101 protein-coding genes, 2 tRNA genes, 1 other RNA gene and 2 pseudogenes (2 of these 106 running past the window's edge) are annotated in these 115,343 nt (G+C 37.8%); 57 read left to right on the top strand and 49 right to left on the bottom strand.

What is annotated here, in order from left to right:
• From ureC to AW165_RS07890, 5 genes are all read left to right on the top strand, one after another.
• Window positions 1–734: the 3' portion of an urease subunit alpha gene (ureC, locus tag AW165_RS07870; protein ID WP_060465427.1), read on the top strand. Its footprint begins 967 nt before the window's first position; 734 of the gene's 1,701 nt are visible here — the last part of the coding sequence; its start codon lies off the left edge, out of view; its stop codon occupies window positions 732–734.
• Between the two features lie 70 nt (window positions 735–804).
• Window positions 805–1,287, top strand: coding sequence for an urease accessory protein UreE (gene ureE / locus AW165_RS07875; RefSeq protein WP_060465428.1), 483 nt, complete (start codon window positions 805–807; stop codon window positions 1,285–1,287).
• A complete protein-coding gene (locus AW165_RS07880) occupies window positions 1,274–1,948 on the top strand; it encodes an urease accessory protein UreF (RefSeq protein ID WP_060465429.1) in 675 nt (224 codons plus the stop codon). The genes ureE and AW165_RS07880 overlap by 14 nt, the downstream gene beginning before the upstream one ends.
• Window positions 1,949–1,972: 24 nt before the next feature.
• A complete protein-coding gene (ureG, locus tag AW165_RS07885) occupies window positions 1,973–2,587 on the top strand; it encodes an urease accessory protein UreG (RefSeq protein WP_032037243.1) in 615 nt (204 codons plus the stop codon).
• A 9-nt stretch (window positions 2,588–2,596) separates the two neighbouring features.
• Entirely contained in the window at window positions 2,597–3,166 is a 570-nt protein-coding gene (locus AW165_RS07890) for a HupE/UreJ family protein (protein WP_060465430.1), read from the top strand.
• A 42-nt stretch (window positions 3,167–3,208) separates the two neighbouring features.
• Here the strand turns inward: AW165_RS07890 and rsmD are convergent, their stop codons facing one another.
• Both rsmD and mrdA read right to left on the bottom strand, forming a co-directional pair.
• Window positions 3,209–3,760, bottom strand: coding sequence for a 16S rRNA (guanine(966)-N(2))-methyltransferase RsmD (gene rsmD / locus AW165_RS07895; RefSeq protein ID WP_060465431.1), 552 nt, complete (start codon window positions 3,758–3,760; stop codon window positions 3,209–3,211).
• Window positions 3,760–5,778, bottom strand: coding sequence for a penicillin-binding protein 2 (gene mrdA / locus AW165_RS07900; RefSeq protein ID WP_002117576.1), 2,019 nt, complete (start codon window positions 5,776–5,778; stop codon window positions 3,760–3,762). The genes rsmD and mrdA overlap by 1 nt, the downstream gene beginning before the upstream one ends.
• Window positions 5,779–6,013: 235 nt before the next feature.
• Between mrdA and AW165_RS07905 the strand changes: the two genes are divergently transcribed.
• From AW165_RS07905 to AW165_RS07945, 9 genes are all read left to right on the top strand, one after another.
• Complete coding sequence (locus tag AW165_RS07905; protein ID WP_032054884.1) at window positions 6,014–6,532, top strand: hypothetical protein; 519 nt, start codon at window positions 6,014–6,016, stop codon at window positions 6,530–6,532.
• A 61-nt stretch (window positions 6,533–6,593) separates the two neighbouring features.
• Window positions 6,594–7,907 carry a membrane protein gene (locus AW165_RS07910; protein ID WP_005070566.1) on the top strand — a complete coding sequence of 438 codons (1,314 nt, stop codon included), beginning with the start codon at window positions 6,594–6,596 and terminating at the stop codon, window positions 7,905–7,907.
• Between the two features lie 86 nt (window positions 7,908–7,993).
• Window positions 7,994–8,647 (top strand): adenylate kinase, encoded by a 654-nt coding sequence (gene adk, locus AW165_RS07915; RefSeq protein ID WP_002117671.1) that lies wholly within the window; start codon window positions 7,994–7,996, stop codon window positions 8,645–8,647.
• A gap of 188 nt (window positions 8,648–8,835) precedes the next feature.
• Window positions 8,836–10,167 carry an SWIM zinc finger family protein gene (locus AW165_RS07920; RefSeq protein ID WP_060465432.1) on the top strand — a complete coding sequence of 444 codons (1,332 nt, stop codon included), beginning with the start codon at window positions 8,836–8,838 and terminating at the stop codon, window positions 10,165–10,167.
• Window positions 10,158–11,795, top strand: coding sequence for a hypothetical protein (locus AW165_RS07925; RefSeq protein ID WP_060465433.1), 1,638 nt, complete (start codon window positions 10,158–10,160; stop codon window positions 11,793–11,795). The genes AW165_RS07920 and AW165_RS07925 overlap by 10 nt, the downstream gene beginning before the upstream one ends.
• Window positions 11,796–11,827: 32 nt before the next feature.
• Window positions 11,828–12,910 (top strand): ATP-binding protein, encoded by a 1,083-nt coding sequence (locus tag AW165_RS07930; protein WP_060465434.1) that lies wholly within the window; start codon window positions 11,828–11,830, stop codon window positions 12,908–12,910.
• A gap of 76 nt (window positions 12,911–12,986) precedes the next feature.
• Complete coding sequence (locus tag AW165_RS07935) at window positions 12,987–15,344, top strand: DUF5682 family protein (RefSeq protein ID WP_060465435.1); 2,358 nt, start codon at window positions 12,987–12,989, stop codon at window positions 15,342–15,344.
• Window positions 15,345–15,347: 3 nt separating this feature from the next.
• The gene (locus AW165_RS07940) at window positions 15,348–16,532 is read left to right on the top strand and encodes a VWA domain-containing protein (RefSeq protein ID WP_060465436.1); all 1,185 of its coding nucleotides are present in this window, start codon (window positions 15,348–15,350) and stop codon (window positions 16,530–16,532) included.
• A 64-nt stretch (window positions 16,533–16,596) separates the two neighbouring features.
• On the top strand, window positions 16,597–16,779 hold the full coding sequence (locus AW165_RS07945; protein WP_019456871.1) for a hypothetical protein: 183 nt from the start codon (window positions 16,597–16,599) through the stop codon (window positions 16,777–16,779).
• Here the strand turns inward: AW165_RS07945 and nth are convergent.
• Together nth and AW165_RS07955 are read right to left on the bottom strand one after the other, a co-directional pair.
• Window positions 16,776–17,462 carry an endonuclease III gene (gene nth / locus AW165_RS07950; protein ID WP_060465437.1) on the bottom strand — a complete coding sequence of 229 codons (687 nt, stop codon included), beginning with the start codon at window positions 17,460–17,462 and terminating at the stop codon, window positions 16,776–16,778. The two genes, AW165_RS07945 and nth, sit on opposite strands and share 4 nt — an antisense overlap.
• On the bottom strand, window positions 17,463–18,254 hold the full coding sequence (locus AW165_RS07955) for an RnfABCDGE type electron transport complex subunit B (protein WP_060465438.1): 792 nt from the start codon (window positions 18,252–18,254) through the stop codon (window positions 17,463–17,465).
• A 272-nt stretch (window positions 18,255–18,526) separates the two neighbouring features.
• On the opposite strand from AW165_RS07955, the gene gdhA reads away from it, so the two are divergent.
• On the top strand, window positions 18,527–19,930 hold the full coding sequence (gene gdhA, locus AW165_RS07960; protein ID WP_081410574.1) for an NADP-specific glutamate dehydrogenase: 1,404 nt from the start codon (window positions 18,527–18,529) through the stop codon (window positions 19,928–19,930).
• Window positions 19,931–19,984: 54 nt separating this feature from the next.
• Here the strand turns inward: gdhA and AW165_RS07965 are convergent, their stop codons facing one another.
• The 5 genes from AW165_RS07965 to AW165_RS07985 all read right to left on the bottom strand — a co-directional run bounded on the left by AW165_RS07965 (window position 19,985) and on the right by AW165_RS07985 (window position 26,418).
• A complete protein-coding gene (locus AW165_RS07965; RefSeq protein WP_004793936.1) occupies window positions 19,985–21,094 on the bottom strand; it encodes an META and DUF4377 domain-containing protein in 1,110 nt (369 codons plus the stop codon).
• Window positions 21,095–21,265: 171 nt separating this feature from the next.
• Window positions 21,266–22,042: a DODA-type extradiol aromatic ring-opening family dioxygenase gene (locus AW165_RS07970; RefSeq protein WP_056478551.1), complete on the bottom strand. Its 777-nt coding sequence runs from the start codon at window positions 22,040–22,042 to the stop codon at window positions 21,266–21,268.
• A 116-nt stretch (window positions 22,043–22,158) separates the two neighbouring features.
• Complete coding sequence (gene rlmH, locus AW165_RS07975; protein ID WP_003652981.1) at window positions 22,159–22,638, bottom strand: 23S rRNA (pseudouridine(1915)-N(3))-methyltransferase RlmH; 480 nt, start codon at window positions 22,636–22,638, stop codon at window positions 22,159–22,161.
• A gap of 304 nt (window positions 22,639–22,942) precedes the next feature.
• Entirely contained in the window at window positions 22,943–25,372 is a 2,430-nt protein-coding gene (lon, locus tag AW165_RS07980) for an endopeptidase La (RefSeq protein ID WP_002117591.1), read from the bottom strand.
• A gap of 461 nt (window positions 25,373–25,833) precedes the next feature.
• A complete protein-coding gene (locus AW165_RS07985; protein WP_017398661.1) occupies window positions 25,834–26,418 on the bottom strand; it encodes a 5-formyltetrahydrofolate cyclo-ligase in 585 nt (194 codons plus the stop codon).
• Between the two features lie 240 nt (window positions 26,419–26,658).
• On the opposite strand from AW165_RS07985, the gene AW165_RS07990 reads away from it, so the two are divergent.
• The 3 genes from AW165_RS07990 (at window position 26,659) to AW165_RS07995 (ending at window position 27,646) form a co-directional block, all read left to right on the top strand.
• Entirely contained in the window at window positions 26,659–27,000 is a 342-nt protein-coding gene (locus AW165_RS07990) for a hypothetical protein (RefSeq protein ID WP_060465440.1), read from the top strand.
• A 118-nt stretch (window positions 27,001–27,118) separates the two neighbouring features.
• The gene (locus AW165_RS19140; RefSeq protein WP_002117788.1) at window positions 27,119–27,232 is read left to right on the top strand and encodes a hypothetical protein; all 114 of its coding nucleotides are present in this window, start codon (window positions 27,119–27,121) and stop codon (window positions 27,230–27,232) included.
• Between the two features lie 93 nt (window positions 27,233–27,325).
• A complete protein-coding gene (locus AW165_RS07995; RefSeq protein ID WP_060465441.1) occupies window positions 27,326–27,646 on the top strand; it encodes a hypothetical protein in 321 nt (106 codons plus the stop codon).
• Between the two features lie 140 nt (window positions 27,647–27,786).
• Here AW165_RS07995 and ssrS read toward each other — a convergent pair.
• From ssrS to AW165_RS08010, 3 genes are all read right to left on the bottom strand, one after another.
• Window positions 27,787–27,971, bottom strand: a non-coding RNA gene (gene ssrS / locus AW165_RS08000) — 6S RNA.
• A gap of 193 nt (window positions 27,972–28,164) precedes the next feature.
• On the bottom strand, window positions 28,165–28,449 hold the full coding sequence (locus tag AW165_RS08005) for a cell division protein ZapA (RefSeq protein ID WP_060465442.1): 285 nt from the start codon (window positions 28,447–28,449) through the stop codon (window positions 28,165–28,167).
• Entirely contained in the window at window positions 28,446–29,006 is a 561-nt protein-coding gene (locus AW165_RS08010; RefSeq protein ID WP_002117619.1) for a hypothetical protein, read from the bottom strand. The genes AW165_RS08005 and AW165_RS08010 overlap by 4 nt, the downstream gene beginning before the upstream one ends.
• 64 nt (window positions 29,007–29,070) lie before the next feature.
• Here AW165_RS08010 and AW165_RS08015 point away from each other — a divergent pair, with 64 nt between their 5' ends.
• The 5 genes from AW165_RS08015 (at window position 29,071) to AW165_RS08035 (ending at window position 34,018) form a co-directional block, all read left to right on the top strand.
• Entirely contained in the window at window positions 29,071–29,700 is a 630-nt protein-coding gene (locus tag AW165_RS08015) for a UPF0149 family protein (RefSeq protein ID WP_002117501.1), read from the top strand.
• 67 nt (window positions 29,701–29,767) lie between these two features.
• Entirely contained in the window at window positions 29,768–31,090 is a 1,323-nt protein-coding gene (gene pepP / locus AW165_RS08020) for a Xaa-Pro aminopeptidase (protein WP_060465443.1), read from the top strand.
• 31 nt (window positions 31,091–31,121) lie between these two features.
• Window positions 31,122–32,330, top strand: coding sequence for a 2-octaprenyl-6-methoxyphenyl hydroxylase (ubiH, locus tag AW165_RS08025; RefSeq protein ID WP_057074139.1), 1,209 nt, complete (start codon window positions 31,122–31,124; stop codon window positions 32,328–32,330).
• A complete protein-coding gene (locus AW165_RS08030) occupies window positions 32,327–33,559 on the top strand; it encodes an FAD-dependent monooxygenase (protein WP_060465444.1) in 1,233 nt (410 codons plus the stop codon). The genes ubiH and AW165_RS08030 overlap by 4 nt, the downstream gene beginning before the upstream one ends.
• Window positions 33,560–33,766: 207 nt before the next feature.
• Window positions 33,767–34,018: a hypothetical protein gene (locus AW165_RS08035; RefSeq protein ID WP_002117665.1), complete on the top strand. Its 252-nt coding sequence runs from the start codon at window positions 33,767–33,769 to the stop codon at window positions 34,016–34,018.
• Between the two features lie 39 nt (window positions 34,019–34,057).
• Here the strand turns inward: AW165_RS08035 and AW165_RS08040 are convergent, their stop codons facing one another.
• Window positions 34,058–34,459: a MerR family transcriptional regulator gene (locus AW165_RS08040; protein WP_060465445.1), complete on the bottom strand. Its 402-nt coding sequence runs from the start codon at window positions 34,457–34,459 to the stop codon at window positions 34,058–34,060.
• A 65-nt stretch (window positions 34,460–34,524) separates the two neighbouring features.
• Between AW165_RS08040 and AW165_RS08045 the strand changes: the two genes are divergently transcribed.
• Complete coding sequence (locus AW165_RS08045; RefSeq protein WP_060465446.1) at window positions 34,525–35,166, top strand: cation transporter; 642 nt, start codon at window positions 34,525–34,527, stop codon at window positions 35,164–35,166.
• 56 nt (window positions 35,167–35,222) lie between these two features.
• Here the strand turns inward: AW165_RS08045 and AW165_RS08050 are convergent, their stop codons facing one another.
• Window positions 35,223–35,825: a LysE/ArgO family amino acid transporter gene (locus AW165_RS08050; RefSeq protein ID WP_002117603.1), complete on the bottom strand. Its 603-nt coding sequence runs from the start codon at window positions 35,823–35,825 to the stop codon at window positions 35,223–35,225.
• Between the two features lie 105 nt (window positions 35,826–35,930).
• On the opposite strand from AW165_RS08050, the gene AW165_RS08055 reads away from it, so the two are divergent.
• The gene (locus AW165_RS08055) at window positions 35,931–36,821 is read left to right on the top strand and encodes a LysR family transcriptional regulator ArgP (protein WP_033848664.1); all 891 of its coding nucleotides are present in this window, start codon (window positions 35,931–35,933) and stop codon (window positions 36,819–36,821) included.
• 17 nt (window positions 36,822–36,838) lie between these two features.
• Here AW165_RS08055 and AW165_RS08060 read toward each other — a convergent pair whose 3' ends face one another.
• Complete coding sequence (locus AW165_RS08060) at window positions 36,839–37,210, bottom strand: hypothetical protein (RefSeq protein ID WP_033848665.1); 372 nt, start codon at window positions 37,208–37,210, stop codon at window positions 36,839–36,841.
• A 90-nt stretch (window positions 37,211–37,300) separates the two neighbouring features.
• Window positions 37,301–38,137 carry a 16S rRNA (cytidine(1402)-2'-O)-methyltransferase gene (rsmI, locus tag AW165_RS08065; RefSeq protein ID WP_060465447.1) on the bottom strand — a complete coding sequence of 279 codons (837 nt, stop codon included), beginning with the start codon at window positions 38,135–38,137 and terminating at the stop codon, window positions 37,301–37,303.
• Window positions 38,138–38,346: 209 nt separating this feature from the next.
• Between rsmI and AW165_RS08070 the strand changes: the two genes are divergently transcribed.
• From AW165_RS08070 to AW165_RS08080, 3 genes are all read left to right on the top strand, one after another.
• On the top strand, window positions 38,347–38,748 hold the full coding sequence (locus tag AW165_RS08070; RefSeq protein WP_005070523.1) for a YraN family protein: 402 nt from the start codon (window positions 38,347–38,349) through the stop codon (window positions 38,746–38,748).
• Window positions 38,749–38,827: 79 nt separating this feature from the next.
• Window positions 38,828–39,535 (top strand): BON domain-containing protein, encoded by a 708-nt coding sequence (locus AW165_RS08075; RefSeq protein WP_033848669.1) that lies wholly within the window; start codon window positions 38,828–38,830, stop codon window positions 39,533–39,535.
• 3 nt (window positions 39,536–39,538) lie between these two features.
• On the top strand, window positions 39,539–40,402 hold the full coding sequence (locus AW165_RS08080) for an alpha/beta hydrolase (RefSeq protein ID WP_014206106.1): 864 nt from the start codon (window positions 39,539–39,541) through the stop codon (window positions 40,400–40,402).
• Between the two features lie 28 nt (window positions 40,403–40,430).
• On the opposite strand, the gene nudC is transcribed toward AW165_RS08080, so the two are convergent.
• From nudC to dnaQ, 3 genes are all read right to left on the bottom strand, one after another.
• Window positions 40,431–41,174 carry an NAD(+) diphosphatase gene (gene nudC, locus AW165_RS08085; protein WP_005070517.1) on the bottom strand — a complete coding sequence of 248 codons (744 nt, stop codon included), beginning with the start codon at window positions 41,172–41,174 and terminating at the stop codon, window positions 40,431–40,433.
• Window positions 41,174–42,817 carry a hypothetical protein gene (locus AW165_RS08090; protein WP_060465448.1) on the bottom strand — a complete coding sequence of 548 codons (1,644 nt, stop codon included), beginning with the start codon at window positions 42,815–42,817 and terminating at the stop codon, window positions 41,174–41,176. Before AW165_RS08090 ends, nudC begins: the two co-directional genes overlap by 1 nt.
• 130 nt (window positions 42,818–42,947) lie before the next feature.
• Window positions 42,948–44,327, bottom strand: a complete 1,380-nt coding sequence (gene dnaQ, locus AW165_RS08095) for a DNA polymerase III subunit epsilon (protein ID WP_060465449.1) — start codon at window positions 44,325–44,327, stop codon at window positions 42,948–42,950.
• A 233-nt stretch (window positions 44,328–44,560) separates the two neighbouring features.
• Between dnaQ and AW165_RS08100 the strand changes: the two genes are divergently transcribed.
• From AW165_RS08100 to AW165_RS08125, 6 genes are all read left to right on the top strand, one after another.
• Window positions 44,561–47,776: a lytic transglycosylase gene (locus tag AW165_RS08100; protein WP_060465450.1), complete on the top strand. Its 3,216-nt coding sequence runs from the start codon at window positions 44,561–44,563 to the stop codon at window positions 47,774–47,776.
• Window positions 47,777–47,791: 15 nt separating this feature from the next.
• A complete protein-coding gene (locus AW165_RS08105) occupies window positions 47,792–49,627 on the top strand; it encodes an extracellular solute-binding protein (protein ID WP_060465451.1) in 1,836 nt (611 codons plus the stop codon).
• Between the two features lie 31 nt (window positions 49,628–49,658).
• Window positions 49,659–50,711, top strand: a complete 1,053-nt coding sequence (locus AW165_RS08110; RefSeq protein WP_060465452.1) for a microcin C ABC transporter permease YejB — start codon at window positions 49,659–49,661, stop codon at window positions 50,709–50,711.
• Window positions 50,711–51,721, top strand: coding sequence for an ABC transporter permease (locus tag AW165_RS08115; protein WP_060465453.1), 1,011 nt, complete (start codon window positions 50,711–50,713; stop codon window positions 51,719–51,721). Before AW165_RS08110 ends, AW165_RS08115 begins: the two co-directional genes overlap by 1 nt.
• Window positions 51,696–53,291 carry an ABC transporter ATP-binding protein gene (locus AW165_RS08120; protein ID WP_060465454.1) on the top strand — a complete coding sequence of 532 codons (1,596 nt, stop codon included), beginning with the start codon at window positions 51,696–51,698 and terminating at the stop codon, window positions 53,289–53,291. The genes AW165_RS08115 and AW165_RS08120 overlap by 26 nt, the downstream gene beginning before the upstream one ends.
• 188 nt (window positions 53,292–53,479) lie before the next feature.
• On the top strand, window positions 53,480–54,724 hold the full coding sequence (locus tag AW165_RS08125) for an NADH:flavin oxidoreductase/NADH oxidase family protein (RefSeq protein ID WP_060465455.1): 1,245 nt from the start codon (window positions 53,480–53,482) through the stop codon (window positions 54,722–54,724).
• Between the two features lie 41 nt (window positions 54,725–54,765).
• Here the strand turns inward: AW165_RS08125 and AW165_RS08130 are convergent, their stop codons facing one another.
• The 4 genes from AW165_RS08130 to pyrC form a co-directional block, all read right to left on the bottom strand.
• Window positions 54,766–56,880 (bottom strand): TonB-dependent siderophore receptor, encoded by a 2,115-nt coding sequence (locus AW165_RS08130; RefSeq protein ID WP_060465456.1) that lies wholly within the window; start codon window positions 56,878–56,880, stop codon window positions 54,766–54,768.
• Between the two features lie 139 nt (window positions 56,881–57,019).
• A tRNA-Glu gene (locus AW165_RS08135) sits at window positions 57,020–57,095 on the bottom strand.
• A gap of 18 nt (window positions 57,096–57,113) precedes the next feature.
• Entirely contained in the window at window positions 57,114–57,776 is a 663-nt protein-coding gene (gene rnt / locus AW165_RS08140) for a ribonuclease T (RefSeq protein WP_002117536.1), read from the bottom strand.
• Window positions 57,761–58,795 carry a dihydroorotase gene (gene pyrC / locus AW165_RS08145; protein WP_057062171.1) on the bottom strand — a complete coding sequence of 345 codons (1,035 nt, stop codon included), beginning with the start codon at window positions 58,793–58,795 and terminating at the stop codon, window positions 57,761–57,763. The genes rnt and pyrC overlap by 16 nt, the downstream gene beginning before the upstream one ends.
• 149 nt (window positions 58,796–58,944) lie before the next feature.
• Between pyrC and AW165_RS08150 the strand changes: the two genes are divergently transcribed.
• Window positions 58,945–60,207: a GGDEF domain-containing protein gene (locus tag AW165_RS08150; protein WP_060465457.1), complete on the top strand. Its 1,263-nt coding sequence runs from the start codon at window positions 58,945–58,947 to the stop codon at window positions 60,205–60,207.
• Between the two features lie 61 nt (window positions 60,208–60,268).
• Here the strand turns inward: AW165_RS08150 and argG are convergent, their stop codons facing one another.
• Window positions 60,269–61,627: an argininosuccinate synthase gene (gene argG / locus AW165_RS08155; RefSeq protein ID WP_014206117.1), complete on the bottom strand. Its 1,359-nt coding sequence runs from the start codon at window positions 61,625–61,627 to the stop codon at window positions 60,269–60,271.
• 297 nt (window positions 61,628–61,924) lie between these two features.
• Here argG and AW165_RS08160 point away from each other — a divergent pair, with 297 nt between their 5' ends.
• Together AW165_RS08160 and AW165_RS08165 are read left to right on the top strand one after the other, a co-directional pair.
• Window positions 61,925–63,955 (top strand): NADPH-dependent 2,4-dienoyl-CoA reductase, encoded by a 2,031-nt coding sequence (locus AW165_RS08160; protein WP_060465458.1) that lies wholly within the window; start codon window positions 61,925–61,927, stop codon window positions 63,953–63,955.
• 85 nt (window positions 63,956–64,040) lie between these two features.
• Window positions 64,041–64,130: transfer RNA gene (locus tag AW165_RS08165), tRNA-Ser, on the top strand.
• Window positions 64,131–64,464: 334 nt separating this feature from the next.
• On the opposite strand, the gene AW165_RS08170 is transcribed toward AW165_RS08165, so the two are convergent.
• From AW165_RS08170 to AW165_RS08190, 5 genes are all read right to left on the bottom strand, one after another.
• On the bottom strand, window positions 64,465–65,064 hold the full coding sequence (locus tag AW165_RS08170) for a TetR/AcrR family transcriptional regulator (protein WP_060465459.1): 600 nt from the start codon (window positions 65,062–65,064) through the stop codon (window positions 64,465–64,467).
• A 4-nt stretch (window positions 65,065–65,068) separates the two neighbouring features.
• A complete protein-coding gene (locus AW165_RS08175) occupies window positions 65,069–65,386 on the bottom strand; it encodes a cupin domain-containing protein (protein ID WP_060465460.1) in 318 nt (105 codons plus the stop codon).
• An 806-nt stretch (window positions 65,387–66,192) separates the two neighbouring features.
• The gene (locus tag AW165_RS08180) at window positions 66,193–66,552 is read right to left on the bottom strand and encodes a RidA family protein (RefSeq protein WP_060465461.1); all 360 of its coding nucleotides are present in this window, start codon (window positions 66,550–66,552) and stop codon (window positions 66,193–66,195) included.
• A 1-nt stretch (window position 66,553) separates the two neighbouring features.
• Window positions 66,554–67,795: a D-amino acid dehydrogenase gene (locus tag AW165_RS08185; RefSeq protein ID WP_060465462.1), complete on the bottom strand. Its 1,242-nt coding sequence runs from the start codon at window positions 67,793–67,795 to the stop codon at window positions 66,554–66,556.
• An 80-nt stretch (window positions 67,796–67,875) separates the two neighbouring features.
• Complete coding sequence (locus AW165_RS08190; RefSeq protein ID WP_005111727.1) at window positions 67,876–68,754, bottom strand: LysR family transcriptional regulator; 879 nt, start codon at window positions 68,752–68,754, stop codon at window positions 67,876–67,878.
• 115 nt (window positions 68,755–68,869) lie between these two features.
• On the opposite strand from AW165_RS08190, the gene AW165_RS08195 reads away from it, so the two are divergent.
• Entirely contained in the window at window positions 68,870–70,297 is a 1,428-nt protein-coding gene (locus AW165_RS08195) for a Na+/H+ antiporter NhaC family protein (protein WP_060465463.1), read from the top strand.
• Window positions 70,298–70,477: 180 nt separating this feature from the next.
• Here the strand turns inward: AW165_RS08195 and AW165_RS08200 are convergent, their stop codons facing one another.
• On the bottom strand, window positions 70,478–71,296 hold the full coding sequence (locus tag AW165_RS08200) for an alpha/beta fold hydrolase (RefSeq protein WP_060465464.1): 819 nt from the start codon (window positions 71,294–71,296) through the stop codon (window positions 70,478–70,480).
• Between the two features lie 479 nt (window positions 71,297–71,775).
• On the opposite strand from AW165_RS08200, the gene AW165_RS08205 reads away from it, so the two are divergent.
• Both AW165_RS08205 and AW165_RS08210 read left to right on the top strand, forming a co-directional pair.
• Window positions 71,776–73,524, top strand: coding sequence for an FAD-dependent oxidoreductase (locus AW165_RS08205; RefSeq protein ID WP_060465465.1), 1,749 nt, complete (start codon window positions 71,776–71,778; stop codon window positions 73,522–73,524).
• Window positions 73,525–73,910: 386 nt separating this feature from the next.
• Window positions 73,911–74,234 (top strand): hypothetical protein, encoded by a 324-nt coding sequence (locus tag AW165_RS08210; protein WP_081410586.1) that lies wholly within the window; start codon window positions 73,911–73,913, stop codon window positions 74,232–74,234.
• Window positions 74,235–74,245: 11 nt separating this feature from the next.
• Here AW165_RS08210 and AW165_RS08215 read toward each other — a convergent pair whose 3' ends face one another.
• Both AW165_RS08215 and AW165_RS08220 read right to left on the bottom strand, forming a co-directional pair.
• Window positions 74,246–75,346 carry a M48 family metallopeptidase gene (locus AW165_RS08215; protein WP_060465467.1) on the bottom strand — a complete coding sequence of 367 codons (1,101 nt, stop codon included), beginning with the start codon at window positions 75,344–75,346 and terminating at the stop codon, window positions 74,246–74,248.
• Window positions 75,347–75,366: 20 nt separating this feature from the next.
• Entirely contained in the window at window positions 75,367–76,455 is a 1,089-nt protein-coding gene (locus AW165_RS08220; protein WP_060465468.1) for a YjgN family protein, read from the bottom strand.
• 919 nt (window positions 76,456–77,374) lie between these two features.
• Here AW165_RS08220 and AW165_RS08225 point away from each other — a divergent pair.
• The 4 genes from AW165_RS08225 (at window position 77,375) to AW165_RS08240 (ending at window position 86,941) form a co-directional block, all read left to right on the top strand.
• On the top strand, window positions 77,375–77,947 hold the full coding sequence (locus AW165_RS08225; RefSeq protein ID WP_060465469.1) for a TetR/AcrR family transcriptional regulator: 573 nt from the start codon (window positions 77,375–77,377) through the stop codon (window positions 77,945–77,947).
• A 275-nt stretch (window positions 77,948–78,222) separates the two neighbouring features.
• A complete protein-coding gene (locus AW165_RS08230) occupies window positions 78,223–81,429 on the top strand; it encodes a type VI secretion system Vgr family protein (RefSeq protein ID WP_060465470.1) in 3,207 nt (1,068 codons plus the stop codon).
• A 70-nt stretch (window positions 81,430–81,499) separates the two neighbouring features.
• On the top strand, window positions 81,500–86,203 hold the full coding sequence (locus tag AW165_RS08235) for an RHS repeat-associated core domain-containing protein (RefSeq protein ID WP_060465471.1): 4,704 nt from the start codon (window positions 81,500–81,502) through the stop codon (window positions 86,201–86,203).
• Window positions 86,204–86,215: 12 nt separating this feature from the next.
• Complete coding sequence (locus tag AW165_RS08240) at window positions 86,216–86,941, top strand: tetratricopeptide repeat protein (protein ID WP_060465563.1); 726 nt, start codon at window positions 86,216–86,218, stop codon at window positions 86,939–86,941.
• A 155-nt stretch (window positions 86,942–87,096) separates the two neighbouring features.
• Here the strand turns inward: AW165_RS08240 and AW165_RS08245 are convergent, their stop codons facing one another.
• Window positions 87,097–87,954 (bottom strand): tetratricopeptide repeat protein, encoded by an 858-nt coding sequence (locus AW165_RS08245; protein ID WP_060465472.1) that lies wholly within the window; start codon window positions 87,952–87,954, stop codon window positions 87,097–87,099.
• A gap of 366 nt (window positions 87,955–88,320) precedes the next feature.
• On the opposite strand from AW165_RS08245, the pseudogene AW165_RS08250 reads away from it, so the two are divergent.
• The 5 genes and pseudogenes from AW165_RS08250 (at window position 88,321) to AW165_RS08270 (ending at window position 90,922) form a co-directional block, all read left to right on the top strand.
• Window positions 88,321–89,057 (top strand): annotated as a pseudogene (locus AW165_RS08250) (tetratricopeptide repeat protein).
• Window positions 89,058–89,198: 141 nt separating this feature from the next.
• Window positions 89,199–89,546 carry a hypothetical protein gene (locus AW165_RS08255; RefSeq protein WP_060465473.1) on the top strand — a complete coding sequence of 116 codons (348 nt, stop codon included), beginning with the start codon at window positions 89,199–89,201 and terminating at the stop codon, window positions 89,544–89,546.
• Between the two features lie 67 nt (window positions 89,547–89,613).
• Window positions 89,614–89,985 (top strand): hypothetical protein, encoded by a 372-nt coding sequence (locus AW165_RS08260; RefSeq protein WP_228138738.1) that lies wholly within the window; start codon window positions 89,614–89,616, stop codon window positions 89,983–89,985.
• A gap of 149 nt (window positions 89,986–90,134) precedes the next feature.
• Window positions 90,135–90,488, top strand: coding sequence for a hypothetical protein (locus tag AW165_RS08265; RefSeq protein WP_060465475.1), 354 nt, complete (start codon window positions 90,135–90,137; stop codon window positions 90,486–90,488).
• A gap of 65 nt (window positions 90,489–90,553) precedes the next feature.
• A complete protein-coding gene (locus AW165_RS08270; protein WP_228138739.1) occupies window positions 90,554–90,922 on the top strand; it encodes a hypothetical protein in 369 nt (122 codons plus the stop codon).
• 240 nt (window positions 90,923–91,162) lie between these two features.
• Here the strand turns inward: AW165_RS08270 and AW165_RS08275 are convergent, their stop codons facing one another.
• The 9 genes from AW165_RS08275 to AW165_RS08315 form a co-directional block, all read right to left on the bottom strand.
• Entirely contained in the window at window positions 91,163–91,633 is a 471-nt protein-coding gene (locus AW165_RS08275) for a hypothetical protein (protein WP_060465476.1), read from the bottom strand.
• A gap of 230 nt (window positions 91,634–91,863) precedes the next feature.
• A complete protein-coding gene (locus AW165_RS08280; RefSeq protein ID WP_002120526.1) occupies window positions 91,864–92,223 on the bottom strand; it encodes a hypothetical protein in 360 nt (119 codons plus the stop codon).
• Between the two features lie 365 nt (window positions 92,224–92,588).
• The gene (locus AW165_RS08285) at window positions 92,589–93,947 is read right to left on the bottom strand and encodes an amino acid permease (RefSeq protein ID WP_081312787.1); all 1,359 of its coding nucleotides are present in this window, start codon (window positions 93,945–93,947) and stop codon (window positions 92,589–92,591) included.
• Between the two features lie 146 nt (window positions 93,948–94,093).
• The gene (locus AW165_RS08290; RefSeq protein WP_060465478.1) at window positions 94,094–95,539 is read right to left on the bottom strand and encodes an NAD(P)/FAD-dependent oxidoreductase; all 1,446 of its coding nucleotides are present in this window, start codon (window positions 95,537–95,539) and stop codon (window positions 94,094–94,096) included.
• Between the two features lie 18 nt (window positions 95,540–95,557).
• Window positions 95,558–96,889 (bottom strand): APC family permease, encoded by a 1,332-nt coding sequence (locus tag AW165_RS08295; RefSeq protein WP_032004091.1) that lies wholly within the window; start codon window positions 96,887–96,889, stop codon window positions 95,558–95,560.
• A 186-nt stretch (window positions 96,890–97,075) separates the two neighbouring features.
• Entirely contained in the window at window positions 97,076–97,783 is a 708-nt protein-coding gene (locus tag AW165_RS08300) for a cache domain-containing protein (RefSeq protein WP_032004089.1), read from the bottom strand.
• Between the two features lie 65 nt (window positions 97,784–97,848).
• Window positions 97,849–98,568, bottom strand: coding sequence for a FadR/GntR family transcriptional regulator (locus AW165_RS08305; protein WP_032004087.1), 720 nt, complete (start codon window positions 98,566–98,568; stop codon window positions 97,849–97,851).
• A gap of 55 nt (window positions 98,569–98,623) precedes the next feature.
• Window positions 98,624–99,394 carry a nuclear transport factor 2 family protein gene (locus AW165_RS08310; RefSeq protein WP_060465479.1) on the bottom strand — a complete coding sequence of 257 codons (771 nt, stop codon included), beginning with the start codon at window positions 99,392–99,394 and terminating at the stop codon, window positions 98,624–98,626.
• Window positions 99,395–99,422: 28 nt separating this feature from the next.
• Window positions 99,423–100,853, bottom strand: coding sequence for a gamma-aminobutyraldehyde dehydrogenase (locus tag AW165_RS08315; protein ID WP_060465480.1), 1,431 nt, complete (start codon window positions 100,851–100,853; stop codon window positions 99,423–99,425).
• 467 nt (window positions 100,854–101,320) lie between these two features.
• Here AW165_RS08315 and AW165_RS08320 point away from each other — a divergent pair, with 467 nt between their 5' ends.
• Complete coding sequence (locus tag AW165_RS08320) at window positions 101,321–101,770, top strand: hypothetical protein (RefSeq protein ID WP_060465481.1); 450 nt, start codon at window positions 101,321–101,323, stop codon at window positions 101,768–101,770.
• A gap of 112 nt (window positions 101,771–101,882) precedes the next feature.
• Here AW165_RS08320 and AW165_RS08325 read toward each other — a convergent pair whose 3' ends face one another.
• Window positions 101,883–102,305 (bottom strand): Lrp/AsnC family transcriptional regulator, encoded by a 423-nt coding sequence (locus AW165_RS08325; protein ID WP_002120489.1) that lies wholly within the window; start codon window positions 102,303–102,305, stop codon window positions 101,883–101,885.
• Between the two features lie 135 nt (window positions 102,306–102,440).
• Between AW165_RS08325 and AW165_RS08330 the strand changes: the two genes are divergently transcribed.
• The 4 genes from AW165_RS08330 (at window position 102,441) to AW165_RS08345 (ending at window position 107,233) form a co-directional block, all read left to right on the top strand.
• Window positions 102,441–103,676, top strand: coding sequence for an aspartate aminotransferase family protein (locus tag AW165_RS08330; RefSeq protein WP_060465482.1), 1,236 nt, complete (start codon window positions 102,441–102,443; stop codon window positions 103,674–103,676).
• A complete protein-coding gene (gene astA / locus AW165_RS08335) occupies window positions 103,673–104,767 on the top strand; it encodes an arginine N-succinyltransferase (protein ID WP_060465483.1) in 1,095 nt (364 codons plus the stop codon). Before AW165_RS08330 ends, astA begins: the two co-directional genes overlap by 4 nt.
• A 398-nt stretch (window positions 104,768–105,165) precedes the next feature.
• Window positions 105,166–106,629, top strand: a complete 1,464-nt coding sequence (locus AW165_RS08340) for an amino acid permease (RefSeq protein ID WP_060465484.1) — start codon at window positions 105,166–105,168, stop codon at window positions 106,627–106,629.
• Window positions 106,630–106,867: 238 nt separating this feature from the next.
• A complete protein-coding gene (locus AW165_RS08345; protein ID WP_060465485.1) occupies window positions 106,868–107,233 on the top strand; it encodes a hypothetical protein in 366 nt (121 codons plus the stop codon).
• Between the two features lie 51 nt (window positions 107,234–107,284).
• Here the strand turns inward: AW165_RS08345 and AW165_RS08350 are convergent, their stop codons facing one another.
• Window positions 107,285–108,745: a coniferyl aldehyde dehydrogenase gene (locus tag AW165_RS08350; protein ID WP_060465486.1), complete on the bottom strand. Its 1,461-nt coding sequence runs from the start codon at window positions 108,743–108,745 to the stop codon at window positions 107,285–107,287.
• 129 nt (window positions 108,746–108,874) lie between these two features.
• On the opposite strand from AW165_RS08350, the pseudogene AW165_RS08355 reads away from it, so the two are divergent.
• The 3 genes and pseudogenes from AW165_RS08355 to AW165_RS08365 form a co-directional block, all read left to right on the top strand.
• A pseudogene (locus tag AW165_RS08355) lies at window positions 108,875–109,274 on the top strand (AraC family transcriptional regulator ligand-binding domain-containing protein); the annotation flags it as partial.
• Window positions 109,275–109,373: 99 nt separating this feature from the next.
• On the top strand, window positions 109,374–109,643 hold the full coding sequence (locus tag AW165_RS08360; RefSeq protein ID WP_060465487.1) for a hypothetical protein: 270 nt from the start codon (window positions 109,374–109,376) through the stop codon (window positions 109,641–109,643).
• A gap of 258 nt (window positions 109,644–109,901) precedes the next feature.
• On the top strand, window positions 109,902–110,246 hold the full coding sequence (locus AW165_RS08365) for a hypothetical protein (protein WP_060465488.1): 345 nt from the start codon (window positions 109,902–109,904) through the stop codon (window positions 110,244–110,246).
• 295 nt (window positions 110,247–110,541) lie between these two features.
• On the opposite strand, the gene AW165_RS08370 is transcribed toward AW165_RS08365, so the two are convergent.
• From AW165_RS08370 to AW165_RS08390, 5 genes are all read right to left on the bottom strand, one after another.
• Window positions 110,542–111,438 (bottom strand): DMT family transporter, encoded by an 897-nt coding sequence (locus tag AW165_RS08370; protein ID WP_060465489.1) that lies wholly within the window; start codon window positions 111,436–111,438, stop codon window positions 110,542–110,544.
• 145 nt (window positions 111,439–111,583) lie between these two features.
• The gene (locus AW165_RS08375) at window positions 111,584–113,335 is read right to left on the bottom strand and encodes a tannase/feruloyl esterase family alpha/beta hydrolase (protein ID WP_060465490.1); all 1,752 of its coding nucleotides are present in this window, start codon (window positions 113,333–113,335) and stop codon (window positions 111,584–111,586) included.
• A 33-nt stretch (window positions 113,336–113,368) separates the two neighbouring features.
• The gene (locus AW165_RS08380; protein ID WP_060465491.1) at window positions 113,369–113,758 is read right to left on the bottom strand and encodes a PaaI family thioesterase; all 390 of its coding nucleotides are present in this window, start codon (window positions 113,756–113,758) and stop codon (window positions 113,369–113,371) included.
• A gap of 39 nt (window positions 113,759–113,797) precedes the next feature.
• A complete protein-coding gene (locus AW165_RS08385; RefSeq protein WP_060465492.1) occupies window positions 113,798–114,334 on the bottom strand; it encodes a DUF3237 domain-containing protein in 537 nt (178 codons plus the stop codon).
• Between the two features lie 57 nt (window positions 114,335–114,391).
• A protein-coding gene (locus tag AW165_RS08390; RefSeq protein ID WP_060465493.1) for an OprD family porin crosses the window boundary here: on the bottom strand, window positions 114,392–115,343 show its 3' portion. 299 nt of this gene lie beyond the right edge of the window; the window shows 952 of its 1,251 coding nt (coding positions 300–1,251); its start codon lies off the right edge, out of view; it ends in the stop codon at window positions 114,392–114,394.

Consider the following 115,343-nt stretch of genomic DNA (forward strand, 5'->3'; position numbering starts at 1 on the left):
CGGCAATTGCTGAAGATATCGCTTTTGCTGAAAGTCGTATTCGCCGTGAAACCATCGCTGCTGAAGATATTCTGCAAGATTTAGGCGCCATTGCCATGATGTCCTCTGACTCTCAGGCGATGGGTCGTGTGGGTGAAGTAATTATACGTACTTGGCAAACTGCTCATAAAATGAAAATTCAACGTGGTCCTTTAGAGGGTGATAATGATTTTCATGATAACAATCGCGTTAAACGCTACATTGCCAAATATACAATTAACCCAGCCATTACCCATGGTTTAAGTCATGAAATCGGTTCGGTTGAAGTTGGAAAACTTGCTGATTTAGTGTTATGGAAGCCTGCATTTTTTGGTGTGAAACCTTCCATGATTATTAAAGGTGGCATGATTGCAGCGGCACCGATGGGTGACATTAATGCTTCAATTCCGACACCTCAACCCGTGCATTATCGCCCAATGTTTGGGGCTTATCCGCGTGGTGTACATAACACCTGTATTACCTTTTTATCTCAAGCAGCAATCGATGAAAAAGTTGCTGAGAAGCTAAATCTTAAAAAGTTAATTAGTCCATGTAAAAACACTCGTTCAATTACCAAAGCCGATATGAAGCACAACACATATTGTCCAGTCATGCATGTTCATCCTGAAACTTATGAGGTGCGGGCTGATGGTGAATTATTAACGTGTGAACCTGCAGACGTATTACCCATGGCACAGCGTTATTTCTTATTTTGATGAATTTTATAGAGATGATATGTCTTATTACTCTAGATATGAAAGAAATAAATAAGGAGAGAAAAGCTAAATGAAAATCTATACCCAACGACTTGAAGATATTTCTCCTGATCAGGCATTTGAAACGGTTGAACTGACTTTTGATACCCGCCAAAAATCCCGCTTTCGAGCGGCTTTAGCTAGTGGCATCGATATTGGTGCGGATTTACCGCGTACTGGCATTTTGCGTAGTGGCTCATATATTGCAACGCAAGAGGGTGATGTATTACGTGTCGATGCCAAGCCTGAGCGATTAATGCAAGTCACTGCTCAAACCGATTTTGATTTGCTTAAAGCTGCCTATCACTTAGGTAATAGACATGTACCATTAATGTTGACCTCTACAGCTTTGTATTTTGAGCCTGATCATGTGCTTGCAGAAATGGTAGAAGGTTTAGGACTTACGGTGACTGAAACCGATCATCCGTTTGAACCTGAAAGCGGTGCCTATGCACAGCATAGCCATGACCATCGTTTAAGCCCAATCAAAGCTTTACATCATGTCCATTCATAGTGCCGCGCAATTACTGCAATTACTGCAATTACTGACACTGTCTTCTACGGCATTGCCAGTTGGGGCGTATTGTTATTCGCAAGGTGTGGAAACGGCAATTGATATTGGCCTAATACATGACGAAACCTCGGCAATTGCTTATTTTGAAGAAGTGCTTGAGATGTTGTTGGTGAGGTTTGAGTTACCCGTATTAAAGCGTCTCATGCAATATCATGATGACTCAGAACAGTTTCTGGTATGGGCAAATTTGTATAAGGCAAGCCGAGAAAGTAAAGAGCTACTTGCTGAATCTCAACAACTCGCATTTTCTTTAAATGCATGGATTAAAGATGTTTTAAAAAAAACGGTTGAGGTTAAAAAGCAGTTTGGTTTTGTGCCTGTCTATGCGCAGCTCTGTGGTCGTTTAGAACTTAAAGAAGAGGATGTGCTTACGGCATATACCTTTACCGTTTTGGAAAATCAGGTTTTAGCAGCCGTAAAAACCGTTCCATTGGGCCAAATGGCAGGACAAAGAATTTTGTGGCATTTGCATGGGCTAGTACCACATGCTGTAGAGAAGGCTTTAAAACTTAAAGATGAGCAATTGAGTAGTGCTTTACCCCGCTATGCCATGCTGAGCATGAAACACGAAACTCAATATTCACGTTTATTCAGATCTTAAAATTAGGAAAAAGGGATAAAAATCATGACAGAACGTAGTCCATTACGAGTCGGAATTGGCGGGCCAGTGGGTTCAGGTAAAACAGCACTTACGCTTAACTTATGCCGTGCCTTGCGTAATAAATACAATATGGCTGTGGTGACAAATGATATTTACACCAAAGAAGATTCAAACTTTTTAACCCGTAATGAAGCGATGTCGCCAGATCGTATTGTGGGTGTTGAAACAGGTGGTTGTCCGCATACGGCAATTCGTGAAGATGCTTCAATTAACTTGGCTGCAATTGATGATTTGTGTGAAAAATTCGAAGGCTTAGAACTTATTATCATTGAAAGTGGTGGTGATAATTTGGCAGCGACATTTAGCCCTGAACTTTCTGATCTAACTTTATATGTGATCGATGTGGCTGGTGGTGAAAAAATTCCTCGTAAAGGTGGCCCGGGTATTACCAAGTCAGATTTACTCATTATTAATAAAACTGACCTTGCGCCAATGGTAGGTGCAAACCTTGATGTCATGGACCAAGATGCGAAACGCATGCGCGGAGAAAAACCCTTCTTATTTTCAAACATGAAAACACAAGATGGGCTTGAAGAAATTATTCAGTTTATTGAGAAACAAGGGCTATTTAAAGCTTAAGGAGAGATTATGGACTTCATGAAAAAATGGAGTGTGGCACTCCTTTCATTTTTGCCAGCTCTTGCAATGGCCCATCCGGGACATGACCATGCACATTCTGGTTTTATGGCAGGCTTTATTCATCCGTTTACCGGTCTAGATCATTTAGTCATGGCTTTAGGTTTTGGTGTTTTGTTGTGGTCAGCGGCTAAACAGTGGAAGATTGCTGGAGTCATTGCCTTAAGTATTACCTTAATTGTAGGGTTCTTAGTAGGTGCTCAAGGTTTGGTACCAGTTAATATAGCTGAATACGGCATTGTTGCTTCTTTAGTTATTACAGCAATTGCCCTATGGACAAAATCCAATAAAGTTTTACCAATTGCCGCGGCATTACTTGCAAGCTTCCATGGCATGGCTCATGGTGTTGAGTTAGCACATGCGGGGCATATTGTTGCATTAGTAACAGGTATGGTTGCTGGTATGGCGCTCATCTATTCGGGTGGATTGGTGTTGGGTGTTGTGCTTACCCGATATGTGCCATATGGCAAAAAAATTGTTGGCGCCTGTGCAGCAGTTGTTGCAGTGATTGGCTTAAGCTAACTAAAGTTTTGCAAAGAAAAAGGTAGCTTTAAGCTACCTTTTTTATTCGTTTACTTTCTGGTAAAGCCCCGCGTGAACTGTACCCGCTTTAGTGGTTTTAATTTGTTGCCATGTTGCTTGAAGATGAAGCTGAGATAAATCTCGGTCAGCTTCAACATAAATATATCCATTTTTTTTAATATGAGGCTCGGCCAAGTTCGAGAGTTCTTGCCATAAATCAAGACTATAAGGTGGATCTAAAAAAACCACATCGAACTGTTCTTTTAAGCGGGGTAGAGCTTGTTGAGCCGTTGCATTAATTAGATGACAGTTTTGGGCTTTTAATAGTTCAATATTATCTTTTAAAAATCGTGCCTGAGTTTTGTCGGGTTCAATCATATAAACTGATGCAGCACCACGTGACAGAGCTTCAAAACCTAATGCACCAGAGCCTGTACAGATGTCGAGAACTTGAGCGTTTTGAATATCCCACATGAGCCAGTTAAATAGAGTTTCGCGTACTCTATCTGGGGTTGGACGTAAGCCATCAATGCTAGCGAAAGGAAGTACTCGTCTTTTCCATTCGCCGCCAATTATACGTAATTGATTTTTCATTATTCATCGGCCTCATTGGTAGCAGGACGAGCAGGAGCAGCTTGCGGTGTTGATGCTGCTGGTTTGTTAGTGGTAGCTGTAGCCGATGCTGGACCAGAACTTTCACCGCCGCTTGGAAGTTCACCTGGTTTAATTCCTGCTGTCATTAGCCCGCCATTGACTTGGTGATTTGCTGGACGAATCGGGTTTTTCTTACGAGTTAATAGCCAGTAATCAAAGACAGGTCTTGCAAGTTGAGCAGCTGAACCACCATGACGACCATTTTCCCAAATGACTGCAATCGCAATTTCAGGTTTTTCGGCAGGGGCAAATCCAACGAATAAACCATGGTCAAGTTGACGTTCACTCAAAGCTGCTTCGTTATAGCGTTTACCCTGTGCAATACTCTTAACCTGTGCTGTACCTGTTTTCCCTGCAATTTGGTAGAGGGGAGTACGAATACCGCGGCCAGTACCTGACTGAATTACATCAATCATGGCATCACGCATTTGAATCCAGTCTTCATCCGTGCCGTTGAATTTGATTTTGCCATCAGGCGCATTACGTACTGTAAATGGTTTTGCACCATGCGTTGCGCGTAAAACATGAGGCGTTACATGAGAACCATGATTTGCCGTAATTGCTGTTGCCATCGCAAGCTGTAATGGAGTGGCTGTAAACGCGCCTTGACCAATACTGACAGAAATAGTTTCGCCCTTCATCCATTTCGCTTTACGCGTACGCATTTTCCATTCAGGACTTGGATAAAGGCCTTCACTTTCACTTGGTAAATCGACACCTGTTTTTTGACCAAATCCAAATTGGCGCATCCATTGGTTCATTTGATCAATACCCATTTGATGGGCAAGAATATAAAAATAGGTATCACAGGATTGCACAATCGCTTTATGCATATTCACGATGCCATGACCAGATTTCTTCCAGTCACGGAACTTATGTGAATCACCAGGTAGATGGAAATAACCAGGATCAGAAATTGCTGTTGACCAGTCTACAATACTGTAGTGTAGGCCACCCATTGCTTCCATTGGTTTAATGGTAGAACCAGGGGGATATACACCCTGCACAGCACGGTTATAAAGAGGTTGGTCTAAATTATCGCGTAGTGAACTGTAGTCAGTATGACTAATTCCGGTTACAAACAAATTAGGGTTAAAACTTGGACTAGACACTAAAGCTAGAATTTCACCTGTACGAGGATCAATAGCGACAATAGCTCCACGACGACCTGCGAGCTGCTGAGAAGCGACAACTTGTAAACCGTAATCTAAAGATAAATAGAGGTCGTTACCGCGAGTAGGGTCTTTACGACCTAAATGACGTAATACATTGCTATGTGCATCTGCTTCAACAGATTCATAACCCGGTGTTCCATGCAGTAGGTCTTCATAGCTTTTCTCAACACCAATTTTTCCAATTAGGTTGGTCCCAGCATATAAGTCTTTATCAATACTTTTTAATTCTTTATCGTTGATACGCCCGACATAGCCAATTACATGAGCAAATAACTCACCGTGTGGATAATAGCGAGTCATTTGTGTCTCGATTCTAACACCCGGAAACTTATATTTGGCTTCACTAAATTTAGCAATATTGGCTTCAGTTAGATTAAGTTTAATCGCGACGCGTTCAGTTTTACGGGCAGTTTTTATACGGCTTTTAAAACGGTCAATATCTTCTTGCGTTAAATCTAAAATAGGCTGTAATTGCTCGATGACACTATCAACATCTTCTACATCTGTTTTACTTAAAGTTGCTGTAAAAACAGGATAGTTATCTGCTAGTAATACACCGTTTCTGTCATAGATATAACCACGAGCAGGTGGAAGTGGTTGCAAGCGAATTCGGTTTTTGTCAGATGCAGTCGAGAATTCGTCGTAGTGAAAAATTTGTAGATAAGCGTATCGGCTAATTAAAACTAATAAACAGATGGTCACGATCCCTACGGCAAAAAAGATACGACCTCGATAAATGCGCTTTTCTTGCTGGATATCTTTTAAAGGAAAGTGCTGTTTCATAAGGATCGACTTAATGACATAGGGTAGAAAAATAGCTGCTTATTCTAACGCAAGAGCACTTAAAATATTGCATAATTTTCAAAGTTTCATTGCATTTTAATAAGATACTTTTTGACTTTGCAGACAACAAAATTGTAGATACTTGTATATAAGAAGCAAAATAATTCTGTTAAAGTCTCTCATTCAATAGAATAGGGTTGTTCTCACCATACGATTAGGGAAAATGGAGAAAATAATGAGAAAAATTTATCCCTTACTTGCAGTTTTGACGGTAAGTAATTGGGCCCATGCTCAAGACTACTCGTTTCTTCCAGAAGCAAAATTAGCAGATCATAAAGCATCTACTTGGAATGTGGGCGCCGGAGTTACTCAAAAATTATTACATCTTAACGGTGAATGGGTAAACCCGTATGGGATTGCTTATGCGAAAGCCGGCGCATTTTTGAATGGTGACAAAACCGCTGGTGGTCAAGTTGGTTTTAGATATCCTTATTATCTTACTGGCACAGACAAAAATGGTTACTATATCGGTTTCTATGCTGGTCATCTTGATAGTAAAGAGGTTGATGGTGATTTTAAATCCCGTTTAGGTGCGGGTGTTGATTTGGCCTATGTGTGGTTAAATTCAGAAAGAATTAGCACTTTTAGTGTGGGTATCGGTGCGGCTGAAAAATTAACCGACCAGAACGGAAATGTTGCTGCAGATACGAAACCACAAATTCAATTTTCTTATTCTCTAAGTTTTGGTTTATAAAACAAAGCAGTTTATCGTTAACTCGCCATAAGCAGAGCACAAATAAATACGAGAGTCTTACATGTTAGAGTACGTCAGTGGATTGTGGCAGACCTTTTTACACAGACCTGATTTTTGGGCCGTTTTGAGTATTATTCCCGTAACGGCTTTTGTCACATGGGCACATGTGTGGATGGCTTTAAAAATGGTATTTTACCCAATTAAATTTTGGGGATTCCATTTAGGACCCTTGCCAGTAGGTTGGCAAGGTATTGTGCCACGTAAAGCAGGACGTATCTCTGGGATTATTACCGATAACACTTTATCTAAATTGGGTTCATTGCGTGAATTTTTAGAAGCAATGGATCCTGAAGATATGGCGCGTATTATTGGTGAACAAGTCGGTTTTGAACTTGAACATCTTATTGATGAAGTCATGATCGATCGTAATGCTGTGCTTTGGGAAAATCTACCTTATTCAATTAAACGCCGTATTTATGCTCAAGCACATAAGCAATTGCCGGGTGTGTTAAAAGAATTAGTGACTGAGCTGACCATGAATGTAGAGTCACTGGTTAACATGCGTGAAATGGTCGTGAGCCAGATGGAAGGTGATCGCCGTTTAATGGTACGTATGTTCTTAAAGGTTGGTCAAAAAGAAATTAACTTTATTTGGCATATTAGTGCACTGATTGGCATGTTCTTTGGTATTTTCCAAATGGTGGTTTGGTTTGTAGTACCATGGCACTGGACAGTACCATTTTGGGCTGCAATTTGGGGCTTTTTAACTAACTGGATCGCAATCTGGATGGTGTTTAACCCAATTGAGCCACATTATATTCGTTATCCACAGATTTTTAGATTAACAAAAGATCGTAAGTTCCCATGGATTGTACCAGTTCTTCGAATTGGGACTTATAATGTCCAAGGCGCTTTTATGAAGCGTCAAGAGGAAGTCTCTGATGTGTTTTCGAGCGTAGTCACAGAAGATTTAATTACGTTAAAATCGATTATGACCGAAATGATGTACGGACCGCGTAAAGATAAAACGCGCCGCATTGTTAAGCGTCATATTAACGAAATCATGGAAACCCCGTTAGTTCGCACTTCTTTACAGCTTTCTTTAGGGCCAAGAGAGTACGCAAGATTAAAGACGGACTTGATTGATCGTTCAATTGAAATTACGATGGGACCCGTATGTGACCCAGCACTGAACGCAAGCCGGGCACAGAAGATTTTTCAAATGTTTAAAGAGCGTATTCGTGAACTAACACCAAAAGAATTTCAGAATTTATTACGTCCTGCATTTCAGGAGGATGAGTGGATTCTTATTGTACTAGGTGGGGTAACCGGATTTATTGCTGGTACAATACATTTGTTTGTGGCTTTCTTATAATTCGATGTCAGGCAGGATCTATTGAAGATTAACGAGACTTTTTCTGCCGGACTTCATATTCATTGTTTTAAATGAGGATGTTTTTTATGCGCATTATTTTACTCGGACCACCTGGAGCAGGCAAAGGGACTCAGGCTCAGTTGATCTGTAAGCGCTACAATGTCCCACAAATTTCAACCGGTGATATGCTCCGTGCTGCGATTCGTGAAGGTACTGAATTAGGTCTAAAAGCTAAAAGTGTAATGGAATCTGGTGGTTTGGTTTCAGATGAACTTATTATCGGTTTAGTAAAAGAACGTATTGCTCAACCTGACTGTGCAAATGGCTGCATTTTCGATGGTTTCCCACGTACTATTCCACAAGCTGAAGCTTTGGAAAAAGAAGGGATTAGCATCGATCACGTGATTGAAATTGATGTTCCTGATGAAGAAATCGTAAAACGTCTTTCTGGTCGTCGTCAGCATCCAGCTTCTGGCCGTGTTTATCATACTGTATACAATCCACCTAAAGTGGAAGGTAAAGATGATGAAACTGGTGAAGATCTTGTTCAACGTCCAGATGACCAAGAAGAAACAATCCGTAAGCGTTTAGCGTCTTATCACACTGAAACAGAGCAATTGGTTGGTTTCTACCAAGGCCGTGCTGCTTCTGGTGAAAATGCTCCAACTTATGACAAGCTTGATGGCTTGCGTACAATTGAAGATGTACAAAAAGATTTGTTCAACATCTTAGACAAATAATTTTTTTCTATAAAAAAAACTGCCCAGTGGTTCCACTGGGCAGTTTTTTTTATATTAATAATAATTGACGACATAATGTGTCGCACTATGTAATAATAGTATGTTAAATTAAATTTAAAACATTTATAGTGTGTTTGATTGTATAAACCAAGACATTGAAATTAAAAAATTATTTTAAAGGGTTAATTATGTTGCTGATGATTCAATCTGATCAGGTGGAACAGATTATTCCAGATGCAAGTTCAGCGAAATCAGCTAAAAAACTAGCGAAATTTGAAGCGTGGAATAATATCTCAGGTTCAGTTGATCAATGGATTTGGGGGGAAATTCAAGGTAGCTCAATTTATCAAAGTGCAATTTTTTTACCCGAACTAAAGTGTGAATGTAGTTGCCCGAGTTTTAAGCGGCCTTGTAAACATGCTTTGGCATTATTATTTGTCTATACCGAGTATAAAGATAAATTTATTGTGCAAACGGATGAACAAAATATACCTGAGCGAGTACAGAAATGGCGTGATAAAAAAAACAAATCACTTGAAAAGAAAGAAAATAAAGTCAATAAGCCTATTGATGAAGAAGCTCGACTCAAACGCCAATTAGCGCGTGAGAAAAAAATGGATGCCGGGATTGATGCATTGCAAACATGGCTAAATGATGTTGTAAATCTAGGACTAGGACGATTACGCCAACAACAACACGATAAATTCAGGGATATTCAAAGCCGTTTAGTAGATGCTCAAGTTGCAGGTTTGGTGAGTTATTTAGATGAATTTTCTAGTGCTTTGTATCAAGCCAACTGGCAAATAGAAAGTTCATTCTGGTTGGCTAAATTACAAACAGCTGTTCATTTATGGCAGAATCGTCATTGCCTTAAACCTGAGCTTTATGAAGAGGTAAAACAGTTATTTGGTATTAATTTGCCAGCTGATATATGGGATAACATACCAGTTCATAAATTTGATCTGTACGCTTTAGGACAAGTAACACAGGAGTTGGTGAATACTCGTGGACGTTATCGTCGTCAATGGTTATGGGATAGTCAGAACCTACGTGATTATTTGATACTGGATTTTGAAATACCTCCTCATTCAAGTTTTGGAGTGACCTTACCTTATCAAAAACAATTGGCTTTAAATGCCAAGCTTTATCCAGTGATAAGCCAACAACGTCTTCGTTTAGAAGATAATTTAATGTCGTTCAATAATTTGAGCCTAACGCTGGTTGCGCCAAAAGGCTTTAAAAATTTTGATCAAGCATTTACTCAATATGCGAATGGCTTAAAACAATATCCTTTGCAGTTAGTACGCTTTTTTTGGCTAGAGCAATTGCACTTAGTCAAACATGACAAAGTAATTTATTTGGTCGATCAGGATCAAAAGATGTGTGAAATTGAGATTAAACAATTTGTTGAGTTGTGGTTTTTAGTGGGGGCAGAGCCATTCAGCGCTGGTGTAGAGTGGGATGGATTACAACTAAAACTCGTTAGTATTTGGCAAGGAGGGCAATTTGAATGTCTTTAACTCCATCATACAGTGAGTTTAACCAGCAATTACTGCTCAAATTGACGCTAGGACAGCAATTTAAACAGACTGTAAAAGTTCCTAATGAATTGCAAGCTTATGTGTCTCAGCAAATTGATTCAGTCCAAGACTTATTAGTTTTGAATCAATATTGGGTGCTCATGCAACAAGCCGGTTATCAAGCGCAAGGTGTACCTGAAACATTACAAAAAAATATTACTGAGATTGATCGGATAGAACATGAAAAGCCATTGGATTATGAGCTTGTTCAAATTTTGAAATGGGTTGTTGCACAAGAGTCGCCATTTTTATATCAGGATTGGGTTAATCAAATTTTAAAACTTGCTCAACAACAGCAGCAAGTGATTCCACGTTATTTGGTGTTGAAAGTTTTACCACTGTGTCGGAACCCAGTGTTATTGGCCACTATTCTACCTGAGTTCGCATTTCAAGGTGATGTTACAACACGTGTGGATGATGCGAAAAGGGTATGGAAATATTTGAAACAACAAGATTCATCGTCATTAATCCGTCAATTGTTGAAATCAAAAAATAGTGATTGGTCCTTACTGATGAGCCAATTGTGCAGTCAATTACCAGACTTTATTAACCAGCATATTGCGGAATTCTGGTCACAATCTATTCAGAAAAATCATTTGCAAAGTCATGCTGAAAGTCTAGTGACATATAACATGCCAGTAACCCAATTTGAAGCTTTATACCAGCATGTGAAAACACTAGAACCCCAGAATGCAGCGACAGTACGCAATAATGCAGCATTAAGCTTTTATTTATATTATCAAGATAATACCCTCTATAACGAGGTTATGGCGCTACTGCGTGCATGTTTGAGCTACGATGTTCAAGCCAGAAAAGTTAAATTCAACATTAACTTAGATCAAGATGATGCATTGAATGATTATGGTTTCTTTGATCGAGAAGCAAATTTGGTTGAAAGCCGTAAAAGTTTAAAAACGGCTTACCAAAGTTCTCAAGTCGAACAGGCTTATCAGGAGTTTTGTGAAAGTTCAAAGGGCGTACTTTATCTCAAAAGAATTTTAATCCAATTACCATTTGCCTATTGGTTAGAATTATTTGGTACTTTGGATCATTTATTTTCATTACATTCGCGACAAAAAGATTCACTGTGGAGCGCATTTATTTTGTGCTGTTACCGAGAGCAGCGCCGTGATCTAGCTTTATGGTTTTATCAACATCAGACCAAATGGTGTGAAGCTGTGACAATATCAACTGGAAGCAGGATCGAGCGTGAGACAATCTTTGGTTTGCTAGATCAGGAGCCAGCAAGCAAATTATTATTAGAACAACTTGAGTCCTATTATCGAAATCAAGATTTAGAACATTTTTGGTATGTATTTCAAAGAGCAAAAGTTTTACATCAAGATCAGAAAATTTCAGAAATGGCAGCTGTGTTAATACAACACGCATATGAGACTTTGGACTTGCAGCAGGATCAAAATAAATTTGCATTATTAAAAGAGCATGCACAATGGCTGATTTTGGAAGCTTATCCAATAGACTCCAGTTGTCTACAACCTCTTTTTCCTATTTCTGAATGGAAACAACTTATTCAGTTTATTCAGTATAAACAAAAACTTATTGCTTAATGATCAATGAATCATAAATTAGGATAATCAACATGTCTCAACAAGTTTTACGTGCACGTGCAGAACAACAGTTTTCTCATGAATTAGATGCATTAAAGGCACATGACCATTTAGCAAAACCACCACAATGGCAACTTTCACCGAAAGCTGTTGTAGATTATTTATTGGGGACCACTTTAGCTGATGGGACTGTGATTTCACCTAAATATATTGGTAATCGCCGTTTAATGGAAATTGCAGTGGCAACTTTGGCAACTGACCGAGCATTGTTATTATTAGGGGTGCCGGGTACGGCAAAATCATGGGTATCTGAGCATTTAGCAGCTGCTATTTCTGGAAATAGTGCATTACTGATTCAAGGTACGGCTGGCACTAGTGAAGATACTTTACGTTATAGCTGGAACTATGCACAACTTTTATCTAAAGGTCCTAGTGAAGATGCATTAGTCAAAAGCCCGATGTTGCGCGCGATGCAAGAAGGTAAGATCGCTCGTGTAGAAGAATTAACCCGTATTCCTGCAGATGTTCAAGATACTTTAATCACGTTGCTTTCTGAAAAAAATCTGCCTGTGCCTGAGCTCGGTATTGAGTATCAAGCGATACAAGGTTTTAGTGTGATTGCAACAGCCAATAACCGTGATAAAGGGGTGAATGAACTCTCCTCTGCATTAAAGCGTCGTTTTAATACGGTAATTTTACCGCCGCCTGCCACAATCTCAGAAGAAGTCGAGATCGTACAAAAGCGTGTTCAGTCATTAGGTAAAAGCTTGCAACTTCCTGAGATTCAGCCTTTGGATGCTCAAATTCAAAAACTGGTGACGATTTTTAGAGAGTTGCGTCATGGACAAACTTTAGATGGTAAGCAAAAGCTAAAAACCACTACGGGTACCTTATCAACAGCTGAAGCTATTTCTGTGATGAGTCATGGTTGGGTAATGGCTGGGCATTTTGGTTCAGGTAATTTAACTGACCATGAATTAGCAGCAGGTTTACAGGGTGCTGTATTAAAAGATCCTGTTCAAGATCTTGTGCCTTGGAAAGAATATGTTGAAACTGTGATTAAACAACGCGAGGGTTGGCAAGACCTGTATCGTGCTTGTCGTGACTTAGAATAAAACTCAATAATAAATGACCTCATCCCAATCTTCTCCTTGCAAAGGAGAAGATGTGATCGGAATAAAGGATAGAAAAATGCTGCATATTCTCGGTATTCGTCATCATGGGCCTGGTTCGGCACGTAGTGTATGTAATGCTTTGGCTTCGATTCAACCCGATTGTATTTTGATTGAAGGGCCACCGGATGCCAATCCAATTATTGCCCAATTACAACATGCCGATTTTAAGCCGCCTGTAGCATTGTTGTTGAATACTCCTGTACAAAAAGAAGTACGATCCCAGGCGGTCTTCTATCCTTTTGCTGAGTTTTCACCTGAGTGGCAAGCTTTACAATATGCGTTGCGTCAGCAAGTTGCAGTAGAGTTTATGGATCTACCTTTGCAACATCGTTTTGCATTAGAAAAACAATGGGCAGAACAACGTCTACAGAAAGCTTCGGTGGATGAACAGGTATTAACAGATGAGCAAGAGGTTGAGCTAAATCAGCAAGATGATATTGAGTCAGAATACAATCTGGAACAACATTATCTTTCGATTCGTCGAGATCCAATTCAATTATTGGCTGAACAGTCTGGCTATCAAGATAGTGAACGGTTTTGGGAACATCTAGTCGAACAGCAACCACATGCTGGACAAATGTTTACTGCTATTAGCGATGCGATGGCAGCTTTACGTGATCATTTGCTAAGCCAGCAACCTGAAAATTACAGTAGCGAAGATCAATTGCTGGAGCAGTATCGTGAAGCCTATATGCGCAAAGTGATTAAGCAGGCAGAAAAGCAAGGCTATCAAAATATTGTGGTGATTTGTGGTGCATGGCATGCACCTGTGTTGGCAGATTTAAACGCTCAAATTAAAGCGGATACTGCTTTACTGAAAGGTTTGCCTAAAATCAAAGTTGATGCTGCATGGATTGCATGGACACATGGACGATTGAGTCGAGATAATGGTTATGGCGCAGGTGTACAAGCGGTTGGGTGGTATACCCATCTTTGGAAGCATTACCAACAAGCTTTAGACGGAAATGTTGATGGCGAAAAAATTACCATTGATTGGTTAAGTCAATTTGCCCAAGCCTTACGCCAAGCAGGTCATGACGCCTCTAGTGCCCAAATTATTGATGCGGTACACCTGATCCAATCTTTATTGCAATTACGTGGACGCCGTATCCCTGATTTGGAAGATTTGTTTGAGGTAATTCGCTCGGTCTTGAATCATGGTTTGGATATTCCACAACCGATTTTAGCTAAATTGCTTGAAGATGAGCAATTGGGACAAGTACCTGCTGAATTGATTGAGTTGCCAATTCAAAAAGACTTTTTACAGCAAGTGAAGCATTTTCGCTTAAAACTCGAAGCACCACATCGTGATATTACGCTAGATTTACGTGAAGCATTCGACTTGGCAAAAAGTCAATTTCTACATTGTATTAAATTACTTGGCCTTGCTTGGGCAGAGTTAGCAGGTACAGGTGCGAAGCAAGGGAATTTTAAAGAAATTTGGCAGTTGTCTTGGCAGCCTGAAAGTAGTTTATATCTGAATGAAATGTCATTGTGGGGCAATAGCGTGCAACTTGCTACGCAAAGTTATGTAGAACATCAGATCAAACAATGTGAAGATGTGGGACAAATTGCTCAACTGATTGAAAGCATTTTATTGTCTGGTTTGGACCAAAGCTTAAATTTTGCGTTGGATAAACTGAATGAACTTACCACCAAGCATCAAGACCCAAGTATTATTTTGGCAACTTTAAAGCCATTAATTACCGCAATTCGTTATGGCAGCGTACGTCAGTTTTCGATGCAACATTTGCATCAACTGGTAGAACATTTAGCGATTCGTTTGATGTTGAGTTTGCCAAATTATTGCGTACAACTAAATGCTGAAATGGCCCAGCAGTTTGCTCAACAACTACAAGCCTTATATGAACTTTTAGAACAATTACAACAAGATGAATTATTACAGCTTTGGCAGGAGACCTTGCAACAGTTATTGCAGTTGGAACATATGCAAGGTTATTTGCATGGCTGTTGTGTACGTTTAGCACGAGAACAGCAGTTGATTGATGTGAAACAGACACAGGGATTTCTCTCACGAGCTTTATCGATTGGGCAGACGGCAGACTACAGTGCCGCTTGGTTTGAAGGTTTTCTCACTCATCAAGCTTTGTTATTGATTCATGAGCAAAGCCTTTGGGAAACCGTGAGCCAATGGGTCAATCAATTACAAGAGCAGCAATTTATTGAGTTATTGCCAATTCTGGCGAGAACAGCCTCCAGTTTTAGTCCTGCTGAAGCACAGCAATTAATTCAGAAAGTGACACAAAAAACGACCAAAATCAAACAAGAGGTTGGTGTTTTAGACATCGAACGTGCTCAAACGGTATTAGATGAAATATACACATATTTACAGCCTGTTTCTGTCGAGGTTTAAGTGATGAACATGAATGAAGAACTGATCACTTTAGAACAATCAGATCTTGCGGAACAAGAACGACGTTGGCGTTTGATTTTAGGACAAGTCCCAAATTCGACTTCGCATTTACCGAATTGGTCGATGCAAGATAGTAAGATGCAAGAGTGTTTGAATGAACTTTATCAGACGCAGCAGCCTAATCGTCGAGGTGGTCTTGGGCATTCGAGTCCTCGAGTTGCGCAATGGTTAGGTGATATTCGTCAGTATTTTCCATCCTCGGTAGTGAAAGTCATCCAAAAAGATGCTTTAGAGCGTTTGAATTTACAGCAAATGTTGTTAGAGCCTGAATTGTTGGCGAGTGTTGAGGTTGATATTCATTTGGTTTCAACTTTGATTTCACTCAATCATTTAATGCCTGAAAAAACCAAAGAAACTGCGCGTATCGTGGTACGTCAGTTAGTAGAGCAGCTTGAAAACCGTCTAAAGCAGCCCTTGCAGCAAGCGATTAGAGGGAGTATGAACCGTTCAGCTCATACACGACGTCCTAAACGCATGCAAGATATTAATTGGAAACGCACCATCCAAGCTAATTTAAAGCATTGGCAAGAAGACTTTAAAACGATTATTCCGCATGAATTACATGGGCATCCACGCCAACAAACGGCCTTAAAAGATATTGTACTCTGTGTCGATCAAAGTGGCTCTATGGCTCCCTCAGTGATTTATTCCAGTGTTTTTGCGGCGGTGATGGCAAGTATTCGTGCAGTCAGTACGCAAATGATTGTGTTTGATACCGAGTTAGCTGATTTAACACCTTTACTAGAAGACCCAGTGGATGTGTTATTTGGTACACAGTTGGGTGGGGGAACCGATATTGCTAAAGCGATAAAATACTGCCGTAGTAAAATCACTCGACCAGAAGATACTATTTTTATCCTGATTAGCGATTTGTGTGAAGGTGGTGATGCTAAGCAAATGCTCAAGCAGGTGGCTGAAATGCTAGATAGTGGGGTGCAAGTCATTACGCTACTGGCATTGTCTGATGATGGTGCACCTTGGTACGACACTCAACATGCACAGATCTTTGCTGATATGGGGATTCCAACGTTTGCTTGTACACCTGATCAATTTCCCGAACTAATGGCAACTGCAATTGAAAAACAGGATATTCATGCATGGTATGCAAGCCAACAAAATCTGACATAATAGTAGTTAAAGATTATGTTATGGCATATAACAATCAAAGTTTGAGTGGATTGAGGATACTTCTTTGCTGAAAATTATTTTGATTGTAGTGGTAATTTTAAGTTTAGCTCTACTGTTATTTTTATTGTATCAAAGTCAAAAAATGCTGCGTCATGTGCAGAAACAACAGGCTTTGGAAAATAAAAAGAATGGACGAGAACGTCAACTACATCCGAAATTACAGCAGATTAAGAAACCTCAGGATTAACTGAGGTTTTTTGTTGGAATCGTTTTTATTGCGCCAAATTCAAAGCGATCAGGCCAGTTACAGACATCTGCAACAACACATTCTGCACATTTAGGTTTACGGGCGATACAACAATAACGACCGTGTAATATGAGCCAGTGATGTGAATCTAAAATAAATTCTTTAGGAATGACCTTAATTAAGCGGTGCTCAACCTCAAGAACATTTTTACCTACTGCTAAACCAGTTCGATTTCCTACACGGAAAATATGAGTATCGACAGCCATGGTGGGTTGTCCGAAAGCCGTATTTAAAACTACGTTAGCTGTTTTACGCCCGACACCCGGTAAAGCTTCTAAATCTTTTCTGTTGCTTGGAACTTCGCCGTTAAATTGTTCCATTAAAATCTTACAGGTTTTGATGACATTTTCGGCTTTTGCGTTATAGAGACCAATTGTCTTGATATATTCCTTTAACCCATCTACGCCCAAGTTATAGATTTTCTCGGCTGTATTCGCCACAGGGTAGAGTTTATCCGTTGCTTTATTAACACTTACGTCGGTCGCTTGAGCTGACAACATAACTGCAATAAGTAGCTCAAATGGAGAGGAATATTTTAACTCGGTTTGAGGTGAAGGTCGTTGTTCGCGAAGGCGTTCAAAGAAAATTTGAATCTGCTTTTTCGTCATATTCTTGACGGCCATTCAGACCTCCTGTAATTGCATGAGTTGCTGTTGAAGTTCTTCAAGTTGAAGACGTTTTTTAGCATCTTCACGTACACTGAGTTGTTTTTCCAGTTTCTTAATTTGCGTACGAATTTTCGCTAACTCAATTGTAGTTTTTGCATCAGTTGGCACAGTCTCTTTAGGTTTCTCAATGATTTCAATTGAAGGTAATTCATCAAGTGCCTGAGAAAACTGCGCAAACAGTTGAGTATCTATTTCAGCACGTACCACAGGCCCTTTACGGTGACTACGACGCTTTTCTTCACGCTGAATATGAGCGTAATAGCGTTGTCTTAAATCATTTTGTTCTGCGGTACGCTGTTGTTCATTTGGTAAGGCTTGAGTGTCTTCGACCAAATCAATGCAATCTACGGGACATGGTGGAATACATAACTCACAACCTGTACATAAGTCCGTCAAGATAGTGTGCATGAGCTTACCACTGCCAATAATAGCATCTACAGGACAAGCACTAATACATTTGGTGCAGCCAATGCATTCATCTTCACGAATAATTGCTTTCATGCGCTGCGGTCGGCCATCTGTTTGTATAGGCCATACGCTACTTTCTGCAGTTAATGGAGAGCGATTTAATAGGTTTGCGAGTGCATCAGCAACAGGTTGTCCACCTGGAACACATTTATTTGCTTCTTCACCTTCAGCAATCGACTTTGCGTAGGGTAGACATCCATCACGATGTCCACATAGACCACATTGTGTTTGTGGTAATAACGCATCAATCTCGCGTATGAGAGAAATAGATGAATTCATAGTGGGCAAATAGCTTGGTTAAAACGATGCGATAATGAAGAAAAACCTAAGTAAGGTCAATGGATTTTAACGAATTTATCGGGTTTTTAATTGACCTAAAATGTCGCTAATTCTGCACAATAATAGATCAATAAAAGTGAAAAGTTAAATGACTATTTCTTATCTTTAAGTAGTTTTTCTAAAAATAAGTTTTTGATAATTAAGGGTAATAAAATAATTTAAAATAACTATTGTTAAAATTGATGGAAAGGGATTTAATATTTTGCTGCTAAATGATGCATTTAATAATGTATTGCACCAATTTAATTCATTACTATGCTGAGGACCGTGCATTGAAATATAACAACCTGAATGAATTCCTGAATTACGTGCAAGCGCGTGATCCGCATCAACCTGAGTTCTTACAAGCTGTCGAAGAAGTAATGACGAGTTTGTGGCCATTTATTGAAAAAAATCCGGAATATGCAGAGCAGGGTTTGTTAGAACGCTTAGTTGAACCTGAGCGTGTGATTCAATTTCGTGTTTCATGGATGGATGATCAAGGTCAGACTCAAGTTAACCGAGCTTTCCGTGTTCAATACAATTCAGCAATTGGTCCATTCAAAGGGGGAATGCGTTTCCACCCATCGGTCAATCTATCAATTTTAAAATTTTTAGGTTTTGAGCAGACTTTTAAAAACTCCCTTACAACCTTACCAATGGGTGGGGGAAAAGGTGGTTCAGATTTCGATCCTAAAGGTAAATCTGATGCTGAAATTATGCGATTCTGTCAGGCATTAATCATTGAGCTTTATCGCCATTTAGGACCAAATACTGATATTCCTGCGGGAGATATTGGTGTGGGTGCACGTGAAGTCGGTTATATGGCAGGCATGATGAAAAAGCTGAGTAATGACACCGCTTGTGTCTTTACCGGTAAGGGAATTTCATTTGGTGGTAGCTTAATGCGCCCTGAAGCAACTGGCTATGGTACGGTTTATTTTGCAGAGGAAATGCTCAAAGCACGTGGACAATCTTTTGCTGGTAAAATTGTTTCAGTATCTGGCTCTGGTAACGTTGCACAATATGCAGCAGAGAAGGCCATGTTCTTAGGGGCAAAAGTTGTTACTTTATCTGACTCTAACGGCACAGTTTATGTAAAAAACGGTTTTACAGATGAGTTGCTTGTTGAAGTCATGGAGCTGAAAAACGTTAAACGTGGTCGTATTTCCGAGTTTGCTTCTAAACATGGTTTTGAATATTTTGAAGGAAAAACACCTTGGCATATTCCTGTCGATATTGCTTTACCATGTGCTACGCAAAATGAATTAACAGGTGAAGATGCTAAAAAGCTTATTGCAAATGGCGTAATTTGTGTGGCTGAAGGCGCTAATATGCCATCTACACTTGAAGCAGTTGAACACTTCATCGAAGCTAAAATTTTGTATGCGCCAGGAAAAGCATCTAATGCGGGTGGGGTAGCAACATCTGGTTTAGAAATGTCTCAAAATGCAATTCGTTTAAGCTGGACACATGCTGAGGTCGATGAACGTTTACATGCAATTATGAAAGACATTCATGCCAATTGTGTAAGATATGGTACTAAAGAAGATGGTACTGTTAACTATGTTGATGGTGCCAATATTGCAGGTTTTGTAAAAGTAGCTGATGCAATGCTTGCTCAAGGTATTTTCTAAAAATAGAAATAAAAAATCCGATGCAAAAGCATCGGATTTTTTTAGTCTAAAAACTTATTTTTTAGGTTTTTTAACTAATTCTTGCTCAACAACCATATCTAATACATCAGCTTGACTAGATTGGTCTGCTGCTGGGTTTTTCACTTCAAAACGTTTTACACGTAAAATTACGCGTTGATCTGGATTGTGTTCAAAACCTTCAATTTGGCCATAATATAATGACCAGTTTTTGTCAGCGTAAGTTTTAACGCCTTTGTCATCATATTTAATTTCACGAACTTGCATACAAGTTTGTGGTGCAACACCAGTACATGATTTAGTTTGTGGAGCAACTTCTAGGAAAACAGTTTTTCCTTCAGATTGATATTTTGCTTCAGGTGTCATTTTACCAGTAAAGGTATATTTTTGACCTTGAGCATCAGATACCGTTAGTGTTGGTTGGTCAACGTTTGTGGTGTTGAGTTCAAATGGAATCGCACGTTTTTGGAAAAGGCTGCTAGAAAATTGTTCCTGTTTCATTAAAGCAGGTTCACACGCCATCATTGTTGACATTACATCAGCAGTGACGATGGTATTGTTTTCAACTTTCCAAGTTGTTCCTTGGCGGTTACAGCCCGTTGCGATTGATAAACGGTCGTTAGTAAAGTTAAGAACGATAGGTTTTTTTGTATTTTCAGGCTGATAAGACCAAGAGTAGTCTGTTAAAGCTTGAGTATTCACTGCTTTTTGACCTTGGAAAATATGCTTTTGACCAGTTTTGTCTGTCACGCTTAAAATCACCTGACCATTATTGTTGCTAATTTCGATTGGTAATTTTGCGTCACTAAAGATGCTATTAGAAAGTTGTTCTTGTTTCATTAAATCATCTTGGCAAGCCATCATTGTTGAAACAAGGTTAGATGTAACAAGTTGGTTACCTTCAACTTTCCAAGTACCGCCTTGGCCATTACAACCTGTATTGATTGCTAATTTGCCATCTGCATTAAAGTTAAGGATAAGTGGTTTAGAAGCTTTTACATTTTGATAAGTCCAAGCATATTCACCTAAAGTGGCTGCAAGGTTTTGTTGTTGCTCAGATACAATTGGAGCAGGAGTGTTGGTAACTGTTTGACACGCCATCAAAGAAAAAGGTAATAACGCAAGAATTAAATATTTAATTTTCATTTAAAAAAACTTCAAGTAAAAAAACAACAGCAATAAGCTTAAAACATTCTTAAAAAAAGAAAATGTAAACATTTGATTGTTTCGGTTTTTAAAATGTATAAGTTTGTAAGTTATTCTAATTTTCAACAAAAATAATGGTATACCCCGAAAAAACGGGGTATTTGCTAATAATTAATCAAAACGATAGATATCCATGCCTAGTGAGCCCATTGTGAAGCTGCTGTGAACAATCGTAAAGCGATTGCCTGAACCCATAGCAAAAAACAAAGGCGCAAAATGTTCAAGGGTAGGATGATTACGTTTTACATAAGGCAATGACTGCCATTCCAGTACACCATCATAATCTTGATGGGTAAGTTTATTAACAACAGCATTTCTAAAAGTTGAAGCCCATTCAGGAACTTTAGAGTTGTCTCCTTGCCAAGATAACTCTGCAAGATTATGGGTAATGCTACCTGAACCAATGAGTAGAACTTGTTTGTCACGTAAAGGTGCGAGAGTTTGCCCTATACGATAAATTTCTTGTGCGCTTAAATTGGTTGGCAACGAAATTTCGACTACAGGAATATCAGCGTCAGGGTACATATGCAATAGAGGCATCCATACACCATGGTCACGAGGACGGGTGCTATTGGCATGCGCAACAAAATGAGCATCTGCCAGTAGTTTTAAAATTTCTTCGGCGAGCTCTGGCTGCCCAGGTGCGCTGTAGCGAATTTCATATAGCTCTTTAGGAAAGCCGCGGAAGTCATGCCATGTTTCGGGACGAGTCGAAATACACACTTCAAGTGCTTTACTCTCCCAATGCGCAGACATCACAATGATTGCCTTTGGTGTAGGAAGATTTGCACCTAAACGATGTAAAGCAGGTCCTACTTGTTCCGGGTCAAGTGCAAGCATGGGTGAACCATGTGAAATAAACAGTCCAGGAAGGGTTTGTAGTTCCATTGCATTACACCTGAGTTGAAAAACAGAATAATAGATAGTCATTATGCCAAAATCAGGACATGTTAAAAGTATCCTGATTTCAACGGATTGTTCCTAAAATGAAACGGTTGTTGTTTTTATGCACGGTGATAGGGATGATTATGATTAATAGTCATCGCTCGATATAGTTGCTCAATTAATAAAACCCGTACCAAAGGATGTGGCATTGTTAGTTTTGAAAGTGACCAATGCCATGCAGCAGCTTTACGTACCTGATCCGATAAACCATCTGGGCCACCAATCGCGAGTACTACATCATTACCCTCAAGCATCCATTGTTTCATTGTGTCAGCTAATTTCTCTGTACTCAGTTCCCGGCCACCAACTTCTAGAGCAATTAAGGTTTCATTCGGTTTTAAAGCATTTAAAATGCTTTCGCCTTCAATTTGGCAATATTTTAAAATATCTGCTTCTGAATCATTCTTACCACGTTTGGCCATAGGTAGTTCAATAACTTGGGTTTGAACAAAAGGTTGGATGCGTTTGAAATAATCTTCAAAACCAGTAAGAACCCAAGCAGGCATTTTTTGACCAATCGTCAGAATACGAATTTTCATGTTATCTATTCATTCAAAAACAGCTGGCGCATTATACCTGAGGAATGAAAGCATCTGACGATCTAAAAGACAGGCATAAAAAACGCAGTCCAAAAAACGGTGTTGGACTGCGATCAAATGATCATCTGTCTGGAGTTCAGATGATCATAGAGAATATAAACAAGGCTATCTAAGAATTAGACAGTTAAGAGTACTCATTTATTTAAATACTCTTATTACCTATTATGAGGATGGTTGGATATTTTTCAATCAAATTATGTAACAAAAAAAAGAGAGCCGAAGCTCTCTTTTTCCATATTTTTAATTAGTGACGTGCTGCTTTTGAGCCTTCCACCGGTTTTACAATCGGTGTTTTAGGTAAAGGTTTTGGCATCGAAACTAATGCTAAAGGCAAGATGTCATCAATACTTTTCACAGCTTTGATTTCCAAACCTTCTTTAACATTCGCAGGAATTTCTGCTAAGTCTCGAACGTTGTCTTGAGGAATAAAGACAAGCTTGATTCCACCACGGTGTGCTGCAAGAAGTTTTTCTTTTAAGCCACCAATACGCATTGCACGACCACCTAAGCTTGTTTCACCAGTCATTGCAATATCAGGTCGAATTGCAATACCTGTAAATGCTGATACAAGCGCAGTTGTTAATGCTAAACCAGCAGATGGACCATCTTTTGGTGTTGCACCTTCAGGTAAGTGAACGTGTACATCAGTTTCTTCAAAACGAGAAGCTTCAATACCTAACTCATCGGCACGTGTACGCACTAAAGTCATTGCTGTAGTAATAGATTCTTTCATTACGTCACCGAGTGAACCAGTCGTAATGAATTTACCTTTACCTTTGACAGCTGCAACTTCAATTGTAAGTAATTCACCACCTACAGATGTCCAAGCTAGACCATTTACGCGTCCTACTTGTGCTTCATCTTCTGCGATACCGAAGTCAAACTTGTGTGGACCTAAGTATTCTGGAAGATTGGCAGAAGTCACATCAAGTTGTAAGTTTTTAGACTTTTTACTTACTGCTTCTTTTACCACTTTACGTGCAATTTTAGACACTTCACGTTCTAAACTACGTACACCAGCTTCACGTGTATAACGTTGAACAATGTCACGGATCGCTTCTTCATGAATTGTTAACTCTTTTGGACGTAGACCATTGTTCTTAATTGCTTTTGGAACAAGGTAACGTTCAGCAATGTTAACTTTCTCATCTTCGGTATAACCCGGTAGACGAATAACTTCCATACGGTCAAGCAAGGCTTCTGGAATATTCATACTGTTTGCAGTACAGATGAACATCACTTCAGATAGGTCAAGATCAAGATCTAAATAGTGATCGTTGAACTTGCTATTTTGTGATGGATCTAATACTTCAAGCAATGCAGAAGCAGGATCGCCACGGTAGTCTTGCGCCATCTTGTCAATTTCGTCGAGTAAGAACAATGGGTTCTTCACGCCAACTTTTGTTAAAGATTGCACAATTTTACCTGGCATCGCACCAATATAAGTACGACGGTGACCACGAATTTCAGCTTCGTCACGTACACCACCAAGTGCCATACGAACAAATTCACGACCTGTTGCTTTCGCGACAGACTCACCAAGTGAAGTTTTACCTACACCAGGAGGGCCTACTAAACATAGAATCGGACCTTTGAGCTTTTTAACACGCGACTGAACAGCTAAGTATTCAACAATACGGTCTTTTACATCATCTAAACCGTAGTGATCTGTATCGAGAATTTCCTGTGCTTTCGCAAGGTTAATACTCACTTTGCTCGCTTTATTCCACGGCGTATCTAAAATTACTTCTAGATAGTTACGTACAACAGCTGCTTCACTAGACGCTGGTTGCATTGCTTTAAGCTTACGGAACTCAGCTTCAGCTTTTTTACGTACGTGTTCAGGTAAATCAGCTTCAGCAAGACGTTTCTCTATCTCAGCAACGTCATCTTCAGCACCGCCATTCATATCAGAAAGTTCACGTTGAATGACTTTCATTTTTTCATTTAGAAAGTATTCACGTTGGTTTTTTTCCATTTGACGTTTTACGCTGTCATGCAAAGTTTGTTCAATTTGCTGTTCAGCAGATTGATTTACCAAGTAGCTCATAAGCTCTTGCAAATGTGCTTCAAACTCATCGTGCTCTAAAAACTTCTGTTTAATTTCAATATTTAGAGGCACACGTGTTGCTACGAAGAACATGAGTTGTAGCAAGTCTTCAATTTTATTAGCCGCAGCAACGAGTTCGCGTGCATTACGTAATTTTGCTTCAGCATATTGAGCAAATAAAGTACGTAACTCTTGCAAACGAGTTTCTTGAGTAGCTTTATCTACGTTAATTGTCATTGGACTTAAGCTGTGTTCAGCAGTCAAATGGCTATCTTCATCGATAATCTTTTCAAGTTTAGAGCGATGTAAACCTTCAATAAGTACTTTAATGCAGTTTTCATCATTCTCATGATTTACGACTTGAACAATCTTAGCGACAGTTCCGTACTGATAAAGGTTATCGTGATCAATTTCTTCTGTAAGCGAATCTTTTTGCGCAACTACAAATACTAAATTGTCACTGTTACGAGCCACATCAACTGCATTGATCGATTTTTCACGACCCACGAATAACGCAATTTGCATGTGTGGGTAAACCACAACATCACGCAACGCTAAAAGTGGTAATACACTTGGAACCTGAGGCTCTAAGTCAGTTTTTTCATTCATAATAAGTTCAGACATGGGCACTCCTAATGAGTGACAACGAGGTTGCCATGTTTTTTATAGTGATGTGTATTTTAAAAATTACAAGGGCCTCACTAGAGAAAATGTGGAAAAAAGAACTAATTTAGTCAACTTTTTTTTAAAAATGTTATGAATCAAGAGATTAATTCTTAAGAAGAATAAAATTTTGTATTAATGCTAAGTAATTTAGCTTAATAATTATAAATATCCATATCACAAAAAATGTTTATGAATAGAAAATAATCATTTTGCGGGCGATTTATAGACATTATATGGTTAACAATAATTCACAACTTATTCAATGTTTGGTGCCTAATAGAGGTGCTAATATAAATTGGTGAAACGGTCTGTCACGTAAAAGTAACCATCCTTAGGGTGGTTACTTTTATGATTTTGAAAGACATAAAAGTAAAAAACTGGTTTTATATGACTAAATTTTATTAGTTTTTATATAAATATTATCTTTTAAAATAATAAACACGTTGAGGTGTGAGTAAAGCATCTAATGGCTGATCCCAACTCTGACGTTTTAAAGTATGTTCGATAAATTGAAATTGATGAGCTAACCCTAAACGATAAGGTTTGTGTTTTGCACTTGCCAAGGTACGATCATAATAACCACCTCCCATGCCAATACGCGTACCATATCGATCACATGCCAGAAGTGGCATGATCAATAAATCAAGTGATGAAACATGTTTTGCTCTAGTTGCCATCGGTTCTTTCATTCCCAATGGGTGATGTGAAAAACGTCGGTTTATATATTGGTTTTTAGATATTTTTACCCAGACTAAACGCTGGTTCATTGAACAAATCATCGGTAAATAAACTTGCTTATTCTTTTTAAAACATAATTCTATGAGAAGCTCTGTGTGAACTTCTCCAAAGGCATGCAAATATAAACCAATTTTTTTGGAAGAATGAAAAATAGGCAGGGTATTTAAATGATGAAGAACATTAAGCTGAGCTTGTTTTTGCTCAAATGAACTTAAAGAACGTCTTTTAGATCTTAAATTTTTTCTAATAAAGCTGAGTTCATTCATGTATAAATCTAACTAAGATTAAAGATCAGTCGTGCAAAATTATACCTATTTTTCGACAGCTTTATGGAAATAGAAGGGTAATTCGAAAATAACTTAAATTCGTTAGACCAAAAGTCATAAATTGATCTGATCTATTGTGTTTAACTATTAAAAATTCTATTTCTTTACGTATTGTCAGTATTTCTTTACATTTAATAAGGTTAAGTATATTTAAAAGATTAATGCAGAATTGTTAAGCGTATGAAGTTGAAAATTTTAACCATTACAGTAAGTGCTGGTCTGCTACTTGGTGGATGTACGAAACAAGCCGAACCTGAAGCGGCGGAAGTTGATTATAAAGCTCAATTTGAAGAATCAGATCGTAAAATAGGAGAGTTTTTAGATCAACTAGATAACCCGAATACACCGCAAGAAGTTAAAGTCAAAATCTTATGTCATGACTATCCAGAAGTTTATAAAACCCAATATATGCCTGCCTTAATAAAAATTTCGCCTAAACCTTATACCGAAGAGAAATTATTATCGGATTTGAAAAGTGCGACTGATTACTACAAAGATGCCTTTGCTATTAGGTGTAATTAATAAATTCATTGATGTTTTAATTCTCAAAAAATGCAACAAATGTGAATTGTTTGGCGATATTGAGTTGTGGTAAGTTTAATTTTGTTTTGTTTATAACTGCTAATTGGGGGTTCTCGATATGGAAATCTTGAAATTCTTACAGAGTTTTAATACGGTCGGTACATATTTAACGATCGCTTCAACCGTTTTAGTAGGTCTAATTATTTATTTTTATGTGATTAATCCAGCATAAAAACCTTTAAAAGAAATAGGGATCAATTTCCTATTTCTTTATTAATAATAAAATTCTTTAATTAATTCAAAGCTATAAAAATAAGGTAGGTATATGAAATTTAAATTATTTTTTCTTGGTTTTTTAGCTTTTGGCTGTTATGCCGATGAAAGTGTAAATGACCCCGAAATTTGTAATGTGGTAAAGAAAGTTTCTTATACTGTCATGGAAGCGCGTCAACAAAAAGCCCCATCTGAAGACTTGCAGCATATAGCGAATAGTCTTGAAGATCCAAAGGCAAAAAAACTTTATCAAGATTTAATTACTTCTGCTTACTCAACCAAAGTATTCAAGACCAGCTTCTTTAAAAGAAAAGCGATAGAAGATTTTCAAACAGCTTGGTATCAAGAATGCCTGAGTAGAAAAGAAAAGTAATTTTGAATGCAAAGACTTATTCATCTCTAAAATAATAATGTCATGCTTATTGAATGCTTGAGAAAAAGATCGTACCGACAGGTCTGTATTGAAAGGCAAATTAAAATAAATATTTGAAATTTTATTATTTAATTAAAAATAAATGCTCCGAAGATGCCGCTGCATGTGTCGTTACCCTGAACCCGATGAGTTCAAGGTGGACGCGACGTATACTTGCTGGGTTTCCTACTCGAAGGTAGGCATACACTCTAAATATACAGAACGCAATCCATAAGTTTAAGTATCGGCAGGGGAATAGACCCGCTGGCGAACATCCCAGAGATAGCTTAAGTATAACCGATCTGACTATGTTGGCAATCACTTGAGCCTAGGGAACTGTAAACTTAGTTTGCGTTTGATGAAGCTTTGTACATTGAAAGTAGATAAAACGATATTCAACTGTAGTTGATAGTCAAAAATAAAAAAGCCTTGCATCTATGATTTATAGAGCAAGGCATTTTGTCGTAATCAAAGCTTATTTAAATAACTTGTTCCACATCTTCTAAAATCGCTTGCAGTAGGCGTTCACAGTGAGTGTATTCCTGCAAAGATTTATTAAGGCTTAGCACTTCTTGAGTTAACTGTAGAGCGACCATAATGACTAGTTTGTTGTGCTCAACACGTGGGGCACTACGGCGCATGTCATCAAATTTCTCATTGAGAAGTTGTGCAGCGCGTTCAAGTTCATCTTTTTTATCTGAGGTAGTCGCGAGTCTAAAAGTCTGCTCAATCAGCCTAAGCTCTACCATGACTTGTTCACTCATGATTGGATCTCCTCACCAGTTTCAGCATTAGGATGGGCAAGTTGCTGGATTTCTTGAGCGTGTTGATCTTGAGCAGTGCCTAAAATTCCTAAACGCTGAATAATGGCTTCAACTTTTGATTTGGCAAGCTCATTTTTTTGTAACAAACGGTCACGGTCTTGTTGTAAATCATGCAGCTCTTGTTGGGTTTGACGCTGGTGGGCTTGTAACTTCTCTTTTGCAACACGTAATTCATTTCGTTCGGCAAGAATTTCTTGAAAACGATTTTTTAAATCAGTCGTACTTTTTTCTAATCGGCTATAACGTTCGGCAAGTGTGTTAGCATCTTGATTCAATTGTTGAAATTGACCTTTTAACTGAGAAAGTTGCTCAGTTACCGACTCAATTTCCTCTTGTTTTTTAGTGATAATACTATTTTTTTGCACAACTTGTGCGTGATGCTCTGTTTCAGCCAGTTCTTTAGCTTCTGAGAGTGCCGCATGTTCACTCTCTAAATGATGTAAGCGTGTTTTTAAAACGCTAATATGCGCTTGTAGCCGCTGTAATTGTTCTAACATAACGAGGTCGCACAGAATTGCAATCAAAGGTAATATATACAAAGTATAGAGATTGGATAAACGAATGCAAGACGATATTTCAGGCTGGACAGATTGGAACGCTCATTTTGAAGGAATTGAAGAAATTTCAAGCCCTAGTGAGTTACATGGTCTGTTAACAGGTATTGTTTGTGTGACAGAAGCGCCTACGCGTGAAGAATGGTCACAAATTTTAACAACCCTTAATGTGCCAGAGTTAAGTGAAGATGCTTTAGCGCTTTTGACTGACGAAGCAGAAGATGTGGTTCATGCTTTATCTGAAGATGAATTAGATTATCTACCAATGCTTCCAGATGATGAACATCTACTTCAAGAGCGTGTGCAAGCATTATCTGATTGGTGTGCGGGTGTTGTGTTAGGTTTTGGTTTGGCATCGGGTCATGTTCGTAGTGATGAGCGTGAATTGATTGAACACCTTCAAGATGTTGCAGCAGTTGAATTTGAAGATTCTGACAATGATGAGGAAGGTGAAAGCAGTTACGAAGAATTGTATGAATTTGTACGCTTAATCCCTGTGAGCTTGTCTATTGGCAGAAAAAAAATCACTGTAGCTGAAAGTTCATTATTGAAAAACTTTCATGCAAAAAGTAAAACTGCGGCTCTAGGTACAGATCAGAATATTGTAGAAATGTTCACACCACATCGTCCAAGCTAATTGAGGCGAGGTGTTATTGGTTGTATTTTATTTTTTGACTTTAAAATTCTAAATCAAGTAGATCATTATGAAATTGCCTCAAGTTGATTTTCAACATCGTAGAGACCGTTTAGCAGAAAAAATGGGTCCTAACAGTATTGCAATTATTGCAACGCGTGAGGAGATGTACCGTAATCGTGATGCGGATTATAAATTCCGTGCCGATAGTAGTTTTTTCTATTTGACGGGCTTTGCTGAGCCTGAAGCAGTTGCAGTTATTGAAACTTTTGAGGATGTAACTGACTATAGCTATAGTCTTTTTTGCCGTGAACGTAACCGCGAGATGGAAATCTGGAATGGTTACCGTGCCGGAATTGACGGTGCAATCGAAGACTATGATGCAGATGAAGCCTATGCAATTGATCTGCTTGATGAAGAAATTATTGAAAAGTTATTAAATAAAGAACGTCTTTATTATCGGATTGGGCAAAATGCTGCGTTTGATGCACGAGTGAGCCAGTGGATTAAAAAAGCAGATGCTGAGCATCGACATCAAGGTGCTCCAGCTCAACTGGTACAGCTCGACCGTATTGTTGATGAAATGCGTTTAATCAAGTCACCACAAGAACTTGAGCTGATGCAAACTGCTTCAAAAATTAGTGCTCAGGCACATACTCGTGCGATGCAGATGGTACGGCCAGGTATGATGGAATATGCGCTTGAAGCCGAGCTCAATTATATATTTGGGCAAAACGGCTGTGTCCCATCTTATAACAGTATTGTTGGTGGTGGGGCTAATGCCTGTATTTTGCACTATGTTGAAAATAACCAACCTCTTAAAGACGGTGATTTAGTCTTAATTGACGCTGCATGTGAATATGAGTTCTATGCGTCAGATATTACCCGTACTTTTCCAGTAAATGGTAAGTTTAGTGCTGAACAAAAAGCATTATATGAAGTTGTATTGGCTTCTCAATATGCGGCGATTGATGCAGTACGCATTGGTAATTCATACCGTGAGCCTCATGAAGTAGCCGTTAAAATTTTAACCGAAGGCTTAGTGGATTTAGGTTTGCTCAAAGGTGATGTTAACGAACTTATTGAAACCGAAGCATACCGTCAATTTTATATGCATGGTACAGGTCATTGGTTAGGAATGGATGTACATGATGTTGGGTCTTACAAAAAAGGTGAAGACTGGCGTCAATATGAAGAAGGTATGGTCGTTACCGTTGAACCCGGCCTCTACATTGCACCAGACGATGAAACTGTAGATAAAAAATGGCGTGGTATTGGTATTCGTATTGAAGATGATGTGGTCGCAACCTCGAAAGGACCACGAGTTTTAACTGCTGATGTAGTTAAAAATATTGCAGATATTGAACATTTAATGGCGCAAGCTAAATCATAATTAAACGTATTCGCCAAAGGAGCACAACTCGATGCAACAACAAGTGATTATTGTAGGTGGGGGAATGGTTGGACTTAGCCTTTCACTCATGCTGGCGAAGGCTAATATTGCAGTAAAGCTGTTAGAAGCTGTGAAATACCCAAACTATGATGATCAAAATGTTGCCCCTTATCATTCCAGTTTCGATGCGCGTAATACGGCTTTATCGCGTCGTAGCGTCCAGATTTATCAGAAGCTGGGGTTATGGGATGCATTACAGCAGCACGCGACTCCAATTCTACAAGTTCACATTACTGAACAAGGCAGTTTTGGTAAGGCACGATTAATTGCAGAACAAGAAAAAGTCGAAAGCTTTGGGCAGGTGATTGAAAATGCTTGGTTGGGTCGTGTTTTATTGACTCAAGTACGTCAGCAGCCTTTGATTGAGCTGATTGATGGCGTTCAAGTGACTGCTTTAACTCAAGATGCTGAGCAAGTACATATTGAGGCCAAGCGTGGTGATGAAGTTTTAAAACTTGAGTCAAAGCTATTAATTGCCGCAGATGGACGTGACTCTTTCTGTCGTCAGGCAATCGGCGTTGGTGTAGATGTTCATGATTATGATCAGGTTGCAATTGTCACTACCGTTCAGACTTCAAAACCACATGATCAAGTAGGTTTTGAGCGTTTTAGTGCATTAGGCCCTTTAGCTTTATTGCCTTTACCGGGCGAATATCGCCGTTCGGTTGTATGGCCTGTTAAAAAAGGCACTGAAGGTGAGTGGTTAGGTGAAGAAAACGACCAACACTTTTTAGATGCTTTGCAAAAAACTTATGGTGACAGAGCGGGTAAATTTGAAAAGACGGGTAAACGCTTTAGTTATCCGCTTTCACAAGTGCTTGCACATAAACAAGCAGTCGGACGCGTTATTTTAATGGGGAATGCGGCGCATACAATCCATCCTGTTGCAGGACAGGGCTTTAACCTATGTCTACGTGATGCGGATGTTTTAGTGCGTTATTTAGTGAACCAGCTAACTACTTCTGATGATATTGGTAACCCAGATAATTTACTGGCTTATGAACAAGCCCGTTTGTCAGATCAACAGCGAGTGATTAAGTTCTGTGACACCGTGGTTCGTGGTTTCAGTAATCAAAATCCATTATTAAAATTAATTCGTAATACGGGATTAATTGCATTCGATGTCATTCCAGGTGTTAAACCACTGGTAGCGAACTATGCAATGGGGTTAAAAGCATGAGTGAAGTACTAGATGTTGTCATTGTTGGTGGTGGACTGGTTGGTGGTTTAACAGCTTTATTACTTGCACAAGGTGGTGTACAGCCTACTGTGCTTGATGCTGCTCCTGTACTGGATGTTGAAAAAACACTAAGTGTGATGAACCCACGTGTTTTAGCACTGAGCCAAGCGACCATTCATTTACTTAAAACTGTTAATGTTTGGGATGATTTGGCACGTCAAATGCCATATACAGGCATGCAGGTGTGGAATCTGAATGGCTATGGTGAAATTAATTTTGGCCATGAGTCCGTACAAAGACCAATGCCAGAACAGTCCTTGGGTTCTATGGTTGAGCCAAGTGTATTGAATGTTGTCATTCAACAAAAAATGCTTGAGCAACTAAAAGATTATCGTACTCAGGTTCGTGTGACTCGCATTGAGCAGGGTGTTGGTTGTTGGCATATTCAATTGGCAGATGGTACGACACTTAAAACAAAACTGCTGATTGGGGCAGATGGTGCCAATTCATTTGTACGAGAACAGGCCTTTATTGACCTAGATGTCTTAGATTATAAGCAAGCAGCGATTAGTTGTGCCATTAAAACATCTAAACCCCACAATCATGTTGCTCGTCAAATTTTCTTACCTACAGGGCCTTTAGCTTATTTGCCGATGGCTAGTCTTGAAGAAAGTGAAAATGGCTACTGGCAGTCAATTGTCTGGACACTACCTGATGATTATGCCGATGAATATTCTGCTTTAACCGATCATGAGTTTATGCAGCTTTTAACTCGAGAAAGCCAACATATGTTGGGTGAAGTGTTAGATGTACGTTCAAGAGCCCAATTCCCGCTCAAAGCGCGCGCTGCAAAACAGTATGTGAAAGCTGGTTTAGCTTTAATAGGAGATGCAGCACATGTTATCCATCCACTTGCTGGACAAGGCGTAAATATTGGTTGTTTAGATGCAGCTGTACTCTGTGATGCACTGTTACATGACTTAGCACGCGGTGTATGGGCAAATGAACAGACATTGTTGCGTTATGAGCATCGCCGTAAAGGCCAAAATGATGCAATGATGCATAGCATGTCGGCAATTGGCTGGTTGGAAAGTAGTGAGCTATTTTCATTTATCTGGGCTCGGAATGTGGGACTCAAGCAAGTTGAACAAATTTCTTTCTTAAAAGAGCGTTTTATGCAACAAGCAAACGGTTTAGGGTCTTTACAAAACACCCAGTATAGTCGTTAAAATAATTACGAAGTTTATGCTCTACTGGTCTAAATAAATATCAGTAGATATTTTTTAAGCAATCATTTATATATCATTACCAATTGGGTTGAAAAAGATACACATTTGACCAATTTGGCTCTTTGCTAAATGCAAAGAGATTGCTAAATTTCTGAGGTCTTGGGACCATAGCGATGATGCAATAGAAATCATTCTGGGGAGTGAAAAATGTCAGATATCAATGATTATGAAGATGCAGAAGATTCTGCTGTAGATGAAGATGAAGCGAAAGCAGCTGAAAGCGGTGCAGCTGATGAAGAAGCAAGCAGTATTAATGATACTGATATTGCTGAGGCAGAAACACTGACTGTGACTGCTAAGCAAAAACAGCGCCAAGCGCTGGAAGATGAAGTTGCCGCATTTTTAGCTCGAGGGGGGAGAATTACTGAAGTTCCTCCAGATGAACATAGCGACCATTAATCCTAAAAAGCATCACATGAGTGATGCTTTTTTTTATTTTTAAAGAGAGTTCTGAAGTTCTTTCAAGATCCCGCATTCATCTACTGTTCGATTGGTAGAGCAGTGCTGTTTTAAATCAATCAAAGATTCTTTTAAAAGTAATAATCGTTCGATTTTTTCTGATACTTCTTTTAAGTATTTATCGACTAAATTATCAATTTCTGTGCAGGCCTGTTTTGGCTGAGTTTTCATTTCTTTTAACGTTTTAATATCACTCAGTGAAATATCTAATTCACGGCAATGCTTAATAAATAAAAGGTCTGCAAGTGTTTGTTCGGTGTAAACACGATAATTATTTTCTGAACGTTGGATGCGATCAAGTACACCTACTTTTTCGTAATAACGGATCGTATCAATTGGAATATCCGCTTTTTTTGATAATTGACCAATAGAAAGACTCATAAGACTTGACTCTGGAGCTACTCAAGGGTTTTTAATCACTATAAAAGAGTTTTTGAGGAAATAAAATGGCTGGATGTGGTTGTGCTTCAACATGTTCTCCTTCAAAGAAAGTGAGTCCACGTTTTAGAAAAGCGTTATGGATTGCACTTGTGATCAATGCCTTAATGTTTGTGGTGGAAATATTGGGAGGTTATAAGGCCCAATCTGTTTCACTTTGGGCTGATGCATTGGACTTCGCCGGAGATGCAGCAAACTATGCACTATCTTTAGTCGTTCTTTCGATGAGTTTATATTGGCGTGCGACAGCGGCACTACTTAAAGGAATAACGATGGCGGCTTTCGGCGTTTTTGTCATTGCGAAAGTGGTCTGGTCGTATTTTTATGGCGTTTCTCCGGAACCAATGGTAATGGGAGCAATTGGTGTAATGGCTTTAATCGCTAACGTTTCTGTCGCGCTTATGCTTTATGCATTTCGTGATGGTGATGCCAACATGCGCTCTGTGTGGTTGTGCAGTAGAAATGACTCAATTGCCAATATTGCTGTAATTTTAGCTGCGGTTGGGGTATTTGGAACAGGCAGTGTATTTCCCGATTTATTTGTTGCCTTTGTCATTGCATATTTGGGTGTATCTTCTGGCTATGCTGTTATAAAACAGTCACAACAAGAAAGAAAACAGGCAAGAGTTATAGTTGCCAGTGAAGCGTAATACTCAAGAGTAATAAAAAAGGATCTTTTATATGATCCTTTTTTAATTTTAAGCCGTTAAAACAAGAGGGTTATAGCGATACTCCACATAACGCAACCAATAATGAAATCTAAAATTTTCCAAGCTTTGGGATTGGTAAATAGTGGCTTTAATAATCTTGCACCATAGCCCAGACTAAAAAAGAAAACCCAAGAGGCAAGAATGCTCCCTAAAGCAAAACTCACTTTGTCTTCAAGCTGAGTTGCAACTGAACCAATCAGAACAATAGTGTCTAAATACACGTGAGGATTAAGCCACGTAAAGGCAAGACAGGTCACTAATGCTTGGGTTAAAGTCTGTTTTTGACTGCTATCAAGGTCCATGCTTTGGGTAGTCTTAAATGCAGCATAAAATGCTTTGGCACCGTAAACTAATAAAAACGTTGCCCCTAAATATTTAGCCACAGTAATTAGGATTGGTGATGCAGTCATGATTTCAGCAAAACCTAATACACCACATGCAATTAAAATTGAGTCGGACAGAGCGCAGATTAAACACAACCAAAATACATATTGCTGTTTAAGTCCTTGTTTTAGGACAAAAGCATTTTGAGCTCCAATAGCTACGATAAGCCCACTGCCAATACCGAAACCTTTAAAAAATATACTAAGAGAGAACATAACAATAAGATGGAAAAATCAGATGTGGGAATTATCTGACTTTTTATCAAAAAATAAGTAAAATTAAGAATATTTAGGTTTGGCTAAAAAAAATTTAGGCTTGATATGTTAGATAGCAAACAGTGTGAAGCCTTTCTTGCAGTAGCAGAATTGGGAAGTTTTGATGCGGCAGGGGAGCATTTATATATTACACCCTCGGCAGTGTCCTTACGCGTACAGGCTTTAGAAAAGTATTTAGGGCAAATTCTAATTATACGGGGCCGCCCGTGTGTACTCACTCAAGCAGGGCAAACTTTATTGCAGCATTTACGTCATACGAGGTTAATGGAGCAAAATTTATTACAAGGTTTAATGGGGAAATCTTCCGAATCCGAATTTTATAAAATTGCTCTAGCTTCAAATGCAGATTCATTAGCTACTTGGCTTTTACCAAATATTCAGCAAACGCTTTTTAAAGAAAAAATAGTATTAGAACTAAAAATTGATGATCAATCTCACACGCACACTTTATTGGAAACAGGACAAGTCAATGCCTGTATTTCGGCAGAAGAGCAGGTCATGTCAGGTTGTTTAGCTCAACCACTAGGAAAAATGCGTTATAAAATGTTGGCCTCTGCTGAATTTGTAAATAAATGGTTCAGTGCTGGAGTGAATAGAGACGCATTAAGAAAAGCACCAGCAGTTATTTTTAATCATAAAGATTTAATGCATTCAGAGGTTCTATTAAAAGGATACGGTTTACCGATGCAAAGTTATCCTTATAGTTTTATTCCTGCTACAGATGCGTTTGTGAAAGCAATCCAATTAGGTTTGGGATATGGCATGGTGCCTGAGCTTCAGGTTCAATCTTTACTAAGCAATGGAACTTTAGTAGATGTTATACCTGAGGCTGAGCTCGACATTCCGTTATATTGGCACCATTGGAAAAGGCAGTCTAAACAGTTAGATGCCCTGACAGAGACTATTGTCGAGTCAGCAAAACGCATATTGAGATAGTTTCAGAGGTTTCTTTTTTAATGAAGATTTGAAATATGCTGAATATAAAACTCTATATCTTGTGCTGAGTAACCTAAAAGTTGTCCAATTCTTCGTTCAAGCTCTATGCATTTTTCAAAATTAGTTTCTTTAAATAAAGTTTCAATACACATCATGAGTTCATTTAAATCTGCTAAAGCTGCATCTTTATAGATCAGCATAATTGAAAAGGGTAAAGGTAGAGAAGTTTCAATATCTTTACTCAGCATTGATAAAGTACCTTGTTCGAGATGCTTTAAAAAACTGATAGGTAGGATTTCATAGAAATAAGCGATAGATTTCTCGCCTGAAAGTAATAATTCTAGCTCTTGTCCTTCATGAGGGCCAAGTTTGCCCATTTGTTCAGTCATATTAGTACTCTTATTCTTATATCTTATTATGCAAAATTAACAGATGGTGATGACAAATAGTCTGTGTCATCACCATATCTAATTAAAAAATTAAGATTGTGTTAACTCAAGCGCACGTTGATAAGCGACTTTTTTCTTAACTCCTGTTAAATCAGCAGCCAGTTGAGATGCCGCTTTAACAGATAAATCTTGAAGTAAGCGTTTTAAAAGCTCATCTAGTTTTTCTTGTTCCAGATCTGTCTTTTCTGGTACACCACCAACCACAAGAACAATTTCGCCTTTTTCTTGGTTGTGATCATTTTCTATAAAACTGACCAAATCTTTTAAAGTCATTTTTTTGATGGTTTCAAAGGTTTTGGTAATTTCACGTGCGAAACCTACAGGACGGTTTTCCCCAAATACCTCAGCCATATTTTTTACACACTCTAAAATACGGTGGGGTGCTTCATAGAAAATTAAGGTCTGAGTTTCATTTTTGAGTTTTTCTAATTGAGAAATACGTTGAGAAGCTTTTGATGGCAAAAATCCTTCAAAACTAAAACGATCGCTCGGTAGACCTACTGCACTTAGAGCGGCAATTGCAGCACATGCACCAGGCACAGGAACAACTTTAATGCCATGTTCTTGAGCAGCTCGAACTAACTTAAAACCGGGGTCACTAATAAGCGGCGTACCTGCATCACTAATTAAAGCAACATTGTCGCCCGCAAGTAATCTTTGAACTAACTGCTCAATTTTATTGCTTTCATTGTGATCATGACATGCAGTAAGTTGAGTCGATATATTATAGTGCTTAAATAATTGTGCTGATTGACGCGTATCTTCGGCAGCTACAATAGAAACTGATTTTAAAATATCAATTGCACGGAAAGTCATATCATCTAAGTGCCCGATTGGGGTGGCTACAACGAATAACTGAGCACTCATTTGGTTTTACTCCGTACAGATAAACAATTTTAATGGGGTAGTTTACCCGAAATTATGATTTGGGCGTGAACAATGTCTGCCAACCTTTGCTTTTCCAAAATGATCTGATTTTCATTTGTTCAATTTAAATCGGAAAGTGCAGTTGGTTTTAACAAAATAATTTAAGCATCAAAATATGTGGTGCTACTTTTAATTTGGGGAAGATAAAAATGTTATTAGCGCAGCAGTTGGGGAAATGGGCAGAGCAAACGGCTTTAAACCTGTTACAAAAGCAAAACTATGTATGGGTAACCAGTAATTACCATTCACGCCGTGGTGAAGTGGATTTGATTGTTAAAAGAGGACAAGAACTGGTTTTTGTCGAGGTAAAAGCGCGTACTATAGGAAATTATGGACAGGCTTGCGAAATGGTGACAAGAACAAAGCAGAAGAAAATTATTAAAACCGCGATGCGTTTTTTACAGCGCTACCCATCTTATCAGGATTTTTATTGTCGTTTTGATGTGATTTGTTTTGATTTTCCACAGAAAATTGCAAAAACAGTACAGCAAGACTTTTCAAATTTCCATTATGATCTGCAATGGATCGAAAATGCATTTACTTTGGATTAAGAGTTCATTACTCTTTTGAGCAAATTAAAACCGATGTTTTATGATCAAGCCAAGAAGAGATTGATAGGAGTCTGGTGGAGTGTTGAAACGTATTGCTGTAACAGCGCTTTGTGTCGCAAGTTTGTCAGGTTGCGCAAGTTTTATTTCTGGTGGAACAGGTACAGCTCCAGTCGGAACAGATAGTGGTGTACGTAGCTTAGGTCAGGTATTCATTGATTCTTCAATTAAACGTACAGCGAATATTAACCTCTATAAGCTTGATCAGCGTTTTAAACAATCTCGTATTAACATCGAAAGCTTCCATAGCACAGTATTGTTAACTGGTCAGGTGCCAGACCCTTACTTGAAACAGCTAGCAGAAGACAATGTTAAAGCCATGAGTGACGTAAAAGCTGTACATAACTACATTACCGTGGGTAATAAGGTCAGCTATAACACGATCATGCAAGATGCTGGTGTAACTGCAAATACACGTGCTCTATTAATGAAAGCACCAGTTGTATCGGACAGTAAAGTGCTCGTTCATACTGAAGATGGTGTTTTATATGTGATGGGCCGTTTAAATACTGCTGAAATTAATGATTTAAACAGTGTGCTTCAAAATGTTGGTAACGTGACCAAAATTGTGACGCTCATTGATAACGTTGATTTAGCACCTGCGCCAGCGGCGAGTACTGCTAGTGCAACGACTACACCAATTATTAATAACGTCATTGCTCAACCAACAGTTCAAACTCCTGTTGCAATTGATCCTGACCAAACAGATCCAGCTTCGAATGCACAGTAATATATGAATCTGATTGAACAACTACAAAGTAAAATTGAACAGGCGCGAACTCTTTATAAAGAGTTCCGCCTTTATGATTTGGGGAGTTTTGCTTTAAACCGTTTTACGCCAAAAGATGGTTTTGAACAGGTCGCAAATGTACGTTATGGTCTAAAGCCACGTCACCGTTTGGATATTTACCGATCTGTTAAAAAACTAGCACATCAGCCTCTTATTGTTTTTGTACATGGTGGTGCTTGGCAACATGGTAATAAGCGAGATTATCTTTTTATTGGTGAGACGTTTGCTAAAGAAGGCTATGACGTTGCAGTTATCAACTATCAATTAGCTCCTAAAAATATTTTTCCGAGTTTTGTTGATGACTTGACACAGGCACTGAATTATTTACATCAAAACCAAGACAAACTCGAAATTTCTACAGAAAATGTTGTGCTTATGGGACATTCGGCGGGGGCATTTAATGTAATGTCTGCTGTTTATCACCCAACGCCAAATCCTATTCAATGTTTAGGAAATATTAAGGCGATTTTCGGTTTAGCTGGACCTTATCATTTTGATTATAAGGGTGATCCACTAGCTGAGGATGCGTTTGATCAAAGTATTTCTTATCAAGAAGTGATGCCATACTATTTCGTCAATCAAAATAGTATTAAACATTACTTGCTCATGGCTGAAAATGATCAGCTTGTCGGCAAAGAGAATACATTGGATTTGGATCGGGCTTTAAGACAGAGTGGAAATCACAGCCATATCGCTGTGATTCCTAAAACTGGGCATATTACAATTTTGGCCAGTCTTTCTAGCTTTATTAGCCACTATTTCAGAACGAAAAGAACGATCTTACATTTTCTCGAAGAAGTGTTTTAAACGAGAGTCTCGTTTAAAACACGGCAGATTACCCAGCTTGGGTAATCTGCATAATCATTGAATGAGCAATACTTCCTTTAAACGGAATCTCAGGTAATTGATCGATTTTGAAGAACTGTGCATCTGCAATTTCTTCTTCTTGAAGCTTAATTTCACCTGACTCATATTCTGCCCGAAATGCCACCATAAGGTTACTTGGGAATGGCCAAGGCTGACTTGACATATACTGAATATTTTTGAGTTTTAAACCTACTTCTTCAAAGGCTTCACGTTGTACTGCCTCTTCAAGTGTTTCGCCCACCTCAACAAAACCTGCAATCAAACCATACATATTGGTTTTGTTGTGAACTGATTTAGCCAGCAAGATTTCATCATCACCACGAGTAATGACGGTAATAATGCAAGGGTTTACACGAGGATATTGGTGGTAGCGACAAGAAGGGCATACCATTGCATATTCGGTTGGATGAACTTCTGTCGGATGTCCACAGTGACTACAAAACTTATGGTTACGTCGCCATTCAAGTAATTGAACAGCACGGCTCGCTTGCAAAAACTGTTCTTTCGACCAGCTGGTAATAAGCTGGCGAATTGGGACAAGTTGTAAGCCTTCGGGGATAGGTTCCTCAGCAAGCAAGTCACGTGCAATGACCTGCTCATCATGAGTGAAAAGTAAATCACTTGCTAACTTTTCGACTTTGGGTAGTTGGAGATTCTGGTCAACCAGTAATTGTTGATGATGGAAAATATAAGCAAGTGATAATTCAGACATTAAGCTGCCTTTTTTTGAAGTTGTTGACTACTCGACAATGCTACATTAAACATGGATTGTAGAACAGGTTGTTTATTTTTTAAATTGTCAACTAACATGTCAATGCCTGCTAATACATTAAAAATACAGTGAATTTGGTCTGTATTAAAAGGCTGGTTTTGTTCAAGTTGCTCTTGAACAAATTGGGCAGTTTGGAGTAAAGCATGTTGTTGCGTCGTACTTCCTAAAAATTCAGCTGCACCCGCTAACTCTTTTAATGAACCTGCAATGGCTTCAATATTTTGTGTCTGGTCATTGGCATACAACGTAAGACTCTGACAGATAAACTCAATTAAATTTTTTGTTTCGGTAAGCAAAGCTTGATGAGCTTCATCAAGACGATCTAAAGAAATAGCCGTATTATTCACGCTAAGTTGTAGACGATTTGACGTGTAATTGCGTACCAAAATACCAATTGAGTTCATGGCCGACAAAATACTGTTCATTAGCTGCTGAGCATAGTTTTCGTCACTTAAAATGTTAAGTTGACTTAAACTGCTGGCTTGTTGAGAAAGAGCAGATGCGGCTTCATCAAGGTTTAGAAGTTTAAAGGTATATGCCAGTTGTAAAAGGCTCGCTTGTAGTTGTTGTGCTTTTTCAGGCGACATATTTTGATAGTTGTATTCAATATCATTCCGCACCTTATTCATTTCATCCAAGATTAATTGGCTGACTGTGTGCATCGTGTCAAAGTCCGGACCAAAAAGATGGCGACTTAAAACGAGTAATTGAGTATCAGTTGGTGTTTCATCACCAATATGAAGCTGGTTACGAATAAGGTAAGCAATCTCATCTTCTTGAGCGATGACAATACTTAAAATATCTGCGAATGCCGCTAAATTAGGTTCAAAACTTTCGGGTGCTGCCAAAAATAGAGCAATATGACTTTCAATATTAATCAGTACACGTAGGCGTGAATCATTTAAAAGTAGGTCATCAATATGGTTAAAAGCGTAATTGACGAGCTGCCAATATTTTTGGCTTGGCTGAGTATTCGCCATGCTGACCAAATAGGTTGCAATAAGTTTAAAGGCTTGAAAATTCTGAGCTGATACTGTCTTTTTTAAAAATTGGTGTAGAGATAATTTGTATAGTTGATGGATGAACTGAGTTTTTTCACTAATTAATATTTCAGGCAAGGGCAGTTCAAGCGAAGTATTTGCAAGTAAAGGAACAATAGCTTGTCCCGATGTAGTCAGTGGCTTATTTAAAGCTAATTCTAAATTATTTAAGGTCGTAAGAAGAAATTGTGGAACTTGTATTTCACGCAAACAGATAAATTCAATATAGCGCTTTACCATGGTTGTGCCCTCGCTTAGGGCAACGACATCATCCGTATTAATTTGGGCTGGATTCGCAATAATTTTTTGCATCAACTCAGTCGAATATTGAGTGATTTTTGCAAGATAAGGAACATCAATTAAGCGTAGAACTTGAGTGCATTGTTTAAACTGTTCTAATGCATCATCAATACCAAAAGGGAGAGTTTGTTCTTCAATTAAGGTACTTACCGCACCTTCTACCAGTTTTATTGAACGATCAATTTCATGTTTAATGATGAGTAAAGCTGTTGGATCGAAATGAATCGACGTATGCTCAGACATAAACGTTCCCCTTTGCAAAAAAATCAATTGTTATATTCGTAGTGCTCAATAATTTGAGCTAAAAATCTATGCGACTAATATAACTTAACTTACAAAGGGGAAAAGCTAAAAACACTAAAGAATCAAAAATTTATTTTGCAAAAAGGCAAGGTTCTCCGTGTTTTTCCTCATATTCTTTGACCCAAGTCTCATGTGTATTTAACTCTTCATCTGAAGGGTAAATTACAGGGAGGTCAATTTGAACTCTGCTTCTATTGGTTGTTTGCTGGCTATTTTCACTCTGAGATAAGGCATCAATATCAAAAGAAACCTGACCACCAGTCATTGCCAAGTAAACATCAGCAAGAATTTCAGCATCGAGTAATGCGCCGTGGAAAGTACGGTCACGTGCTGGAATTTCATAACGTCTTACAAGCGCATCAAGGGAGTTTTTTTGTCCAGGATGTTTGTTTTTCGCTAAAGCTAAAGTATCTGTTACCTCACATACTTCAGAAAGTGCAGGAAGTCCTACGCGCTTAAACTCCATATCAAGGAAGTTCATATCGAAGGTCGCGTTATGGGCAATAATCTCTGCACCTTTGAGATAATCAAATAAGGTGTCAGCAATGTCCGCATAGAGCGGTTTGTCTTTTAAGAAATCATCGCTGATACCGTGGATGTTTTCTGATTCTCCCACTGGTTTTTGTGGGTTAATATAAATATGAATCGAGCTACCCGTAAGCTTACGGTTAATCATCTCAATTGCGCCCACCTCAATAATGCGGTCGCCATCTTGGAAATAAAAACCAGTAGTTTCCGTATCGAGAATCAGTTGTCGAGGGCCTTGTAATTTTAATTTGGCTTCGGTCACAACGATTTGAGGATGAATGTTATTGGTTGGCTGCTTACTTTCTTGTTCGGCAGTTTCAACTTCAATAATTTCTTCTTCCACAATAATCATCTCAACTTCTTCAGATGCTTCAAGATGGATATTTTCTTCTTCTGTTGCGTCAGCCAGATCAAACCCGAAAGGGTCATCTAGCAACCAGTCCTGTTCAGGCTTTTTTATATCTTGCGATACAGTGGCAGACTGTGGTTGCTTGAGTTCTTTCGCAGTTTTGTCTGCACCTAAATTCGCCAGCTGGTCTGCCATTTCATTGCCAGGGTGTCCTGCGTGGCCTTTAATCCAGTTCCACTCAATATTTCTACCCGCACAGACAGCATCTAATTTCTGCCAAAGGTCAGGATTTTTTACATCTTTCCAGTTTTTCTTTTTCCAACCATGAATCCACTCAGTAATACCTTGCTTCACATAATTTGAATCTGTCCAGATAATCAAATGTGCATCGGTTGGGCAAAATGAAACACCTTCAATGGCAGCAGTGAGTTCCATACGGTTATTGGTCGTATCAGGCTCACCGCCAAATAATTTATGTTCACCCTGCTCGGTAATGACATATGCGCCCCAACCACCTAAACCCGGATTGCCACGACATGCACCATCAACATACAGTGTGATTGTTTGAGACATAAATCGAAACCTAAACTAAAAGAAAAAGAACTGAATATGGTGTATTGTATACGCAAAAAGTTCGGTTCCATCGTATCAAAGCAAGGTTTTTTTAATTTCTTGTAACATTTCCATGCAAATGACATTAAATTATTGCCTTGTCTATCTTGCATGCTTTACTACAATGGCATCGAAGACCTAGGGTTTGTGGGCAGACCCCAAAAAAATATTACGCGAGTTGTTTGGAAGTTTTTATGTATAAACCAACCACATTTGTGTGGCAGCCATCTGCAGCATCATTGTTTAAAATTACCGTACTTAGCTCTGCGTTAGCTGCGTTGGGTATTACAACAGGCTGTTCATCGACTCCGCAATCTGCAAAAACCTCAAAATCGAAACAGGTCAGTGGTGCAGGTTATTTAGATGCGAGTAGTCTTGATTCATTGGAAGACTTACTTTCAGCAACTGATATGCGTGCTGTAGAGGGTGACCGTCTGCTTATTTTAAAGCACGGTGATGTCTGGAAACGTATGTCTGTTGGTTTCAAAATGGATTTGAACCATTGGGATTCACGTATTGAAGCTCAGCGTAGTTGGTTTATTTCTCGTCAGCCTTATCTTGATCGTTTAAGTGCCCGTGCAAGTCGTTATTTGTACCATACAGTTAAAGAAGCTGAACGCCGTGGTTTGCCGACAGAACTTGCACTCTTACCTGTAATTGAAAGTTCATATGACCCAGCTGCAACAAGTAGTGCTGCAGCAGCAGGTTTATGGCAGTTTATTCCGAGTACTGGCCGTATTTATGGCTTAAAGCAAACTGGTATGTATGATGGCCGTCGAGATGTTGTTGAGTCGACTCGTGCTGCCTATGAGTTTTTAGGAAGCTTATATAACCAATTCGGTTCTTGGGAGCTTGCTTTAGCAGCCTATAACGCTGGACCGGGACGTATTCAACAAGCGATTAACCGAAATCAGGCAGCAGGTTTACCAACTGATTATTGGTCTTTAAAATTACCTCAAGAAACCATGAACTATGTTCCGCGTTTCTTGGCTGTTGCTCAAATTATTAAAAATCCAAAAGCTTACGGTATTTCTTTACCACCAATTGCAAATAGACCCCATTTCCGTGAAGTGACTTTATCTGCACCTTTATCTTTAAATGAAATTGCTTCTGTAGCTGGATTAAGTCGTTCGGAACTCTATGCATTAAACCCGGGATATCGTGGTGAAATGGTAGACCCTGCAAGTCCTATGCGTATCTTGATTCCGGCCGATTTAAGTCCTTCAATTGATAATAAATTAAAAGGTATGAAGTCAGGCGGTGGTTCAGGTTGGTGGGCAAATGTGACTTCACCATCTAAGCCAGATGTAAGTGCTTCAACATCTGCGACAATTAAAACCACGCCTGCAAATCAGGTTCAACCAGTTAAACCGTCTACACCTACTAAAACAACCAGTAGCTCTAGCACGGTAAAAACTTCAACTCCTCGTGGGTCTGATGCTTTAGCTGCTTTTGCAGCTTCGGCTGATGTACCAAGTGCTCCACGTATTCCTGTTGCTGTGACACCTGCGGCAAATATCAAGCAAGTGAAGACAGAGCCACCAATCTCGGCTGCAGAACGTGAAAAGATTTTAGCGGCAGTTCGAGCTGAAGGTGAGAAAGAAACAGTTCAACAAGCTTTAGAGCCACAACCAACGCAGGCTGAAAAAGATCAAGTAGTTGCCGAGTTAAAAGCTATTGCACCACAAGGAACAGAAATTGTTGATCCTTATGATGGCAAAATTAAGTTAACTGCGATTCAAACAAGTCAGTCAGTTGCAGAGCAACAAGGTAAAGAAGTAAGTAAAGGTTTTGCATATCCAAAAACTTTAGCTGAAGATGTGACTGTAGCTAACTCTGAAGATGGGCAGCGTAATAAAGACAAGCCTTACATTAAAACTGATACAGATGTAGTGGTTGTGCAGCCTAAAGGCAAACGTAGTACCTATACAGTTTTACCAGGTGATACTTTAGCCGTTATTGCGATGAAAAATGGCGTAAACTGGCGCGATGTTGCTAAGTGGAACCAGATTGACCCAGAAAAGACATTATATGTTGGTTCAACGCTTTATCTTTATGACGCTAAGCCACAAGAAGCTCAAACGACTTCAAAAAGCACAGCTAAACCAGATGTATATGTCGTTCAGGCTAACGATAGCTTAAGCGGTGTGGCAAACCAGTTTAATTTGTCAGTAAGACAATTGGCTGAATATAACGATTTATCAGTGACTGATGGCTTATTTGTTGGGCAAAAACTACAGTTAAAAGAACCAAAGAATAGTCGCGCAAGTACTAAAGCCGAGCCAAAAGCAGTTCAGGCAAGTGCAAAACGTATAGCAACTAAAAGCTATACTGTGAAGCGCGGTGAATATCTTAAATTGATTGCAGATCGTTATGCGCTCTCTAATCAGGAACTTGCTGAATTAACTCCGGGATTAACTGCGGGCAGTAACTTAATGGTAGGCCAAAAAATTAATGTGCCTACACAAGATATTTCTGTAGATGAAGTTGCTGAAACTAAGGCTTCTAGTAAATCTGAGAAAGCATCAGCAAGTGTTTCTTATAAAACAGAAGGCTATAAAGTACAACGTGGTGATACTTTATCGAGTATTGCAACTAAATCAAAAATTAGCCTAGCTGAGTTAGCCGAATTAAATAACTTAAAAGCAAATAGCCATGTACAGCTTGGTCAAACTTTAAAAGTACCGGCAGGCTTAAGTGTTCCAGAGCAATACGTTGTACAGTCTGGCGATAGCTTAAATGCGATTGCGAGTAAATATAATTTGCAAACAAGCTATTTGGCTGACCTAAACGGTTTGTCTCGTACTGCTGGTTTGCGTGCTGGTCAACGCTTAAAACTAACAGGTACGGTTGAAGAAGTGCCAACTAAATCTTCTAAAAACGCCAAAGAAGAAACACCAGAAACTTATACAGTTAAATCTGGTGATAGCTTAGGTAATATCGCTAATCGCTACCACTTACAGCTGGACTACCTTGCTTCACTAAATGGTCTTTCACGCAACAGTAGCGTTCGTGTGGGGCAGCGTTTAAAGCTAACGGGTGATGTGCCTACAGTTGAAACAGCTAAAGCAGATACTAAGTCTTCAACTAAAACGGTTGCCGCTGGTAAAAATACTGAAAGATATACGGTTAAATCTGGTGAGTCTTTAAATAGTATCGCGAGCCGTGCTGGTATTTCAGTGCGTGAACTGGCTGAAATGAATGCATTAAAAGCAAATGCTAACTTACAGCGCGGTCAGAATATTGTGATTCCAAAAACTGTCGTGGAATACAAAGTGAAGCGTGGTGATACCTTAATCGGTCTTGCGAGTAAATATGGTTTAGAAACCAATTTATTGGCTGAGCTGAATAATTTAACGCCTTCTACTCAGCTTCGCATTGGTGATGTGATTAAAGTGCCTAATTTGTAAAATAATTAGCCACTTATGCATAAATTAAATTTTCAACTGAGCCTGCTAGTCGGGCTTAGTGTCATTTCCCATAGTGTTTTTTCTGCACAGCAAACCACTTCATATATAGCGATTCATTCTAAGCCTAAGTATTTAGAAATGATGGCTATGCCATATGCAAACCCTAATGCACCTAAAGGTGGCCTATTAAGTCAGGCAGCTCAAGGAACTTTTGATAACCTCAATAGTATGAATGGGAAAGGGAATGCTACAGAAGGCGTTAATTATCTTTTTGATACCTTAATGACTCAATCACTTGATGAGGTTGGAGTTTTATATCCGCTTTTGGCTCAAAAAGTGAGTTATGACCCAGAAAAAACGCAATTAGTGACTTTCTATTTAAACCCTAAAGCGCGTTTTAGTAATGGGCAGCCAGTCACTGCGGCAGATGTTAAATTTAGTTTTGATGCCTATCAGACTAAGTCCAATTTAGGTTTGCAAATGTACCTTGCTGATTTAGCAAAAACAGAAGTAATAAACGCCCATCAAGTAAAGTTTAGTTTTACCTCTACACATAACCCTAAAATGCCATTCATTTTGGCAACCTTACCCATTTATTCAAAAGCAGATTGGCAAAAAAAAGATTTTAGCCGCATTACTTTACAACCAATTATTGGCTCGGGACCGTATGTAGTTGAACGAGTTGATCCGGGCAGAAGCATTAGTTATAAACGGAACCCAAATTATTGGGCAAAAGATTTGCCTATTAATAAGGGGCGTTATAACTTTGACCGCTTGAGATATGTTTATTATCGAAATTGGGATATTGCTTTTGAAGGATTTAAATCTGGGCAATACACTTTGCATGAAGAAACTAATCCTAAAAAATGGGTAACTGATTACCGGTTTCCAGCCGTAAAAGCAGGGTTGGTTTCTCAATATAAGTTTCGTCATCATAATCCTATCGCCACTGAAAGCTATGTTTTTAATACGAGACGAAAACCTTTAAATGATATTCGTTTTAGACAAGCTTTAACCTATGCTTATGACTTTGAATGGCAGAATAAAGCTTTGTTTTATGGACAATATCAGCGCCTACAAAGTTATTTTGAAAATAGTGAATTAGCAGCAACAGGTCGACCTTCAAAAACTGAATTAGAGTTGTTAAAACCGTTATTGCCTAAGTTATCTCCACTTATGCAACAAGGTGTTTTAGCAAACTGGAAATATCCAGTGTCGGATGCAAGTGGCTTTAATCGTCAGAATTTATTAACTGCGCGCCAATTGCTTATACAGGCTGGCTATAAAGTTAAAGAAGGGCAGCTATTTACACCAGAAGGAAAAAAAGTTCAGCTTGAGTTTTTAATTCAGCAAGATGGTAAACAACGAACACTTTTACCTTTTATTCGTAACTTAAAAAAATTAGGTATAGCAGTTAATTTGCGTCAGGTTGATGCTCCGCAATATTTAGAACGGACTCGCCGTTACGATTTTGATATGACCACAATGAATTTGCCGCAATCTCTAAATCCGGGAAATGAACAAACTCAGTTTTGGGGGAGTATCGCCGCAGCTCAGGATGGAAATTACAATTATGCTGGAATTTGCAATCCAGTAATTGATCAAGTGATTTCAAAACTCGTTGCGAGTAAAAATCGTGAACAGCAGGTTATTTATACTCGCATTCTCGATCGATTGCTTAGAGCTGGTTATTATCAAATCCCGACCTATGGTAAAGGTGAAAACTGGTATGCTTATTGGAATATGTATCAACAACCTAAAGTTAAACCAGCACTTTCTTCTGGGATAGAATATTGGTGGAGTGACGCAAACAAAGCCAAAAAAGTTGCTAAATATTTACATCAACAATAAAAAGCACCTGCCATAAAGGAAATCCTGTTATATGGGTTCATATATTCTCAAGCGACTTCTTTTAATGATTCCCACATTGTTTGTCATTCTATTGATTAACTTTGTGGTTGTGCAAATTGCACCGGGTGGGCCAGTTGAGCAAGCAATACATCAGGCACAAAGCGATTTGGGAATTGGTCGTGCATTGAGTGCAGAAACTTATTATCAAGGTGCTCAGGGGTTAAGCCCTGAAATGGTTGAGCAAATTAAGGCTCAGTACGGCTTTGATCGTTCTGCTCCTGAACGTTTTTTTCTAATGTTAAAGGGCTATTTAACTTTAGATTTTGGACAAAGTTTCTTTAAAGATAAATCTGTCGTGCAATTGTTATGGGAAAAAATGCCTGTTTCCATTTCACTTGGGCTGGTGAGTACTTTTCTCATTTATCTCATTTCTATTCCGCTGGGAATTAAAAAGGCAAAGCAGCAGGGCTCTTGGTTTGATCGATCCACTTCTTTAGTGCTTGTGGTGGGGTACGCTGTACCAAGTTTTGTATTTGCCATTTTGTTAGTTGTTTTTTTTGCAGGTGGATCTTATTTTCAATGGTTTCCATTACAAAATTTAGTCTCAGATAACTTCCATCAACTCAGTCTTTGGGGCAAAGTTACCGATTATTTATGGCATATGACTTTGCCACTGATTACGATGGTATTAGGCGGTTTTGCCAGTTTAACCTATTTAACTAAATACTCATTTTTAGAAGAACTCAATAAACCCTACGTTTTGGCAGCCTATGCAAAAGGGTTGAACAGCCAACAGGTCTTATATAAGCATGTCTTTCGTAATGCCATTTTAGTTGTGCTCGCAGGATTGCCAGAAGCGTTAGCAGGTATCTTCTTTGTAGGTAACCTATTTGTAGAAATTATCTTTCACCTAGATGGGGTGGGTTTGTTGGGCTTTGAAGCTATTGTCCAACGTGATTATCCTGTTATTTTTGGTGTTTTATTTTTCTTTACTTTATTTAGCCTAATTTTACGTCTCATTTGTGATGTGTTGTACCAATGGATTGATCCAAGAATTCACTTTGACGCACAAGGAGGCAAATAATGTCTTTAATTGTGCGTACACGATTACAGCGTTTTAGGCAGCATAAATTGGGCTGGGCCAGCTTTATTTTATTTAGTCTAATTTTGCTTTTGTCCTTAGCTGCAGAGTTAATTGCTAACGATAAACCGCTGTTAGTGAAGTATGAAAATTCTTACTATTTGCCTGTGTTAAAAAACTATCCTGAAACGGCGTTTGGTGGGGTGTTTGAAACAGAAGCTGATTATAAAGACCCCGCCGTACAATCGCTTATTGAGGCTAAAGGATGGGCAGTTTGGCCGCTCATTCAATTTTCATATCAAACGCCCAATTTAGATTTGGCCGTTCCTGTGCCATCACCACCTTCCAAGCAAAACTGGTTGGGAACAGATGATCAAGGAAGGGATGTTTTTGCCCGCATTCTTTATGGCTTAAGAGTATCGTTACTTTTCGGTTTAGCCTTAACCTTTTGTTCCGCTTTATTTGGAATTACCGTAGGTGCCATACAAGGTTATTATGGCGGTTGGGTAGATTTATTGGGGCAACGTTTAGTTGAAGTCTGGAATGGCTTACCCATGCTTTTTATGGTCATGATTTTAGTCAGTATGTTTGTTCCAAATGTATATTGGCTATTTTTCATTATGTTGTTTTTCGGCTGGACCGTTTTGGTAGGTATTGTTAGGGCAGAGTTTTTAAAAGCTCGTCAGCTTGATTACGTTCGTGCAGCCCAAGTTTTGGGAGTGACCGATCACGCGATTATTTTTAGGCATATTTTGCCAAATGCGATCAGTTCGAGTTTGTCTCAGTTACCTTTTATTTTAACGACCAATATTAGCGCTTTAACCGCTCTTGATTTTTTAGGATATGGACTACCACCCGATGCGGCCTCTTTAGGTGAATTATTACTACAAGGTAAAAATAATTTAGATGCGCCATGGTTGGCAATTTCAGGCTTTTTTAGTCTGGCTATTGTTCTTTCACTTTTAATTTTTATTGGGGAGGCGGCCCGTGAAGCGTTTGACCCAAGAAAATAACTTAAATCCCACTTTAGCATTATTAAAAGTAGAGCAACTTTCGGTTCAGACCAAAGACCGAAAGGTTTTATTAGAAGATCTAAGTTTTTACTTAAGTGAAGGTGAAACACTCGCTATTGTGGGCGAAAGTGGTTCAGGTAAATCGATGAGCTGCTTAGCAATAATGGGGTTGCTACAAGATAAATTAGAAATAACGGGGCAGGTCTGGATTGGTCCACAAAATATGCTTGAGCTAGATGAAAGAGCTCAATCAAATTTACGTGGTCGACAAATCGCTATGATTTTTCAAGAGCCTGCTGCTGCATTAAATCCGCTCCATCGGGTTGAAAAAATTATAGGGGAAAATCTTCTTTTATCTGGTTTTTCAAAACAAGAAGTTCGACAGCAAATAGTTGAATTACTAAAAGATGTTGGAATTGTTGAACCAGAACAAATTTTAAAACGCTATCCACATGATCTTTCTGGTGGGCAAAGACAACGTGTCATGATCGCGATGACATTGGCACTTAAGCCTAAAATTTTGATTGCTGATGAACCTACTACTGCGTTGGATGTGGTTTTACAGATACAGATTTTAGAGCTATTAAAATCTTTGCAAAGCAAATATGGGATGGCACTTATTTTAATTAGCCATGACCTCAATTTAGTACATCGCTATGCTGAGAAACTTATTGTATTGCAAAGTGGGCGTGTCGTGGAGCAAGGTGAACTGAGCCAAATCTTTGTAAATCCTAAAACTAGTTATACAGCACAATTATTAGATCATGATTTTGGAAGTGTAGAGTCTAGACCCGCTCAACAGAATGTTTTATCAGTTCGACAGCTCAGCGTGCAGTTTCCTATAAGAAAAGGAATTTTAAATCGCATTCAAGGGTATTTCACCGCAATAGAAGATTTGAGTTTTGATCTTGCTCAAGGTGAATCACTTGGGCTGGTTGGTGAAAGTGGTGCGGGTAAGTCATCGTTAGCTCTCGCTTTGGTCCGACTTATTAAAAGTGAAGGGCAGATTGTTTTTTTAGGGCAAGATTTGAATCAGCTACAGCTCAAAGCCCTACGTTTGATGAGATCAGATTTTCAACTTGTATTCCAAGACCCTTTTGGTAGTTTAAACCCGCGTATGACAGTAGGGCAGATTATTGCTGAAGGGTTAAAGTTAAAAGCTGTGAATGAAAAAGAGGTAACCCAGCAAGTTAAATCTGTTTTGGTAAAAGTTGAATTGACTGAAGATTTTCAACATCATTACCCTCATGAGCTTTCAGGTGGACAGCGTCAACGTGTCGCCTTAGCCAGAGCTTTGGTGGTGCAACCGAAACTTTTAATTTTGGATGAACCTACCTCTGCCTTAGATCGGACCACGCAAAAAGCCATGATCAAGTTGTTGAGACAATTACAACAAACTGAGCAGTTAAGTTATATTTTCATTAGTCATGATCTCAATATAGTAAAAGCACTTTGCCACAAAGTGATGGTATTACGTCATGCAAAAGTTGTTGAATATCAGGAAACTGAACTCTTATTTTCTAAACCTAACAGTGAATATACGAAACAGTTAATTAAAGCATCCTTTTAAAGATATTTTTTAATTTATTGTTTTATATAAATAAATTTTGGTTAAACTTCTAATGCAAAAAGTTGCATATTTTTATATTCTTTAAAATTGACATGTGCTATTGTCAGTTATCGATTATGTCTTGACACGCTCAATAACTCATTTAAATTAGAGTAATTACTCTAAAATTTAAAGAACAGAGGTTAACCATGAACCAGATTGCTCAACCTATCACAATTCGCAATACCACCTTTAAAAACCGAATTATTAAAGGTGCAATGAGTGAGGCACTTGCAAATTATGAAGGCCAGCCAAATGACTTACATTTGGGTTTATATGGTGCATGGGCAAAAGGTGAGCTTGGCTGTGCAATTACTGGTAATGTCATGGTAAATGCCAGCGCAAAAAATGAACCGGGTGTTGTTGTTATTGAAACTGAACGTGACCTAGAGCGCTTAAAAGAGTGGGCGGCATTAGGTAAAAAATATGGCATGGTTCAGTTGATTCAATTATCGCATCCAGGTCGTCAGTGTCCAAAAGGCTTAAATAAAGAGACTGTAGCGCCATCAGCGGTACCTTTTAGCCCAGCTTTAGCAACCATGTTTGGAACGCCACGTGAACTTACTCATGACGAAATTCTAGATATTATTAAACGTTTTGCGACAGCAGCTCACATTTGTGAAAAAGCAGGTTTTGAAGGGGTGCAATTACATGGTGCACATGGCTATTTAATTAGTCAGTTTTTATCGCCATTAACCAATAAGCGTACAGATCAGTGGGGCGGTTCAGTTGAAAATCGTAGTCGTTTTTTACTAGAGGTTTATAAAGCGGTACGTGAAGCAACCTCAGAAAATTTTATTATTTCCGTGAAGCTTAACTCAGCTGACTTTCAGCGTGGTGGTATTAGCGAAGAAGATGTGATTTCAGTTTTTAAAGCAGTAGATGAAGCTGGTATCGATTTAATTGAAATTTCAGGTGGCACTTACGAGGCACCAGCAATGGCTGGAGCTAAGGCGGATAAACGTAAAGCAAGCACGATTGCACGCGAAGCATACTTTTTAGATTTTGCTGAGAAAATCCGTCAGCATGTTAAGTGTAAACTCATGGTGACAGGTGGCTTCCGTACTGTAGAGGGCATGAATGCTGCACTCGCAAGTGGTGCATGTGACTTTATTGGTATTGCTCGCCCATTTGCAGTAGAAACTGATTTAACTGAGCGTTTAATTGCAGGGCAAGATGTTCGCTATGCAGTAAAACCAATTAAAACAGGCTTACCATTTGTCGATAAGATGGCAATTATGGAAATTATTTGGTATGCAGCTCAATTTAAAACGATTGGTAAGGGTAAAAAGCCAAATCCAAAACTTTCACCACTGGTAGTGTTTTTAAATTACGCCAAAGGCAATATTAAAGCGGTGATTCAAGGACAAGTTAATTCACGTAAGTCTGCATAAATCTGATGCGCCATTTCAAAAACTGAAATGGCGCATTTATTTTAGAAGGTATAGCTCATACCCAATTGAACAGTACGTGATTCACCCGGATAAGCATAGGAACGGAAAGCACTTTCATCATAAACTTTGTCAAAAAGATTTTTCACATCTAAGTTAAGACGAAGTTTGGGTGTCGCCTGATAATAAGAAACCAAATCTGTAACTGCATAACCCTTCATTGTGTAAGTACTATTGGCTGTCTGACCTGCACGTTTATCAATATATTTTTGATTAATGCCCAGACCTAAACCTTGTAAAGGGCCATCTTGAAATTCATAGATATTTAAAAGATTAAAACTATTCTTTGGGATATTGGCTAAAGCTGTTCCCTTTTGCAAAGTATTGTCTTTAGTTATTTCCGCATCTGTATAGGCATATCCGCCAATAATTTTCCAGGCAGATGTAATTTGACCAGCAATATTTAACTCAATACCACGGCTACGAACTTCACCAGCAGCCACTTTATAATTTGAGAATAAAGGATCATTTGTTAAAACGTTTTCTTTATTGGCATAGAAAATAGCAGAGTCGACTGACAGTATATTGTTGAGAGCTAACCATTTAAATCCTAACTCGTAAGCCGTACCTTCTTCTGGATCAAAACCTTCGCCACTATGACTTGCACCAGTATTGGGTTTAAAAGATTTTGCAGCATTGCCATAGAGTGAAAGGTTATCACTAGCTTTATAAACTAAACCTAACCGTGGAATAAATGCATCATAACTAGTGTTCCAATTGGGTTTACCCGGACGCAAATCCTGATAGTCATGTTCATAGTGCTCAAAACGTAAACCTAATAGTGCACTTAAACGTTCATTTAATTCGATTTGGTCTTGTACAAAAAGAGCCGTTGTTTTTAAATTTTCACGGTCATGTGTAGAAACTGTATTAAGTTCAGGTAGTGGTTGCCCTAAAGCTGGATTATAAATATTAATAGGATAGCTATCGATATCTTCGCTTGAGCGAATAATGTACGACTTATAATCATAATTTTCATATTCAACCCCCGTCACTAAAGTATGTGCTAAACCTAAAAGTTGGAAATTGCCTGTAAGGTTAATTTGGGCATCGGTATCTTGCCATTTTAATTCGCGATAGTTGTAATTTCGCCCTAATGTTTCTCCGTCATTTTGAATGCCATTTGCCTCTACTGCATAGCCATGCAGTTTGCCATTTAAATATTGCACGCCAGCATTCAGCTTCCAGTCATTCCCAATGTCTTGCTCAACTCGTAATTGAGTCATATTGTTATCATTGTAGAGTCGGTTATTGTATTTACCTGTTTCCCATAAATAGGTTTCGGGTGAACTATTAAAAGACTTCTGACCTGCATAGCGTGTTTGGCCACGATCAAGTGGATGTTGATTTCGTAAAATATCCGCTTCAAAAGTAACTTTTGTTGCGTCAGAAGCTTGCCATTGAATGACTGGTGCAATTCCATATCGTTTGGACTCGACATGATCGCGATAACTATCACCGCCTTCTGCAATCACATTTAGGCGATAACCGATATTTTCTGCATTCGGGATAGTACCTGTTGTGTCTACCGTGGTGCGATATAAACCTTCACTGTTAAGCTGAGCACCTAAAGTGGTTCGTTGTTCAGACTTTGGTGTTTTAGAAATTAAGTTAAACGTACCACCCGGGTCACCACGACCATATAAGTTAGAAGAGGGTCCACGTAAAACGTCTACACGTTCAATAGTGTTGCTATCTGGAGCATTTGGATAGCCACGGTTAATCGGGAATCCATTACGATAGAATTCACCGCTAGTGAAACCACGAAGGTTAAAGCCTGTTAACCCTTGACCACCAAAGTTATTAGCACGAGTAACACCGCCAGCTAAATCAAGCGCTTCAATCAAACGTGTTGCGCCAATATCTTCAATTACTTTTTGAGTCACTACACTGACAGATTGTGGCGTATCTTTTAATGCGACTTCACTACGTGTTGCGCTACTTGAACTATCGACTTTATAAGTTTGGTCAGCCGCTTGTTGGGCTTTAATCTTAATGGTAGCAAGTGTTGTTGATGAACTATTGGTTTCTGCAAAAGTAGTTGATATACAGCACAGTTGAGCAATGCTCAGGGAGAGGAGGCGAAGCTTAAGATCCATTTAAAACCTTATTGATAATAAATATCAGTATAAAAATAAGAATTATTATATTGTAAATCTATGTAAAGGAAATACAGAAAATTAAAAATATAGAAAAGTTTAAAAATAAAATAGAAAGGAATTTTATAAGAAGAGAATATGGCGTCCCTACGGGGATTCGAACCCCGGTTACCGCCGTGAAAGGGCGATGTCCTAGGCCTCTAGACGATAGGGACGTTGAGGATGGCGGTATCTTAAGAAGCCGCCACCAAACTGTCAAGGAGGTAAGGCGACAGTTTGTTCAAAATATAGCAAAACAGTTCAGCAGTCTTCTGAGTATCGTACAAAGCAGAGTGTGCTTCTTTGCCATCGAACTCAATTCCAGCTTGAATACACGCTTTCGCAAGCACAGTTTGTCCAAACATAACAGCACTTAAAGTAACCGTATCCATCACTGAAAAGCTATGAAATGGGTTTTGGTTTTTTGTGCTTGTACGCGCAATTGCTGCTTGTACAAAACCAAGGTCAAAATGCGCATTGTGGCCCACTAAGACTGCATGTGTACAATGTTGCTGTTTACGGACTTCATTCACCGATTTAAAAATACGGCGTAATGCAGTACGCTCATCTTCAGCCATTGCAATACGCATTGGATTGAATGGATCAATACCAATAAAGTCTAGCGAACGACGATCGAGATTAGCCCCTTCAAACGGGTTAATATGTGCATGAAATGCTGGACCAGGGACAAATTGTCCCTGAGCATCATACACAATTGGAATGCACGCAATTTCTAGCAATGCATCTGTCTGGGCATTAAAACCTGCCGTTTCAACGTCAACAACAACAGGTAAGAAGCCACGAAAACGTTGGCCAATGACCGGGACAGAGGTTTCTTGTGTCACACTTTTCTCCATTGCAGCGTTTTCCCGGCATGCAGCGGGATAATTTTTTGATCATCTAAATAATCAAAAGATTCTGGAACGAGGTTATCTTCTTTTACCAAAGTAATGGTAGAAGTATTACGTGGTAGGCCGTAGAAGTCTGCACCAAAGAGGCTAGCAAAACCTTCTAAACGTTCTAGTTTACCTACTTGATCAAATGCTTGAGCATAAAGTTCAATTGCATTAGGCGCACTATAACAGCCCGCACAGCCACACGCATTTTCTTTTGCATTTTGCGAGTGAGGAGCACTATCTGTACCCAAGAAAAATTTAGGGTTACCGCTCGTTGCAACTTCAAGCAAAGTAGTCTGGTGAGTTTGACGTTTTAAAATTGGTAAGCAATAGAAATGCGGTTTAATACCACCAACCAACATATCATTACGGTTAAATAATAAATGCTGAGGTGTAATCGTTGCAGCCACATTGCGGTCTTGTTCTAAAACAAAGTGTGCAGCATCGCTTGTTGTGATGTGCTCAAGTACCACTTTAAGTTTTGGAAACTGTTTTAATAACGGTGATAAAACTTCATCTAAGAAGCGTTTTTCACGGTCAAAAATATCAACGTGGTTATGAGTCACTTCACCATGAAGTAATAACGGAACTTGATGCTCTTCTAGTTGCTCAATGACTGCATAAACTTTACGGATGTCACTTACACCGTTATCAGAATTGGTGGTCGCACCTGCTGGGTAAAGTTTAATAGCATTTACATGTCCAGATTCTTTAATTTTACGAACTTCATCTGGTGAGGTGAAATCAGTAAAATAAAGCACCATACGTGGGTCAAAGTTAAGACCCTCTGGAACATGAGCAAGGATACGTTCACGGTAAGCCAGTGCTTCTTCCACAGTTTTTACAGGTGGAACAAGGTTTGGCATACAGATCGCACGAGCAAATTGTTTGGCCAAATCAGGTACAGTACGTTTTAATGCTAAACCATCACGTAAATGTGCATGCCAGTCATCTGGCTGGAGCAGGGTAATAGAGTCCAAGGCAGTTCAAACTTCGAAATAAAACAAATGATAATCGATAAAGTGTGAAAATGGTAACGAGAATTACGGACAAATGGCAAAATAAAGCGCTAGAGGCCTTAAAAAATAATGTTATATTTTGTTAATGTGTGAGAGGCAGGAATCAAGTAGTGGCAAATAGGGGAAATGTACATGAATTACTCAAAGCAAAAGAAGAAATAGAATATTTAGTAACTCTACATACCCATCGTTATGCCAATATACCTCTGCCACATCAATTAGAAAAAAAATTCTGGTGTCTAAATCTTGAGCGAACTAAACAGAATATCTCAAAGTTTTTAGCAAGTGGCGTTTTAACCTATCTCATTTTTATATTGCTGGCTCTACCAACTGACTACTTGGTAATCGGGGTGCCTAATATTACTTGGGACTTTATTTACTGTTTACTTAGTGCAATTAATATTGCTTGTGCGCTACTGTTATTTTGGGTTTTTGCAAAGTTTAAAAAACTCACTGAATATTTTTATATCGCTGCATGTGGCATTGTATTTTTGACTATCATTATCAATGCAATGTTGCTCCTTAGTGTAGGAAATGTCGCTCTTAAAAACCAGTCGATGTTACTACTTTCCTTCTTATATATGCTGGGGTTTATTTTAAGCGGAATAAAGCCTCTACATATGCTTTATGTGGGTTTAACAGCAGCCTTTTGTGTTTTTTCCCTACTGATTTTATGGCAAGCGAATTGTGATTTTATTGCTTTGGGAAGAGCGCTGTTTGGAAGTTGTATTTTAGGTTTTTCAATTAGCACGATGCTTACGTCTAGAGAAAGAAGCCTTTTTTTAAATAATCAGCTTGCTGAGCTTAATGAACAGATTTTACGTATTGAGGCATCTGAATTGCTTCATTTAAGCCAGCAGGATGCGCTGACAAATATCTCAAATCGACGTACTTTTGATGAGATGTTCGACTTTTTTTACTATCGTGCAAAGCAAGAAAAGCGTCCATTGGCTGTTTTGTTTATTGATATCGATTTTTTTAAAAATTATAACGATTTTTATGGACACCAAATGGGGGATAAAGTCATCTCATCTATTGCCGCTGCAATTAAAAATTCGATTCGGCATGTTGATTTTGTTGCCCGTTATGGTGGAGAAGAGTTTGTCGTGCTGTTACCGAAAACACCTGCTCAAGGCGCCTATGCCGTTGCTGCAAATATTTATAAAGCGATTGAACGCCAAGCAATTCCTCATGCAGCATCTTTAGTCTCTAAGCATGTCACGATTAGTTTAGGTTTTACTGTTTATACAGAAGGTTTTAAAGTAAATCAGGAAAAATTAATTCACGCTGCGGATCAAGCTTTGTACCGAGCTAAGCAGCTTGGACGTAACCAGATTTATTATCAACCGTTGGAAGTGGCAGAACTTGTTTAAACTCTAGCGCTTGAAATAAAAAAGCCACCTTTGTCGGTGGCCTTTTTATTAAGTAAGAAAATTATTTCTTCTTGCTATCGAGTTGTGGCACAGCAGAACCTTGACCGATTGAAAGCAAACCAGCATCTGTATAGATACCAAGTTTTGCACGTGTATCGGTAATGTCGAGGTTACGCATAGTTAACTGACCAATACGGTCCATTGGCGTAAACATTGAATCGCCTTTTTCCATTGTTAAACGTTCAGCTTCGTACGTTAAGTTTGGAGATTCAGTGTTCATGATGGTGTAGTCATTACCACGACGAAGTTCAAGAGTCACTTCACCAGTAATCGCTTTAGCAACCCAACGCTGTGCAGTTTCACGCAACATAAGTGCTTGAGAGTCGAACCAGCGGCCTTGGTAAAGTAAACGACCTAAACGTAAACCGTTAATGCGGTATTGTTCGATCGTATCTTCGTTATGAATACCAGTAACCAAACGCTCATAAGCAATATGAAGAAGGGCCATCCCCGGTGCTTCATAAATACCACGAGATTTCGCTTCGATAATACGGTTTTCGATTTGGTCAGACATACCTAAACCATGACGGCCACCAATACGGTTTGCTTCAAGAATAAGCTCAACCGGATTGTCAAAAGTTTGACCGTTTAATGCAACAGGTACACCTTCTTCAAAACGTACAGTCACTTCTTCTGGAGTAATTTCAACTTCATCTTTCCAGAAAGCAACGCCCATAATTGGGTCAACGATTTTGATACCAGCATTTAGGTATTCAAGATCTTTTGCTTCGTGAGTCGCACCCAACATATTTGAGTCAGTTGAGTACGCTTTTTCTTTTGACATTTTGTAGTCAAAACCGTTGTCGATCAGGAACTGTGACATTTCTGCACGGCCACCGAGCTCATCGATGAAGTTTTGATCTAACCAAGGCTTATAAATTTTAAGATTCGGGTTAGTCAACAAACCATAACGATAGAAACGTTCAATATCGTTACCTTTATAAGTTGAACCGTCACCCCAGATGTTTACGTCATCTTCTTTCATTGCAGTAACGAGCATTGTGCCTGTTACTGCACGACCGAGTGGAGTCGTATTGAAATAAGGAACACCACCTGTACTGATATGGAATGCACCACACTGAATCGCAGCAATACCTTCAAGCGCAAGTTGTAAGCGGCAGTCAATTAAGCGAGCTTTTACAGCGCCGTATTGTTCTGCTTTCTTTGGAATTGCATCGTAGTCATCTTCATCAGGCTGACCTAAGTTTGCAGTATATGCATAAGGTTCTGCGCCTTTTTGTTTCATCCACAATAAGGCAGCTGAAGTGTCTAGGCCTCCGGAGAAGGCAATCCCAACTTTTTTGCCTACTGGTACATGCTGCAAGATAGTTGCATTATCAGTCATTGCTAATCCTAACATTTATGAAAAAGACCCCATATAGGCGGTCTTGAGAATTCTGAATGGCGGCTATTGTAGCACTATTCATGGTGCTTTTTTTCGCAAAAAAAGCATTAATTCACTTGTTCTGATTTGAAGTTTTAATTTGATAAAAAATATAAGGCTATTTATAGAATAAGAAGAAGTGAATGAAGTATTGTTCTTAAATAAATGGATTGACCATAAGCTCCGATAAATTTCTTTGTGTGGTCATCCAAAATTATCAAAAAAGTATTAAAGTACTATGCAACAAGTTGCAAAAAATTATTGGGACGCAGCATGACAAGTTACGCCAATTTATTAAAACCATTACATTTAGGCTTTACCACCATTAAAAACCGTGTGGTGATGGGATCCATGCATACGGGGCTTGAAGATCGTTTTTACAATTATCCAAAACTAGCAGCTTATTTTGAAGAGCGTGCAAAAGGTGGGGTTGGCCTGATTGTGACTGGGGGGATTTCTCCAAACCGTCAAGGTTGGCTACTACCCATGGGTGGAACCATGAATGGTTTAACCGATATTCCACAGCACCGTCTGGTTACACATGCTGTGCATAAGCATGGTTCAAAAATTTTAATGCAAATTTTGCATGCTGGCCGTTATGGTTATCAACCTTTTGCAGTGTCTTCTAGTCCGATCAAATCGCCAATTTCACCATTTAAACCGCGTCAGCTTTCTGAAAAAAATATTTTAAGTACGATTGATGACTATGCACATTGTGCTGACATTGCCAAAAAAGCGGGCTATGACGGCGTTGAAATTATGGGCTCGGAAGGTTATTTAATTAACCAGTTTTTAAGCAGCCATGTGAACCAGCGTACTGACTGTTGGGGCGGTGAAATTGAAAACCGTATGCGCTTTCCGGTCGAAGTCGTAAAGGCGATTCGTGCCAAAGTCGGTGAGAAATTTATTATCTGTTTCCGCTTGTCTTTACTTGATTTAGTCCATGACGGTAACACCATGCAAGAGGTGGTGACTGTAGCCAAAGCTTTAGAAAAAGCAGGTGTGACTTTATTAAATACCGGTATTGGCTGGCATGAAGCTCGTGTGCCGACCATTGTAACATCTGTGCCTCGTGCAGCTTTTGTTGACTACACTGCTCATGTAAAACAACATATTTCTATTCCGATTATTGCTTCAAACCGTATTAACATGCCTGAAACTGCCGAAGAAATTTTGGCAACTGGCAAAGCAGATATGGTTCAAATGGCGCGTCCTTTATTGGCCGATGCATTTTGGGTAAATAAAACTGCGACTAACCGTGTTGATGAAATTAATACCTGTATTGCATGTAACCAAGCCTGTTTAGACCATGCTTTTAAAAATAAGCGTGTATCTTGTTTGGTTAACCCACGTGCAGGCCATGAAACTGAACTGGTCTATTTAAAGACTAAACAGCCTAAGCGAATTGCAGTTGTGGGCGGCGGAGTAGCAGGTATGTCGGCGGCAACTGTTGCGGCAAGCCGTGGCCATGCAGTGACGCTGTTTGAGGCAACTTCTGATGTAGGTGGTCAATTTAACTTTGCCAAAGTTGTACCAGGCAAAGAAGAATTTCACGAGACGATCCGCTACTTTAAAGTTCAACTGGAAAAAACTGGAGTGGACGTACGTTTAAATACTCGCGTAAATCGTGAGCAGCTTGAACGCGAAGGTTTTGATGAAGTAATCGTTGCAACAGGTGTAATCCCTCGTGCATTAAAAATTGAAGGAAGTGACGCACCACAAGTCCTTTCCTATGCTCAAGTTCTAAAAGGAGCAGAAGTTGGACAAAAAGTTGCAGTGATTGGTGCGGGTGGTATTGGTTTTGACGTGTCAGAATTTTTACTTAAACCGCCACATCAACCACAGCCTCAACCTTTGGCAGATTGGCAACGTGAATGGGGTGTAGACCCAGATCCGAACTATGTTTCTGAAGGTGGTATGCAGCCGCCAGAAGTTGAACCAGCAATCCGTGAAATTTATTTATTACAACGTAAAACCACACCACTCGGTATTGGCCTTGGCAAGACTTCGGGTTGGGTACACCGTGCACAGCTTAAAAAGCATGGCGTACGTATGCTGCGTGGTGTGCAATATAAAGCAGTTACTGATGAAGGGCTTTGGATTGAGCATAATGGACAAGATCAACTTTTACGTGTAGATACGGTTGTGGTGTGTGCAGGTCAAGAGTCGGTAAAAGACTTGATGCCAAAAGAAGGTGAGTCGACTATAGCAAACTATCATATTATTGGTGGTGCAAAGCTCGCAGCAGAGCTAGATGCGAAGCGTGCGATCAAAGAAGGAGCAGAATTGGCTGCGCAACTGTAAAATTGATGAAACAATATGCACTTAAACACAAAGCGATGATATTTTTCTTGAATAAAATGAATAAGCTTTGTATTCTTACGCACATGGAAGCGTGGCAGAGCGGTTTAATGCACCGGTCTTGAAAACCGACGAGGGTGTGAGTCCTCCGTGAGTTCGAATCTCACCGCTTCCGCCAAATTCGAAAAGCCCCTGTTAAAAGCAGGGGCTTTTTTTGTATGTGTATTTCATACTTAATTTTAATTAGTATCATCAATATGTTGGTTGAAGCTAAATAGCATGATCAATAGATACTATATTATTATTTACGTGCCATGATGTGCAGTACCCAAAGCGGAAAATAAACTTTCCAGCCTGCATGTCGGCTGTGACTATAAGAATGGCTATAAGCAAGAAATCGATAACCATCTGCTGTGTATGAGATTTTAATTACAGGCTCTTATCCTTTAAATCCGAGCATTTAACCAATAACAATTAAAGCGCAGATTCTAGAGCTGTTAGAGCCTGTTTTTTTATTTAACGGTTGTGAGCAACATAATGTTGAGGAAAGATTTAGCTTTTGAGCGAAAGTGTGTAGATGGGTTCCCATCAACTAGAGAGGTCGCCATGATACCTTCGAGAGAAGCAAATATGATTTCAGCCATGTCTCGCTCTGTTTCAATAGTTTGAGGTGATTCTTTTTTTGCTTGGCATAAAGTATCTTCTAACCAATCGATATTCTGTTTGGCGAACAACCTCAATTCACTTACACATGGCTCTTGCTGGAAAGAGGCTTCTCTCACCATTACCATATATAAGCATAGACGTTTTTCGTCGTTCAGCATCTCGGCGAAAAGTTCAGAATACGCATGCAGTTTTTGGGTTAAGCCAGCCAGTTTTTCAATTTCCTGTAATCGGTAGAATTGCTCTTCTCTATAGTGTTGAAGTGCAGATCGTGCCAGATCATCTTTAGACTCAAAATGGTAGTAGAGACTAGGCGCCTTTATTTGTAAGCAGTCAGCGATTTGTCGCATGCCTAGTCCGCTGAATCCATGCTGTTGAAACAGATGAATTGCGGCTCCTAGTATTTTTTCTCGCGTCAAAGGTGTATGGTTTTTTGTAGAGGATGTCATAATATTATTCCGTCAGTTCAATACCGCCATGATGAGTAATGAACAAGAGAGTGTTCTCTACGGCAAATGCCTTATGTTCGTCAGTACCTTGAACTTGTAACACATCTCCAGCCTGCATTTCGACATCATTGAAGCGAATCACGCCTTCTAAAACAATGATCTGTTCCCATCCAATATGAGTGTGTTTAGGAAAACTTATTCCAGCCTGAAATTTTGCTAAATAGCTTTCAATACCATCTTCACTAATCCAAGTTCGACAGGTTTGAACTCCTGGGATATTACTATCAGTCCAGGTACGATCTTTTTGACTAACTAAAATCATTTATAACTTCTTAGATAATTGAATTTTAAACAATCTAACTAACGTTTGTTAGAAAGTCAATGTAAAGTAAATTTTAGTGTGGAATAGTAGATATTTATGAGTGTTTTTGTGGAGTGATCTCAGAGATATTTGAACAAATTGCTAGATTCTATGACTTAAGCTCGTAAAGTTTTTCTTAAATAATAGATCGAAGACTTTCAGGGCTTTACACTTACAAAATTAGGGGAGAGCGTTCTCTAGTTAATCTTAAAAAAGTATTGAGATATAGTATTTTAAAATGTTGATATAAATGGCATTCGAGTTCTACTTAAGTGTAGTAGGGTATTTTTTTAAGATTGTTTTGGTTCGGGGAAAGTTATATTTAGATCTACCTAAAATAATAAGAGAATAATTTTTCATCATTGAGTTTTAATTGGTATTAATTAGTTTATATTTATAATATGCTTTTTAGTAAATTTTATCTAAAAAATTATTTGAATATATATTGTATTTTCTCATCAAATCATTACAGTAGATATTGTTAAGCTCTAATTTTTACTATTTCAGGCTCAGTGGTTTTCACTAGACCCATTTCAAATTTTTGGAATGGGTTTTTTATTATAAAAATTTTAAAAATGTCTTTTGAAAATTTATTTTGTCTCAGCCTAACTAACTGGTCAGATTAAAATCAATTCGTAAAGTATTTAGTAAGGATGAGGTGATCAGCGTTACCTATAAAGATGTGCAACATCGAGTTGATGATTGGTTATATTTGAACATGAAATTAATAAAACCAGTAGATTTACTGGTTTTACTTTAGGTAAATATTATTTAACACTTGCCGTAACCATTACTTCTACTAATACTTGCGGACGTGCCAAATCTGCTTGAATAGCCGCGCGTGCTGGTGCTGACCCATCTGGTAACCATGCTTCCCAACATTCATTGAACACTGCAAAATCTTTGGCAATATTTTTAATCCAAATTTGTGCAGTTAAAATACGGCTTTTATCACTACCGGCTTGTTCCAGTAAAGCATCAATTTTTGCTAGAACTTCTAAAGTTTGTTGCTTAGCGTCAGCATCTAAAGTTGTTGGAACTTGGCCAGAAACATATACTAGACCGTTATGAAGCACGCAACCTGATAATCGTGGATTTGTATCAATACGTTGAATATCATGACTCATTTTATTTCTCCAGAGATAAACCATCTAATGTAATTGGTGAAGTTGCTTGGTTAATTAATTGACTAATGACCATGGCACAACCAGCAGCCAATGTGAAACCTAAACTACCTTGGCCAATATTTGCCCATAAATTCAAATATTTCGTACGACCCAAAATGGGTAAGCCGGTAGGAGTGGATGGACGTAAACCACTCCATTCTTGTGCTGTATTTACACCCAATAAATCGGGAAATGTTTTTCGTACCGTATCTTTCAATGCATTTATTCGCTCTTTTCGAATGTAGATATCTTGATAGCCAATATCGACCATTGCGGCAATGCGAAGTTGATTTCCCAATTTTGCATATACAATTTTATTTGCATAATCGGTTACACTCATATTGGGTACAACATTGGCTTTTTCTGGGAATGGTAAAGTTAAGCTATATCCTTTTAATGGATAAACTGGGACTGAAATACCCACCATATTAAAAATTGCAGTACTGCTATTGCCCGCAGCAACGACAAATTCATCTGCTTCTATACGTCCTTGATTTGTTTCAATCGCAGTAACTCTATTATTTTCTGCAAAAAAATCTGTCACTTCATATGCATATAAACATTTGAAGTTACTACTCTTTTCTAGTGCTTTATACAATGCTAAACAAAATTTGTAGCAATCTGCTGTTTCATCATCAGGTGTATAAATTGAACCCACTAATGTAGATTCAATACCTTTTAATGCAGGTTCAAGTTGAACTGTTTCTTTAGATGACAGCACTTTTTGTACAGTTGGATCAATCCCTGTTGCTGCTTTTTTAAAAGCTTTTTCATCACGATGAATGATCATTTTTCCTGATTTTACCCAGTCAAAATCATCAATTTCATCACGCCATTTAGACATAATACTTTGACTATATAGGGATAACCGTAAAATATGATTGCCGTTCACAATATTGTCTTTACGATTACATGCCATGAGGAATTGGAATAACCAAGACCATTGAAGAGGTGAAAAATTCAATTTAAAGTTTAAAGGCGAATGGGCTTTTCCTAACCATTGCAGCGCCTGAAATGGAACGCCTGCATCCGCTAAAGGTGCAACATAGCGATAACTGAGTTGACCACCATTTGCAAAACTTGTCTGGCAACCAATCTTGTCATTCGCTTCCACTATTGTAACTTTATGACCTGCTTGAATAAGTGCATAGGCTGTACTTAAACCAATGACTCCACCACCAATGACAACGACATGTTTTTTCATTCTTCCATGCTATATTTGCAACACACACTTGTATTAAAGAAGAAGAAAAAGGGTTAAACAAATGAGTTTTTACATAGTACTCATAACTTTTGGTTAATCGATGGCGTCATCGAAGCAATTTCTCTTTTTATTAATTCAATAAAATCTTCAGTCGCTTTGTTCGTACTTACATTAGCATTTTTTAAAATATAAATTGTGGTAGATAAACTTGGTTTTATTTCATGAATCATATGATTTGGTAAGGAGTGTGCAGCAGTATAAATATCGGTAATGCTACATCCTAAACCTTCGCGTACCAGTTCACTCGCCATATAGTAAGTTTGTACATTCACAATACTTTTATTAAATGTTCTGTACTTTTTTACGACTTGCATGAGGGAATCTGCGTAGGGTTGAATCCACCTGTTTTCATCAATTGAATGAATATCTTGATTTGAACTAATAGGCTGAGAATCAATATAAACCAGAGGAATTTCCAGAACAGGTGTAGCAATAATGCCATGTTGAGTATGGGGCTGGAATGTCACCGCAATATCAATTTCACGTCTTAATAATTTTTGCTCTAGTGCTTGAGTATGATCTGTACCAATATTGACAAAAACATCAGGGTATTTTTTTAGAAATTTTGCAGTTAATTTGGGAATGAGGCTTAAACCTAAACTGGGTAAACATCCGAGTGTGATTTGACCTTGAGTATTTCTTGCTAAATTATCCGTCAACTTATTTAGTTCATTTATTTTTTCATAAATTGGCTTAATTTCATCATACAAAGTATAGGCTTCTTTGGTTGGCTGTAATTTTCCTTTGACCCGTTTAAATAGAGCAAAACCAAGCCGTTGCTCTGCATGTTTTAGTAATTTACTGGCTGCTGGCTGTGAAATGCATAATGATGACGCTGCTTCTGTGAGTGAACCAAAAAGCATGACTAAATAGAATATTTCTAGGTGTCGAAGATTCATAAATGAGCACATAACTATTAGTTATAGGTAATCTATTAGAATTCATTATTTAAAGTCAATGAACCCTTGTAAATTGGTGTGAAATTCAATGCCCAATGATCAAGGAGTGATACATATGTCAGTTGAGCAATCTTCTATAACAATACCAAATATAAGGACACCTAAAAATATTGCCCTTATCACCATTATTATTCTTAGCTTTGCTTTAGCATTTTATGCAAAAGGCCTACCAGTAGAGGAGGTCGGTTTAATTGGGTTATTGCCCATTTTTGCCTTGGCGCTCTTAACTGTTATTGGTCTCGATATTGTTCTGGCAGTTATTATTGCTATTGTCATTAGTGTGATCATGACATCCACCAGTGTATTTGAATTGGGTGGAATTCTTGCAAAGTCTACGGGCTCATTTATTGCGACTGTCGGTCTTATTATTATGTTGGGAGCTGGGGTTGGTGAAGTTGCCAACCGAACAGGTGCAGCGAAAGAATTGGTCAAATTTATTGTCAATAAAGTTGGGCTTTCAAGTATTCCTCGCGTCAAACTTGGCATCATGATTTCATCAGTTGTTATTTGTGGTTCATTGGGTACTATGGCAGGTGGTAATGCCATTATTGTTGCTGTCATTATTCCCATTGCTGCAGCAGTTGGTTTAACACCGCCTACAGTTGCATTACTTTTGATGACAGCAGGTTCGGTCGGTCTCTTTATAGGACCTTTTACACCAAGTACAGTGACTATTTTAGAGTTGGGAGGCTTGACCTACCCGCAATATTTGAGCACTTGTGCCATACCTATGAGTGTTGTCACACTTCTGACGGGTTGGTTTATGTCTGGCTATATTCAAAAGTGGACTTTTGGAAAATATACCTATAATGAAAATTTCTTAGAGCCTTCTGACAAAATAGAAAGTGCCTCTGAAGTGAAAAGAAGTAAACGTGCAGCGATTGTATTTATTGGCACAATTATCGTGATGGCAATTCTTGGAATTATTTTTAAAGCAGGCTTTAGTTTTGCAATTATTGTGATGCTTACTGTTGCCACATTAACTGGGTTAGTGGCGGGGTTTAGTCCTAAACAAATTTTGGAAGCACTCTATGAGGGATGCGGTAAATTAGTATGGATGTTTATTCTTTACTGGTTATACAATCCAATTTTAGTTCTTGTTGAAAAACTTAATGCTTATCAAACACTGTTAGATAATGCGACACCGTATTTGGTCGACTTAAGTCCTGCGATGCTGTGTTTTGGTATTTTTTTATTTAATATTGTGGGGCATATTCCAGGAGCAGCTGTTGCACAAATGACTTTTACCAATAAAATTTTTGGACCAATTTTACTGGCAAATGGTGTTCCACCTGTTGCGGTTACAGCAGTTTTATTATCAAGCTCCCAAGTAGACTGGTTTGGTCCTTTCCCATCTTCTGATATGTTTGGTCAAATGGGTTTAGCACGTTCAAGTCAACTGAAATATATGCTATATGGTGGTTGGGCCATAGTGATCGCAAATATTCTACTCTTTGCAGTATTGTTTCAGATTTTGAATTAGCCCCTACAAATTAAAGCTATTTCTTATTTAAATGAATTTTAAAAGTCTTTTAAACTAGAAAGTTTAAGGGGCTTTATTTTTTCGACGATAACAAATGCACCTAACATTGTAGGAGTTGAAAATTCATTCTATTCGTTTTTAACAAGACGAGAACCTTTTGCAGTCCAATCTAATCAATTTTTAAATATTATAATTTCTGATATTTTTTAAGAGGTAATGATCTTTATCTTTCTCAATTATGAAATTAAAGTTAGCTTTTCGCATGGAAATTTTTTTTAAGGATTGGACTATCTCATAGGGAATAGGGGAGTACTTTGTAATACCATTCATTTCATAAAACCCTTTCGACTTTCCATTATCTGTTTTTATACCATCTAACTCTCCATAAACTATTGTGATTTCTCTTTTATATTCCATTAAAAAAAGCCAAATTGATGATGAATAAAAGCTATAGGGTTTGGAAATTTCATTCTTAAACTCATTTCCATATATTTTTTTGATTGCTTGATCTGAATATATTGCTGGGCATAACAGAATCAATTGATCAATTTGAAATTTTTTAGCTAAATTAATTGCAATATAACCACCTAAGCTATATCCAATAACGATATCCACTTTTTTTAGAAGACTATAAAAAACCATACTTTCATGGATGTTTTGATATACGGATGATTTCGTTTCACTCGTGTTATTTAAGCCACTTAAATTGAATGAAAGCGTTCCAATATTTTTACTTCTAAGCAGATTTTCTAAAGGACTTAAAGAGCTCAAATCAGAGTTGCCGCCATGTATCAGTAAAGCTATTTTCTGTGGAAAACCATCACAATAATTAAATTTAGCTTCTAATTCATAAGTACCAAAATCATGGAGAAAGAAGAAAGAATTTTCATTTTCAGTAGGGGCATTATTTTTTAGCTTATGTGTTGGAAAAATCGTTAGATTAGAAATCGTATTAGAAAAATATCTATCTACAATCGATATCACATCTTGCTTTTCCATAATTCATAATTCCTATTGATGGTGTTAATAATATTCGTTTGTATAAAGTACAATTGAAATAATGATTACTTCATAATTTTATTTTTAAAAGTATAGCTCATATGATTTTAATAAATAAAAAATCTGCTTAAAAATTAGAAATTGAACTAGAGGCCTAGGCCTATCTAAAAGATATATTCTGTAGGGATTTGCCAATGCTACCAATAAAATCTAAATGTTATATTTATTTTAGACTCTAGATCATTGGTTTTCTGAATTTTCCTTTATTTATTATAATCTTGAGCTGTGAAGATATATGAATTTTTATTAAAAATCTGCTTTATGTCTTTTATAGACTTATTTAATACTTAATGCTGTGAAGTTTTACCTACATGATCTAAAAGAGTTTTTAGAAGTAATATCATATTCAAAATAGTTATTTGCTTTAAATGTATGTAATAACTATTTAGTTGCCAAAATATGTAAGTAATAGGATAAAAATGTTAGAAACTGATGTTTTAATTGTTGGGAGTGGTCCAGCTGGTTCTTCTGCTGCACTTATGTTAAGTAGTTATGGAATTAGAAATATCATAATAACTAAATATAGATGGCTAGCAAACAGTCCTCGTGCTCATTATATCAGTCAAAGAACTATGGAAATTGTTCAAGATTTAGGGATCTCAGATGAAGTAATCTCAAAAGCAGCACCGAAGGAAGTTATGGGAGATGTTGTTTATTGCACATCTTTAACGGGTGATGAAATTGGACGCTTTCCTTATGGAATGAATCATCCAGAAAGAATGTCAGAGTATGCTAAAGCAAGTCCCTGTGAACAGTGCGATCTTCCTCAACACCTATTTGAACCTATTTTACTTTCAAATGCAGCATCACGAGGGAGTCATCCAAGATTTGATACGGAATACTTATCTCATGTACAAGATGAAAACGGCGTAACCGTCACTGTTTTAGATAGATTAACTAAACAAACATACTTAATCCGATGTAAGTATTTAATCGGAGCTGATGGTGCAAGTAGCCAAGTCGTAAAAGATTTAGATTTACCTATGGCAGGTAAAATGGGGAAAAGTGGTAGTATCAGTATTATTTTTAAAGCCGATTTAACAAAATACGTTTCACATCGACCGGGATACCTTTGGTGGATTATACAACCTGGAGCAAACATTGGTGGGATTGGCTTAGGATTGTTGCGTATGGTCAGACCTTGGAATGAATGGCAGATTGTCTGGGGATATGACATTGAAAAAGAAGAACCATCTCTTACCGATGATGAGGCGATTGCAATTTGCAAGCAGCTTATTGGTGATAACGACATTGAAATAAACATAAGTAGTAAGTCGTTATGGACAGTAAATGAAATGTATGCAGAGCAATACTCAAAAGGTCGAGTTTTCTGTATTGGCGATGCTGTCCATCGTCATCCACCTTCTAATGGATTAGGTTCAAACTCATCTATACAAGACGCTTATAACTTATGCTGGAAATTAGCATTTGTATTAAATGGCAAAGCGGGTAGTGGTTTATTAGACAGTTTTAATGAAGAAAGAGCACCTGTTGGTGAGCGAATTGTTGAACGAGCAAATCAAAGTGTTAGAGAGTTCTCTACAATCTTTTCTGCTTTAGAGTTAGATGGAAAGTACAGTACAGAGACGATGCAAGGAAGTATAAATGCCTTAAGCGAAGGTAATGAAAAAGGTGCTGTTAAACGCCGTGATTTAAGATCTGCAATTGAATATAAAGCTTATGAATTTGCTGCTTTAGGAGTCGAAACTAACGTACGGTATTATTCATCTGCAATTATTGGATCAGAGTCTGTTATTGAAAATAAAATAGATTCTAGTAGAGATGAAGATCTTCATTATTATCCTTCATTTACCTCTGGCCATAAACTCCCTCATGTATGGCTAGTCAAAAATCATAAAAAAATATCAACCTTAGACTTAATCGGAAATGGAAAGTTTACGCTGTTCTGTTGGTTACAAGGTGACAAATGGAAGTGGGTTGTAGACAAACTTAATAACCAGCTCAACTTGGATATTAACGTTATACAGGTAGGTCCAAAAAGAGACGTTGAAGACTCTTATGGAGAACTTTCTCGCTCTTGGGGTAATGATGAAAATGCTTGCATAATGATCAGGCCAGACGGCTATATTGCTTGGCAAAGCAACAAAATTGAATCGGCGGACAATGAATTACACAAAGCCATGTCATCAATACTTAGTTTGAATTAGGATTTCACCGCTTCCGCCAAATTCGAAAAGCCCCTGTTAAAAGCAGGGGCTTTTTTTTATATCTATTATTTTACCCCTCATTCTACCCCACATAAAAATTTGGATTGAGTTAGACAGATTTTGATTTCAGTTTAATTTTATATTGTGTAGTTAATGCACCATCATAATGGTCAATATCTTGTAATTGTTTGATGAATTCTTTCGAGTCAACTATTGCTGCTATATGTATAATTATAGGCGGAATAGCTCCTTATAATACTAATCCCTTTGCATCACTAACTTGCAAAGTAAAATCGCCTGATATGTACCAAATTTAAATTAAGAGATATGGATAATTCATGAATTTAATAAATCACAGTAGTAAGTTCTTTTTTGCAATTTTTCTTATGATGAATCTTTCAAATACATATGCCGCACAAATACAGGCTGTAGGTGTTGAAGTACAGGAGAGTGCTGGAGACGCAATGGAAGCTGCTGGAGCAGAAGCTGTAGAGGTTGGTGGGCAAGAGGCTATATGTCGTGCTGATGAGGCGTGTGATGTTGCATCTGCTGTTTCTGAGGATGAAATGTACGGTGGTATTCAACAGGAATATGTCGTAAAAGGCTGCAAGGTAACAATCTACAATGATGGGCCTGTGAAAATGGTCAATATAAAGACGGATCAACCATGTGATGCTCCACTTCCTAAAGACCATAAATTTTCTAGATAGACTCTGTGAGCCTATAAATTATTTTGTGCGCCTTTCTGTTTTTTCTCAAAATCATGAACCATTCGAATACGCTCTTCGGTTGCAGGATGAGAGGATAAAGTATCAAGAACAGCTGTAGATAGTTTATTAGCTGAAGATTCTTCTTGAGAAGTTGCTGGGTTGGCCTGATTCTTTTTATCGATACCTTCTTCTGTTGTATCGCTTAAACGTTGTAAGAAATTTGCAAAGTGCGAGACTTCGATATGCTTCCTATCCATCAACTGTAAAGCATATAGATCGGCTTCGGATTCAAATTTACGTGAGTAATTTGCACCAATCATAGCAGCAGGTAAGGACGTAAATAAGTCTGAATTATCTCCTGTCATTGCAATATATAATATACTTAGGCCTAAACTCGTTAACCCTTGTTGCAAACTATGGCGATAAACCAAATGGCCTTGTTCATGGGCTAATACGCCTAAGATTTCCTGATTCGTATGTGCCAATTTGATCAGTTCATCTGTGATAATAATCGTATTATTGGGTAGCGCTACAGCATTAGCCCCTAATTGATCGCCTTTACGGAAGACTAATTTGGCTGGTTTGTTTTCAGCAACAGTATTCAAATATTGTTTAGTAATTTGATCTTTTTGAGTTTGTGCTAATTGGCTGGGTGCAGTCCAATTATTTAATACATAATTCTCGGCTTCATCACCTAGTTTCTTTAAAGTATTCTCAGGTAATTGAAAAGCAAGATAATGGGACGTTGCTGGAACACCCCATTTGACTAGACTGATCGCAAAAGTAATCACAAAAATTACACTAAAAAGAATAAGACCTGGAGAGCGTTCAAATTTCCAGATCGAATGTTGAACCTTTTTAGTTGTGTAATTAAACCATTCAGGTAATGCACTATGAAATTCAATTCGTGCATCATCAGATAATTCAATTACTGGGTGTAACTGTCCCAGCGCACCAATCAATTTCATATCAGAATATTGATAATGACGCTGAAGTTCTAATTGCTCACCATACCGAATTAGAACTTCAGATTCAGATTGAGCTGAAATCTGAGCAGGGTATGGTTTAGACACTAGGCCATCATAGAAAGTGATATCTACTGCGTGGGACATAAATTATTAAACTCAAATTATTATAAAGAGATGTCGATATCAAAAATATCACTGATTTCTTCAGCTAAAGCACTTTGCTCTTGTTGTGCTAGATTCATCATTTGATCTGGATCATCTAATAAAATTAAACTCATCGATTCAATTTTGTATTTGTGAATACGAACTGCAGCCCAAGCAGACATTAAACCTATGGTTAAGATTTTTACAATCCAGTTCGATGCTACAATCCATGCAAAACGCCATTGGTTACAGTCTGTTTTAAATTGACTGTTCCCAATTGTAGTATTGTTCCATGTGGTAATAAAAAGACGAGCAGCAATTAATGGATAAATAAATAATCCAATAAATGCATATACCGTAAATATTCCGAAGACTACAGCGTTCGGTGAGAACCCTGAAACTGTTCCTGCCATAGCAAAGTAAATGATTGAAAAAATAGCAACTATACCAATTGCAATAAAAACTGGTATATAAACTGCAGCCATATACGCAGACCACTTCGCGTTTAATTTAAAATTTAATTGTCCTGCATATAAGTTGTTAAGATAATATTTTTTATATAGCCAAATAGCGACAGGTGTAAAGATTCCTAAAGTGAAAATATATACCAATATACTTAAAAGAAAGACTTTATAAGATTCTTTTATCGTTCCACCAAAATAAAAACGTGCGTTGCCGAACTTACTATTTCTTGCCGTAAAACGTAAAGTAGCGCGAATTAGCCAAGGTACTGCTGCATATAGCGCAACTAGTCCAACCACAGTCGCAATCATTGAATACTGTGATGAAATTGCAAATACGACGTAAATTCCTAATGCAATTAAACGTCCAATCAAAATCTTGGTTGGAATCCCTGTAAAATCAAAGCGGCGTTCAAAAAATTCTGTATTGCCATAGAAATAGCGTAGGCGACGAACTTTGGCCCAAGGTGCATATAAGCTTAAAGTAATAATAGTCAAAAGAATATTAACGATCCAGATTCCAAAATATTCTGAGGCATTCCCATGAAACTTAAAATGATGAATTCCTGAGTGTGAAATTGGTGGAGTAGTAATATTTTGCTCCTCATTTACATCTTGAGGAAGAGAGGTTAAAGCTTGGTCTTGCATTTTATTCTCTTTATTGAAAATATATGATCTTGATTGAATGTAATAGATAATTAGAAAACTATTGAGAATATTATATGTTTTTTATAAATTGAAATAAATAGAATGAAAAGCAAGCAACTATTTTACCATTATATTCTTATTGAGTTGTTTCGAGCAGAAAGCTTATCGCGAGAAGTATAAATAATAGGTTCAAAGGCATCGGTGACTTATTGTGATTGTAAATTTAGTAGTAATTCTAAGAAAAACTTTCTACATCATTAATTTCATCATTTACCATTTTTTATATTCTAATCTTACCTGTTAAAACTAATATATCTATATAAAATTCAATCCCGTTATAAACCCCAATTTAACAATAACTCATTCATTATTTATCCTTACTTTTTAATGATCTAATTTAAAACAAATGTCATTTTGTGTGCTTGACTGTAAGAGAGTTGAATACTATTCTTCGCATGCTGGCCACATTGCCAGTCGGTTGTCGCAGACCGTCTCATAGAAGCATTAAAGGTTTTATACCTTTAGTGTCTAGCCCCTCGTGCCCCCTCTACGGTGGAACGGGAGGGGGACACCCACGGGTGTGCTGGATCTATGACCAGTCTGCGAACCCCCTTTCGTTCTGCCACCATAATTTTAATGATTTGGCAGAACTCCCAATAAAAAAGGAGTTGGCTTTGCACATCCATTATTTCTTGGCTCTCAATGCCAAAAGCTATAACGACACAACTTAAAAATTTAAAGCAGCTTGAACGCTATAAGGTTTTCAGGCTTTAAGTCATTTTTACTTAAAACTTAGCAAAACAAAACTTGAGATGTGCCAAGCACCGTCTTACGGCTTCGCTGTGACTTTTTTTCTCCCAGAAAGGGCACAGGCTTTTTATCTCATTTAGAAACAACAAGAATTTATAACGGTAAAACTATGCCAACTTTAGAAATATCTTCCAAAAAATTACAGGTTGTTCAAACTGCCATCCAACTCTTTACGACGCATGGATTTCATAATGCAGGCGTAGACCTGATTATCAAAAAATCCAAAATTCAAAAAGCGACGTTTTATAACTACTTTCACTCGAAAGAACGACTTGTTGAAATGTGCCTAATCTTTCAAAAAAGCCGACTCAAAGAAGAAGTTCTAGCAATTGTCTATTCACATCGCTATCCAAACGCAGCCGATAAACTCAAAGAAATTGTCCGTTTACATGTAGATTTAAACAGTTTTTACTTTTTGCTATTTAAGGCCATTTTTGAATTAAAACTGCTTTATCCTCGAGCTTACCGCATGGCGATTGAATATCGAAAATGGTTACTTAAAGAACTTTTTGATTTGATATTTAGTCTAGAAAGTCGTGGCTTAAAAGCTGATGCAAACATGATTTTATTTATGATTGATGGCGCAATCATCCAACTTTTAGATCCTAATAAAGCGGAGGAAAGGGAGAAGTTGTTGGATTACTTTTTAAATGCTTTGGAACGAAGTTTGGTAACTGTATGAATAGGAGTATAAAAATTATATTAGTTATATTAATAATATATTCTATATTAATAATTATATTATTTAACTTTTATTAATTTGTGCTTAAGCTCTTGTAATTGTAGTGATTTATTTTTACTTTTTTATGGAATGGCATTTTATAAGATATTGATTTTTAATTTTATTACATACATTCTAGGAAGTTATTATTTGTAAAAGGGTAGATTTGAAAATAGACAAATCTGTCTATTTTTTATAAAATATAGTAGTTTATAACTCAGATTTATAAAAAAGTGATGTTTAATAATATCTTTCAAATTTTAGAGAATTTTGGTTTTCTCTCAAAACATCGTTCGGTATACCTTCAATTTTCAGATGCATCCCTGAATAGTCAAGTTTTTTTACAACGTATAGATGGGCAACATTATCTTAATCAGGGCATAACTGCAGATTTGATTTGTTTATCAACCAATGCTCACCTTCCACTTAAAAAATTTATAGGTGTACAGGTTGCTGTTGATCAGGTGACAGATCAAGGACAATTATTTCGTACTACAGGTATTATTACTGGAGCATCACAGGGGCAAAGTGATGGTGCTCTAACTTTATATAAGCTCACAATAAGTGATTCAACTTATCTTTGGCATAAACGCAGAAATAGCCGTGTGTTTATGAACAAGAGTGTGAAAGAAATTAGTGAAATTCTTTTTCAGGAATGGCAAGGGAAAAGCCCATTATTTGCTGCTAGCCTTACACTAGATTTGAGTGGATTAAAACAGCAATATGATACTCGTCCTTTCGTTATGCAGTTGAACGAACCTGACTATGACTTTCTAACTCGTTTATGGCGAAGTGAAGGTATTAATTGGCTGATTGATGAAGCGGAACTGATTGTACCGAATAATACAGATCATATTCAGGCACAAAAATTACGTCTCATTGATGATAATAACCAATTTCAAGCGCTGACAAGAAGAACGGTTCGTTACCATCGAAGTCATGCAACTGAACAGTTTGATAGCATGACTAGTCTAATCGCTGGTCGTAGTTTACAGCCGACTTCTGTGTATGTGCAGCGTTGGCAGTCAGATGTATTACAACAAACAGATGGGGCTGGCAATGTACAAAGTAAACATCAACATAGCAGTAATTATGACAATCAGAGTTTAAGTCTTGAAGATGCTTGGCATTTTAGCCCAGCATGGATGCAAGATTTGAAAGGTGAAGATGGTGCAACACCAGCAAGTGGTCAGCAGCTAGAAAAGTTCAATCAAAACTTAAGTGCTTATCATGATGCTCAATCTAAGCAGTTTGTTGCTCAAACTACTGTACGGGATACACAAGTCGGCTATTGGTTTGAACTTAATGAGCATCCGGAAATTGATCTACATAGTGGAGCAGACAAAGAGTTCTTAATTATTGGTAAGAGTTACTACAACCAGAACAATTTACCCAAAGATTTAAATCAGCAAATTCAAGCTTTGGTTCAACAAAGCGATTGGCCGTTGGGTAATACAGAAGAACGTCAGGGTAATGAACTGATTTTACAACGCCGCAATATTAAAATTGTGCCTGAATATCAACCATTACAAAATCGGCCTAAAGCTTCTCCTCAACGTGCGCGTGTAGTTGGTCCAGCGGGTGAAGAGATTTATGTTGATCAATGGGGACGTATTAAAGTTCGTTTCTTGTTTACAAGAAGTGATGACCATAACCACGATGGTGGAGCGGGAAGTAATGACAATGACACTGATTCAGCTTGGATCGATGTTTTAACCCCTTGGGCTGGAAAGGGGTATGGTGTACGTTTCTTGCCACGTGTTGGAGAAATCGTTGCTATTAATTTCTTTGATGGTAATGTCGATCGCCCATTTGTAGTTGGACGCATTCACGAGGCCGAACGTCATCCAACCCGATTTGACCAGAAAGGACAGTTACCCGATACCAAAAAACTAAGTGGGATTCGTTCAGAAGAGGTGGGTGGAAAAGGCTTTAACCAGTTACGACTTGATGATACGACTGGGCAAATTAGTGCACAGTTACAAAGTAGCCATGCTGTTAGTCAGTTAAACCTTGGTAATTTGAGCCATCCGAAAGAAAGTGCGACAAGTGAAGGTCGTGGTGAGGGGTTTGAACTCAGAACGGATCAATGGGGAGCTATTCGAGCTGGTAGTGGTTTACTCATTACTACTCATAAACAGGATCAAGCCCAAGGTGTGCATCTTGATGCAAATAATGCCGAACAACAAATAGAGGGTAGCCTCAACAATGCCAAAGCACTTAGTGAAGTTGCTAAAAATCAGCAAACCGATCCACTAGAAGTGCTTGAAAATCTAAAAACTTTTTTAGAACAAATTGAACAGCAAGATAAAGATAAAGCAGCTGTATTTAAGCAAGCTATTATGGTGTTAAGTGCACCAAATAGCGTGGCTATAGCCAGTAACGAAGATATACATTTAAATGCAGATGGCCAATTAAGCCAAAGTGCTGGAGATAGTATTAATTTAAGCACTCAAAAAAACATAATTGCACACGCACAAAATAAGATCAGTCTTTTTGCAGCCCAACAGGGAGCTAGGCTCTATGCGGGTAAAGGGAAAGTTGAGATACAAGCCCAAGCTGACGGAGCAGACTTAATTGCACGTAAAGGCGTTCAGATTATTTCTACAGAAGATCGAATTGAAATTACTGCCTCTAAAGAAGTTGTAATCGCATCTGGTGGTTCCCAAATTAAGATCAATAGTTCGGGAATTTTCCCCGTCACAGGCGGGAAGTTTGAGGTGAAAGCTGGGCAGCATTTATTTACTTCTGGAGCAAGTGTGAGTGCAAATACTCCACAGTTACCTAAAGCTAAATCAATGCAAGGAGCTTTGGAGTTATTGCGGAGTTATGGTGGAGAAAATTTCTTCAAGCAAAATAGCTATAAAGTTATTGATTCATTAGGTAAGCAAATCACAGGCAAACTCGATGGAAATGGTTTCGCACAAGTAACAGGTATTGCGCCTGGACCGGCTAAAGTAGTTTTTGAGAAAGATAATACAAGTGCATGGCTACAAAGCAGTGATTTTAATCGTGAATACACTTGGGCTGAGCCAATCAAAAGCATTCAAGGTTTAATGAAAAATACCCTAGGAGCAGTGGGGCAAAATGTTATGTCTCAGTTGCAAAATAATCTTTTTTCAGCTGATAAAAATAGTTTCAAAAACTTTGGCAAGAATACTTTAGATAATTTAGTTGGACGAACAGTAGGTCAGATTAAAAATCAGGTAACCAATACCGCCCTCAATACTGTTTCAAAACAACTTAATCTCAATTTATCTGCCGATCAAATGAAAAGTCTTGGTCAAATGGCGGTAAACCCAAGCCAGTCTCTTGAAATGCTTAAAGAGCAGAGTGAAGGTTTTCTCAGTAATCAAATGGCTGCAAAATTATCTAAGTCCATAAATCAAGATTCACCTATTCAGCAGAGTGCTGTAGATACTTTTGTGAAGTCAAAAAAGTAGATTAGATGAATAGAGCGATTCAACATAGAAAAATATTGCTGTAATTGAATGAATTAAAGGTTTTATATTGATGGCTAAAGAGAATACACAACAGAAAGAAATTAAAAAACAACCTGCTGTTGAACTTGCTGTTTTTAACTTAAATAGCGTTACGGATGTAGCGGACTTGCAAATGATTGCAAGTCAGGTTCAGCGTTATTTACAAGTGTGTGGAAACACGACACTAGAACAAATAAAAAGTAAGGCCAATATAACCACGGTTGCTAATATCTTTGCATTAACGGGTAGTGTATTAGACCTAATGCTCTATGCTACAGATAAGAAAACTGGTGATGTTGCTGTACAACGTGGGGCATTACTTGCGGCAAATTTAATAGGCTTATTTTCAGAACCAAGTAATGAAGCTCATGCGCGCATGGCTTTACGTCCGATGTTTGGTTTAATGGCACAGCGCTTATATCGAGAAAATGGAAAAATTACAGAAACGGATATTAAGCGGTTAGGTTTACATCTCAATGCGATGATCGCTGGAGATTTAGAGAACTTTTTAAAAGAGACTCAAGCGAAGTTAAGCACTCTACTTGCTAGTGCTACGGCGTTGGGTGTAACTATATTACAAAGCATGGCGACCCCAGCAACAGGTATAAATGTAGGAATAACTACTGCGGCAGGTGCAAGTGCAGAGAAACGAGATCCAAAACTCAAATTTACAAATTGGGCCATTCCACTCATTGATTTGTTAGGGAAGCCTACCCAGGTAAATTTAACCCCTAAAATACAACCAACTATAACAAGTCTTTTACAACAAGAAGCAACTCAAGCTATTGTGGCTTTAAGTCAAACTTTACAACAGCAAGCGAATGCAAGCCAAAAATATACGTTGGCATGGCTATTACAAGAAACGCTGAAAGCTATACAAGCATTAGAAAATAAAGGTAATGCAAATGTGCCAATCAACCAGACGGGCGAGTATGAACGGCATACGAAAGGAGACACTTTAGAGTTTGTAAGTTTACAGGCAGATGCTTTAAATGCTCCGCCATGTGAAGGTGCTGATTCACAATCTGGAAAAAGTATTAGCTATTCAATTGGTGCTGAACGGGTTCAACATGCAGACTTCTATTTACCGAAAATAGGTTTTTCTTTTATACGGCAATATAACTCACAAATGGATGAGTTTGATCAAAGCATGATTGGTGCACGTTGGATGATGCCATTTTCCAATATGATTCAACAAAATGCTCAAGGCTATCTATTTATTGATAGTAAAGGGCGAAAGCATCAACTACCAGCTTCCATTACATTTGAAACTTATGAAGTACCTTATGAAGGAATAATAGTACAACCTCTTAAAAGTGGAGATCTGGTACTAAACTTTGGGGGAGACTGGTCTTTTCAATTTCATCAGTTTTCAGTTGGACAGCCTTATCAATTGATTCAACAATTCAATGAAAAAACACTAGAAAAGATTGATTTAAGTTACCTTATTTTTGAAAAGGTTGCTTATCTTCAATATGTTGATTTTCAATTAGAGCATGCCAAACACCAATTAAAATTTGCTTTTAATGAGCAAGTTAAAATTATGGCGGTGTTTTTAGATGCTAAAGCCGAACCATTAGCACGTTATGAATACGATACCCAAGGGAACTTAATTAAAGCTATTGATCAGAATGGCCATATAAGAACTTATGAATATAATCACTTTCATCAACTAACACGTTATACAGACCGTACAGGGCGTGGACAAAATATTCGCTATGAATCAATAGACGCTAAAGCTAAAGCGATAGAAGAATGGGCCGATGATGGTAGTTTCCATACCAAATTAAAATGGCATCCACGTTTACGTCAAGTGGCGGTTTATGACGCTTATGATGTTCCAACTTACTATTACTTTGACCTCAATGGATTTACTTACCGCACACGTTTAGCAGATGGACGTGAATCATGGTACAGCCGTGATGGACAAAAGCGGATTACTCGTCAAATTGATTTTGAAGGGCGAGAGACTCAACAAGAATATAATGATCAAGATCAACTTGTTAAAATTGTCCAGCCAAACGGCGGAGTAATTCGTTTTGCATATGATGAACAGGGTAATTTAGTTGAAATTAAAGACCCAGAGGGCAGTATTTGGAAACGCGAATATGATAAAAATGGTAACCTTAGTAAAGAAATCAATCCATTAGGGCATATCACACAGTATAAATATAACAATAATAATCAATTGGTTGAAGTCATTGATGCAAAAGGTGGTGCTAAGAAAATTCGATACAATGAATTGGGGCAGATGATTTCATATACCGATTGCTCAGGTAAGAGTAGTACATGGGAATATGATGAAGATGGTGCACTGACTGCTGAACAAACTGCAAATAATAAAGTTGTACAGTATTTTTACAGTACCAAAGGCCGAGATAAAGGGCAGCTACAAAGCATTATCTATCCTGATGGGTTAAAAGAATACTTTGAACATGATGAAGAAGGACGCTTACTTAAGCACATAGATACTAAAGGTTTAGTAACGGAATATAAGTACAATCAAGTTGGCTTATTAGAGCAACGTATTGATGCCAATCGACATAGCGTAGCTTATCAATGGGACAAACAAGGCCGCATTCAAAAGCTGATTAACCAAAATCAAGCTGAATATTTGTTTGAACACAACCCGTATGGATATTTGATACGTGAGCAGGCCTTTGATGGAGAGGAAAAGCACTATAGTTATAATGAGAACGGAAGATTATTTCAAATCCGTCAGCCAAATATACTGACCCAATTTGACTATTATGCAGATGGACAAATTGCTTCGAAAAGCTTTACCCATTTACATACAGGGCAGAAACAAACAGAACAATTTGACTATAACCTGAATAGCCAACTGAGCCGAGCCAGTAATGAGGTTAGCCAAATTGATTTCTATCGCAATGCACTTGGACAGTTGGTTAGAGAGCATCAACATTATAAAATTCCAGAACTGAAACCGCTCACAGCAGTATTACGTTATGAATATGATGAGCTTGGAAATTTAATTAAAACAATTCGACCTGATGGACAAACATTGAACCATCTTGTTTATGGTTCAGGGCATATTTATGCGATTGGTTTAAATAATCAAGAGGTTATTTCATTTCAGCGTGATGATTTGCATAGAGAAACAACACGATTATTAGCAAATGGACTCATTCAAACCAAACAATACAATGATGTTGGGTTATTGAGTTCACAGCTCATTCAATCTGAGCAAGAAACCCAAGATTATTTACAATATCAAGCACATAGATATTATCAATACGATCAAAACTATTTGCTTAGTCAAGTTGAAGATAGCCGTCTGGGTAAGCTCAACTATCAATATGACCCAATTGGGCGTTTAATCGCAGCTCAAAGTCTACATAAAGCAGAAAGCTTTAGCTTTGACCCAGCTGGTAACTTAATTGACACTGACTCGGTATTAAGTCCAGCACAAATTAAAAATAACCTTATTAAAAGTTATAAAGGTAAACACTACCAATATGACGCTCAAGGTAATGTGACAGAGATTACTCAAGCAGGCAAAAACCTTAAACTGACTTGGGACAATCAAAACAGACTTATTCGAAGCGATAATAGTGGTCTAGTTACAGAATATGGTTACGATGTATTTGGTCGTCGACTCTACAAAAAAACAGCCAGAGAATTAACTTTATTTGGTTGGGATGGAGATTTAATGATATGGGAGTCTTTTAAATCTGCACAGACCAATTATACAAAGCACTATATTTATGAACCTGATAGCTTTGTTCCACTATTACAAGCAGGTTATAAGGATTTTATTCAACTCATAGAAACTCCTGATTATCAGGAATATCAAACAAAACCTTATTCTATTTATAAAGACCCAATATGGAATAGTAATACTCGGAAAAAGCGTACTGATTTAGAGCAGATTACATTCTACCATTGTGATCAGGTAGGAACACCACAAACCATGACTAATACCCGAGGAGAATGTGTTTGGGAAATTCTCCACGACACGTGGGGAACGGCATCGGAAATTACAACGGTAAACCAAGATAATCCATTTGAACAAAATAATTTACGCTTTCAAGGACAATATTACGATCTGGAAACAGAACTGCACTATAACCGTTATCGTTATTATGAGCCTCATAGTGCAAGATATGTGAGTAAAGACCCGATTGGTTTAAGTGGCGGAATTAATACCTCTGCTTATGTAAGTGATCCAACTCAATGGATAGATCCGCGGGGGCTTGCATCGAATTCGATTGGTTCATATGGAAGTGTAAAATCAGCATCAGATACATATGAAAAGTATGCAACAAGTAAAAGTTTAAAAGATGTAGCCGAAAGATATGCGGCTGGGAAAACAGCTAATGCAAGTATTGTGGCAGGTGTGGGGATTGGTGGTTCTGTAGAATATAAAGGAAATGGTGTAACTAGGTCGACTTTAGAAAGAAGTATAGGCTTATATGGAGAAGCAAGTATCACCGAACCAGTCGATGGGTTTGCATTTGGTGAACGTAAAGATGGTAAGTATGTAGAAGCATGCGCTGGTGTTGTTAAATATAAGGCTTGTGGTGGTTCTAATACAGACAAGATCAATCTATATGGTAGATTAGAAAAACCACAAGGTATTTCTAAAGGATTGAAAATTTCTCAGGGCCAACAAACAACAGTTGACCATAAGTTACCGAAACTCCCACGAATCCCAGATGCCCCATCCAAAATGGGTTATCATCCACTTGATTTTCCAAACCAAGGCATGTTTTAAATGAGAGATAATATGAAAATTTTCTTGTCAATATTTATATTTAGTACATTAACTTTGGTAGGATGTGATTCATCTAATATAAAAGTTAAAAGTTCTAATAGTGAGTTAAGTAAATATCAAAAAGACGCAGAAAATGGTGATCCTGTTGCCCAATACAATATGGGGGTAGTATATCAACAAGGTTTAAAAGGTGAGAAAGTAGATTTAGATAAGGCCGTTTATTGGTTTGAAAAAGCAGCTAAGCAAGGTGAAGAAGATGCTAAATATAATTTGGGTGTAATTTACATTAGTGATAATTCAAAATATAAGAATGTTAAAAAAGCAATTGAAATTTTTTCAGAAGGGATGGAAAAAAATGATGCTGAATCTATTAATCAATTAGGAGTTATATATAAAGATGGTATTGATACTGCTGTAGATTATACAAAAGCATTATCTTTATTTAAGCAAGCAGCTAATTTAGGATCGAATAGTGCAGAGTTTAATCTAGGGATAATGTATTTTAAGGGGCAAGGTGTTAAACAAGATTTTATTGAAGCTAGGAAATGGTTTGAAAGAGCATATCAAACAGGTGAAAATATTGATGCAGCTTATACCCTTGCTGGAATGTATTATGAAGGGAGAGGAGGGAGTAAAGATATTGAAAAAGCACTAAATTTATATCAGTTTGCAGCTGATCACGGAGATCAAGAAGCTGCTAAAAATATAGAAATTATAAAAAAAGAATGTGGGTGTTAAGAAAATGAGATGATCTGAGTGAGGATAAATAATATCTAAGCTCAGGATGAACTATAAAATAATATTTTAATTTTAGTATGGATTGGTTTTTATATATTAACTACTTAGTAAGATAAGAATTATACTTTTAGGTTAATTTTATATTTAAATAGATATTAATTTAACTTGAATAATTCTTGAGCTGCATATGAGTTTCCTGCTTCAGCAGACTTTTCAAACCAAGTACGGGCTAAGGATAAGTTCTTATCCACTCCTAGTCCGTCTTTATATATTTTCCCGAGATGATATTGTGCATTGCTTTCGCCTTGATTTGCAGCTGCCAAAAACCATTTTTGTGCTTGAGAATAATCTTGTCTTATACCATCTCCGAGTAAGTGCATAAGCCCTAAATTATATTGGGCATCAATATCTCCTTGGATGGCAGCTTTCAAATACCATTGAGAAGCTTCTAACTTGTTTTGAGTTACTCCTCTACCATATAAAAACATGGTGGCAAGATTTGTTTGAGCATCTGAATCACCTGCATTCGCAGCATCTAAGTAGTATTTAATAGCCTTCTGATAGTCCTGCTTAATACCTAAACCTTTACTGTAGAAATTTCCAAGTTCGTTTAAGGATGGTATATCACCTTGTACTGCGGCTTTCTCATACCAATATTTTGCTTTGATATAATCTGGTTTAATATGCTCATTTCCCATGTATAATAAACCTAAATTATATTGAGCATTAACATAACCCTGATTTGCAGATAAAGTGTACCATTCAATAGCTTTTAGAATATCGGGTTGAATGTCTTTATATCCTTCTGCATACATTACACCTAAATTGTACTGTGCTTCCGGATCTCCCTTTTCAGCTTTTGATCGGATATCATTTACATTAATATTATTTATATTATTCTGATTGGAGTGCTGTTGTTCATTATTGTCATTAGCTTGATTGACAGATTTTGTACAACCTGAACTTAATATACTTAAGAGACAAACAGTTAGAAATTTTTTTTTTGATAACATCTTTTATCTCGGATAGATTAATGGGTGTTAATTTACTATATAAGAATTCTACTTGCTCAATTTGCAACGTAAAATAACATAAACGGAAAAACAACGTATCAAAAAGAAGGATTTTCATAGATCAATTTTAAGAAAAGATATATGCCTGTATCTATAGAAAATTATAATCAATCTAATTACTGATTTTAATAATAAGAATAGTTTTATGATCATGTACATACTACTAAAGATTGAGAATATAATTTCAAAGCTTCACAAAACTAACAGTCAACTGTTGATCATAAATTACCGCCAGCTCCAAGACCTGAGGCTCCTTCCAAAATGGGCTATCATCCACTTGATTTTTCAAACCAAGGCATGTTTTAAATGAGAGATAATATGAAAATTTTCTTATCAATATTTATATTTAGTACATTAACTTTGGTAGGATGTGATTCTTCTAACATAAAAGTCAAAAGCTCCAATAGTGAGTTAAGTAAATATGAAAAAGATGCAGAAAATGGTAACCCAGTTGCTCAATACAATATAGGTGTTATATATCAACAAGGATTAAATGGTAATAAGGTTAACTTAGATAAAGCTGTGTATTGGTTTGAAAAAGCTGCCAAACAGGGTGAAAAGGAAGCCAAAGCTAATTTGGGTATAATTTATTATACAGAGGGGACTAAATATACTAATATCCCTAAGGCTTTAGATACTTTTTCTGAGCTTTCGAAAAAAGATAATAGAGTAGCTCTTAATTTTTTAGGAAAAATGTATAAGGATGGAGTTGGTGTAAAACAGGATAATAATAAGGCTTTTAATCTTTTTAATAGAGCTTCTATTTTGGGTGACTTAAGTGCAAATTTTAATTAAGTAATATGTATTTTAATGGCGAAGGGACCCCTTTAGATTATGAAAAGGCTGCCTATTGGTATAATAAAGCAGTTATAAAAGGAAAAGATGGAGATGCGGCTAAAATACTTGCTGGAATGTACTACGAAGGAAGAGGTGTAGAAAAAAATATTAATAAATCAATTGAATTACTTCAGATTACTGCTGATCAAGGAGATCAAGAGTCGGCCCAAAATATAGAAATTATAAAAAGAGAGTGTGATTGTTAATAAAGAATATATTAAATTGGTCTGAACTAAGATAAATAATATCTAAGATTAGGAAAGAATATAGTTAATAATTTAAAAAATATAGTATTCTAATTGTTGAATTAACTTAATTTTAAATTATTATTGGTTTTAGAGATTCTAATGAAAATTATCGCTATTTTATCAATATTATTAATACTTGCAGGTTGTGGTAAAAAATATACGATTACTCCTGATAGTTTGCCAATAGCTCACGTTAATCAAGAATATAAGCAAACTATAGAAATATCAGGAGGAAAAGTTGTCGATTATTATGCTAAATTACAAACAAATATTCCTAAAGAATTAGGAATAACATTTCAACCTGCTAATGATCTAGATGGTTATAATGTTATTGAGGTCAAGGGTACTCCAAAGTATAAAGGTATATTTACAATTCATATTTGGGTGGGGTTTTATGCTGGTGGTGATAATAAAATCCATAAAACCTATACTTTTACAGTTCAGTAAAAAGAGAACTTAACTTTTAATAAGTGAAATAAAATTTCTATCCATTTAACAGGAAGAAGAGAGCCTAATGATGGGAAAATCTAATTACTATATTTACTCTATTAGTTTTTCAATATTATTAGTACTTACAGGCTGTGGTAAGAAATATAATATAACTCCTGATGTACTTCCAATAGCTCATTTTAATCAGGAGTATAGACAGCTTATTCAGATTTCTGGAGGTAAGGTTGTAGATAAAAATGCTGAATTAACTACAGATATACCAGAGGATCTTGGCATTACAGTCAAGCCAGAAAATGATTTATCGAGATACAATATTATAGAAATTAAAGGAAAGCCAAAATATGAAGGAACTTACAGTATAAGTGTTTATGCTGACTTTTTGGGCGGTGGTAATAATGAAATTAAAAAAACTTATACTTTTAAAGTTGAGAAATAAATATTTTACATTTTAAGAACTTGTAAAATTACACTTTTTATAAATGAAAATTTAAAAATAAATTTTAATATTTGAAAGCTTGCTTAGTCGCGGTAGTTAATTCCGAAAAAAAGTATTTTTTGCTTCAATTGTTAAAAGGTGAAATTTTAATGAAAATTAAACTTATTGCTATTTTCTCAATATTATTGATACTTACAGGTTGTGGTAAGAAATATACGATTACACCTGATGAGTTACCCGTTGCTCATGTCAATCAGAAATATTATCAAGTGATTCATATTTCAGGTGGTAAAGTCGTTGATAAAGATCAGCCATTGAACACAAATATTCCTGAAGATTTAGGAATAACAGTTCAACCTGCTAATGATCGAGATGGTTATAATATTGTTGAGGTCAAGGGAACCCCAAAGTATAAAGGTACATTTACAATTCATATTTGGGTTGGTTTTTATGCAGGTGGAGGTAATGAAATTAATAAAACCTATATTTTTACAGTTCAATAAAAGAGATTTAACTTGTAATAAGTTATGTGAAATTTCTATCCATTTAACAGAAAGAAGATGGTCTAATGATGGGGAAATCTAACAACTATATTCGCCCCATTATTTTTTCAATTTTACTGACACTTACAGCTTGTGGAAAGAAATATACTATAACTCCTGATGTGCTTCCAACAGCTCATGTGAGTCAGGAGTATAGACAACGTATTCATATTTCTGGAGGTAAAGTTGTAGATAAAGAGGCTGAATTAACTACAAATATACCCGATGATCTTGGTATTACAGTTAAGCCAGAAAATGATTTATCTAGATACAATATTATTGAGATCAAAGGAAAACCAAAATATAAGGGAACATTTTCTATAAAAATTTGGGCTGGGTTTCATGGCGGAGGGAGCTCTGTAATTGAAAAAAACTATACTTTTAAAGTTGAATGAAAAGAAACATCATTTAGTATCTATACTTTTATGGACGCTTTTATAGAAAACTTAAAAATATAGTAATACATGGTATTTTAATTATGTTTGATGGTGCTAATTTTGTAGGACTTGCAGCAACAATAAAGACTTGATAAATAATTGAATTATGGCTTCTTATTGCTGAGTTAACTATATATTCCTTTATTATTTTGAGCCAAACAACTTGTTTGGCTCTTATTTTCAGAATTTAATTCCTATCTATTCAGACTGAGCTAAGTCACGTTCACGACATGATAATTCATAATAATTACCTCTTGGCAGAGAACGAATTTTAAAACCATAGTAATCACTCGTTGACTCTATAGGAACGACACTACATTGATTTGTTTTTGCAAATTTTTCAATCAATTTCAAATTAGAAGTTTGCTTAAATACAGCTCCCCAACCTTCACTCACACAACAGCCCACATATTCAGACATATATTCATCTGAAATGAGTACAACGTTTTGCCCCATAAATTCATAAGGCTTTTTGAGTTTGTATATATCGTTATAGTCTGCTCGCGAAATATTAGGTTTCTTGGCTAAAAAGCCTTTTTGTTTGAGTATTTGAAGCTTTAGAAAATCCTGAGGTCCAGTACCCATTCCTCTATAAACCGAATTATTATCTTCTGCAAAGCTATACGAGCTAAACATACTGACTAAACTTAAAAATAATATTTTTCTCATTTTAAATTTCAAAAGTTATATGAGGCCACAATTCTTTCATATCTTATGAATAGCGTAAAGTAAATGACTGATTTTTACAGTCTACACATAAAATATAGTGTCGATAATAGTTTGTTATTAAATTAAGTTTTCTTTGAATTAGATGAGGTAAGAGAGGGAGGAAAGCAATCAAAAATGCTTACTTTCCTTACTTTAAAATAAATTAAACCTGAGCTTAATTTATATAAATATTACTTCTTTTGCTTAAAACGGTATTTACATTTTAAACAGCGATAATCTTGAAAAATATTCTTGTCGATTATTACGCCAGCTTTCTTACCAAAAATATTGCCAACTACACCGCCAGTAATTCCTGCACTAATGGCACCGACAAAAGTCCCTACAGTTCCGCCAACAATTACACCTAAAGGACCAGCAACAGTACCAATAGCTGCTCCAACAGTAGCACCAGTCGCAGCACCACCTACAGTGCCTGCTGTTGTGCCGGCAGCTGTGAGTAAAACACCGCCAGTTGTTCTAAGTAATTTGTCATGGTCACGTGCTTCAATTTCTGTAGAACCACACTTAGGACATTGCAGAGCTTTTTCCATAAAATTTCCTGTCTTTCATCATTGAGTGACACAGTTGAGGGCTAAATCAGTAAAGTGGGTAAAGAACCTGTCTTGCGATGCAGTATCTTTTGCCTATTGAGTGATCGTAACGATAAACTGGTCTGTTTTGATTTTAGCTGAACATTGACACAAATATTTATAGATCATGTAAACACTTGTACTTTAATAATTATCTCATTAAATACCAATGTTTAGAATGACTAAGGTTTACATATTCATGTGTCTAGCAGAGAGAAATTCAATAATGATGAATAGAATGTGAAGGGTTTTTCTGAAGTTACTTAGGGTGACAAGCTGGTAAATGATAAAAGGCTTATCCTATTTGAATAAGCCTTCTTTGAATATTAGAGAGCTTTTTTCCAACTCAAAAATTTATATAATCCAAACATGAAAGTAATCCAGATTGGAATTAAAATCACCGATTTTTCAAATCCTTGAGTCCACATGATGTATAAAATCATGCCAATAAAAATTAAAACAATATAGTTACTCAAGGGTGAAAATAGAGCAGGGAATTTGGCAACTTTATTTTCAAGCTTCATGGCGTGTTTAAACTTTAAATGAGTAAAGCTAATAATTGCCCAGTTTAAAACCAGTGCAGCTACAGCCATGTACATGAGATAGCTTAAAGCTTGTTCTGGGATAAAATAGTTCAGTAATACACAACCAAAAATCAGAATAGAAGAAAAGATAACAGCAGGCGTTGGAACCCCTTGTTTGCTGACTTTTGTAAAAATTTGGGATGCGTGACCTTGTACTGCTAGGCCATATAACATACGACTGTTTGCATACATACCGCTGTTATAAACCGACAGTGCAGCTGTTAAAATAATAAAGTTAAGCAAATGCGCTGCCCAGCCAATCCCAAGCTGGCTAAAAATCATCACAAATGGACTTTTATCTAAACCACCGAGGTCAAGCTGATTCCACGGAATAAGCGACATAATAATGGCAAGCGAAGCCACATAGAAAACCAAGATTCGAAAGATGACTTGGTTAATGGCTTGCGGAATGCTTTTTTCAGGATTTTCGGCTTCAGCAGCAGTCATCCCGATCAGTTCAATACCGCCAAATGCAAACATTAAAAAGGCGAGCATATAAAATAGGCCCGAGAACCCATGCGGGAAAAATCCGCCATGCTGCCATAAGTTTGCAAAGCTAGCGATAGAATCACTACCCGCGGTAAGCAATAAATATAAGCCAAACACGATCATGGCAATGACCGCCGCAACTTTAATAATAGCTAACCAAAACTCAGATTCGCCATAAAATTTAACGTTGCCTAAGTTCAAACATGTGACCAAAACAAAGAAAAATAAGGCTGATATCCAAGCAGGAATGTGGGGCCACCAGTAATGCACATATTTAGCAACTGCTGTCAGTTCGGTCATCGCGACCAGAATATAAACAACCCAATAATTCCAGCCCGATAAAAAACCGGGGAATTTCCCCCAATATTTTTGTGCAAAGTAACTAAAGGAACCGACCACAGGTTCTTCTACGATCATTTCACCCATTTGGCGCATAATTAAAAATGCGACCAAACCGACAATGGCATAACCTAAAATAATAGAAGGACCAGCAGACTGGATGACTTGTGCAGAGCCTAAAAATAAACCTGTCCCGACAGCACCACCCATAGCGATCAACTGGATATGGCGATTTTTAAGTCCGCGTTTTAATTGGGAAGATGAATTGCTCAAAATATATGCGCTGAATAAAAAAGCTGGCGCTATTGTAATAGATTGGTTAGGGATAACCTAGTTTGAAAAGGATTTTACTCAGCTAAATAAAAAGGATCCGTACAAAGCTATACGAATCCCTTTTTGAAAATTGGTTATTTTATAAATTAGAAAGATACCATTTTGCCCGGATTAATCATTGCGCCGATGCCATACATGCTTTTAGCGAGTGGAATAACAACGGGAGCAAGGGTACGACCAAAAATAATATTTTGATGATCAATTTTAGATAACATTTCGAAATCGTTAGATTGCCCAACAAAGTCATTCGCGATGGCTTTACCAATACGTACCGTCTGAGCAACGCCGTGACCACTCCAACCATGAACAGCATAAATCGGGAACTTATTACCAAACTTACGGCTATCGACTGCACCATTTACGGTTAAATCAGTTGTTCCACTCCAGACAAAATCCATCTCTAGATTTTTAATTTGAGGGAAAACAGTGTGAATTCGATGCTCTAGATAATTTAATGTTTTCTCTGGACCCCAGCATGTGCCAGTGCCTTGGCCACCAAACAATAAGCGGTTATTAAATACGGGGCGATAGTAATCAATCTGGAACTGAGTATCATAAACTGGATGCCCAAATGGCAGTAGCTCTTTAGTATCAAGCTCTAGCGGGGCAGTCGTCGCAACATAGGTATAAAACGGAATAGTGGTATTGTTTTGCTCTGATAAAAGTTTAAACGAAGCATGGTGCACGGCTAACACCACAGACTTTTTAGCTTTTACGACCGCATTTGCAGTTTGAACATAAATGCCATCTGCTTTTTCTTCTATTGAAATGACTTCTGTTTGTTCATAAACAGTACCGCCATTTTGGCAAAATCCATAAATTAAGCCACGGTTTAAAGCTAAAGGATGAATTTGTCCACCTAACTCATCAATTAAGCCACCCGTATAGTAGTCTGACTTAATGTAGTCCATGAGTTCATGTTTACCCACAATGCGGGTATGGTCTTCACCTAAATATTTTCGTGCATCGGCGCCTTGTGTTAAACCGACTAAATGTCCTTCATGAACGGCAGCAGTAATATGACCGTATTTTCGGTCAAAGTTAAGCTGGTATTTTTCCGAAATGTCATCAATCAGTTGCATCGCTTCTGTAGAGGTAAAATGCCAAAGTTTTTTGGCATCTTCGTAGCTCAAGCGATCGGCCATTTCTTGAGCTTCCCAGCGAGCTAAACCAGGGGTAAGTTGTCCGCCATTGCGTCCAGAAGCTGCGCTACCTACACGGTTTTTTTCTAATAAAACAGTCTCTACGCCTTGTTCAGCTAAATGTAAGGCCGTAGATGAACCCAATAAACCACCGCCAATAACTACCACATCACATTCAATATCAGCTTTTAAACTGTCAAAAGTATGCCAATCAGAAAGTGAGCTTTCATAATAGTTTGCAGGGTTATCTACCAAGGTACCATTAACCGTGGATGTATCAAATTTTGCATGTTTTGGATTTAACCAGCTCCACTCTTTACCCACTTGTAGAGATTTACTTGGTTTATATTCCACGTCTTTTAAAAGTTGAGGTTTTGAAATAATTTTCATAATAAAGTTCCTTAAAAATTAATAAGCATTACTAATAGCAATACTTTGTTTTTTAATCGTTTTATAGATAAATAGGAGAACACCCAAAGCTAACCAGAAACAACCAAACATGAGTGAAGATGAATCGAGATTAAGCCAGAGGCAAATAATGCTAAAGACTGATATAAGCGGTAAAAACAGGTTTAGAAATTTGTTTTTAAACCCTGAACGCTGTTTATCTTTAATATAAAACTTCATAAAAACTGAGAAATTTACGGCTGTAAAAGCGACTAGCGCACCAAAGCTGATTAGGCTTACGACTTGGGCTAAATCTAGAAAAACCGCTGACATTGAAATAAGACCAACAAACAAAACCGAAAAAAACGGTGTACCTAATGAAATATGAATTGTCCCAAAATACTTTTTAGGGAAAATATTATCAGTACCCATTATATACAGTAAACGTGAAGCACTGGCATGAGAGGCAAGGCCAGAAGCTACAGTGTTCATAATTTGTCCGCATAAGAATACAGATTGGAAAAAAGCACCACCCACGTAAAGCACAATTTCAGGCAACGCTTCAGATGGATGCTGAAAGCGTAGATTGTTTGGAAAATAAAGTTGAATAAACCAAGCTGCTGTGAAGAAAATAAGTCCACCTGCAAGAGTCGTTAACATGACTGCGCGGGGAATATTTTTGGTGGGTTGTTTGGTTTCATTAGAAAGCGTGGTAACCGCATCAAAACCTAAAAATGAAAAGCACAAAACTGAGGCACCCGCAACGAGGGGGAGTAAAGATTGGTGCTCGTGCCAAAGTGGCGCCAAAGTAAGCACATGCTCATAACCTTGAGTCGAGCCAATACCCTTAATCACTAAATAAACAAAAATGACCATGAGTATGATCGGTGCAAACACAAACAACAGGCTTAAATTGGCGAGTAACCGAATGCGGAAACAGTTTACTAAAGTGACTAAGCTTGCTGACACAATTACCCAGAACCAGTAAGGCAGACTTGGGATAAGGGCTGTGAGATAAATCGCAGCTAGCAAAACATTAATGAGGGGTAATAACAAATAGTCGAGTAGTGAACACCAACCGACAAAAAAACCACTTTTAGGCCCTAAACTTTCAGCGGTATAGCTATATGCTGAACCTGATTTTTCTGAATTTTGACTAAATCTTGCATAGCTCCAAGCGGTGAGTAGCATGGCGCCAAGTGCGAGTAAATATGCCAGTGGTACGTGTCCATTGGTAATTCCAGAGACAATACCGAAGGTATCAAATACCGTCATAGGGGTCATGTAGGCAATACCAATAATCGTGACTTGCCAAAGAGACAGTTTTTTTAAGGAAGACGTTTTATTTTCCATGTCATTTCAACCTCAAATTAGTTGTTTTGCTTTTCATCCGGAAAAGCGATGCTATTTTTGAGCCAAAACTTCCCCTAGACCTGAATAAACAAGTCTGTTTGGAGAAACTTTGAACAAAAGCTAGGGGCTGTTTCGCTTTAGTGATGCCCTAAAGCAAGATCAGATATTTATATTTTCGGCTTCACTCTAGATCACGACCAGTTGAAAAGATTGACACGGTCGTGAGAGAACTTGCTCGGGGCTTTGGTCTTTAAATAATGTGCCTGTTCTGATGGTGATGTCATTTGAAGTAATCACTCGAGAAGAGTCGTTAATCACAATTGCTTTTTGCTTAATATTCTTGAGCTTCGGCATAAGAAGTTTTTCGAGTGCGGAAACTAAAATATCGGTAGCAATTACACCGATAAATTGATCACGAATCATGACCGGATGGGCAAGGGTGATGGTGTATGCACCATTGCAAATATAGTCGACATAGGGTCCATGGATGCACGGACTTTTGTTTTGAGCAGGCTTATGAAACCATTCGAAAGAGCGAAAATCTAAAAATCGCTGAGCATTTTGATAGTTTTCAAGTTTGGCTTGCTGTAACTGATCTTCTTTTTTATACCACCATTCGAGTGTCCAATAATCCTGTTCTTCTTGCGTTGCAGGGCTATAACTTGCAAAACCAATGCCTTGACTGTAATGGCTTTCCTGTAATGCCTTTTTAATTTCCTTTTGCAAAGCTGTGCGTTCTGAACCTGAAAGCTTAACGTCTTTTGTTTTTTCAGGTTCATGTTTCGAAAGAATTTTGCTCGCTTTAGTTGCCAGCTTTTCTGTAATGGCTGTCGTTTCTTCAACCACCGTCTTTAACAAATTTTGAAGCTCTTCTATATCTAAATGTTGGGTCATTCCTATAACTCCTAAAATTCCGTATTTCTCACTCGATATTTTATAAGTGCTCTACTTTATTGTTTTTATTCGATAGATAACTTATATCGAAGCATTTGGTCTGTTAGCATCAAAATGATTTTTCGCGCTTGAATAACAGCATCATCTTCATTGCCTTGAACAAAAGATGATAAAAGTTGGTGGTATTGTGCGACGACCAGTTGATGAAATTGATCATCTTGGTAAAGCACAGCAATGAGCGGTGCCCATTCGGCTTGTATGGTTAACTCTTGATTTGCCAGTCGAGCTGATTGAGCAAAAGAGGTAAGTGTTAACAAACAACGTAAATCAAGTTGGGCACGTGTGTCTGGTTCAACTGCTTGTTCAAATTGATCAATAAGCTCTTTGATTTTACCCAGTTCATATTCAGTAGTTCTTTGTGCTGCCAAATATGCACCATGGCTTAAAATTGCACTATGAAACTCGCCTAAATCAGCCAGATATTCATTTGAAGCTTGACGTAGAGGATGCTTGTTTAAGAGTAAATCGGAAGGTAACTCACAAACAAAGCTTCCGCCGTTTCGCCCGCGTCGTGTATCAATCAGACCCTTTACGCGTAAAGTATTTAACGCTTCACGAACGGTAATGGGTGACACTCCCATTAAGCGAGCTAGATCCGCCTCGTTAGGAAGCTGTTCATTGCTTTTGAGCAATCCAGAGATAATTGCATTTTCCAAGCGTTCCACAACTTGTTCCGATCGAGTTGCCTGAGCGATAGGTGCAAAAATTATCGTATATGCTGACATGGCGAATTCTCTAAAAGCTAAGTCAGAGACTTAGCTTAATGAAACGGATAAATGATTAAAACACGCCATATTGATGGACGGCCTGTTCATCTTCAGGCACAGCTGGTATTGCATCCCAAAGTTCAACAATTTTGCCATTATCCACACGCCATAATTCAAAATAGGCATGTCGATTTCCGGCAATACTTCCTTCGGAATGTGTCAAGACAAATTGACCATCAGCAATGGAGCGATGCGTTTTGGAGTATACCAAACCTTGTCCTTCATTACGGATATTGTTCAAAAAATCAATGACTGCTTTAACACCATCGCCAATGTCTGGACTATGTTGAATGAACTGATCGTCGTGAGTGTATTCTTTAAATGCTTCGTAATTGCCATCAATTAATGACTTCTTAAAGAACGAGGTCACAATCTCACGATTTTTCTCTGGATCATGGTGAGTGACGATTTCAGTTGGTCCATCTAACTGCGTTCTACCGCTTACATTCGGTGCAGCTTCTGCCACAAGACCGTCCCAGTGTTCAACAATTTTGCCATCTTTCACTCGGTAAATATCAAAACCAACTAAAGGGTTTTCATCAAGGCCCTGAAAGCGGCCATGAATTGCAACCAAGTCACCGTCTGCCAATACACGCACAGCTTCGTGTTGCATGTCGGGGCAGTCTTCTACCAGTTGGCGAAGGCCCGAAAGACCATTTGCAACCAGTGGAGAGTGCTCTATAAAGTCTTCAGAAAAATAACGGTCCAAAGCAGTGGTGTCGTGCAAATTAAATAGCTCGTGATGGGCTTTAGTCACCAAGTCTTTCATTTCTTGCTTATTCATTTTGATCTCCTTTCAAAACGCATTGTTATTATTCGTTTGAACTCATCACATGTTTAACGCGAGTATATTCTTCAAAACCGTAGCCAGATAAATCTTTACCATAACCTGATTTTTTGAAACCGCCGTGTGGCATTTCTGCGGTTAAAGGAATATGGGTGTTAATCCAAACTGTACCGAAATCAAGTTCACGAGAAAGACGAGTGGCACGGGCATGGTCTTTAGTCCAAACACTTGAAGCTAGGCCATATTCAACATCGTTGGCTTTTTCAATCGCATCATTTTCATCTGTAAATTTTTGAACGGTAATCACTGGTCCAAAAATTTCATTTTGAATGGCTTCATCGTGTTGTTTTAAGCCACTAATAACGGTTGGTTCAAAATAAAAGCCTGGACGGTCTGCTTGTTTTCCACCTGTTTCAACTTTGGCGTGAGCAGGTAAGTTGTCGATAAAGGCTTTAACATTTTTTAATTGGTTGGCATTGTTGAGTGGGCCATAAAGTGCGTCTTGATCATCGGGTTCACCAAAACGGGTATTTTTTGCAGCTTCAACTAACTTGCTTAAAAATTCATCATGAACAGATTCAGCCACAATTACACGCGTTGCTGCAGTACAGTCTTGGCCTGCGTTGAAATAGCCTGTTAAAGCAATCATTTCAACTGCTTTGTCGAGGTCAGCATCTTCAAAAATCACTACAGGTGCTTTACCACCAAGCTCAAGATGCGCTTTCGCTAGATTTGCTGCGGCAGAAGCTGCAACTTGTAATCCCGCACGAACTGAGCCTGTAATAGAAACGAGTGCAGGGGTCTTATGTGATACAACTTTTGAACCCACCTGAGCTTGGCCTAACACCACGTTAAATGCACCTTTAGGGAAAAATGGTGCAGCAATTTCAGCAAGTAAAAGCGTACTTTCCGGCGTCGTATCACTTGGTTTAAGTACCACGGTATTACCTGCGGCTAAAGCTGGAGCAATTTTCCAAACAGCCATCATGAGTGGATAGTTCCACGGTGTAACTTGTCCAACTACACCGACAGGTTCGCGGCGAATAGAAGAGGTTAAACCTTCTAAATATTCACCTGAAGCAGTGCCATTGAGTAGGCGGGCAGCACCAGCAAAGAAACGAACCTGATCTGCCGATGCACCCACTTCTTCAGATGCAATTAAGTGTTTTAACTGACCCGTATTACGACTTTGTGCCTCAATTAAACGCTCTGCATTTGCTTCAATAGCATCTGCTAAATTCAGTAATGCTTTTTGACGAGTCGAAGGTGTACTGCGGCCCCAAATTTTAAATGCTTCTTTTGCAGCAGCATAAGCTGCATCAACTTCTGCCTCAGTTGCATTCGGTGATTGTGCATAAACTTCACCAGTCACTGGGCTTACCAAGTCGAAATAATCATTTCCTTTGCTAGCAACATATTCGCCGTTAATAAAGTGTTTTAGTTGAGTTTTAGCCATTTTTTATACCTTGTCCTTAGGTTTTAACATATAACATATAATACTATATGTATTATGTTTTAAATTTTCTGTCAAATGCTTTGATGAGGGGATTGAGTGAAAAAAGTTGGAATTTAAATCAAATTGGATTTTAAGTTTTTGATTTGATTATTTAAAAAAATTAAAAAATTTATTGAAGATTTTTAATTGTTCTCTATTGATTCACTACTACAAGATAGTTCTGAACCTTTTTAGAGAGGGGAAGATGTAAGTTTTTGGAAAGGTAACATCATTTTCAAAAAGTTAAGTGAATTACTTCAGCTTTATATTTTAACTTTGTAGTTTTATTCAAAGGTATCTTATATTTTAATGAGGATAATGAGTTAGAGATTCATTTAAATTCATATGATAAAATAAGTTCAGTAAAGAATTCTTTCTTATTAATAATTTATTGAAAGAAAAAATATCATTTTAAATGAGAATAATATATGGAAACTATGTATTTGGTATATCATGTTAGAGATAAAATAAGAAAAGATCCTAATTATATAAAAAAAGTTCAGGCTTTAACTTTGAATGAATTAAGACCAATGCATGGATTGAAAGGCACATATGGGCTATATGGTTCGCTTGAGTGGTTAAATAATTTAGAGTCGGGGACAATTCCACGTCAAGAAATATCAGGAACAATTCGGCGTATTTATACAACTGATATGGATAATGGCAACATACCAGACACTATGGATATTGAATTAAAAGATATCGGCAAAATTATGAAGCAAGGTATTTTTTTAAATAATGAATCCGATATAAATCTTTTTATTGTAGGGAGGAGGATAGAGATTATCTATTATATAGAGGATATGAAAGCAATTGATCATACAACTGGTGAAAATGTAAAGCATGAGTTTGTTCTTGAAATGAAAATTTCAAACTGATCATAGATAGTCTTTCAATATATTCTACAGAAAGAGATATCCTATTCTGTAGAATAATATATTGAATATGTTTGTAGGTTATTAGCTTGAAAAAATAAGAAAACTATTAATCTCAGGTCTTATGACTCGCAAGCAGAATGCTGGTTTCACTGTTATAAATACCTGAAATATTCCTGATTCTTTCTAATACTTTATCGAAGTTTTCTAAAGTGTCAGAGCGTAGCTCAACCAAAATGTCCCATTTGCCATTGGTTTTATGCAAACATTCCACGGCACTTTCTAGGCGTAATTCTTTAATCACAGACTGCGCTTTAGTGCCTTCAACCATAATGCTCATCCATGCACGGATGACGTTGCGTTCTGCATTGGGTTTAAAACGAACCGTATATCCGGTAATAATGCCCGAAGACTCTAAATATTCGATTCTCTTTTTGACCGTTGCCCGTGAAACGTGAACTTTTTCGGCTAACTCGGTAACAGACATCCGTGCGTTATCTTTAAGCAAACCTAAAATAATTTGATCAATGTTATCCATATTGTAATTGTCAATTATCAAATTGGTAAAAAATAATTCATTTTTGACTGAATTACAAATTTTGTGAATCAATTTGATTTTGAATAATAGGGTCATCAGTTAAGCCTAATAATTCAATTTAATGGACTAGATAAGATGAATAATTTTGCAGTTTCTCGTAATGACTTTAACGAGTGGATGGTTCCAGTTTTTGCACCGGCAAATTTCATTCCAGTACGTGGAGAGGGTTCACGTATTTGGGATCAAGAAAATAAAGAATATATCGATTTTGCAGGCGGGATTGCAGTAAACGCATTAGGTCATGCGCATCCAGTGGCAGTGAATGCTTTAACAGAACAAGCAACAAAACTTTGGCATGTAGGCAACGGTTATACCAATGAACCTGTTCTACGCCTTGCAAAACAACTCACTGAAAATACATTTGCCGATAAAGTGTTCTTCTGTAACTCAGGTGCAGAAGCGAACGAAGCCGCATTAAAACTGGCTCGTAAAGTTGGGCTAGACAGTGGTGTAGCTGGTAAAAGCGGCATTGTGGCATTTAACAATGCTTTCCATGGCCGTACCTTATTTACCGTTTCGGCGGGTGGTCAACCTAAATATTCACAAGACTTTGCACCTCTTCCAAATGGTATCAACCATGTTGCCTTTAATGATTTAGAAGCTGCAAAAGCAGTCATTAATGAACAAACATGTGCAGTCATTGTTGAGCCGATCCAAGGTGAAGGCGGTGTTATTCCGGCTGATATCGAATTTTTAAAAGGTTTGCGTACACTGTGTGATGAGTTCGGTGCCTTACTTATTTTTGATGAAGTACAAACTGGTGTTGGTCGTACGGGTGCACTGTATGCCTACATGAACTCTGGTGTTATTCCAGATGTGTTAACGACTGCAAAAGCACTAGGTGGCGGTTTCCCAGTCGGTGCAATGTTAACAACCGATAAGTTTGCTCCGCATTTTTCTGTCGGTACACATGGTACGACTTATGGTGGTAACCCGTTAGCAAGTGCGGTTGCAGGGGCTGTATTTGAATTTATTAATACGCCTGAAGTGCTGAATGGTGTTAAAGAGCGTCATGACTACTATAAAAACGCTTTAAATAAATTAAATGAAAAATATGAAGTCTTTAAAACGATTCGCGGTGAAGGCTTATTGATTGGTTGTGCCTTAAAAGATGAATTCGCTGGTAAAGCAAAAGACATTAATAATCTTGCGGGTGAAGAAGGTTTACTGAGTCTTATTGCAGGTCCGAATGTTGTACGTTTTACACCGTCTTTAATCATTCCATTTGCTGATATTGATGAAGGTTTAAAACGCTTTGAACGTGCGCTTGCTCGCTTTGTTGAAATTCAAAAGGATGAACAAGCAGCATGATGATTATTCGTTACATCGAACCTAAAGATGTTAATGACCTTTACCTGTTGGCAAAAAAAGCGGGTTTTGGTTTGACATCTTTGCAGCCCAATATGGAAAAACTTGCTGCTCGTATTGAGAGGGCGTGTAAGACAGTCGCAGGCACACTCCCAAAGGCAGATCAGGTTTACCTATTTGTTTTAGAAGATACTGAACTCAACAAAGTTGTCGGTGTTTGCGGTATTGAAGTCGCACTTGGTTTAAAAGAGCCTTGGTATAACTTCCATGTAGGAACACAAGTTCATGCTTCTGAACCGTTAAGTGTTTATAACGCTTTGCCGACTTTGTATTTGAGTAACGACCATACTAACTGTAGTGAGCTTTGTACGTTATTTTTAGATCCTGACTATCGCTTAAATAAAAATGGCAAGTTTTTATCTAAAGTACGCTTCTTGTTTCTGTCAGCTTTTCGCCAATATTTCGAAGAAACGATTGTTGCTGAAATGCGCGGCTATTCTGATGCAAATGGGCAATCACCATTTTGGAATGCGGTAGGGCATAAGTTTTTTAATATTGAATTTACCAAAGCCGATTATTTAAGTGGAGTCGGGCAAAAGGCTTTTATTGCTGAGCTGATGCCAAGACATCCACTCTATGTCGATATGTTGCCGGACGATGCTAAAGCTGCGATTGGCATTGTTCACCCAAATACTCGGCCAGCCTACAATCTCTTGCTTGAAGAAGGACTGCGCTACAAAGGCTATGTCGATATTTTTGATGGTGGCGCAACGCTGCAAGCAGATATCGAAAATTTAAGAGCGATTAAAGAAAGTCAGTCTGTAACGGTTCAAATTGAACAACCTGAAAATATCGCTGTAGGTGATGAAGTTTACATTGTGGCCAATGATGATTATGAAAATTATCGCGCCATTCTTGTGTATAGCAAACCGCACCAAAACATATTGCAGTTAACAAAAGAACAGGCAAAACAATTGAATGTTGAAAATGGCTCTTTAGTTCGTGTGCTCAGTGTTCACGTTAAACGGGCTTCTAGTCCAGAAGTGGTCAATAAACTCAAAGCGACTGAACATTTGCGAATGGCTGTTAATTAAGCGGAAATTACTATACATTTCACCAAATTTAAGAGGGAATAATATATTATCGCTAGCGCAAGATTGGTATATGGATAAATACAATCTTGCTCTCTGAGCTGGAATTAATTAGCCTGCTTTTTTATATAAAGGGTAAATCAATAAAATATTAATTAGTTTATATATTTTAATTGTTTATCGAAATTATATTTTGGAAAGTAGGCTAATATAATAATGAAGGAAAGGATTGATGAATAATTTTTATTGTTATAGGTAATAGCTTTTAAAAAGGAATTTATAAGGTCTTAAGTGATTTAATAATATCTTTAGAATGGTTTAATGGACTAAATTAATAATCATATAATTTATTTATTATTAAAGCATTTACGACAGTTGCTATAAATTGGAGTAAATATTACATGAGTAAGAATAACGGAAAGCAGTTCCTGGAAGGAGATCTTCTTGGTGGTCAACATATGACTGAGCAAGAAGAAGAGAAATTGCAGCGCTCACTGACAAATCGTCATATTCAAATGATCGCAATCGGTGGTGCAATTGGTACTGGATTATTTATGGGTTCCGGGAAAACATTAAGTGTTTCGGGTACTTCAATTGTTTTAACCTATTTAATTATTGGTTTCTTCTTTTTCTTCGTGATGCGGGCAATGGGTGAATTGTTGCTTGCGAACACGAATTTTAAAACCTTCGCCGATTTTGCAACAGCTTATCTGGGTCCATGGGCGGGGTTTTTCCTTGGTTGGTCCTATTGGTGTAACTGGATTATTACTGCGATTGCCGATGTAATTGTAATCGGAGGGTACATGCAGTTTTGGTATCCTGATTTACCCGTCTGGATTCCAGCATTTACATCATTGGCCATCTTAACCATACTTAACTTTGTGGCCGTTCGATTGTTCGGTGAGCTTGAGTTCTGGTTCTCACTCATCAAAATTACTGCAATTATTCTATTTATTCTGGCTGGTATTTATTTAATAGGTACAGGGTTTACTTCTCCAAATGGTGTTAAGGCCTCAATGAGCCATTTGTTTGAAACAGAGTCGATGTTTCCTTATGGTGTAACTGGTTTCTTGGCTGGCTTCCAAATTGCCATATTTGCATTTGTAGGCATTGAACTTGTTGGCACAACTGCTGCTGAAACCAAAGACCCGCATAAATCACTTCCAAAAGCCATTAACTCTATTCCTTTACGCATTTTATTATTCTACGTGGGCGCATTGGTTTGTATTATTGCGGTCACATCTTGGGCTAAGGTTTCACCAGAAAAAAGCCCATTTGTAGAGATGTTTACTTTAGTTGGGTTGCCAATTGCGGCAGGTTTAATCAACTTCGTTGTTGCGACTTCAGCTTTATCTTCTGCAAATAGTGGAATCTTTGCGACCAGCCGGATGCTATACGGTTTGGCTTTAGACAACGATGCACCTAAAAGCTTTAGTAAACTCTCAAAAAGAAAAGTTCCAATTCGCGGACTTATATTTTCAATGGCGTGCGTAACGGTTGGAACATCTATTTTATTTATTGTTCCAAATGTCATGACAGCATTTACGATTATCTCAGCGCTGACTTCAATTTTATGTATTTTTACATTCATGTTGATTGTGCTTTCATATATTTATTATCGTAAGAAAAGCCCTGAACTACACATCCAATCAAAATATAAAATGCCGGGTGGTTTATTTATGGCATGGATGACGATGTTATTTTTAGTGTTTACTATCGTAATTTTGGCTTTAGACCATGATACTTTAATTGCACTTGAGTGTTCACCAATCTGGTTTATTGGTTTGTTTATTGCCTATAAATATAAAAAGAAAAAGATGTTGCAGCTTGATATCTTAAAAGCTCAAAAGGTTGATTATATTTAAGTCGAGTATAGTTGTTTTTATATTAAAGCTAGGTGGGTGCCTAGCTTTTTTATTTTTAAAATAATATTTTTTGATTAAGATAATTTGTTTATAGTTACAACATTTAATAGAAAACTTACTCAGAAAATTATTGTAAGATTTGAAATATTTTTCAGGATTTTAAATATAGTCATAAATATTAAAACGAATTAAATTGTTTTAAAACTAAAGATTACAAAGTAAAAGGAATAGTAATCTCATGATACTTAAGTGTAATGATAGTAATTTGTACGATTTTACTATTGGGAAAAGTTATATCTGTTTTGGGATGCAATTTAATGAATATCGAAATGAAACAAAGGTATCCGTTCGCCGTGATTCAGATGGTACCCCTGTTATTGTAGAAATTTCTAAATTTGAAATAATTAATCCTAGTATACCTGAAGGTTGGGAAATTTCATTTTATAGACAGGAAGATACTATAACGACGACTATTGAACCTAAAGAGTTTAGTGGAGAATTTTGGGATGACTATCATGATGGGAATCCTAAAATGGAAAAATTATTTGAAGATACTTATTTAAAGATCTGTAAATTTCATAATTTTTCTATTACGTCCGGTTGATTAATTAAGAGCCGATAAAAAAGCCTCATTACGAGGCTTTTTTATCGGCTCTTAATTAATATTCGGATCGCCTTTTTTCAAGAAAAAGCGAATCGCTAGTTTTTGTAGGAATGTTCCATAAGGAGGGTGGAAAAGCTGAGTTGGGAAAAACCGATGACGAATAAATACAGTTTTTGCATGTGAAAGTTCGCGGAAACCTTCCTCACCATGATATGACCCCATACCTGAGTTGCCGATACCCCCGAAAGGAGCATCATGGTTAACTACATGCCATCCCCAGTCATTAATGGTCACGCCACCCGAATGAGTTTCACGCAAAATACGATCACGTTCTACTGAACTATGCGTAAAGCAATAAAGTGCTAAAGGTCGTTCATCCGATTTCACATAAGTGATCGCATCATCTAAAGAATCATAAGCCACCACAGGTAAAATAGGGCCAAAGAGTTCTTCTTTCATAATCCGCATATCTGGTGTGCAATTCAGCACAATCTGTACAGGCATTCTACGGCCTTGTTGATTGAAGCTATACGTGTCGCAAGGAATAATACGGGCACCTTTTTCTTGTGCATCGGTCAAAATATCTTGAATACGTTTTAAATGACGGTCATTTACAATCGATGTGTAATTCTCATTGTTTGTGATGTTTTGACCAAACATTTTTATAAAGCTGGATTTTGCTGCATCCACAAACTCATCAATACTTTCTTTAGGAACCAACGCATAGTCAGGTGCTACACAGATTTGACCACTGTTTGTTGCTTTACCATGCGTAATACGTTTTGCCGCATCGGCAAGCGGGTAGTTGCGGCTTACAATTGCAGGTGATTTACCACCTAATTCGAGTGTAACAGGTGTTAAGTTTTCAGCTGCTGCTCGCATGACGACTTTGCCAATAGCTGGGGAGCCAGTAAAGACAATATGATTAAATGGCAACGAGGTAAATCTTGCTGGGTCTGTAATTTCTTCACCAAACACAGCCACTTCATCTTCATTAAAGACTTCGGCAACCATGCGTCGAAGCATTGCATTGGTATTTGGGGTAATTTCAGGGAGTTTAATCATGACTCGATTGCCCGCAGCCAAAGCGGCAATGAGCGGGCCAAGTGCTAAATAAACGGGGAAGTTCCAAGGAACAATTACACCAACCACACCTTTAGGTTGGTATTGCACGCTTAAACGGTTTGATAAAAATAAAAGCTCGGTACGGCGTTTACTTGGGCGCATCCAGCGGCGTAAATGATGAATCGCATGATCGGCTTCCAACACAGAGCCAAGCAAATCGAGTAATTTGGATTCATCAAGTGATCTTGAACTAAAATCAGAATTAATCGCGGCAGCTAAAGCATCTTGATAACGAATAATTTGTTTTTTAAGTTGATGCAGTTTTGTGCGGCGCGCTTCAAGACTTGGATAGGGATCTGCCTCAAAATTGGCACGTTGTTTGGAAAAAATAAGTTCCATATGTTCAGTGGCAGAGCCGCCATATTCTTTTAAAGTGGAGCGTTCCATTATTGTTCCTTCCATACTTTTGCTTATCATACTTTATGCTTGAAGCGTTGTATGGTCGATGTTAAATTGAGACAACAAGAGGTAGTTTAGTGCCATTATGCAAGTCACTCTAGGAATGGTGTGAGTTAAATGCCTAAAAATCTTTATAAAGATACAAATGCTATTATCGAAGGAAATTATGATAATACATCCTTAGGTGCCAATACATATTTGCTAGGTTTGACCAGTTTATTTGATGAAATGGGTTTGCAAGGCCATTCAATATCAGATGTTCTATCTGGCACAAATATTTCGCCAGATACGATGAATCAATCCTCTATATATTTCCCAAGTCCAAAAAATTCAGCTATTTCAAAATATTCAAAAACTATCTCACGATCCTTTAATTGCACTACGCGCAGGACAAAAGCAGCGATTGTCTGATTTTGGGGTATATGGTTACACGCTTTACTCTTCGCGTAATTTTAGACAAGCGGTAGATCTGGGCATCCGACACATTAAGCTTGCAGGGAATGTAATGGGGGCTAGTGGAAAAGGTGGGAAAATGCCTGAAAAAGAATGAGCTCTGCCGAATCCAAATGTTAGAATTTTAGAAATGTTAAAACGTTAATAACGGGATACCTTAAATATGAGTAAACAGTTTCAAAGAGATTTTGGAGTTTATTGCTGTCCCCATATATTTCATAAAGAAAAACCTGTTTTATTGGTAATCCGTGATGAAGATGGAGATTGGCAGTTCTTATGTGGGAATGATGTTGACGATGAATGTCACTATGTTGGAGTCGGTCATCTTTTAGATAGAGATAATTCCTTAGAAGTATTAGTTAATCTTGAAAAAAATACAGGTGCTGAACTTGATGATACTAATCAGGTTTGGAAATATTTTAATTTGGACTAAATAAATGAAAATGTGAATGCTATTATTTATAGTGTTCACAGTTTTAAGTATTTATAAAAATTCTCTAAGTTCTTGAAGAGTTGATGAATAGAAATATATTTAAGAAAAACACCCAAAACTCTTATTTTTACACTTTAAAATAAATTAAATGAGCTTACTTTAGAAAAAATTATATCTGCATTGCAAGGATTGCAGTGGGAAACAAGCTGGACAAGTTACACAGGAACAAAGGCGTATGTTTTTGGAGTTTAAGAATCGATGAAAGATATTTTGAAAGTTCAGAAAGAATGTTGTGATCATTATGAAGAAAAATTTTTTCCTGTAGAGTTAGATCAGTTGGTTGTAGTATCTGATGATGTTTTAGAGGGAGAAATACCTATAGAGGGTGTTAGGTATAGATCACCTAAACATATGAGTGGTTGGTGGTTAACGGCTGATAAATATGATGGTGATATAGAAACTCTCAAGAATGTTCATTTTACACATATATTGGAAAAAAGACCTGATTTAGCAATTTATATGGCATTACCTTACGGATATAGATTTATATTGGGAGGAGAAGAGGAGCATGTTTGGTTTGATGAGAATACTTTAGATGAATAATTTATATTTTATTGTGAAATAAGGTTGTTTTAGGTTTAATAGCCATTTGTTTTAAGTGGCTATTAAGTCTAATTCGATTTTATTTAAAGTGAATTTGGTAGTCTTTTTGGTTAATTAAAAATTAATAAATATAATTGGTTTTTAGGTTTAAATAATATTATATATTGCTTGTGATATGTTGTAGAGATTAATTTATAATATTTAATTTTAATATAGGTTTTAAAATATTTGTTATGATGCTTTAATATTAAGCTACTCTAGGGTAAGTTAAATTTAAAATCATAATAAATTTATTTTACTTAAATCGAGAGAGTAACTTTTTCTGCAAAAATGGATTACAGAGCAAAATCGCAAATAAAATAATAAATATACCGATAATGCTAAACAGATCCGGTAATTCATGCCAAAAAACAAATCCCCATATTCCTGCAAAAATAATGGCAATGTAGTTCATTGGGCCAATTTGTCCCGCTGGTGCTAGGCTGTAAGCATAAGACATAAACAGTTGGCTAATGTTTGCTAAAAGTCCTGCGGCAATGAGTAGAGCTAGTTCATGCCAAGTGAAAATACGCCAATGCCAGAACATTGGAATAGAGGAAATTAAACTACCGAAAACACAGAAATAAAAAACGATACGTTCAGGCGGCTCTGTACTGGTTAAAGCTCTTACAGTCACAAAGGCCATGGCTGATAAAAAGCATGCACCCAGTCCAATAAAAGACAACGCATTCAATAAGCCTTGGTCAGGTTTAGCAACAAATAAAACCCCAATTAGCCCAATAACGGCGGCAAAAATCATCGATTTGGTAATTTTTTCTTTTAAGAAAAGCCATGCAATGAGTGGAATAAAAATAGGAGATGAATAACTAAAAACCATGGCATTTGATAGTTTTAAGTTCGCAATGGCATAGAAAAAACCATACATTGCAGCAAGTCCCACTAGACTTCGCCACGTGTGCATCCAGAGTTTATCGGTTTTAATAAAGTCTAAACCCTGTTTAAACAGCATCGGAATAAAAATAAATAAACCCACTGCATTTCTAAAAAATACGACGGTCGCATTGTCCACTGTTTCTGAAGCAAAACGAATGCACACTCCCATAATGGAAAATAATAATGCCGATGTCATAAGACAAAGCAGTGCTTTTCCAAGTTGAGTTGAGGGGAGATTTGGAGCAGTCTGATTTTGCATATCGAAATGAGTTTTTGGTTTTCGGTGTTATCTTAGCAGTGATGCAGGCATTGGATGAAATATCATTTGATAATGATTTAATAGTGATACTTATTAGAATAAAAAAAGAGAGCATAGGTCAGCTCTCTTTTAATTTTATAGGGTGTTATTTACAGCTAAAGTTTTCAGCTTTTTCACTATTGCCTTGACCATTGTAACGAGCAATCAGTGGATAAGGGCAAAGTGGGCGGGTACGGTCTGGTGCCCAGTCTTGAGGAAGCTCAGTATTCACTTGACCACTTGGGTTACCTGCGCCGCGTGCGGTCGCAATGATTTTGTCAGGTGCTTGCCCGTATTCAACCCAGCTGACTAAAGCAGTCAATGCATCAAATTGATCGGTCGCAATGCCATCACGGGTATGGTTCATGCCCGGAACTCTAAAGAAACGTGCAAATTCAGGTGCTTTACCTTTTGCATCATTTTTATAGTGTTGGAGTAGTTGATCGTACCAATTTTGGGTGTCATCTACAGAGAAGACGCCGTCAGCTGTGCCTTGTACCACAATCATTTTTCCACCGTGATTACGGAGTTTATCAAGATTAAGTTCATCAGGTGGCATCATGAAAGACATCGAACTTTCAGTATAAACATCATTGGTTGCCGAGAGTTTTGGATAGTCGGTATCGAAGTTAAAATTAAAGGCAAATTGTCTAGAGTTTTGAGTCACGGTTGGGTCTGGCGGAACCTGAAAAAGAATGCCGACAGCAACTGGGTCACGCGCTGTTCCCACCGAAGATTCGAATTTCCAGCTTGCCCAATTACTGCCGACTAAACCGGGGTCGAAAGGCTGGGTTGCATAGAGCGCTTGTCCAGCCGAATTTACAGGACCACGGTAAATATTGGCTAATACATCAATTTGTTCGGTACTTAAACAAGTACCATCTCTTGTGCTTGAGCAAATGGGTACATCTTTGTGAATATCAAAAGCTGTACGGCAAGTCTCGACGTCTTGAACCAGTCCATCTGCAACACCGTCTAAGGCATCGCATTGATCTAAAATCGCTTTTGCTAATACTTTACGCTCTGAAAGAGTAAGGGCGGTACTTAAATCATTTTCATCTGTTGCGACACGACGAAGCTGTTGTGCTGTATAGAGTTGAGCTGCAGCTGCACGAGGTAAGTGAAAACCCGGTGTACTTGCTAAAATTCCATCATATTGATCGCCCAAACGGGTTGCGGCAATCATGGCATGACGTCCGCCGTTCGATGTGCCGCCTGCATAGGAGCGATCTGGTAATTTGCCATATGCGGCTTTAATTAGGTTTTTTGCCATAGGCGTGAGTTTGGTAATCGCACCGTAGCCGTAGTTAATTCTGGCTTGAGGGTCTAAACCAAACATTGGATTTTGTGAAGCATTATGTCCGGCGTCGGAGGAAATAACAGCAAAACCATCATGCAGGGCATTGGTGAGTGGGCCACCGCTGCCGACCTGACCTGTTGCAGGAACTAAATTACCATCAGTTCCGCCATTACCTTGATAGAGGAAACGGCCGTTCCAGTCTATTGGTAAGCGCATTTCAAAACCAATTTGATAAGTTTGTCCATCGACAGGGCTTACCCGTTGATCCATATAACCTTTGACCAAACAATGTGCGCCAATCGGTTTGTTGGCGAGAGTCAATGTACCTGCTTCTTGAAGGGTAGCTGAGCTAATAACGGTATTGTTGTACTGAAATCCGAGTAAGTCTGAACAGCTTCCTGTCTTTTTTACGCCAACAGCAGGAGATAACTGCGGTGGTTTGGTTGTTGAGGGAATCGTTGTGTCATCACTATCACTTCCACAGCCTGCCAAAGAACCAAGCATGGCAAGTACTAAAGCGGAGTGGGTCAAAATTCGTTTATTGTTGGTGTAATTCATTTATTCATATCCTTATTGAATGAATGGTCGCAATTAATCTAAAACCAGAAAATTAGCTGTGCTTCGTGCAATCATTTTGTTGTTTTGCCAAGCTTCACTTTCGAGATTTAGTACAGTTTTGCCTTGTTTAATGAATCGGCATTTTGTAATGACTTCACCCACAGCACAGGGCCTTAAAAAATCCATTGTTAAGTTGATGGTGGTAGCGGGTTTATGGTTATTGGCCAGATATGCAAAAAGTCCCATCACGTCGTCAAGCATGGCGCAGATCATGCCGCCTTCAACGGTGCCGCGTGGATTGGTAAAGCTTTCTAGGGCTGTGTAATGGATGTTAAGTTCAGTGTTTTGATCATTCCAATGGATATTGTGTCCGCCCAAATGGTGATGAATGGGGGGTAAGTGCTCTAAAGTTTTTTGATCCATAATGAAGGGTCCATCCTTTTGAAAGTGTTATAAAAATTATTATTTCAAGGTGTAGGCGTCATAAATAACTGCTTTACCCAAGCGCATTGCACTGCCTACCGCAACGGTCTGATTGAGCCATGAATATTTTGGTGAGCTGGTTTCAAACTGCATGGTAATTTTGAAATAGTAGTTTTTTGGGTCGACATCTTTGCCTTGGGCAAGCTGTTTTAGCGTCTCTGCCGAGCCATGGCGGTAACCTTTGGTTTGAAGATAAATCAGTGCGCCGTCATCGGTTTCTAACAAATATCGTGTATCAATAATGGCTAGTCCTTTACTGTCGACAATTTGCCAATCTGCACCATTATTTAAAATGCGGCCCTTGAGGGATTTGCCTTCAAATGTCCCAACTGTAATAGGAATAATTCGGCGTTTACCAGCATCACTGGTTGTGCCTAACTCCCAAACAGGCGCATTTAGATCAACACTAAATTTTGCTAAAGGCTCAAGCTGAATAGGTGGCGGGCTATATTGCGTTTCGGCATGAGTCAGGCCAATGAAACAAATTCCGCAGAGTAGCGTTACAACTTTTTTCATGATGAATTTCCCGAAATAAAAAGAGGTTCTATGTGTGACAGAACCTCTCGTTTTGAATTATTTAAATTTCCATGTGTAGTCGATGTTGATACGGGTTTCGTTGACAGGTTTGATGTTGGCTGTAGAGAGCATGTTGTTGTCATAAATGGCGTAGCGTGCGCGTAACCCTAAATTTTTTAACCAGCCACTTTGAACGGTGTAACCTAAATCAAAGTCTGTTTCGCGTTCTTTTAAATTGGTTCCGCCTAAGTTGGGTGCATAAATATTGTGACCTGTGGTGTAACGGGTCATAAAACGTAAACCCGGTACATAATCTTTAAAGTCATATTCATAACGGAAGCTATAGGCTTTTTCTTTTGGGTTTAAAAACTCGCCTGGCCATGTATCAATAAGAAGTCCAGTTTCACCTCCAGTCAAATAAGGAAATGCGGTATCGCCGTGGTGTTGGAAGGTTCCAAAAATAAATTTATGGTTTTGATGTTTGAGTTCGAAATGCGCATGATAAAGGTCATTATCGACTAAGCCTGCTTTTGCTTGTCCGTCATCTCGGCTGCGGTAGTAACGTAATTGCGAGCTAAAATTAGTGGTGTCATTAATTTTGTGTTGATGTAGTGCGCCGACCATGGTTTGGTTATAAAGGTCATCAACATCCATATAAAAAGCGGTGAGCTTGAGTGCAGGATTAAACTGATAGTTTCCACCTAAATAATAAAGCCCATCAGTTTCGGCGCCTTTAAATCGTCCATTCACCCCAGAAATTTTAATTTTTTCATAGTTGGTCGAATCACGATGATTCACTTTATCGAGGTAGGCTGCCTGTAAATCAAAATCTTTAATATCTTTACTGGTCAGTGAAATGCCTCGATAGGTTTGAGGAAGCAAACGAGCAGGTGACGCTACTAAAACAGGGTTCATCGGCATTAGCGTACCAATACGTAGCTCGGTCTGGCTCATTTTCGCTTTTGCTGTGACCCCAATTTCGCCATAAGAGTCAGCAGGTTCATTGGTG

The sequence above is a fragment of the Acinetobacter sp. LMB-5 genome, from assembly GCF_001541635.1.
GTDB lineage: Bacteria > Pseudomonadota > Gammaproteobacteria > Pseudomonadales > Moraxellaceae > Acinetobacter > Acinetobacter pittii.

What these genes read in the sequence shown, in the direction of transcription:
- ureE (WP_060465428.1), top strand. Translation starts at nt 805, where the DNA reads ATGAAAATCTATACCCAACGACTTGAAGATATTTCTCCTGATCAGGCA.
- AW165_RS07880 (WP_060465429.1), top strand. Translation starts at nt 1,274, where the DNA reads ATGTCCATTCATAGTGCCGCGCAATTACTGCAATTACTGCAATTACTG.
- ureG (WP_032037243.1), top strand. Translation starts at nt 1,973, where the DNA reads ATGACAGAACGTAGTCCATTACGAGTCGGAATTGGCGGGCCAGTGGGT.
- AW165_RS07890 (WP_060465430.1), top strand. Translation starts at nt 2,597, where the DNA reads ATGGACTTCATGAAAAAATGGAGTGTGGCACTCCTTTCATTTTTGCCA.
- rsmD (WP_060465431.1), bottom strand. Translation starts at nt 3,760, where the DNA reads ATGAAAAATCAATTACGTATAATTGGCGGCGAATGGAAAAGACGAGTA.
- mrdA (WP_002117576.1), bottom strand. Translation starts at nt 5,778, where the DNA reads ATGAAACAGCACTTTCCTTTAAAAGATATCCAGCAAGAAAAGCGCATT.
- AW165_RS07905 (WP_032054884.1), top strand. Translation starts at nt 6,014, where the DNA reads ATGAGAAAAATTTATCCCTTACTTGCAGTTTTGACGGTAAGTAATTGG.
- AW165_RS07910 (WP_005070566.1), top strand. Translation starts at nt 6,594, where the DNA reads ATGTTAGAGTACGTCAGTGGATTGTGGCAGACCTTTTTACACAGACCT.
- adk (WP_002117671.1), top strand. Translation starts at nt 7,994, where the DNA reads ATGCGCATTATTTTACTCGGACCACCTGGAGCAGGCAAAGGGACTCAG.
- AW165_RS07920 (WP_060465432.1), top strand. Translation starts at nt 8,836, where the DNA reads ATGTTGCTGATGATTCAATCTGATCAGGTGGAACAGATTATTCCAGAT.
- AW165_RS07925 (WP_060465433.1), top strand. Translation starts at nt 10,158, where the DNA reads ATGTCTTTAACTCCATCATACAGTGAGTTTAACCAGCAATTACTGCTC.
- AW165_RS07930 (WP_060465434.1), top strand. Translation starts at nt 11,828, where the DNA reads ATGTCTCAACAAGTTTTACGTGCACGTGCAGAACAACAGTTTTCTCAT.
- AW165_RS07935 (WP_060465435.1), top strand. Translation starts at nt 12,987, where the DNA reads ATGCTGCATATTCTCGGTATTCGTCATCATGGGCCTGGTTCGGCACGT.
- AW165_RS07940 (WP_060465436.1), top strand. Translation starts at nt 15,348, where the DNA reads ATGAACATGAATGAAGAACTGATCACTTTAGAACAATCAGATCTTGCG.
- nth (WP_060465437.1), bottom strand. Translation starts at nt 17,462, where the DNA reads ATGGCCGTCAAGAATATGACGAAAAAGCAGATTCAAATTTTCTTTGAA.
- AW165_RS07955 (WP_060465438.1), bottom strand. Translation starts at nt 18,254, where the DNA reads ATGAATTCATCTATTTCTCTCATACGCGAGATTGATGCGTTATTACCA.
- gdhA (WP_081410574.1), top strand. Translation starts at nt 18,527, where the DNA reads ATGATGCATTTAATAATGTATTGCACCAATTTAATTCATTACTATGCT.
- AW165_RS07965 (WP_004793936.1), bottom strand. Translation starts at nt 21,094, where the DNA reads ATGAAAATTAAATATTTAATTCTTGCGTTATTACCTTTTTCTTTGATG.
- AW165_RS07970 (WP_056478551.1), bottom strand. Translation starts at nt 22,042, where the DNA reads ATGGAACTACAAACCCTTCCTGGACTGTTTATTTCACATGGTTCACCC.
- rlmH (WP_003652981.1), bottom strand. Translation starts at nt 22,638, where the DNA reads ATGAAAATTCGTATTCTGACGATTGGTCAAAAAATGCCTGCTTGGGTT.
- lon (WP_002117591.1), bottom strand. Translation starts at nt 25,372, where the DNA reads ATGTCTGAACTTATTATGAATGAAAAAACTGACTTAGAGCCTCAGGTT.
- AW165_RS07985 (WP_017398661.1), bottom strand. Translation starts at nt 26,418, where the DNA reads ATGAATGAACTCAGCTTTATTAGAAAAAATTTAAGATCTAAAAGACGT.
- AW165_RS07990 (WP_060465440.1), top strand. Translation starts at nt 26,659, where the DNA reads ATGAAGTTGAAAATTTTAACCATTACAGTAAGTGCTGGTCTGCTACTT.
- AW165_RS19140 (WP_002117788.1), top strand. Translation starts at nt 27,119, where the DNA reads ATGGAAATCTTGAAATTCTTACAGAGTTTTAATACGGTCGGTACATAT.
- AW165_RS07995 (WP_060465441.1), top strand. Translation starts at nt 27,326, where the DNA reads ATGAAATTTAAATTATTTTTTCTTGGTTTTTTAGCTTTTGGCTGTTAT.
- AW165_RS08005 (WP_060465442.1), bottom strand. Translation starts at nt 28,449, where the DNA reads ATGAGTGAACAAGTCATGGTAGAGCTTAGGCTGATTGAGCAGACTTTT.
- AW165_RS08010 (WP_002117619.1), bottom strand. Translation starts at nt 29,006, where the DNA reads ATGTTAGAACAATTACAGCGGCTACAAGCGCATATTAGCGTTTTAAAA.
- AW165_RS08015 (WP_002117501.1), top strand. Translation starts at nt 29,071, where the DNA reads ATGCAAGACGATATTTCAGGCTGGACAGATTGGAACGCTCATTTTGAA.
- pepP (WP_060465443.1), top strand. Translation starts at nt 29,768, where the DNA reads ATGAAATTGCCTCAAGTTGATTTTCAACATCGTAGAGACCGTTTAGCA.
- ubiH (WP_057074139.1), top strand. Translation starts at nt 31,122, where the DNA reads ATGCAACAACAAGTGATTATTGTAGGTGGGGGAATGGTTGGACTTAGC.
- AW165_RS08030 (WP_060465444.1), top strand. Translation starts at nt 32,327, where the DNA reads ATGAGTGAAGTACTAGATGTTGTCATTGTTGGTGGTGGACTGGTTGGT.
- AW165_RS08035 (WP_002117665.1), top strand. Translation starts at nt 33,767, where the DNA reads ATGTCAGATATCAATGATTATGAAGATGCAGAAGATTCTGCTGTAGAT.
- AW165_RS08040 (WP_060465445.1), bottom strand. Translation starts at nt 34,459, where the DNA reads ATGAGTCTTTCTATTGGTCAATTATCAAAAAAAGCGGATATTCCAATT.
- AW165_RS08045 (WP_060465446.1), top strand. Translation starts at nt 34,525, where the DNA reads ATGGCTGGATGTGGTTGTGCTTCAACATGTTCTCCTTCAAAGAAAGTG.
- AW165_RS08050 (WP_002117603.1), bottom strand. Translation starts at nt 35,825, where the DNA reads ATGTTCTCTCTTAGTATATTTTTTAAAGGTTTCGGTATTGGCAGTGGG.
- AW165_RS08055 (WP_033848664.1), top strand. Translation starts at nt 35,931, where the DNA reads ATGTTAGATAGCAAACAGTGTGAAGCCTTTCTTGCAGTAGCAGAATTG.
- AW165_RS08060 (WP_033848665.1), bottom strand. Translation starts at nt 37,210, where the DNA reads ATGACTGAACAAATGGGCAAACTTGGCCCTCATGAAGGACAAGAGCTA.
- rsmI (WP_060465447.1), bottom strand. Translation starts at nt 38,137, where the DNA reads ATGAGTGCTCAGTTATTCGTTGTAGCCACCCCAATCGGGCACTTAGAT.
- AW165_RS08070 (WP_005070523.1), top strand. Translation starts at nt 38,347, where the DNA reads ATGTTATTAGCGCAGCAGTTGGGGAAATGGGCAGAGCAAACGGCTTTA.
- AW165_RS08080 (WP_014206106.1), top strand. Translation starts at nt 39,539, where the DNA reads ATGAATCTGATTGAACAACTACAAAGTAAAATTGAACAGGCGCGAACT.
- nudC (WP_005070517.1), bottom strand. Translation starts at nt 41,174, where the DNA reads ATGTCTGAATTATCACTTGCTTATATTTTCCATCATCAACAATTACTG.
- AW165_RS08090 (WP_060465448.1), bottom strand. Translation starts at nt 42,817, where the DNA reads ATGTCTGAGCATACGTCGATTCATTTCGATCCAACAGCTTTACTCATC.
- dnaQ (WP_060465449.1), bottom strand. Translation starts at nt 44,327, where the DNA reads ATGTCTCAAACAATCACACTGTATGTTGATGGTGCATGTCGTGGCAAT.
- AW165_RS08100 (WP_060465450.1), top strand. Translation starts at nt 44,561, where the DNA reads ATGTATAAACCAACCACATTTGTGTGGCAGCCATCTGCAGCATCATTG.
- AW165_RS08105 (WP_060465451.1), top strand. Translation starts at nt 47,792, where the DNA reads ATGCATAAATTAAATTTTCAACTGAGCCTGCTAGTCGGGCTTAGTGTC.
- AW165_RS08110 (WP_060465452.1), top strand. Translation starts at nt 49,659, where the DNA reads ATGGGTTCATATATTCTCAAGCGACTTCTTTTAATGATTCCCACATTG.
- AW165_RS08115 (WP_060465453.1), top strand. Translation starts at nt 50,711, where the DNA reads ATGTCTTTAATTGTGCGTACACGATTACAGCGTTTTAGGCAGCATAAA.
- AW165_RS08125 (WP_060465455.1), top strand. Translation starts at nt 53,480, where the DNA reads ATGAACCAGATTGCTCAACCTATCACAATTCGCAATACCACCTTTAAA.
- AW165_RS08130 (WP_060465456.1), bottom strand. Translation starts at nt 56,880, where the DNA reads ATGGATCTTAAGCTTCGCCTCCTCTCCCTGAGCATTGCTCAACTGTGC.
- rnt (WP_002117536.1), bottom strand. Translation starts at nt 57,776, where the DNA reads ATGGAGAAAAGTGTGACACAAGAAACCTCTGTCCCGGTCATTGGCCAA.
- argG (WP_014206117.1), bottom strand. Translation starts at nt 61,627, where the DNA reads ATGTTAGGATTAGCAATGACTGATAATGCAACTATCTTGCAGCATGTA.
- AW165_RS08160 (WP_060465458.1), top strand. Translation starts at nt 61,925, where the DNA reads ATGACAAGTTACGCCAATTTATTAAAACCATTACATTTAGGCTTTACC.
- AW165_RS08170 (WP_060465459.1), bottom strand. Translation starts at nt 65,064, where the DNA reads ATGACATCCTCTACAAAAAACCATACACCTTTGACGCGAGAAAAAATA.
- AW165_RS08175 (WP_060465460.1), bottom strand. Translation starts at nt 65,386, where the DNA reads ATGATTTTAGTTAGTCAAAAAGATCGTACCTGGACTGATAGTAATATC.
- AW165_RS08180 (WP_060465461.1), bottom strand. Translation starts at nt 66,552, where the DNA reads ATGAGTCATGATATTCAACGTATTGATACAAATCCACGATTATCAGGT.
- AW165_RS08185 (WP_060465462.1), bottom strand. Translation starts at nt 67,795, where the DNA reads ATGAAAAAACATGTCGTTGTCATTGGTGGTGGAGTCATTGGTTTAAGT.
- AW165_RS08190 (WP_005111727.1), bottom strand. Translation starts at nt 68,754, where the DNA reads ATGAATCTTCGACACCTAGAAATATTCTATTTAGTCATGCTTTTTGGT.
- AW165_RS08195 (WP_060465463.1), top strand. Translation starts at nt 68,870, where the DNA reads ATGTCAGTTGAGCAATCTTCTATAACAATACCAAATATAAGGACACCT.
- AW165_RS08200 (WP_060465464.1), bottom strand. Translation starts at nt 71,296, where the DNA reads ATGGAAAAGCAAGATGTGATATCGATTGTAGATAGATATTTTTCTAAT.
- AW165_RS08205 (WP_060465465.1), top strand. Translation starts at nt 71,776, where the DNA reads ATGTTAGAAACTGATGTTTTAATTGTTGGGAGTGGTCCAGCTGGTTCT.
- AW165_RS08210 (WP_081410586.1), top strand. Translation starts at nt 73,911, where the DNA reads ATGATGAATCTTTCAAATACATATGCCGCACAAATACAGGCTGTAGGT.
- AW165_RS08215 (WP_060465467.1), bottom strand. Translation starts at nt 75,346, where the DNA reads ATGTCCCACGCAGTAGATATCACTTTCTATGATGGCCTAGTGTCTAAA.
- AW165_RS08220 (WP_060465468.1), bottom strand. Translation starts at nt 76,455, where the DNA reads ATGCAAGACCAAGCTTTAACCTCTCTTCCTCAAGATGTAAATGAGGAG.
- AW165_RS08225 (WP_060465469.1), top strand. Translation starts at nt 77,375, where the DNA reads ATGCCAACTTTAGAAATATCTTCCAAAAAATTACAGGTTGTTCAAACT.
- AW165_RS08230 (WP_060465470.1), top strand. Translation starts at nt 78,223, where the DNA reads ATGTTTAATAATATCTTTCAAATTTTAGAGAATTTTGGTTTTCTCTCA.
- AW165_RS08235 (WP_060465471.1), top strand. Translation starts at nt 81,500, where the DNA reads ATGGCTAAAGAGAATACACAACAGAAAGAAATTAAAAAACAACCTGCT.
- AW165_RS08240 (WP_060465563.1), top strand. Translation starts at nt 86,216, where the DNA reads ATGAAAATTTTCTTGTCAATATTTATATTTAGTACATTAACTTTGGTA.
- AW165_RS08245 (WP_060465472.1), bottom strand. Translation starts at nt 87,954, where the DNA reads ATGTTATCAAAAAAAAAATTTCTAACTGTTTGTCTCTTAAGTATATTA.
- AW165_RS08255 (WP_060465473.1), top strand. Translation starts at nt 89,199, where the DNA reads ATGAAAATTATCGCTATTTTATCAATATTATTAATACTTGCAGGTTGT.
- AW165_RS08260 (WP_228138738.1), top strand. Translation starts at nt 89,614, where the DNA reads ATGATGGGAAAATCTAATTACTATATTTACTCTATTAGTTTTTCAATA.
- AW165_RS08265 (WP_060465475.1), top strand. Translation starts at nt 90,135, where the DNA reads ATGAAAATTAAACTTATTGCTATTTTCTCAATATTATTGATACTTACA.
- AW165_RS08270 (WP_228138739.1), top strand. Translation starts at nt 90,554, where the DNA reads ATGATGGGGAAATCTAACAACTATATTCGCCCCATTATTTTTTCAATT.
- AW165_RS08275 (WP_060465476.1), bottom strand. Translation starts at nt 91,633, where the DNA reads ATGAGAAAAATATTATTTTTAAGTTTAGTCAGTATGTTTAGCTCGTAT.
- AW165_RS08280 (WP_002120526.1), bottom strand. Translation starts at nt 92,223, where the DNA reads ATGGAAAAAGCTCTGCAATGTCCTAAGTGTGGTTCTACAGAAATTGAA.
- AW165_RS08290 (WP_060465478.1), bottom strand. Translation starts at nt 95,539, where the DNA reads ATGAAAATTATTTCAAAACCTCAACTTTTAAAAGACGTGGAATATAAA.
- AW165_RS08295 (WP_032004091.1), bottom strand. Translation starts at nt 96,889, where the DNA reads ATGGAAAATAAAACGTCTTCCTTAAAAAAACTGTCTCTTTGGCAAGTC.
- AW165_RS08300 (WP_032004089.1), bottom strand. Translation starts at nt 97,783, where the DNA reads ATGACCCAACATTTAGATATAGAAGAGCTTCAAAATTTGTTAAAGACG.
- AW165_RS08305 (WP_032004087.1), bottom strand. Translation starts at nt 98,568, where the DNA reads ATGTCAGCATATACGATAATTTTTGCACCTATCGCTCAGGCAACTCGA.
- AW165_RS08310 (WP_060465479.1), bottom strand. Translation starts at nt 99,394, where the DNA reads ATGAATAAGCAAGAAATGAAAGACTTGGTGACTAAAGCCCATCACGAG.
- AW165_RS08315 (WP_060465480.1), bottom strand. Translation starts at nt 100,853, where the DNA reads ATGGCTAAAACTCAACTAAAACACTTTATTAACGGCGAATATGTTGCT.
- AW165_RS08320 (WP_060465481.1), top strand. Translation starts at nt 101,321, where the DNA reads ATGGAAACTATGTATTTGGTATATCATGTTAGAGATAAAATAAGAAAA.
- AW165_RS08325 (WP_002120489.1), bottom strand. Translation starts at nt 102,305, where the DNA reads ATGGATAACATTGATCAAATTATTTTAGGTTTGCTTAAAGATAACGCA.
- AW165_RS08330 (WP_060465482.1), top strand. Translation starts at nt 102,441, where the DNA reads ATGAATAATTTTGCAGTTTCTCGTAATGACTTTAACGAGTGGATGGTT.
- astA (WP_060465483.1), top strand. Translation starts at nt 103,673, where the DNA reads ATGATGATTATTCGTTACATCGAACCTAAAGATGTTAATGACCTTTAC.
- AW165_RS08340 (WP_060465484.1), top strand. Translation starts at nt 105,166, where the DNA reads ATGAGTAAGAATAACGGAAAGCAGTTCCTGGAAGGAGATCTTCTTGGT.
- AW165_RS08345 (WP_060465485.1), top strand. Translation starts at nt 106,868, where the DNA reads ATGATACTTAAGTGTAATGATAGTAATTTGTACGATTTTACTATTGGG.
- AW165_RS08350 (WP_060465486.1), bottom strand. Translation starts at nt 108,745, where the DNA reads ATGGAACGCTCCACTTTAAAAGAATATGGCGGCTCTGCCACTGAACAT.
- AW165_RS08360 (WP_060465487.1), top strand. Translation starts at nt 109,374, where the DNA reads ATGAGTAAACAGTTTCAAAGAGATTTTGGAGTTTATTGCTGTCCCCAT.
- AW165_RS08365 (WP_060465488.1), top strand. Translation starts at nt 109,902, where the DNA reads ATGAAAGATATTTTGAAAGTTCAGAAAGAATGTTGTGATCATTATGAA.
- AW165_RS08370 (WP_060465489.1), bottom strand. Translation starts at nt 111,438, where the DNA reads ATGCAAAATCAGACTGCTCCAAATCTCCCCTCAACTCAACTTGGAAAA.
- AW165_RS08375 (WP_060465490.1), bottom strand. Translation starts at nt 113,335, where the DNA reads ATGAATTACACCAACAATAAACGAATTTTGACCCACTCCGCTTTAGTA.
- AW165_RS08380 (WP_060465491.1), bottom strand. Translation starts at nt 113,758, where the DNA reads ATGGATCAAAAAACTTTAGAGCACTTACCCCCCATTCATCACCATTTG.
- AW165_RS08385 (WP_060465492.1), bottom strand. Translation starts at nt 114,334, where the DNA reads ATGAAAAAAGTTGTAACGCTACTCTGCGGAATTTGTTTCATTGGCCTG.